This is a genomic window from Hydrogenophaga pseudoflava NBRC 102511, assembly GCF_001592285.1.
Taxonomy (GTDB): domain Bacteria; phylum Pseudomonadota; class Gammaproteobacteria; order Burkholderiales; family Burkholderiaceae_C; genus Hydrogenophaga; species Hydrogenophaga pseudoflava.
In genome coordinates this window covers 1-113897 of record NZ_BCWQ01000006.1, presented here as the reverse complement: position 1 = coordinate 113897, position 113897 = coordinate 1, and the positions used below count along the sequence as shown (strand labels likewise).

Sequence of the window (113897 nt, the reverse complement as noted above, 5' to 3'; positions counted from 1 at the left end):
ACGAGGCGCGGCAGGAGCTCCGCGGGGAGCGAACAGGCATCCGGTACGCGTTGGGGTCCAGGGTGCAGGTTCAGGTGAGCCGGGTCGACTTGGACGGGCGTCGCATTGACTTCCGGCTTGTGTCGGGCAACGACGATGCCATGCTGCGGGCCATGCGCGACAAGACTGGCGGAGAGGGGGCGCCGGATCAAGGCGGGGGACGGCGTCTGCGTGAGCGTGAGGAGCGGGCGCAGGGCAAGGCAACTCCCCGGGAATCCACGGGGCCCGGCAAGGGCGCAACCGCCAAAGGAGGCGGGCGCAACAAGGAGGCCAGAGGTTCTGCGCGCGGTGGGGCGGGCAAGACGCGGAAGGGGCGTCGCTGATGGCCGCCGCGCTTTTTTTCGTTTTGGAGACGGTGTTTTTTCTGCTCATAGGAGCGGCGCTCCTGCGGGCCTGGATGAATCACCTTCGCATCAACATGTCGGCTCAGCCCGGCCGGTTCGCCATGGCGCTCACACACTGGCTGGTGGGACCAGTGCGCAAAATCCTGCCGCGCTCCATGTCCCAGAGCCCGATCGACTGGGGCAGCCTGCTGGCTGCGGTGCTGCTGGCCATTGGCTATGGCGGTTTGCGCCTGATGCTCGGTGCGGCACTGGCGCCGTCGTCCGTTGGTGTGGTCGCGCCCTTGGTGGCCATTCCGGGTTTGGCTTTTTATCTACTGATCCGGGTGTTGCTTCAGGGGCTTATCTTCCTGTTGCTGGTGTTTGCGGTGCTCTCGTGGGTGCAGCCAGGTGCACCGGTGATGGGCACGCTGGACCGGCTTTGCTCGCCCCTGCTGCGCCCCATCCGAAGGGTGGTGCCACAGATCGGCGGTATGGATTTGTCCGTGCTTGTGCTCATCGTCCTGCTGCAGATCGGGCTGATTTTGCTGGGGTGACGCGCCGGCTCAGCGCGCTCCACGAATGCACTCCACCAAGCGGTTGGCCGTGAGGGTCTGTTCATGGTGCACCACCCATTGGTCTGCCAATCTGCCATGACCTGACACGGCCTCAAGGACCGCCTCATAGGAGGGCGCTGATCGACTAGTGGAGTTCGCCAGTGAGGCTCCGATCCATCCGGCCAGGACGTCTCCTGTGCCCGCAGTGGCCAGCGCCGGATTGCCGCTGGCGTTGATCCGGGGTGTTTCGCCAGGCGCGTGAATCACCGTTCCAGATCCCTTGAGCACAGCGATCACGTTCAACTGCTCGCTGAGCAGACGCGCTGCGCCGAGGCGGTCCTTCATTACTGAAGGCGTGCTGGTCGACAGCAGGCGCGCTGCTTCAAGCGGGTGAGGGGTGACGACGGTGACCCAGTTTCGCGCGCTGCGCTCCACCACCAGGCGGCGGAGCGCGTCATCGCCAGCAACGGCGTTCAGCGCGTCTGCATCCAGGACCAGGGATGGGCAAGTCGACAGGATGCTGGGGAGATACTTGGCAATTGCCTGGCCGCCGCCGCAGCCGCACACCACAGTGGCTTGCCGTAACAAGGTCTCATCGGCGAGCAGCGTGTCTGTTTGCCTGAACATGAGCTCAGGACATTGGGGATCCCAGGAGGGCTGTTGTGCATCGGGAGAAAGAAGCCCGACATAGACCCGACCGGCGCCTGCGTGAAGTGCGGCCCGTGCGGCGAGGATGGCTGCCCCGGTCATGCCGGCACCGGAGGGCGCGAGACCCTGACCGCCGACCACGAGCACATCTCCTTGGCTTCCCTTGTGGGCCGCATGCGCCCGGCGCGTACGTGCATCGGTTGCGCCTTGAAGTATGGCGGCATATGCCGGGCAGTTGGTGGCTGTGGCTCCCAGTGTGTCCAGCCACACGGATCCCGCCTGATCTCGACCTGCGGCAGTGAACAGTCCTGGTTTGAGTGTCAGCAGAGACAGTGTGTGCCGGGGGCCGTTCGGTGTCGGTGCAGCAGGCCCCAGGTACTCTCCGGTGTCGGCCAGGAGGCCGCTGGGCACATCTACGCACAGCACTGTGGCGCTGGTTCGGTGCAGGCGGCGCAGATACTCGGCCATTTCACCAGCGGGGGGGCGAGTTGTTCCGATGCCCAGCAGGGCATCAATGGCCACGTCAAAATCATGCGGCGGCGAGGACGCTAACGTCACTCCACTTTCCAGAGCCAGGGTCAGGGCGTGCGCGGCATCTGGAGGCAACCGGCCGGGGTCACCGGTGAGCGTGGTGACGATCTCCGGCCGGCCCTGGCGGCTTTGGGCGTGCAGAGACAAGTGGCGAGCGGCCACCAGCCCATCGCCCCCGTTGTTGCCCGGACCGCAGGCGATCCAGATGCGGCGGGCGTGGGGGGCAAGGGCCATGGTCAGGTCGGCCACACTTCGTCCTGCACGGGCCATCAGCTCATGTGCCGGTAGGGATGCCGTCATGGCGCGTTCCAGCGCGCGCGTGGCTGTGCTGTCATGCAGTGGTTCGCTGCAGAGCGTCTCGATGCGCCGCATTCGAGTCATCGTTGTTTGCTGATGAGGCGGAGCGTCCGCATGGAATGCCTCCTCGTTGCGTTGAGCGTGTGCTTGACCCATGGTGGGGCGGCAAGACCAGTCCGTCAAGCGATTGCTGGCAGACTTCTTTGCGCCTGGAAGGCGGTGATGTCGACCTCGGGTGGCCGGCCAGACAACTGATTCGCTAGCACTTTGGCGCAGCCGCAGGCCAAAAGCCAGCCGTGCATGCCATGCCCCGCATTTATCCAGACGTCTGGCACGCCGGAGGGGCCAAGCAAAGGCAGTGCGTCAGGCGTTGTTGTCACTGTGCCGCTCCACTCTTGTACAGCGCCCGAGACTCCCGTCCTAAGCGCTCCCGGAAACCAGTCGCTTAGAGACTCGTACAGCGGTTTGAATGCGGCCCCGGCCCGGGGCAGTCGCGAAGCTCGGAGGGCAGGGCCGACTGCACGAACCCATTGTCCAGTGCGGGCGATCGTGATGCCCTGCTGGAGGTCGTGAATGGTCGCCGATGGCGCATCCAGGGGTTCGCGGATGAGCCCCGAGACCGCATGGGCAACCCGGGTTTCCATCGAAAGGTCCAGTCCGTATGGTTTCAAGAGCCCGCGTGTTGCTTCGCCTGCGCACAAGACGACGCCATCGAACGGTTCAATGGAGGCATCCTGCTGGGTGCTCAGCACACGGATGCCGCGCTGGCCGGGTATGTGCTGAATGCCCAGAACCTCGGTTGCGAACCGAAAGCGGCAGCCGGCGTGCTGGGCATGGGCCTTGAGTTGCAGCACGAACTGACGGCAGTTCGCAGACCACGTCTCAGGAACGACAAGCGAGCCTGCGAGCGTGATGTCGGGGTTCAGCGCCGCCTCAAGGTTTCTGGCATGTTCTGCGTCGGTCAGAAGGGACTTGCAGCCATAGTCCGCAAGGATGCTTTGCAATCGGGCTGCAACCGGGTGCACTGACGGGTCCCTCCACACGGTCATCAGGCCTTGCTGCTCACCGAAGGACGGCATCAGATGTTCGGACAGCTGTGAGAGCCGTTCGAGCGAGTGGCAGGCCATGGCCAGAAGGGCTGGTCCCGGATTGGGGTTGAAGGGTGACCGGTGGCCCAGCAGCTTCGACCACCAAGATTGTTGTCGCTCGTTCACCCGCTCCCATTCCAGGGCAGCACAAGCGGCCGTCCATTCTGGTGCGAGCAAGCCCCCAGGGGAGAAACTGGCTTCTTCTGCCGCTGTCTGGCGTCGCTCGAATACGGTGACCGAGTGCCCATCCTGGGCCAGTTCATAGGCGGTGGTGACGCCGACCACGCCTGCACCAAGCACGGCAAGCTTCAATCGCAGCTCCCGCTGATGTGGCGGGCAAAAGGAGGGCAGAAGCGATCGGCACAGTGCATGGATGGTCGGGGGGCGAGGAGTACGGTAAGGCGGTACGGCCAAGAATCGCCGTGCGCCAGGAGCGGTGCTGCTATAATTGACAGGCTTTGCTGCTGGTGGTCCATTGCTGGAGTACTGGTGTCAGGCAAATCCCAAACCAGCCTACCCAGGTGTTGCTTCGTAATGCCAAGACCCTGCAAAGGTCGGAAACGAAGCAATCGGGGCTGGATTTTAGACCCAACCTCTGGAATACATCATGTCGATCTCCATGCGCGAAATGCTGGAAGCCGGTGTCCACTTCGGACACCAAACCCGCTTCTGGAACCCCAAGATGGCCCCGTTCATTTTCGGCCATCGCAACAAGATTCACATCGTCAACCTCGAAAAGACGTTGCCGATGTTCGAGGAAGCTGCCAAGTTCGTGAAGCAGCTTTCCGCCAACCGCGGCACCATCCTCATGGTGGGCACCAAGCGCACCTCGCGTGACATCGTGGCGCAGGAGGCGCGTCGTGCTGGCGTGCCCTTTGTCGATCAGCGCTGGCTGGGCGGCATGCTGACCAACTTCAAGACGGTCAAGACCTCGATCAAGCGTCTGAAGGACATGCAGGCTCAAAAAGAAGCTGGCCTCGACAGCATGAGCAAGAAGGAGCAGCTCATGTTTGCTCGCGAAATGGAAAAGCTGGAAAAAGACATCGGCGGCATCCAGGACATGACCGCGCTGCCCGACGCCATCTTCATCATCGACGTGGGCTTCCACAAGATCGCCGTGTCCGAGGCTCAGAAGCTGGGCATTCCGCTGGTCGGCGTGGTGGACACCAACCACTCGCCCGTGGGTATTGACTATGTGATCCCCGGCAACGACGACTCGGCCCGTGCTGTGGCTCTGTACGCCCGTGGCATCGCTGATGCCATCCTCGAAGGTCGTGCCAACGCGGTGAACGATGTTGTCAAGGCCGTCGCTGCCGAAGGCGGCGACGAGTTCGTGGAAGTCAAGGAAGACGCGGCTGCCTGAGCCTCGCAGCCTGTGCGAAAGAGGGGCTCCAGTAGCCCCTTTTTCACAAGCAAAACCGATTAATGAACAGTGTGAGTCCGCGCTGCGGACCCGGACAACGGAGAACTGAAATGGCAATTACCGCAAGCATGGTCGCTGAACTGCGTGCCAAGACCGACGCACCCATGATGGAGTGCAAGAAGGCGCTGACTGAGGCCGATGGCGATATGGCCAAGGCTGAAGAGCTGTTGCGTGTCAAGCTGGGTACCAAGGCCGGCAAGGCCGCCAGTCGCGTGACCGCCGAAGGCGTGGTCGCTGCTGCCATCAGCGGCAATACGGGCGCCCTGATCGAAGTCAACTGTGAAACCGACTTCGTGACCAAGAACGACAGCTTCCTGGCGCTGGCCAGTGCTGCGGCCAAGCTGGTGGCCGATCACAACCCGGCTGACATCGAAGCCCTGGGTGCCTTGGCCTACGAGCAGGACGGCTTTGGCCCCACGCTGGAAGAAGTGCGCAAGGGCCTGATCGGCAAGATCGGCGAGAACATGTCTTTCCGTCGTTTCAAGCGCTGGGCCAACGGTGGTCAGCTGGCCTCCTACCTGCATGGCACCCGCATTGGCGTTGTGGTCGAGTTCGACGGTGATGCAACGGCTGCCAAGGACGTCGCCATGCATGTGGCAGCCATGAAGCCTGTGTCTTTGACTTCGGCTGATGTTCCTGCAGAACTGATCGAGCGCGAGCGTTCTGTGGCAGCGGCCAAAGCCGCCGAGTCGGGCAAGCCGGCCGACATCGCCGCCAAGATGGTGGAAGGTTCGGTTCAGAAGTACCTGAAGGAAGTTTCGCTCTTCGACCAGGTCTTCGTGAAGGCGGCCGATGGCAAGCAGACCGTTGGTGCGTACCTCAAGACTGCGAACACTGCGGTCAAGAGCTTCACCCTGTATGTGGTGGGTGAAGGCATCGAGAAGAAGGTCGACGATTTCGCCGCCGAGGTTGCAGCCCAGGTTGCAGCGGCCAAAGGTGCCTGAACCCGTCGCCGTATCTAGCTGATCATGACAACGGGCCGCAAGGCCCGTTGTCATATTCGGTCGCTGAATTTTCCGGTGTCTGGCGACGCTGGGCCTCGAATCACACGCGGCTCCTCGCTACACTTGCCGGTTGCACATACAACAAGAGTCGTCACACAGGAATTCTCATGCCGTCCTACCAGCGCATTCTTCTGAAACTCTCCGGTGAAGCCCTGATGGGCGACGATGCCTTCGGCATCAACCGCGCGACCATTGTCCGCATGGTCGAGGAGATTGCCGAAGTGACCCGTCTGGGCGTCCAGGTGGCCATTGTGATCGGGGGCGGCAACATTTTCCGCGGGGTGGCTGGTGGCTCCGTCGGCATGGATCGCGCCACGGCCGATTACATGGGCATGCTTGCCACCGTGATGAACTCGCTGGCGCTGGCCGACACCATGGACAAGGCCGGGTTGGTGGCCCGCGTGATGTCGGCGATCGCCATTGAGCAGGTGGTGGAGCCGTACGTGCGTCCCAAAGCCCTGCAGTATCTCGAAGAGGGCAAGGTGGTGGTTTTTGCCGCGGGCACAGGCAACCCGTTTTTCACAACCGACACGGCCGCCGCGCTGCGTGGCGCAGAGATCGGAGCCGAGATCGTGCTCAAGGCCACCAAGGTTGATGGTGTGTACACCGCCGACCCCAACAAGGACCCCAAGGCCACCCGCTACACAGCGTTGACGTTTGACGAGGCCATGGCCAAAAACCTTCAGGTGATGGATGCGACGGCCTTTGCCCTTTGCCGAGACCAGAAGTTGCCCGTCAAGGTGTTTTCGATTTTCAAGCCCGGGGCGCTGCGCAATGTGGTGCTGGGCGGGGACGAGGGAACACTCGTCCACGTCTGACCGACGCTTGGTACAGAGAACCTGTCTTCCATAGGAGCATTCATGAGCATCGCCGAGATCCGTCAGAACGCCGAACACAAGATGAACCAGTCGCTGGAGGCGCTGAAAACCAGCCTTTCCAAGGTGCGCACTGGCCGCCCCAACCCGCAGATCCTGGATACCGTGCATGTCGAGTACTACGGCTCCATGTTGCCGTTGTCACAGGTGGCCAACCTGTCCCTGCTGGATGCCCGAACCATCGGGGTTGCTCCCTGGGAGAAGGGCATGGGCGCCAAGATCGAGAAGGCTATCCGAGAGTCGGATCTGGGCTTGAACCCGGCCAGTCAGGGAGACCTGATCCGTGTGCCGATGCCTCCGATGACAGAAGAGCGCCGCAAGGAACTGACCAAGGTCGTCAAAGGCGAAGGCGAGGCCGCGAAAGTGGCTGTCCGAAACCTGCGTCGCGATGCCAACGAGCACGTCAAGAAATTGCTGAAGGACAAGCTGGTGTCGGAGGACGACGAGCGCCGTGCCCAAGACGACATCCAGAAGCTGACCGACCGGATGATCGGGGAGATCGACCGGATTGTCGCCTCCAAGGAACAGGACATCCTGGCGGTCTGATTCGCACCCGCCTTCGTTCCCATTCCAACACCAGGTTCGCTTGCCGATGTCTTCCAATCCCCTGACCGGCGCGCCGAATGCCGTTGGCGTGCCGCGGCATGTGGCCATCGTCATGGATGGCAACGGCCGCTGGGCAAAGAAGCGCCTATTGCCCAGGGTGGCTGGGCACAAGCAAGGTGTGGATGCGCTTCGCCGGACTGTCAGGGCTTGCCTTGAGCGCCACGTCCAAGTGCTCACGGTGTTCGCGTTCTCGTCCGAGAACTGGAACCGCCCTCCAGAAGAGGTTTCAGGGCTGATGGATCTTCTGGTGTTGGCCCTTTCACGGGAAGTGCCCAAGCTCGACAAGAGTGGAGTGAGACTGCACTTCCCAGGCGACTCCTCCGGACTGTCTCCGCGCCTGCTGCAAGGCCTTCGCAAGGCCGAGCAGACGACCGCACACAACGATCGCATGGTACTCAATGTGTGTTTCAACTATGGCGGTCGTTGGGACATCGTGAACGCCGCGAAGCAGCTGTTGGCCCAGGGCAGAGACATCACGGAAGCTGGGTTGTGTCAAACAACGGCGCTGGCCCACGTGGGCGATCCCGACCTGCTGATCCGTACGGGCGGCGAGATGCGCATCAGCAACTTTCTGCTCTGGCAGTGCGCGTATTCCGAGCTGTTTTTCACACCCTGTCTGTGGCCGGATTTCGACGCCGCCGAATTGGATCGGGCTTTCCAAGACTACGCAGGGCGCGAGCGCCGTTTCGGATTGACCTCCGAACAGGTGAGTCCGTCCAGCCCGGTGGCAGCGGCCAGCGGCTCGCATGCTTAAGCAACGCATCATCACCGCGCTGGTGCTCCTGGCTGTGGTGCTGCCAGCCATGTTTCATGCCTCTGTTGTTCCGTTTGCTGCGTTGGCGGTGCTGATGGTTTCCGCTGCTGGCTGGGAGTGGGCTCGCATGAATGGCCAGTCAGGGGGGGCGGCGTTGCTGATCGGCGCAGGGTTTGGCGGACTGCTGCTGCTCTTCTGGTTGTGGGGTGGGCTGGACCGCTCGTGGGCAGCCGTCTGGTGGGTCGCTGCTGGGGGATGGCTGTTGCTGTCGGTCTTGATGCTCAGGCGCGGAGTGGCTGGTTGGCAGCAGTGGCCGATGATTTGGCGATTGTCGGGTGGTCTATTGGTTCTCGCATGTGCCTGGCTGGCGCTCGTGCAGGCCCGGCAAACAGGCTTGGTGTTTCTGCTTTCGGTCTTGACCCTTGTGTGGGCTGCGGACATTGCCGCTTATGCCGGCGGAAGGACGTTTGGTCGCCGCAAGCTCGCGCCGACCCTGAGTCCGGGCAAGAGCTGGGAAGGGGTGTTCAGCGGGCTTCTCGGGGTGTTCCTGCTGGCGCTGTTCTGGCTGTGGTTCGATCAGCGCTATCCGTCGGATGGGCCCAGTCTTTTCAGTCGTCTGTGGCAGGCAGGGCCGGGCTGGGTGGTCCCGGCACTCCTTCTACTGACTGCTGCCAGTGTGGTGGGAGACCTTCTGGAGTCACTTGTCAAGCGCAGTGCGGGCATGAAGGATTCGAGCCAGTTGCTGCCCGGGCATGGTGGGGTGCTTGACCGGGTGGACGCCTTGTTGCCCGTGTTGCCTGTCGCCATGCTGTTTGCCCATCTGCTGGAGAGATGATCGTGCCCGTGCAGAACATCACCATCCTCGGATCGACCGGATCAATCGGTACCAACACCCTGGACGTCATCGCCCGCCACCCTGAACGGTTCCGGGTGTTTGCCCTCACGGCAGCGACCCAGGTCGGGTCCATGCTCGAGCAATGCAAGGTGCACCGTCCCGAATACGCTGTGATGGCCAGCCCGGAGCATGCCCGGCTGCTGGCGGACAGGGTGAAAGCAGAAGGTCTGAAGGTTCAGGTGTTGTCGGGCCCCCGTGCCCTCTGCGAGGTCAGTGCCGACCCGCAGGTTCACGCCGTGATGGCGGCCATCGTCGGTGCGGCCGGCCTGGAGCCAAGTGTCGCTGCGGCGCGGGCTGGCAAGAAGCTTCTGCTGGCCAACAAGGAATCGTTGGTCGTGGGCGGTGAGTGGTTCATGCAGGCCGTGGCGGAGGGGGGCGGCCGGTTGCTGCCTATCGATAGTGAGCACTCGGCGGTTTTTCAGTCCTTGCCTGAAGACCCTTCGACATGGCCCAGGCGCGTGGAGAAGATCCTGCTGACCGCATCGGGCGGCCCTTTCCGACAGCGCGATCCATCCACCATGCATTCGGTCACGCCGGAAGAAGCCTGTGCCCACCCGAACTGGGTGATGGGGCGCAAGATATCGGTGGACTCCGCGACGATGATGAACAAGGCGCTGGAGGTCATCGAGGCCAGGTACCTGTTTGGTGTAAGCCCGTCTCAGATCGAGGTGGTGATCCATCCCCAGAGCGTGGTGCACTCGATGGTCCAGTTCCATGACCGTTCGGTGGTGGCCCAACTGGGGACACCCGACATGCGGGTTCCGATTGCCTACGGCCTGTCATGGCCCGAGCGCATGGAGTCTGGTGCAAATGCGCTGGATTTTTCGGCGTTGACTGCCCTGACTTTTGAGAAGCCCGACGACCTTCGGTTTCCCGGTCTGCGCCTGGCCTGGGAGGCCCTGGACGGACCTCCTGGAACCACCGCTGTGCTCAATGCCGCGAACGAGGTGGCGGTGGCGGCCTTTCTGGATCGGCGGCTGCGCTTCGATCACATTCATATGGTCAATCGTGCAACTTTGGAGGCCTTGTCGCCCTCCAAGGCCGAGGGTCTGGAAGCGCTGCTGGCGCTGGACGAGCAAGCGCGAGCGATGGCCTCGGCTTGCGTGGATCGCTGCCGCGGTTGAGCCACGCCCTGCGTGGTCCTTCAGGCCAGGGTTGTGGTGCGCTGCCGATTTGATACTTCGAGGGACCTATGACCACATTGATTGCCTTTGTCGTGGCCCTGGGCCTGCTGATCGCCGTACATGAGTACGGCCACTACCGGGTGGCCGTGGCCTGCGGGGTCAAGGTGCTTCGTTTTGCCGTCGGATTTGGAAAGCCGCTGCTGCGTTGGCAACGGGCTGGCAGTCCGACCGAGTTTGTGTTGTGTGCCCTGCCGCTGGGCGGATATGTGCGGATGCTGGACGAGCGCGAAGCACCGGTGGATCCAGCGGAACGCCATCTGGCGTTCAACGCACAGCCGCTGCGTTCGCGGGCGGCCATCGTCGCGGCCGGGCCGGCAGCGAATCTGCTGCTCGCCGTGGTGTTGTATGCAGTGGTGAACTGGAGCGGTGTGGAGGAGCCCAAGCCGGTGCTTGCTTCACCCGTTGCAGGTTCAGTGGCGGAAAAGGCGGGACTCATCGGCGGGGAGTGGGTGCAAAGCGCCTACGTGAACGGTGACGAAGCGTCGCCCGTGAGGTCGTTCGAGGACCTCCGTTGGCGCCTGACGCAGGCGGCTTTGTCTGGTCAGGACATGCAGTTGCTGGTATCCCGTGAGGAGGGCGGCGCTGCGCGCGAGCTGACGCTGCCGCTCAGCCAGATCGACGTCAAGGAGGCCGACGCCACGCTGTTCAGGCGCATTGGTATCCTGTCCCCATGGACCGATCCGGTGATGGGGGACGTCATGCCTGGCGGTGCTGCGGAGGCCGCCGGTTTGCAGGCGGGAGACCGTGTGTTGCGCGTCGACGGCAAGGCTGTGTCCGACGGCGGTGCACTGCGACAGAGGATCCGCGATAGCGTCAATGCTGAGGGGCAGACAGTACGCCAGGTGTGGGACGTATCCCGTGACGGCAGCACGCTAAGCCTTACCGTGGAACCAAAGCCCGAGAAATCGGGTGAGGCCTGGATCGGTCGCATCGGCGCGTACGTCGGCTCTGCGCCAGCGATGACGACGGTGCGCCACGGCGTGCTGGAGGGGCTTTGGCTGGGTGTTCAGCGTACCTGGGAGGTGTCCTGGTTGACGCTGAAAATGATGGGCAAGATGCTGATCGGAGAGGCTTCCCTCAAGAACATCAGCGGTCCGCTGACCATCGCAGACTACGCAGGCAAATCGGCGAGCATGGGATTCACGTCCTACATCGTGTTTCTGGCGCTGATCAGCGTCAGCCTCGGGGTCCTGAACCTGCTGCCGTTGCCGGTCCTCGATGGGGGGCACCTGATGTATTATCTTTGGGAGGGTGTGACCGGCCGCGGGGTGTCCGACGTCTGGCTGGAACGGCTGCAGCGAGGGGGAGTGGCTGTGTTGCTGGCCCTCATGTGCGTTGCCCTCTTCAACGATATCACCCGTCTCGTGGGCTGAACGATCTCTCTCACATGAAACCATTTGCCTCCAGCCTGCGCGGGCTCAAACTGTCCGCCATTGCTACTTCCTTGTTGATGGCCTTGCCCGCCTGGGCCGTGGACCCATTCACACTCAAGGACATCCGGGTCGAGGGCCTGCAGCGCGTCGAGCCGGGCACCGTGTTTGCGTCCTTGCCTTTCCGTATTGGTGACCAGTACACCGACGACAAAGGGTCTTCCGCCATTCGGGCTCTGTTTGGTCTGGGGCTTTTTTCCGATGTGCGGCTGCAGATCAACGGGGACGTTCTCGTGGTGATCGTGGAAGAACGTCCGTCGGTGGCTGATGTGAGCTTCACTGGCATCAAGGAGTTTGATGCCGAGGTGCTCAAGAAGGCGCTTAGGGAGGTTGGGCTCGCTGAAGGCAGGCCGTTTGACAAGGCGCTGGCCGACCGCGCCGAGCAGGAGCTCAAGCGTCAGTACATCAACCGCAGCATGTACGCCGCTCAAGTGGTGACCACCGTGACCCCGGGTGAGCGCAACCGGGTCAACCTCAACTTCAATGTAGTGGAAGGTGAGGTGGCGAAGATCAAGGACATCCGCATCGTCGGCAACCAAGCGTTCTCCGAGTCGACCTTGCGCGACCTGTTCGATCTGGACACGGGTGGCTGGATGAGCTGGTACACCAAGGCTGATCGCTACTCACGGGCCAAGCTCAACGCCGATCTGGAAACCCTGCGCTCATACTATCTCGCGCGTGGATACCTTGAGTTCAAGGTCGAGTCCACCCAGGTGGCCATCTCACCTGACAAGCAGGACATGTCGGTCACCATCAACATCAGCGAAGGCAATCGCTTCGTGGTGTCTTCTGTCGCGCTTGAGGGCGAGTACCTCGGCAAAGAGCAGGAGTTCAAGTCGCTTGTGAGCATTCGCGCGGGTGAAGCCTACAACGCTGAAGATGTGGCGCGCACCGTCAAGGCATTCACGGACTACTTCGGGGCATTCGGGTACGCGTTCGCGCAAGTGGAGGCGGCCCCCCTGATTGATCGTGTCAACAACCGTGTGGCGTTCGCGCTGAGGGCCCAACCGTCGCGTCGGGTGTACGTTCGCCGGATCAATGTGGAAGGCAACAATCGGACCCGTGACGAAATCATCCGCCGCGAGTTCCGCCAATTTGAGTCGGCCTGGTATGACAGCGATCGCATCCGGCTCTCGCGCGACCGCATTGACCGGCTGGGGTTCTTCACGGAGGTCGGGATCGACACCGAGCCAGTGCCGGGCACCAATGACCAGGTGGATCTCACGGTGACGGTGGCCGAAAAGCCCACGGGCAACCTGTCGATTGGTGCTGGTTATTCGCAGGCCGACAAGCTGTCGCTGATTGCCAGCATCAAGCAGGAAAACGTCTTCGGCTCCGGCAACTATCTGGGGCTGGATCTCAACACCAGTTCCTACAACCGCCAGTTTGTCCTGAGTACCACCAACCCCTACTTTACCCAGGATGGTGTTTCCCGGACCTTTGACCTGTACTACAAAACCACCCGCCCCTATGACGCGCAGGGCGGGGACTACGAAATCGCCACGCCTGGGGTCGGTGTGCGGTTTGGCGTGCCTTTCACCGAGACCGACACCGTTTTCTTCGGGGTCGGGGCGGAGCGGGTCAAGGTGAAGGAGGGGGACCAGCTTCCCGAGGCCTATCGAGACCAGGGGGGAACCTATCTGCCTGCGACCATTGGCTGGGCGCGTGACAACAGAGACAGCGCTCTCGTCCCGACGGAGGGTCGACTGCAGCGGCTCAACTCCGAATTTGGCCTCGGGGGAGACCGGCGGTATGCCAAGCTCACCTATCAGTTCCAGCAGTATCTGCCCATCACCCGCCAATACACCTTTGCATTCAACACCGAACTCGGTGTCGGCAAGGGGCTGGGAGGCAAGACGTTCCCGGTGTTGCGCAACTTTTACGGCGGTGGCCTCGGGTCGGTTCGCGGCTTCGAGCAGGGAACCCTTGGCCCAACCTCGGCAGTCATCGGATCGACGACCGGCGAAACCGTCAACATCGGCGGGGCCCGCAATATCGTCTTCAATGCAGAGTTCATCGCACCCTTCCCGGGGGCAGGCAACGACCGCACATTGCGCTGGTTTGCGTTTGTTGACGCAGGCAACGTCTATGGTGAATCGGAAAGTGTCGACTTCAGCAAGATGCGCTCTTCGGTGGGCGTAGGCCTGAGCTGGATCTCACCGGTCGGCCCCTTGCGCTTTGCGCTCGCCAACCCGGTGCGCAAGTTCTCCGGCGATAGAATCCAGAAATTCCAGTTTCAGATCGGAACATCCTTTTGATGAAGACCTTGCAGCGTCGCTTTGCCCGTCACCTGGCCGTTTTTCTCGCAGCCACCTGCGTGACCTTGACAGCGGCAGCCCAGGACTTTCGTGTGGGTTTCGTCAACACCGAGCGCATTCTGCGTGAGGCCAACATGGCGAAGGCGTCACAGACCAAGCTGGAGCAGGAATTCTCCCGACGCGAGAAGGATCTGCAGGGGCTGGCCGCACAGCTCAAGGCTGCGTCCGAGAAGCTTGAACGCGACGCCCCCACACTGCCCGAAGCACAGCGAGTGACCCGCCAGCGGCAACTGGTGGACCAGGACCGGGACTTCCAGCGCAAGCAGCGGGAGTTTCAGGAAGACGTCACCATGCGCAAGAACGAAGAAGTTCAGCAGTTGCTTGAAAAAGCCAATCGAGTGATCAAGCAGGTGGCCGAAACTGAAAAGTACGACCTGATCCTTCAGGAGGCGGTCTATATCAACCCCAAGCACGACATCACCGACAAGGTGCTCAGTGGCTTGAACAACACCAAGTAAGGCCCGTCATGTCCCGGTCGCTCGGCGACATCGTCGGCGCCCTGGGTGGAGAGCTCGTCGGGAACGCCAGTCTGCAGATTCACCGTCTGGCGCCGCTCGCAACGGCCCGGGCGGACGAGCTTTCATTCGTTGCCCAGGCGCGCTACGCGGCCCAGATCCAGACAACAGCGGCGGGTGCTTTGATCATTCCCGCCGGCCTGAGAGATGCGGCCATGTCGCGCGGTGCCTGTATTGTCTGCGACGATCCGTATCTGTACTTTGCCCGCCTGACCCAATGGTGGAAGGCTCAGCACGAGCCTGCAGAGGCGCCTCGGGTCGACCCTTCCGCGAGCATCCACCCATCCGCAGTCATCGGAGATCGCGTGTCGATCGGTCCGTTTGCCGTCGTCGGCCCTGGGGCAAGGATTGGTGACGGGGCGCGAATCGGACCCCATTCCATCGTGGGCAGAGATGCCACGGTAGGAGATGAGACACTGCTCCACGCCAGGGTCAACATCGGCGACCGTTGTGTGGTTGGTCAACGCTGCATTCTTCATCCCGGCGTGGTCATTGGTGCCGACGGCTTCGGGTTCGCACCTCATCAGGGAGAGTGGGTCAAGATAGAGCAGTTGGGTGCCGTCCGTATCGGGAACGATGTCGAAATCGGCGCCAACACCTGCATCGACCGCGGCGCGCTGGACGACACGGTCATCGGCAATGGAGTCAAGCTCGACAACCTGATACAGATCGGTCACAACGTGAGCATCGGCGATCACACGGCGATGGCGGGTTGTGTCGGCGTGGCGGGCACGGCCACGATTGGTGCGCATTGTTCGGTCGGCGGTGGCGCCATTGTGCTGGGCCATCTGACGCTTGCAGACCGGGTGAACATTTCCGCAGCGACGGTGGTGACCCGTTCGATCCATCAGCCTGGGCTGTACACCGGCATGTTCCCCATCGACGACAATGCGGCCTGGGAAAAGAACGCCGCATCGCTCAAGCAACTGGGTCGCTTGCGCGAACGCGTGCGTGCCCTCGAACAACGAGTTGAAAACAATCTTCCGAAAAGCTGAGCATCAACACAATGGACATCCACCAGATCCGAAAACAACTGCCTCACCGTTACCCGTTCCTGCTGGTGGACCGTGTGCTGGAGATCGAAAAGGGCAAGCGCATCAAGGCGCTGAAGAATGTCACCATCAATGAGCCGTTCTTCGGTGGTCACTTTCCGAACCGTCCAGTGATGCCTGGCGTGCTCATGCTGGAGGCCATGGCCCAGGCGGCAGCGCTGCTGGCCTTCGACACCGCCGGGGTCACAATGGACGACAACACCGTCTATTACTTTGCCGGCATTGACGGCGCCCGCTTCAAGCGACCGGTTGAACCAGGGGATCAGTTGGTCATGGACATTGAGTTGGACCGTGTGCGCGCGGGTATCTACAAGTTCAAGGGCGTGACCCGGGTGGGCGACGACGTGGTCTGCGAGGCCGAGTTGATGTGCACCATGCGCACGGTGTCCTGAGTGGTGGGGGGCTGCTGACGTGACGCAGATTCATCCCACTGCGCTGGTGGACCCTTCTGCGGAGCTCGACGATTCGGTTTCGGTCGGCCCGTACACCATCGTCGGGCCCCATGTGAAGATCGGTGCAGGTACGTCGATTGGCGCGCACTGCGTGATCGAAGGTCGCACCACCATCGGTGCGCACAACCGCATCTTCCAGTTCAACTCGATTGGTGCGGTGCCGCAGGACAAGAAGTACGCGGGTGAACCCACCGAGCTGATCATCGGCAACCACAACACGATCCGCGAGTTCTGCACCTTCAACCTCGGGGTGCCAGGGGCAGGTGGCCGTACCACGGTGGGAGACCACAACTGGATCATGGCCTACACCCACATTGCGCACGACTGCCACGTGGCCAACCACACCACGCTGGCGAACAACACCACCCTGGCAGGGCACGTGTTGCTGGCCGACTGGGTGACCGTGGGCGGACTGACTGGCATTCACCAGTTTGTCTCGGTGGGCGCACACGCGATGATCGGCTTTGCCAGTGCGGTCACGCAGGATGTGCCCCCGTACATGCTGGTGGACGGCAACCCGCTGGCGGTGCGTGGGCTGAACACTGTCGGGCTCAGGCGACGCGACTTTTCCGCCGCGCGGATCGCGGCGATCAAGCAGATGCACAGACTGCTCTACCGGCAGGGCCTCACACTCGATGCTGCACGCGCCGGCATTGATGCGTTGGCAACCGAGACGCCCGAGGCGGCAGAGGACGTGGCCTTGATGAGCCGCTTCCTGTCTGCGGCAACGCGCGGCATTGCGCGCTGATTTCTCATCACCGGTCATGAATGCGTCCCGCCGTGTCGCGCTGGTCGCCGGCGAAACGTCGGGCGATCTGCTCGCAGGTCTGCTTCTGAAGGGGCTCAAGGGCCGCTGGCCCGATCTGTCGGCTGTCGGCATCGGTGGCGCGGCCATGGCAAAGCAGGGCTTCGAGGCTTGGTGGTCCAGCGACAAGCTGGCCGTGCGAGGCTATGTCGAGGTGTTGCGCCACTACCGGGAGATTGCGGGCATTCGCACACAACTCCGGGAGCGCCTGCTGCAGGAGCGGCCCGACGCCTTCATCGGCGTGGATGCGCCTGATTTCAACCTCGATCTCGAGAGCAGCCTCCGCTCGGCGGGCGTGAAGACGGTGCATTTCATCTGCCCGTCGATCTGGGCCTGGCGTCCGGAGCGGGTGGAAAAGATCCGTCGTAGTGCCGACCACGTGTTGTGCATCTTCCCGTTCGAGCCCGAACTGCTCGCTCGCCACGAAATTGCTGCCACCTATGTGGGTCACCCGATTGCCAGCGTGATTCCGCTTGTCCCGGATCGTCTGGCCGCACGACGTGCGTTGGGCATCGAAGGCGAGGGGCCGGTCGTGGCCATTCTTCCTGGCAGCCGGCGCTCGGAGGTTCAGTACCTGGCCCGCCGATTCTTCGATGCGGCGGTGCTGATGCGGTCGCGCCGTCCAGGGCTGCGCTTCGTGGTGCCTGCGGTCCCCGCATTGCGTGAAGTCATCGAGGCCCACTCCCGGGACGCAGGTCTTCAGGATGTGCTGATCGTCCAGGGGCGTTCGCACGAGGTGCTGGCTGCGTGCGACGTGACGCTGATCGCGTCGGGCACGGCCACGCTGGAGGCGGCGCTGTTCAAGCGCCCCATGGTGATCGCCTACAACATGCACTGGCTGTCCTGGATCATCATGCGTCGCAAGCAGTTGCAGCCGTGGGTCGGACTGCCCAACATCCTGAGCAGCGATTTTGTGGTCCCCGAACTGTTGCAGGACGCTGCGACGCCGGCGGCGCTGGCCGAAGCCACGCTCGCCTGGCTGGATTCTCCCCAGCGTGCGGCGGCTCTGGAGGAGCGCTTCACCCAGCTGCACCATCTGCTGCAGCGTGACACGGCACGCCTGGCCACCGATGCGATCGAAAAAGTTCTTGCGGGCTGAGCAGGTCAGCCTCGCCTGGGACGTTCCCGGGCTGGTTGCGGGTGTGGACGAGGCCGGCCGCGGGCCCCTGGCTGGGCCGGTGGTGGCGGCGGCCGTGATTCTGGATGACCACAAGCCGATCAAGGGACTGGCCGACTCCAAGAAGCTGACCGCGTTGCGCCGCGAAAAACTGTTCGACGAAATCCGGGCCAAAGCCCTGTGCTGCAGCGTGGCGCTCGCGACCGTGGAGGAGATCGACCGGCTCAACATCCTGCAGGCCACCATGCTGGCCATGCAGCGCGCGGTCAAGGGCTTGCGCCTGAAACCGGCGAAGGTGCTGGTGGATGGCAACCGCTTGCCGGTGCTGGACGTGGTGGCCGAGGCCATCGTGTCCGGTGACGCGCTGGTGCAGGCCATCTCAGCCGCCTCCATCCTGGCCAAGGTCACGCGCGACCGCATGCTCGACGAACTTCACGCGCAGCACCCGCTCTACGGCTTTGATCGCCACAAGGGCTACGGTACGGCGCAGCACCTGGCGGCGCTGCGCGAATTCGGTCCGTTGCCGGAACACCGGCGCTCGTTTGCACCAGTGGCCCAGGCGATGCAGGAGCATGGCGCATGAACGAACCCATTCTGATCACCTCGCGGGACAACCCCTTGCTCAAGCGCCTGCGCCTGCTCTCCCAGGACAGCATGGCTTATCGAAAACAGGGACAGGTCTGGCTGGAGGGCGATCACCTGTGCCGGGCCATGCTGGCCCGGGGCCAGCGTCCGACCACGGCGGTGTTCACGGAGCGCGGCTGGTCGGATGCCGCCGACGCCATGCGGGTGGCCTGTGAGCACCGGGTGTTGGTTTCTGAGTCATTGATGGCGGGCGTGAGCGGACTGGAGTCACCTGCCGGCATGGGCTTCCTCTGGGATCTACCGACCCGCCCGGCACCGGACCCGGCGGCTTCGACGGTGGTGCTGGACCGCCTGCAGGACGCCGGCAACGTCGGCTCCATCCTGCGCAGCGCCGCTGCGATGGGGTTTGGCCAGGTGCTGGCGCTCAAGGGCACCGCCGGCCTGTGGTCGCCCAAAGTGCTGCGGGCAGGCATGGGGGCGCATTTCGCGCTCCGGCTGGTCGAGGGGCTGGCACTGGATGATCTGAGGCCGCTCGCTGTGCCCATGCTGGTCACCAGTTCCCACAGAGGCGAGTTCCTGCACCGCTCCGAGCTGCCCTGGCCTTGCGCCTGGGTCATGGGGCATGAGGGGCAGGGCGTGCGTCCTGAGCTGGAGGCCATGGCCAGCCGCTCGGTCCGCATCACACAGCCCGGGGGCGAGGAGTCGCTGAACGTGGCCGCTGCAGCCGCGATCTGCCTGCACGCGAGCGCGGCGGCCAGGGCCCTGCCGCTATAATTCCGGGGTTTACCCGCAATCGACGCATCTCGCTGCGTCCGCCCCGGCTTCCTGCCCAGGTTCCCCGCCCCTAGCCTGCTGTCGCGATTCTCTGCGACGATGCGGGAGCGGGCGCGAATCTCCCCGGTTGTGCCCCATGGCGGGCGTGGGTGCGTCCGAAAAACCTCTGGAGAAAACCGTGCTTCCCGTCCATCCGAAAGCCCTTCTTGCGCTCGCCGACGGCACGGTCTTTACGGGGGTTTCCATCGGGGCCACCGGTCAGACGACCGGCGAGGTGGTGTTCAACACCTCGATCACCGGCTACCAGGAAATCCTCACCGATCCGAGCTATTGCCAGCAAATCGTCACCCTCACATACCCCCACATCGGCAACACCGGCGTGAACCGTGAGGACGTGGAAGCCGACCGCATCCACGCCGCTGGCCTGATCATCAAAGACCTGCCCCTTCTGGCGTCCAACTTCCGTTCCGAAGAGACGCTGTCCCAGTACCTGCAGCGCGAAGGCACCGTGGCCATCGCCGACCTCGACACCCGGGCGCTGACGCGTCTGCTGCGCACCAAGGGCGCGCAGAACGGCTGCATCCTGGCCCTGCCGGCCGGTGAGGTGATCACCGACGCACACCGTGCGCAGGCGGTTGCCGCGGCCCAGGCCGCGCCGAACATGGCAGGTCAGGATCTGGCCAAGGTGGTGTCCGCGACAGCGTCCTACGACTGGACCCAGTCCGAGTGGACGCTGGGCAGCGGCTACGGCGAGCAGGCGGCACCGAAGTTCCATGTGGTCGCCTACGACTTCGGCGTCAAGAAGAACATCCTGCGCATGCTGGCCGAGCGAGGCTGCAAGGTCACGGTGGTGCCGGCGCAGACGCCGGCAGCCGAGGTGCTCAAGCACCAGCCCGATGGCATCTTCCTGTCCAACGGCCCTGGCGACCCGGAGCCGTGCGACTACGCCATCGCCGCCGCCAAGGAACTGATCGAGACTGGCACGCCGACCTTCGGCATCTGCCTGGGCCACCAGATCATGGCGCTGGCGTCAGGCGCCAGGACTTTCAAGATGAAGTTCGGCCACCATGGTGCCAATCACCCGGTCAAGGACCTGGACAGCGGCCGCGTCTCCATCACCAGCCAGAACCACGGTTTTGCGGTGGATGAGAAGAGCCTGCCCGGCAATCTGCGCCCGACGCACGTGAGCCTGTTCGACGGCACGCTGCAGGGTCTGGCCCGCACCGACAAGCCGGCGTTCTGCTTCCAGGGCCACCCGGAAGCCTCGCCTGGCCCGCACGACATCGGCTACCTGTTCGACCGCTTCATCGACCTGATGCAGGCCAAGGCCTGAGCCCGCACCCAAGGAACCACCCATGAAGCTCTTCAGTTTCCCGGTTTTTGCGATCGAGAAGGCCATCGCCAAGCGCATGCTGGGTCTGGAGTCGCCCCACAAGGAGTGGTTCGGCCAGCGCTGGGCGCAGAAGCCCTACCGCAAGGCTTTCATCGAAAACAAGGCGATGCCGCTGGTCACCCTGATCGCCAAGGGCAAGACCTGGGACGACGAGACCTTCAACACCGAAATGGCTGCGTGGGATGCCTTGTTCTATCCCGCCGAGGTCGAAGTGCTGCGCCCGATCATCGAAGGCGACGGCCTGCTGCAGCTGATGCAGAAGAACGTGCCTGCCGAACGCGTGCAGGCCTTGCTGAACAAACTGGAAACCCAGCGCCAGGCCTGAGCCCGACCTGCCGCCTAGATACACAAGCGAACCCATGCCGAAAAGAACAGACATCCAGACCGTCCTCATCATCGGAGCTGGCCCGATCATCATCGGCCAGGCCTGCGAGTTCGATTACTCGGGCGTGCAGGCCTGCAAGGCCCTGCGCGAAGAGGGCTACCGGGTGGTGCTGATCAACAGCAACCCGGCCACCATCATGACCGACCCGGCCACGGCCGACGTCACCTACATCGAGCCCATCACCTGGCAGACGGTCGAGAAGATCATCGCCAAGGAACGGCCCCAGACCCCGGGCGGTTTTGCCATCCTGCCGACCATGGGCGGCCAGACCGCGCTGAACTGCGCGCTGGACCTGTGGCGCAACGGCGTGCTGGCGCGCTACGGCGTGGAACTGATCGGCGCCACACCGGAGGCCATCGACAAGGCCGAAGACCGCCTGAAGTTCAAGGACGCCATGACCAAGATCGGTCTGGGCTCCGCGCGCTCGGGCATCGCCCACAGCATGGAAGAGGCCTGGGCGGTTCAGAAGATGACCGGTTTCCCGACCGTGATCCGTCCCAGCTTCACGCTGGGTGGCACCGGCGGCGGCATCGCCTACAACCCGGAAGAGTTCGAGACCATCTGCAAGCGCGGCCTGGAAGCCTCGCCGACCAACGAGCTGCTGATCGAAGAATCGCTGCTGGGCTGGAAAGAGTACGAGATGGAAGTGGTGCGCGACAAGGCGGACAACTGCATCATCGTCTGCTCCATCGAGAACCTGGACCCGATGGGTGTGCACACTGGCGACTCCATTACCGTCGCGCCCGCCCAGACGCTGACCGACAAGGAATACCAGATCCTGCGCAACGCCTCGCTGGCGGTGCTGCGCGAAATTGGCGTCGACACCGGTGGCTCCAACGTGCAGTTCTCCATCAACCCGGCCGACGGCCGCATGGTGGTGATCGAAATGAACCCGCGCGTCTCGCGTTCGTCGGCCCTGGCCTCCAAGGCCACCGGCTTCCCGATCGCCAAAGTCGCCGCCAAACTGGCCGTGGGCTACACGCTGGACGAGTTGCGCAACGAGATCACCGGTGGCGCCACGCCCGCGTCGTTCGAGCCCTCGATCGACTACGTGGTCACCAAGATTCCTCGTTTCGCCTTCGAGAAGTTCCCGACGGCCGACAGCCGCCTGACCACGCAGATGAAGTCGGTGGGCGAGGTGATGGCCATGGGCCGCACCTTCCAGGAGTCGTTCCAGAAGGCCCTGCGCGGTCTGGAAGTCGGCGTCGACGGCATGAATGAGAAAACCCAGGACCGCGAGACGCTGGAGCGCGAGCTGGGCGAACCCGGCCCAGAGCGCATCTGGTACGTGGGCGATGCCTTCGCCGCCGGCTGGTCGCTTGACGAGGTGCACCAGTTCACCAAGATCGACAAGTGGTTCCTGATCCAGATCGAGGAAATCATCAAGCTCGAGATGGCCATGGACCAGCTGGTGGCCGAGAAAGGCGAGGGCGCGCTGACCAGCCTGGACGCCGACACGCTGCGCGGCCTGAAGAAGAAGGGCTTCTCCGACCGCCGCCTCGCCAAGCTGCTGGCCACCACCGACACCGCCGTGCGCGAACGTCGCAAGGCGCTGAACGTGCGCCCGGTCTACAAGCGGGTGGACACCTGCGCGGCCGAGTTCGCCACCGACACCGCCTACCTTTACTCCACCTACGAAGGCCATGGCGACGGCGAGTGCGAAGCCGAGCCGACCGACAAGAAGAAGATCATGGTGCTGGGTGGAGGTCCGAACCGCATTGGCCAGGGCATCGAGTTCGACTACTGCTGCGTGCACGCCGCGCTGGCCATGCGCGAAGACGGGTACGAGACCATCATGGTCAACTGCAACCCGGAAACCGTGTCCACGGACTACGACACCAGCGACCGCCTGTACTTCGAGCCGCTGACGCTGGAAGACGTGCTGGAAATCGTCGACAAGGAAAAGCCGGTCGGCGTGATCGTGCAGTACGGTGGCCAGACGCCGCTGAAGCTCGCACTCGGTCTGGAAGCCAATGGCGTGCCCATCATCGGCACCACACCCGACATGATCGATGCGGCCGAAGACCGTGAGCGCTTCCAGAAGCTGCTGCACGACCTGGGCCTGCGCCAGCCGCCCAACGCCACAGCCCGCACCGAAGCCGATGCGCTGGAGAAGGCCGCAGCCCTGGGCTACCCGCTGGTGGTGCGCCCAAGCTATGTGCTGGGCGGTCGCGCGATGGAAATCGTGCACGAGCAGCGCGACCTGGAGCGCTACATGCGCGAAGCGGTGAAGGTGAGCAACGACTCGCCGGTGTTGCTGGACCGATTCCTGAACGACGCCATCGAGTGTGACGTGGACGCCGTGCGCGACAGCGCCGGCCGCGTGTTCATCGGTGGCGTGATGGAGCACATCGAACAGGCCGGCGTGCACTCCGGTGATTCCGCCTGCTCGCTGCCGCCGTACTACCTGTCCAAGGACACGATCGACGAGCTCAAGCGTCAGACCGCCGCGATGGCCGAAGGCCTGAACGTGGTGGGGCTGATGAACGTGCAGTTCGCGATCCAGGAGAAGGAAGAGAACGGCGTCAAGACCGATGTGATCTTCGTGCTCGAAGTGAACCCGCGCGCCTCGCGCACGGTGCCCTTCGTCTCCAAGGCCACCGGCATCCAGCTGGCCAAGGTGGCGGCGCGCTGCATGGCCGGCCAGACGCTGGACCAGCAGGGCATCGGCGCCGAGGTCACGCCGCCGTACTTCAGCGTCAAGGAAGCCGTGTTCCCGTTCGTGAAGTTCCCGGGCGTGGACACCATCCTTGGCCCGGAGATGAAGTCCACCGGTGAGGTCATGGGCGTCGGCAAGACCTTCGGCGAGGCCTTCGTCAAGAGCCAGCTGGGCGCTGGCACCAAGCTGCCGCGTTCTGGCAAGGTGTTCCTGACCGTGAAGAACGGCGACAAGCCGCGCGCCGTGGAAGTAGCGCGCCAGCTGGTCGCACTCGGTTTCGAGCTGGTGGCCACGCGGGGCACGGCGGCGGCCATCGGCGCGGCCGGCATTCCGGTGCAGACGGTCAACAAGGTCACCGAAGGCCGCCCGCACATCGTGGACATGATCAAGAACGGCGAGATCGCCCTGGTGATCAACACGGTCGAGGAGCGCCGCAACGCAATCGCCGATTCGCGCGCCATCCGCACGTCGGCGCTGCTGGCCCGCGTGACCACCTTCACCACCATCTCCGGTGCGGAAGCGGCGGTGGAGGGCATGCGGCACATGGACAGCCTGGGTGTGATCTCGGTGCAGGACATGCACGCGCAGCTGACAGCCTGATTCGCGTTAGTCCCCTTGTTCCCCGCGGGCATGGTCACTAGATTGTGGCCATGCCCGCTGTGCTTTCGGCCCCCGACACCCGCCTGCGCGAATGGACCACCGCGCAGGCCCGCCCGCGCGAGCGGCTGGACTACTGGGTGGGCGCGATCTGCGAGGCCTTCCTCGAAATGGACTGCAGCTCCACCGCTGCGAGCTGCTTCGACGGACAGCTCGTGCACCTGCCGCTGCAGCGGCTGGCGGTCAACCGGGTGGGGGCGTCGACACAGGATGTGTACCGCACGCCCGCCGCCATCGCAAAAAGCAAGGACCAGCCGTTCTACCTCATCACCCAGATCGAGCAACCCTGGCTGGTGAAGCAGGGTGGGCGCGTGCTGCAGCTACGCCCTGGTGACACGGTGCTGGTGGACGCGGCACAGGCCTACGAGTTGCACTTCCCGCACTCGGTCACCTGCCTGTCGGTGCAGATGCCGCGGGCCTGGGTCGGGCAGTGGCTGCAGGCCGTGGATGTGTCCCATGCGCGGGTGGCGCACCGCGAGCAGGGCTGGGGCGCCATGCTGTCGGCGCTGAGCCTGCAACTGGGGCGCCAGCCCGAACTGGCGCTTCAGATGGCGCCCGACTGGCTGGAGGCCCAGTTCGGCGCCTTGCTTGCGGCCTCGATGGAGCCGGTGGCGCATCGCAATGCGTCCGGCTCCGGCGACCTGCGCGAGCGCGCCGTGGCCCTCATGCGGGAGCGCCGTGGAGAGCCCGGCTGGCGCGCCGACGAGCTGGCGGCGCAGCTGCAGGTGTCGGTGCGCAGCCTGCACCGCGCGTTCACGGCGGCGGGCGAGACGGTGATGGGGCGCTGGCGCGAGGAGCGCATCGCCCATGTCTGTGAACTGCTCGCGCAGCCCCGGCTCGCCGGACTGCACATGGCCGAGGTGGGGCGGCGCTGCGGTTACGCCGATGCCTCCCATTTCGGCCGCGATTTCCAGCGGGTGATGGGGGTGACGCCCCAGCGCTGGGTGCGGGATCGGCGCGGCCACTGACACCGTGGGGTTGGCGCAACCCGGCGGCCCGGCTGGCGCAACCCGGCCAGCGCGAGCCGGCATGGGTTTCTAGAGTGTCGGTGGTGTGGCCGCTGGCCACCATTCCCCGCCACCCATTCGAGGAGACCTTCATGGCCGATACCTATGTTCTTGTCCACGGCGCCTGGCACACCGGCGAGCTGATGGAGCCCGTCGCCCAGCACCTGCGCGCCAAGGGGCACACCGTGTTCTGTCCGACCCTGGCGGGCAATCGCACGGGCGACGACCGCAGCACCACCGGCCTGGCCGATGCCGCGGCGTCCCTGGTGGATTACCTGCACCAGCACGACCTGAAGGACGTGCGCCTGATGGGCCACAGCTACGGCGGCATGGTGATCAGCCATGCCGCCGACCAGGCGGCGCAGCGCATCCGCCGTCTGGTCTACTGGAACGCCTTCGTGCCGCTGGACGGCGAGAGCCTCAACGACCTGGTGCCGCCGCACTACGTGGCTCTGTTCGACGGCATCGCGGCCGCGAACAACGGTTCGGTGATGCTGCCGTACCCGATCTGGCGCGAGGCCTTCATCAACGACGCCGACGCGGCACTGGCCGAAAAGACCTACGGTCTGCTCAATCCCCACCCCTACAAGACCTTCACCGACCCGGCGAAGCTGTCGACACCGCTGGCGGCGATGACCCTGGGCAAGAGCTACATCAACTGCCAGCAGGACACGGCGCTGCCCCACAGCCTGCCCTGGCACCCCCGGCTGTCCGAACGGCTGGGCCTGTTCCGGCTGGTGGAGTGCAGCGGCAGCCACGAGCTGTGTTTCACCGATCCGAAACGGCTGGCCGACGCCATCGAGCAGGCCGGCCGCGACTGAGCGCAACCGCGGTTTCCCCGGGCATGAGGGCCCGGGTTTCGATGCATAATCCGGGCCATTGGCCGCCGACCGGAAACGATCGGCGGTTTGCTTTTTGCCGACCCCGGAGTTCGAAAAATGACCTATCCCATCACCAAGCGCGGCGCTGAAATGCTGAAGGCCGAGTTGCACAAGCTCAAGACCGTGGAACGCCCGGGCGTGATCCAGGCCATTGCCGAAGCACGCGCGCAGGGTGATCTGAGCGAGAACGCCGACTACGACGCGGCCAAGGAGCGCCAGGGTTTCATCGAAGGCCGGATCGCCGAGATCGAGGGCAAGCTCTCGGCGGCGCAGGTCATCGATCCTTCGACGCTGGACGCCGGCGGCCGCGTGGTGTTCGGCTCCACAGTCGATCTGTCGGACGAGGACAGTGGCAACGAGATGACCTACCAGATCGTCGGTGAAGACGAGGCCGATCTCAAGCAGGGTCTGGTCAACATCAGCAGTCCGATCGCGCGGGCGCTGATCGGCAAGGAAGAGGGCGACACCGCCGAAGTGCAGACCCCTGGCGGCACGCGCCGCTTCGAGATCGTGGCGGTGCGCTACGTCTGAACCGGCCGGCATGCCGCTGCAGCGCCTGTCCATCCTTCTGGCCGCCCTCTGGTGGGGTGGCATCACGGGGCTGAGCTTTGTGGCGGTGCCCACCCTGTTCGCCAAACTGGGCAGTCCAGCGGTGGCGGGGCCGGTGGCGGCGCAGCTGTTTTCTTTCCAGTGCTGGATCGGGCTCGTGCTGGGAACTGCCCTGATGTTGGTGCTGGCGCGTCAGCGCGCATGGCTCACCGCCGACACCTCACCGCAAGCGCTGCCGGATCTCAGGGCCGCGCTGATCACCATGGCCCTGGTGGCGCTGGCCGTGCTGCTGGCCATGACACAAGAATTCGGTGTGGCCCGGAAGATCGTGACCGCGCGCGCGACCGGCGGTGACCTGCGCCTGTGGCACAGCCTGGGCTCGGTGCTGGTGCTGGGCCAGTGGCTGTGCTCAGGGGCGGTGTTGTGGCGCCTGGCCGCACCCAGGCGGTCGGTGTCCCCGGCATGAGTGCCCTGCGGCGCCTAGCCCAGCGGCTGACGGCGCTGCCTTCGCCGATGGTCGCCGGGCTGCTGGCCGTGGTCGCCGCACTGCTGGCCGCGCGGTTGCTTGGGCTGACCTGGCTGCTGGCGGTCAATGTGCCCTTCTCCGACCAGTGGGCCCTGCTCACCCGGCTGTACAACGGTTTTCAGTGGAGCGACGCCGCCATCGCCTTCATCTGGCAGCACGGGCCCCACCGTCAGGGGCTGAACTTCTCCCTGGTGCTGCCGGCCTACCACTTCAGCGACTGGAACGTGCGCTGGGACAGCCTCTGGACCGCGTGTGTGCAACTGATGGCCGGCCTGCTGGCACTGCGCTTGCGCAGGCGTCTGCTGCCGGCGCCTTGGTCAGTCTGGGACGCCGTGCTGCTGCTGGCGTTCTGGGGCGTGTGCACCTTCGAGACCCTGGTCGTTGCGCCCAACGCGTCGCACAGCATCTTCCCGCTGCTGCTCCTGATGCTGCTGCTCAACGTGTGGCTGGCGGCGCCCGGCCTCCTGAACCACCTGGCGTTGATCGCACTGGTGGTGTGCCTGGGCTTCACCGGGTTTGGTCTCACGGCCTTGCCCGCGCTGATGCTGGTGGCCTTGATTGACGTCTGGCGCGGCGCCGGAGCACAGCGGCAGCGGGCGATGGTCGTGCTGGCGGCTGGGGTGCTCACGCTGCTGGCGTTTCTGCACCGGTATCAGTTCGTGGTGTCGGCCGACGGTTTTCAGGTGCTGCGGCCGGACCCGACCGACTACCTGCGCTTCATGGCGGCCATGCTGAGCCATTTCCTGCTCATGCTGCAGCGCCCCTCGCCCTGGGTCCTCTATCCCGCAGGCGCCTTGCTGCTGGCGGCCTGGGTGGTCGCGTGGCTGTGGGGCGTGCGGCATCTCAGCCGCCCAGCCGCTGAGCGGGATGGCGAGCGGACCCTGTGGCAGGTGTGCGTGGTGCTGATCGGTTGCAGCCTCGTCTTCGCCTTGCTCACCGCCTACGGGCGCGCGCAGCTGGGTGTCGGCGCCGCGATGGCGTCCCGCTACACGGCCTTGCTGCTGCCAGGACTGCTGGCGGTCTACCTGTTGCTGTTCCTGCACCGCGACCGGCTGGGGCCGCTGTTGCTGGTGCTGTTGCTATTGTTCTCCGTGCGCGTGCTGCCGGAGACGCGCGAGGCGTACCTGCTCGGCCGCTACTACGCGGGCATGAAGCTGTGCTGGCTGGAGCAGTACCGCGCTGGCGGAGGCGTTGCGGCGGCGGATGTCCGACTGCAGGCGCTGGATGCACGGGCCCAGTTCCAGCCCGGCTGGTTGGGGCGGCAGGCGCAGTGGGAGCTGATGGAGCAGCAACGGCTGGGGCCGCTGGCCCCTGGTGCGCCGTCGGAGCCGCTGCTGCGGCTCTACCCGCAGCCCTGCGAGCTGCTGCGCTGAAACCGGGGGGGGGGCGCTCAGGCGGCGCGCCGCTCCGCCGACTCCAGGGTGTTGACCATCAGCATGGTGATGGTCATGGGGCCGACGCCGCCGGGCACCGGGGTGATCCAGCCCGCCACTTCCTTCACTCCTGCAAAGTCCACGTCACCGCAGAGCTTGCCTTCGTCGTTGCGGTTCATGCCCACGTCCAGCACCACGGCACCGGGCTTGACCATGTCGGCGGTCAACACGTTGCGCTTGCCCACCGCGGCGACGATCACGTCGGCCTGCAGCGTCATGGCCTTGAGGTCCTTGGTCGCGCTGTGGCAGATGGTGACAGTGGCGTTCTGCTGCAGCAGCATCATGGCCATGGGCTTGCCCACGATGTTGCTGCGGCCGATGACGACCGCGTGCTTGCCCTTGAGCTCGTAGCCGATGCTTTCCAGCATCTTCATGCAGCCGTAGGGCGTGCAGGGCCAGAAGCCGGGCAGGCCGGTCATGAGGGCGCCGGCGCTGGCGATGTGGAAGCCGTCCACGTCCTTCTCGGGCGAGATCGCCTCAATCACTCGCTGTGCGTTCATGTGGGCCGGCAGCGGCAGCTGCACCAGGATGCCGTGGATGCTGGCGTCGTTGTTCATCGCGTCCACGCGGGCCAGCAGCTCGGTCTCGGTCATGGTGGCCGGCCAGGTCTCCAGCACCGAGTGCATGCCGGTGTCCTCGCAGGCCTTGACCTTGTTGCGCACATAGACCTGGCTGGCGGGGTTGTCGCCGACCAGGATGACGGCCAGACCAGGCGTCACCCCTTTGGCCTTGAGTGCGGTCACGCGCGCTGCCACATCGGTGCGAAGCTGTTTGGAGAGGGCATTGCCGTCGATGAGTTGGGCGGTCATGGTCGTTGGGGGAAAGAGGGGAGAAATGGAAACGCCCGCCGGGAGAGGGCGGGCGTTGACGCAGGGTGTGGAGGGTCAGACTTTGGCGGGTGTCTGGCCCAGGGCGATCTTGAGCAGATCGGCCACGGTGTTGGCACCCAGCTTTTCCATGATGTTGGCGCGATGCGCTTCCACGGTCTTGATGCTGATGCCCAGGTCGTCGGCGATCTGCTTGTTCAGGCGACCGGCGACGATGCGTTCGAGCACCTGGGCTTCGCGGCCGGTGAGCTTGGAGAGCAGGGCGTCGCGACTGGCGGCCTGCTGGTGGGTGGCAAAAGCCTCCTTCGCGGTTTCGAGCATGCGCTCGACGAGCAGCACCAGCTGGTCTTCCTTGAAGGGTTTCTGGATGAAGTCCAGCGCGCCCCGCTTCATGGATTCCACAGCCATCGGCACATCGCCATGGCCGGTGATGAAGACGATGGGCAAGGGAGACTGGCGTTCGATCAGCTTTTCCTGCAGCTCCATGCCGGTCATGCCACCCATGCGGATGTCGGCGATCAGGCAGGCGACCTCTCGCGCGTCGTAGCGGCTGAGGAAGGCTTCGGCAGATTCAAAGCAGCGAACCCGGTAGTCCTTGCCTTCGAGCAGCCATTGAAGGGAGTCACGAACAGCCTCGTCGTCATCGACGACATAGACGGTGCCTTTTTTGGGAATCAAACTCATCTCGCTCTTTCGGTGTCCGTCAACGACGTCGCGGCGGATGGCCCCGGTTCCGGTTCCTGTGTCAGCCGGGACTGAACGGGTATCCAGAAACTGAAGCAGCAACCCACCACTTCATCTCCATTGTAGATGTTCTGCACCTGCATCCTGCCGTGGTGCGACTCGACGATGCTGCGGCACAGCTTGAGGCCGATGCCCATGCCTTCGCTCTTGGTGCTGTAGAAGGCTTCGTAGATGCGCTCGATCATTTCGGCCGGTACTCCGTTGCCCGAATCGCGCACGGAGAACTCCACCACCTCCTGGTCATCGAGCCGGCGCGGACCGACACGCAGTTCGATGTAGCGCTCGCCGGGTGGTCGGCCCGCCTGCGCAATCGCCTCGCCCGCGTTCTTGAGCAGGTTGATCAGCACCTGTTCGATCAGGATCGGATCGACCATCAGGCTCGGCAAACGCGCCGCGACATAGGGCGAAAGCCGGACCTGGTGGCGGCGCAGTTCGATGTCGGCCAGTTCGATCGCGTTGCTCACCATCTGCGCCACGTCCGAGGGCATGGGGTTGGGTTCGCTGCGTTTCACGAAGGCGCGGATGCGCTGGATGATCTGGCCGGCGCGCTGGGCCTGGCGCGCGGTTTTCTCCAGAGCGGCGAGCATGTCCTCTTCGCTGATGCGCTGCTCCTTGAGCCGCGAGATCATGCCGTTGCAGTAGTTGCTGATGGCCGTGAGCGGCTGGTTGAGTTCGTGTGCCACGCTCGACGCCATCTCGCCCATGGTGATCAGGCGGCTGGCGGTCTGCGCGCGTTCGGCCTGGCGCGCGGCCTGTTCTTCCGCGTTGCGGCGCGGCGTGATGTCGCTGGCGATCACCATCTGGGCCAGCCGGCCGTCGACCCAGGTCAGGTAGCGCGTGCGCACCTCCAGCCAGCGGTCGAGCTCCTCGACGAACACCTCGGCGTTCTCGGCGCCCGCGTCGGTCAGCGTGTCGGTCGGCATGCCGGCAAAGGCGTCCACCGCGTCCCCGTTGTCCGGGCTGGGGGTGGGCTGGTTGCCGGCCAGGTCGACCAGCTGGCGGTGGCCATGGCCGCGGGTGCCGAACCAGAGTCGGTACATCTTGTTGGCGAACAGCATCTCGTCGCTGCCCAGTGGCGCCACCGACACCGCGGAGTCCAGTGATTCCAGCACGGTGGTGAACCGTTCGTAGGATGCGGAGAGTTCTTCGCGGATGCGCTTGGGCTCGGTGATGTCGGTCATCGAGGTCATCCACCCGGTCTGGTGTCCTCTCGGGTCGATCAGGGGCGAGACGTACATGCGGGCGTCGAAGATGCTGCCGTCGCGGCGCTGCACACGCACCTCGAATCCGCCGGGGGTGGACCGGCCGTTGAGCTCGTCCTCCAGCCGCGCCGCCAGTTGCTCGTGGTCGTCCTCTGGCCAGTAGGGGAAGGGGGCGGTGCGGCCGACCAGCTCGCTTTCGGTCCAGCCCGTCATCGAGCAGAACGCGGGGTTGACATAGGTGATGCGACCCTGCATGTCCAGCGCCCTCATGCCGGTGAGCATGGAGTTTTCCATTGCACGGCGGAAGTTGGTCTCCGACATCAGGGCCTGCTGCGCCTGCACGCGGCGGCGCGTGTGGCGCCAGGTGCCCAGCAGCATCCACACCGTGAGCGCCGACAGCGCGCCGATGACCCAGAAGAAGCCGCTGCCCACGATGTCCTGCGAGGTGCGGTAGCCCTGGGCCTTGAGGATCAGGCCGTTGCCCACCGGCGAGACCGGCACCTCGTGCTCCAGTGGCTGCGGCGACCAGGGCAGCAGCCGCAGCACCGCGCTCGGTGACTGCAGGTTGCCCGCGAGCACACGGCCGCGATCATCGAGAAGGGCCACCGCGTAGCGCGCCATGATCTCCGGCGGCATGCCGAAGCGCATCAGTCCGTCGATGGAGTACTCACCCATGACCGTGCCCGAGAAGCGACCCTGCTCGGTGAGAGGTACCTGCAGCATCAGGGTGGATTGGCGGGCGTCCTCGCCGAGGGGCCTCGAATAGATCGGTTGGCGCAGGTCGCGCGCCAACTCGAAGGAGCCATCGCCTTCGGCTGCCGCCATCGTGCTGCCCTTGGGGCGCAAAAGTGACAGCGGAGCACTGGGCGAGGCGTGGCTGGCCTGGACGGTGCGGCGCGCATCGACCCAGCTGATCGCCTGCAGTTCGGGGAACTGGCTGATGAGTGTTTCGGCCTGGAACTCGAATTCATCGGCGCTGATCTCCTTGTTGTCGACCTCACGCGCCAGACGCATGAGCTGTTCCTGGCGTTCCAGCAGTCGCAGCCGGATGCGCTGCTGCGCGTACTCGACGTCTCGCGTCACGGCTTCCTGCTCGCGCTCAAGTTCCTCGTAGCGCAGATAGGTGATGGCCACCGCGATGGCCGACAGAAACAGCAGGACGGACAGCAGTGGCGCCAGCGTGGCGAAGCGGTCCTGGCGCGAGGGAGGAAGGCGGCGCCACCAGCGGCGCCACCAGTCCAGCGGAGTGCCTCCGGGCGGGCTCGCTGGTGGTTGTTCAGGGGCGGGAATCATTCGTTCGAGTGTACGGGTGTGCCCGCGGAATCCACAGGCCAGAGTCGGCGGAGCGCGCAGCAGACGCCACAACATGTGCGCGGTAATATTTCATATAAAGAAATCATAGAGCACATATTGAAATTGAAAATGATCTGTGGAAAAATCCGTGACACTGCGGAATCACCGCCGTAAGCTTTATTTCAAACCCACAGGAGACAGCCATGTCAGCGTCCGACGCTCAGAACAACCGTGGTGCCGGGGACATCGATGCCCAGGAAACCCGCGAATGGATGGAGGCGCTGGCCGCCGTCATTGAAAAAGAGGGCCCTGAGCGCGCCCACTTCCTGCTGGAGCAACTGCTCGAGGAAGCCCGCCAGAACAGCATCGACATGCCGTTCTCGGCCAACACCGGCTATGTGAACACCATCGAGCCAACCGAAGAGGCCCGCTGCCCCGGCAACATCGAGATCGAAGAACGCCTGCGTGCCTACATGCGCTGGAACGCCATGGCGATGGTGGTCAAGGCCAACCGCCACAACCCGGATGATGGCGGTGACCTGGGTGGTCACATCGGTTCGTTCGCTTCGCTGGCCCACATGTTCGGCGCCGGCTTCAACCACTTCTGGCACGCCGAGTCCGAGAACCACGGCGGTGACTGCCTGTACATCCAGGGCCACGTGTCGCCCGGCGTCTACGCCCGCGCCTACCTGGAAGGCCGCCTGACCGAAGAGCAGCTGCTGCATTTCCGCCAGGAAGTGGACGGCAAGGGTTTGTCGAGCTATCCGCACCCCAAGCTGATGCCCGAGTTCTGGCAGTTCCCGACCGTCTCGATGGGCCTGGGCCCGCTGATGGCGATTTACCAGGCGCGCTTCCTGAAGTACCTGCACGCCCGTGGCATCGCCAACACCGAGAACCGCAAGGTCTGGGTGTTCTGCGGCGACGGTGAAATGGACGAGGTCGAGTCGCTGGGCGCCATCAGCCTGGCCGCGCGCGAAAACCTCGACAACCTGATCTTCGTGGTGAACTGCAACCTGCAGCGCCTGGACGGTCCGGTGCGTGGCAACGGCAAGATCATCCAGGAACTCGAAGGCGAGTTCCGCGGTTCCGGCTGGAACGTGATCAAACTGCTGTGGGGCTCCAACTGGGACCCGCTGCTGGCGCGCGACAAGGACGGCGCCTTGCGCAAGATCATGATGGAGACGCTGGACGGCGACTATCAGGCCTTCAAGGCCAACGACGGGGCCTACGTGCGCAAGCACTTCTTCGGCCGCGATCCGAAGGCGCTGGAACTCGTCTCGCACATGAGCGACGACGACATCTGGAACCTGCGCCGCGGTGGCCACGACCCGCAGAAGGTCTACGCCGCCTACCACCAGGCCGTGAACCACAAGGGCCAGCCGACCGTGCTGCTGATCAAGACGGTCAAGGGCTTCGGCATGGGCAAGGCCGGCGAAGGCAAGAACACCGTCCACCAGACCAAGAAGCTGACGGACGAGGACATCAAGTACTTCCGCGACCGCTTCAACATCCCGATCCCGGACAGCGAGCTGCCCAAGATTCCCTTTTACAAGCCGGCCGACGACACGCCGGAGATGCAGTACCTGCACGAGCGCCGCAAGGCCCTGGGCGGCTACCTGCCCAAGCGCCGCACCAAGGCCGACGAGAGCTTCACCGTGCCCTCGCTGGAGACCTTCAAGGCCGTACTGGAGCCGACCGCTGAAGGCCGCGAAATCTCCACCACGCAAGCCTATGTGCGCTTCCTGACCCAGCTGCTGCGCGACCAGGCCCTGGGCCCGCGCGTGGTGCCCATCCTGGTCGACGAGGCCCGCACCTTCGGCATGGAAGGCCTGTTCCGCCAGGTCGGCATCTACAACCCCGCAGGCCAGCAGTACACCCCGGTCGACAAGGACCAGGTCATGTACTACAAGGAAGACAAGGCCGGCCAGATCCTGCAGGAAGGTATCAACGAAGCCGGCGGCATGTCCAGCTGGATCGCGGCGGCCACGTCGTACAGCACCTCGAACCGCATCATGGTGCCGTTCTATGTGTACTACTCGATGTTCGGCTTCCAGCGCATCGGCGACCTGGCCTGGGCCGCCGGCGACATGCAAGCCCGCGGCTTCCTGTTGGGCGGCACGTCCGGCCGGACCACACTGAACGGCGAGGGCCTGCAGCACGAAGACGGCCACAGCCACATCCTGGCCGGCACGATCCCGAACTGCGTCAGCTACGACCCGACCTTCGCGCACGAAGTCGGCGTGATCCTGCACCACGGCTTGAAGCGCATGGTGGAGAAGCAGGACAACGTCTTCTATTACCTGACGCTGTTGAACGAGAACTACGCCATGCCCGGCCTGACCGCCGGCACGGAAGAGCAGATCATCAAGGGCATGTACCTGTGCAAGCCGGGCGCCGAAGGCGACAAGCGCGTGCAGCTGCTGGGCTCCGGCACCATCCTGCGTGAGTCCATCGCTGCCCAGGCACTGCTGGCCACCGACTGGGGCGTGCAGGCCGACGTGTGGAGCTGCCCGAGCTTCAACGAACTGACCCGCGACGGCCAGGACTGCGAGCGCTTCAACCTGCTGCACCCGACCGAGAAGCAACGCGTGCCGTTTGTGGCGCAGCAGCTCGAAAAGCACGCCGGTCCGGTGGTCGCCTCGACCGACTACATGAAGAACTACGCCGAGCAGATCCGCCCCTTCATCCCCAAGGGCCGCGAGTACAAGGTGCTGGGCACCGACGGTTTCGGCCGCAGCGACTTCCGCAGCAAGCTGCGCGAGCACTTCGAGATCAACCGCCACTACATCGTGGTCGCCGCCCTGCGCGCGCTGGCCGACGAGGGCAAGCTGCCGCTGGCCAAGGTGGCCGAGGCGATCAAGAAGTACGGCATCAAGACCGACAAGGTCAACCCGCTCTACGCTTAAACATCCGGAGACAAGAACATGGCACTGGTAGAAGTGAAGGTCCCGGACATCGGCGACTTCGACGAAGTGGCGGTCATCGAACTGCTGGTCAAGGTGGGCGACACGGTCAAGGCCGAGCAGTCGCTGATCACGGTCGAGAGCGACAAGGCCTCGATGGAGATCCCGTCCAGCACCGCTGGCGTGGTCAAAGAAATGCGCGTGGCGCTGGGCGACAAGGTGAAAGAAGGTTCTGTGGTGCTGGTGGTGGAAGCCGCTGGTGAGGCCGCTGCGCCGGCACCTGCCGCCGCTGCACCGGCTCCGGCCCCGGCCCCTGCGGCAGCCCCGGTGGCTGCGCCGGTTGCAGCGCCTGCTGCTGCGGGACCGGTGGAAGTGCGCGTGCCCGACATCGGCGACTTCAAGGACGTCGCGGTCATTGAAGTGTTTGTCAAGCCTGGCGACAGCATCAAGGTCGAGCAGAGCCTGATCACGGTCGAGTCCGACAAGGCGTCGATGGAGATTCCGTCTTCGCACGCCGGCGTGCTCAAGGAACTCAAGGTGAAGGTCGGCGACAAGGTCAACATCGGTGACCTGCTGGCGATCCTGGAGGGTGCCGCGGGCGCCGCTGCGCCGGCACCGGCAGCCGCCGCCCCGGTGGCCGCTCCCGCCGCCGCAGCCGTGGCGGCTCCGGCTGCTGACGTGGCCCCGGCGGCCGCTCCGGCGCACAACCCCACCGCCACCCCGGCGCTGGGCCTGCCGCACGCCTCGCCGTCGGTGCGCAAGTTCGCCCGCGAACTGGGCGTGCCGCTGGACGAGGTCAAGGGCTCGGGCCTGAAGGGCCGCATCACGGCCGAAGACATCCAGTCGTTCACCAAGTCGGTCATGGCCGGCGCGGTGCAGACCAAGGCGCAAGCCGCCAAGGCCTCGGCATCGACGGGCGGCGGTGGCTCCGAGCTGGGCCTGATCCCCTGGCCCAAGGTGGACTTCGCCAAGTTCGGCCCGATCGAGCGCAAGGAGCTGGGCCGCATCAAGAAGATCAGCGGCGCCAACCTGCTGCGCAACGCCGTGATGATCCCGGCCGTCACCAACCACGACGACGCCGACATCACCGACCTCGAAGCCTTCCGCGTGTCCACCAACAAGGAGAACGAGAAGAGCGGCATCAAGGTCACGATGCTGGCCTTCCTGATCAAGGCGTGCGTCGCCGCGCTCAAGAAGTTCCCCGAGTTCAACAGCTCGCTGGACGGCGATGCGCTGGTCTACAAGCAGTACTGGCACATCGGTTTTGCGGCCGACACACCCAACGGTCTGGTCGTGCCCGTCATCAAGGACGCCGACAAGAAGGGCGTGCTGCAGATCAGCCAGGAAATGGGTGAACTGGCCAAGAAGGCGCGCGACGGCAAGCTCGGCCCCGCCGACATGTCCGGCGCCACCTTCACCATCTCCAGCCTGGGTGGCATCGGTGGCCGTTACTTCACGCCCATCATCAACGCACCCGAAGTCGCCATCCTGGGCGTCTGCAAGAGCCAGATGGAACCGGTGTGGGACGGCAAGCAGTTCGTGCCGCGCCTGATGCTGCCGCTGAGCCTGACCTGGGATCACCGCGTGATCGACGGCGCTGCGGCGGCGCGCTTCAATGCGTACCTCGGCCAGATCCTGAGCGACTTCCGTCGCGTTCTTCTGTAAGGAGCGCACGATGGCACTCATGGACATCAAGGTTCCCGACATCGGCGACTTCGACGAGGTCGCGGTCATCGAACTGCTGGTCAAGCCGGGCGACACCGTCAAGGCCGAGCAAAGCCTCATCACGGTCGAGTCTGACAAGGCCTCGATGGAGATCCCCTCGTCGCACGCTGGCGTGGTGAAAGAGCTCAAGGTCAAGCTGGGCGACAAGGTCAGCGAAGGTTCGGTCGTGCTGGTGCTGGACGCGGAGGGCGCTGCGGCGGCTCCCGCGCCGGCCGCGGCGCCTGCGTCTGCAGCCGCACCCGCGGCGGCCCCGGCCGCTGCGCCGGTCGTGGCCCCCACGGCCGCCAGCTTCGGCGCTGCATTCACCGGTTCTGCCGACATCGAATGCGACGTGCTGGTGCTGGGCGCCGGCCCTGGCGGCTACTCGGCCGCCTTCCGCGCCGCCGATCTGGGCCTGAAGGTCGTGATCGTCGAGCGCTACGCCCAGCTGGGCGGCGTCTGCCTGAACGTGGGCTGCATCCCGTCCAAGGCGCTGCTGCACGTGGCGGCGGTGATGGACGAGGTCTCCCACCTGGGCGACCTGGGCGTCGAATTCGGCAAGCCAACGGTCAGCGTGGACAAGCTGCGCGCCCACAAGGAAAAGGTGATCGGCAAGCTGACCGGTGGCCTGGCCGCCATGGCCAAGATGCGCAAGGTCACCACCGTGCGCGGCTACGGCGCCTTCGTCGGCCCCAACCACGTCGAAGTGGAAGAGACGACCGGCACCGGGCAGGACAAGACGGGCACCAAGAAGGTCGTGGCCTTCAAGAAGTGCATCATCGCCGCCGGCTCGCAGGCGGTGCGCCTGCCGTTCTTCCCGCAGGACGAGCGCATCGTGGACTCGACCGGCGCGCTGGCGCTCAAGGGCGTGCCCAAGAAGATGCTCATCGTCGGCGGCGGCATCATCGGCCTGGAGATGGGCACGGTCTACAGCACGCTGGGTGCCCGCCTGGACGTGGTGGAGATGATGGACGGGCTGATGCAGGGCGCCGACCGCGACCTGGTCAAGGTTTGGGAGAAGATGAACAAGGGCCGCTTCGACAACATCATGTTGAAGACCAAGACCGTGGGCGCCACGGCCACGCCCGAAGGCATCAAGGTGCAGTTCGAGGGCCTGGACGGCACCAAGAGCGAAGGCACCTACGACCTGGTGTTGCAGGCGGTGGGCCGCACGCCCAACGGCAAGAAGATCGCCGCCGACAAGGCCGGCGTGGCGGTGACCGACCGCGGTTTCATCAACGTCGACATCCAGATGCGCACCAACGTGCCGCACATCTTCGCCATCGGCGACATCGTGGGCCAGCCCATGCTGGCACACAAGGCGGTGCACGAGGCGCACGTGGCGGCGGAAGTCATTGCCGGTGAACTGCAGGGCAACAAGGACCTGGCCTCGGCCGCCTTCAACGCCCGCGTGATCCCCAGCGTGGCCTACACCGACCCCGAGGTGGCCTGGGTGGGCCTGACCGAGGACCAGGCCAAGGCGCAGGGCATCAAGGTCAAGAAGGGCCTGTTTCCCTGGACGGCCTCCGGCCGCGCGATTGCCAACGGCCGCGACGAGGGTTTCACCAAACTGCTGTTCGACGACTCGCCCGAGGCCCATGGCCACGGCAAGATCCTGGGCGGCGGCATCGTGGGCACCCACGCCGGCGACATGATCGGCGAGATCGCGCTGGCCATCGAGATGGGCGCCGACGCGGTAGACATCGGCAAGACCATCCACCCGCACCCCACGCTGGGCGAGAGCATCGGCATGGCGGCGGAGGTGGCGCACGGGTCCTGCACCGACCTGCCGCCGAGCAAGAAGTAAGCCGCCCAGGCGCTGTTCAAAACCAAGGCCCGGACGGTTCCCCGCCCGGGCCTTTTTGCTGTCCGACGACCGATCAGACGGCCTTGTTCCAGCCGCGCACCAGTGCCTCGAGCGTGGCCGAGGCCTCGGGCGTCAATGGCCAGGCCGAGGGCGGCCGTGTCGCCCCGCAATCGAGCCCCATGAATTGAAGGGCCGCTTTGACGACTGTGACGTTGGTACCGTTGTTATCCTGGGCCCGCAGCGTTTCGAACGGCAGCACCGCCTCGATCAGGGCCTGAGCACCCACATAGTCGCCTTGCTCCAGGGCCGCATGAATCTGCATGGACCACTCGGGCAGCACATTGATCAGTCCCGACGTGAATCCTCGTGCGCCGGCCGCATACAGTGCGGGCGCCCAGTTCTCGGCCAGGCCATTCACCCAGGCGAGCCCACGCTCCCGGGTGCGCCGGATGGCTTCGGACAGCAGCAGCGGCGTGGGCGATGCCCACTTGACCCCCACCACTTCGGGAATGGCACACAAGGTCTCGATCGTGGCCATGCCGATGTTCTCGTTGCGGAGGTAGAGAACCACTGGCAGACCCTGACCGGCTTCGGCCACACGTTGCACGTAGGCCACCACGCCGCGCGGCGACACAAACGGGTCGGGTGGCTGGTGAATCATCAGTGCGTCTGCTCCGGCGCGGTATGAGGCAGCGGCCAGGTCGCAAGCCTCCTCGACGCCGCGTCCTACCCCACCCAGCAGCGGTACACGTCCTGCGACGTGTTCGGCGCTGGCCGCCACCATGCCCTCCGCTTCGCTGGCGCGCAGTGCGTAGTACTCGCTGGTGTTGCCATTGGCCACCAGCACGTGCACGCCTGCGTCGATGGCGCGGTCCACGATGGGCTTCTGCAAAGCCGGGGTGAGGTGGTTCTGTGCGTCGAACGGCGTGACGAGAATGCCCGAGATGCCGTTCAGGGCGTTGCGCACCGCGGCGCGGTCGAAAGTCGGCATGAAAAAGTCCTGTGTCGGTTGGGATGAATGAAGCTTGCGCTCGTGCCGGGCTTTAGCAGTGTTCGGTGCGGCGAACAATCGCGGTGGGGTCGTTGCGCACGGCGGGGTTGAGCTCGGTGCCCAGACCCGGCGCGGTCGGTCTCGCCAGCGAGCCCCGCTCCAGGACCGGCAGTTCGGTCACCAGGTCGCGGTAGAACGTCGCCAGGAACGCGCGCACGACTTCCTGGAAGATGGCATTGGGCGATGCCAGAGCGAGGTGCAGTGATGCCCAGAGCACCACCGGGCCGGTGCAGTCGTGCGGGGCAATGGGTTTCTGGTATGCATCGGCAAGGCTCGCGATTTTGCGTGCCTCGGTGATGCCGCCACACCAGGAGAGGTCGGGCATCACGATGTCGACCGCGTCGGAGGCCAGCAGATCGCGGAACGCGCCTTGTGCGGCCAGGGTCTCGCTACCGCACACGGGAATGCCCGAGAGGCGGCGGTAGTCGGCCAGCGCACCAGGGCTGTCCATCTTGATCGGGTCTTCCGCCCAGAACGGGCGGTATTGCCGCAGCTCGCGCGCGATGGCTAGCGCAGAGGTGAGATTCCACATGGAGTGCAGCTCGCACATGATTTCGATGCGGTCTCCGACCGCGAGTCGGATCTTCTCGAAGACCTCCAGCCCCTGACGCATCGAAGCACCACTGACGAACTGGCCATCGGTCTGTGCGGCAGCGCCGTCAAAGGGCCAGATTTTCATGGCGCAGAAGCCTTCATCCAGCAGGCTTTGTGCCAGTTCGGCAGGACTTTCGATGAACGCGATCTGGTCGTCGTAGCGATGACGCACTTGCGATTGACCCGGCTCGATCAGGCGGCGCTGAAGACTCTTGCTGTTGTAGTCCACACCGGCGCAGGTGTTGTAAACACGCATGCGCTCGTGGCAGGCACCTCCCAGCAACTGGTAGACCGGCTGGTCGGTGACCTTGCCGAAGATGTCCCAGAGTGCGATGTCGAGCGCCGATGCGGCGCGCGTTTCCACGCCACTTCCGTTGAAGCCCAGATAGCCACGAAACAGCGTCTTGTGCAGGCGCTCGATGTCCAGCGGGTTCTGGCCCAGCACCAGCGGCGCGGCCATGGTGTGCAGATAGGTCTCGACTGCCGCCGCCCCACGGAAGGTCTCGCCCAGGCCAACGAGGCCGGCGTCGGTTTCGACCTCGACCCAGACGAGATTGGGCTGGTGAGGCAGGCGGAAGGTCTGGATCGCGGTGATCTTCATGACTACTTAAGAACAGAGAGAAGGGCAGGGTATGGCTCAATCGGCGGAGATCTTCTGGGCACGGATCAGGTCCGCCCATTTGTCGTGCTCCTGGCGCATGTGCTGCCCGAAGGACGCCGCGCTGCCGCCAGCGGCATTGATGCCCGCGTCTTGCAGCGTCTTGCGCACGGCGGGGTCTTGCAGCGCGCGGTTGAAGGCGGCATTCAGGCGCTGGATCACTGCTGGAGGCGTACCCGCCGGCGCGCCGATGGCATACCAAGGCTCGATGACAAAACCCTTGTAGCCCAGCTCTTCCATGGTGGGAACATCTGGCAGGTTGGCCGAACGAGTCCTTCCGGTCACAGCCAGCGCCTTGACGCGATTGCTCTTGACGAAGGGCAGGATGGAGGGCTCGTTGTCGAAGAACACCTGAACCTGCCCTCCAAGCAGATCGGTGATGGCAGGCCCTGAGCCTTTGTACGGCACATGCAGCATGGGCACACCGGTGGCTTTCTTGAGCATCTCGCCTCCGAGGTGGTTGGACGCACCGACCCCGGAGGACGCGTAGCTCAGTTGGCTTGCGCGGGCCTTGGTCAGCAGATCGGGGAGGGTTTGAATGCCTGTTTGGGGGCCAACCGTCAGCACGTTGATGGAATAGCCAAGCAACGCGACTGGCGCCACTTCCTTGAACAAGTCGTAACCGGGGTTGGCATACAGGCTGGCGTTCACCGCGCAGTTGCCGATGCTGCACAGGAAGATGGTGTAACCGTCGGCTGGCGATCTCACTGCAACGGCGGTACCAATGTTGCCCGTGGCGCCGGGGCGGTTCTCCACCACGATGGTTTGGCCCAGATCTTTGGCTGCGACGTTGGCGAACAGTCTCGACACCATGTCGCCCGTGCCACCCGGGGGCACCGGCACGACCATGCGGATGGGCTTGCTGGGAAAGTCCTGGGCCGCGGCGGGCGCGATGCTCAGTGCACCGGCGGCAAGGGAAAAAGCCAAGGTCATCAGGGTTCTGCGCATGGGTTGTCTCCAGAGTTGGTGGTGGAAAGATGCTGAATTCTTTAAATCATACAATCATCATATGATTGATGTCGATGCTTTCCGTGCGGTGCGCGTGGTTATGCTCGGTGACATGTCTTCATCGCGACTGCGTAATTTCCATCACCAACTGGTCGATGCCGTCGGGCGCGACATCGTGACCGGCACCTACCCCGAGGGTGAGCAGATGCCGACCGAGCCGCAGTTGGCGGAGGCCTATGGCGCAAGTCGTCTGGTGGTGCGGGAAGCCATGAAGAGCCTGGCGGCCAAGGGTCTGGTGTCGATCCGTCCGCGCACTGGCACGCACGTGTTGCCGCGTGCGCAGTGGCATTTGTTCGATCCTGCGGTGCTCAGTTGGCACGGCGAGGGCGATTTCGACAGCGGACTGCTAGCCGATCTGCTGGAGTTGCGTCTGGCCATCGAGCCACTCGCCGCGCGACTCGCGGCCACTCGCGCCAGCGAAACAGATCTGATCGAATTGCGCAGCGCCTTCGAAGCGATGGCCGGCGCGGGCCACCGCACCGACTACATCGAGGCCGATCTGCGTTTCCACGGCGCGGTGGTTCGGGCCTGCGGCAATGTGTTCATCCAGCAACTGGAAATGGCGCTGTCGGCTGTCTGGAAAACGAGCTTTCTGGCCTCCAGCAGCCCCACCGGCGCTCCCGACAGTGCGGCATTGAAGCTGCACCAGAAATTGCTCGTCGCGATCGAGCAGCACGACGCTGCGAGCGCCGAAAAGGCGGTGCATGGTTTGATCGCCCGAGCCACCGCGCGCATCGAGGGGCGCGAGACTTAACGTCTCCCGATCCAGGTCGTGCAGAGATTCTTCGCGATAATTTGCCCCGCGCGTTTGAACTTTTTCATTCGCCTGCGCGCAACAGGGTGCCTGCCCGAGCACCAGAACCAACCGTGATGTATCCAATGGTGCGATTGCATGCTGCCCAAGATGTGGCGCCGGGGAGTGCTGCTTGACCGACTCAGTGACACCCGCCGCGGAGGTCGGCCAGTCCTCAATGGCCCACATCTCCGCCCGCGCCAAGACCGGGACGATCTGGATCGTTGTTGCGTTCGGTGGCGGGCAGATCATCCGTCTCGCATCGAACATCGCACTGGCGGCGTTGTTGTTCCAGGAGGCATTTGCCCTGATGGCCCTGGTCGCAGCCGTGATGCAGGGCCTGGCGATGTTCTCCGACCTAGGGCTCAAGCCCAGCGTGGTGCAGAACCCCCGAGGTGACGAACCGGTCTTCCTGCAGACGGCCTGGACCCTGCAGACTATTCGGGGAGGGATCCTGTTCATCGGTGCGGCGGCGTTGGCCTGGCCCATGGCGCACATCTACGGCGCCAACGACCCGATGGCCCGCGAACTGCTCTGGCTGATCCCGCTGGTGGCACTCGGTGCCATCGCCGACGGCTTCCAGTCCTCGCGCATGCTCACCGCGGCTCGGAGGATGGACCTTGCCAGCGTGACCAAGATCGAGCTCCTGGTGCAGGTGCTGAACGCGGTGCTGATGGTGGGACTGGCCTGGTACCTGCGCTCGGTCTATGCGCTGGCGATCGCAGGTGTGGTCAGCAGCGGCCTGCGGGTCTGGCTCTCGTATGCGATGTTGTCGGGCATGACCGACCGGTTCCGGCTCGACCGGGACTCGGTGAAGGCGATCTTCGGCTTCGGCAAGTGGGTGTTCCTGAGCACCATGATCTCTTTCCTGGCGCTGCAGATCGACCGCGTGCTGCTGGCGGCCATCTTCCCCCTGGCCGAGGTGGGCGTCTATTCCATCGCCACCAGCCTGTCGCTGATGGTGGCGATGCTGGTGGGGACGCTGCAGTCGTCTATCGTGTTCCCCTGGTACTCGCGCATGCTGGACCACGGGGTGCCGCTGAAAGAGGCCTTCCGGCGCACCCGCGTGCCGCTGATGCTGGTGGTGAGCTTTCTGGTGGTGCTGCTGGTGACCGGGGCCAGCAGCTTCTTCGATCTGGCCTACGACGACCGCTACGTCAAAGGGGGCGACTTCCTGCCGCTGCTGGCCATGGGGGTCTGGTTCAGCAGCCTCAGCGGCATCTACGGCGCTGCGTTCATGGCCATGGGCAAGCCGCAGTGGATCGCCATCGTGAGCGCGGTCAAGGTGCTCTCGTTCCTGCTGTTCCTCGGGGTCTACCTCCAGTTCGATTACTCCATCGAGACGGCGGTGCTGGCGGTGCTGAGCGCCGAGGTGGTCACCGGGGCCACGAGCCAGTACCTGGGCTGGAAACTGGGCCTGCGCAACCTGCGGATGGAAGGCCTGCTGCTGTTGTTGATGCTCGGCGCTTCGGCCCTCGGATGGTGGTTCGTGCACCACCTGCCCTGGGTGGCGGGCCAGCATCCTTTCGTGCGCCTGCTGCTGCTGGGGCTGCTGGAGGTGGCGGTGTTCGCACCGCTGGGCCACCGGTTGGTGCTGCCCATGCTCCGGCGATCGGTGTCCTGAGCCGTCCGACGCAGCATGGGGACCGATTCACTCGCGCAGACCGCCAGCCGCTGGCTCACCCGTCTGCGGAACCATCTGGCCTGGCGCTGGGGCCGTGTGCGGCGGATGCCCGGCCTGCTCGTCAACCTCTGGTTCGGCAACCTGTGGCACGACCACTGGCTCAGGCGCCAGGTGCTCATCACCGAAGGCGCACTGGCGGCCACCCGGCGCTGCGCGGTGTATGTCATGTACCCGCGCCTCGGGCTGCAGGACTCCCACCTGACGTCGCTGGCCTACCTGGCGCGCAAGGGCTGTGCGCCGCTGGTGGTCAGCAACCTGCCGCTGACGCCCCAGGAGCGCGAACGCCTGCAACCCCTGTGCTGGCGGCTGGTGGAGCGGCCCAACTACGGTTACGACTTTGGCGCCTACCGCGAGGGCGTGCTGATGGCCCTGGACCAACTGCCGGGCCTCGATCAGCTGTTGCTGGTCAACGATTCCGCCTGGTTCCCGGTGCCGGCCTCGGCAGACTGGCTGGCGCAGGCCGAGCGGCTGGAGGTGGATCTGGTGGGCGCGGTATCCAACGACGGCTGGCTGGACTTTCTGGCAGACCCCGGCCGTGGCCGGCCCTGGGTGCCGGATGAGGGCGTGCCGCACCTGCACTACTGCTCGTTCGCGCTGATGTTTGGCGCGCGCATCCTGAGGGACCCGGGCTTCCGCAAGTACTGGCAGGACCTGACGCTCACCGCCGACAAGCTGGAAACCATTCGCCGTGGCGAGGTCGGTCTGAGCCGCTGGGTCATTGATCGCGGCTATCGCCATGCCCAGACACTGGACATCACCCGGTTCGATCAGCACCTCGAACGCATGGACGCCGACCAGTTGCGCGAACTGGCTGCGAACCTGGTGATCCCCGAGGACACGGCGCTGCGCGAAGAACAGCGGGCCCTGACCGACCCGTCGGCAGCACCGGTCGATGCAGCGACGCTGCGCCGCTTCATTCTCTGGGCCACCATCGCCACAGGGCCGGCCTATGCGCTGCCGCACTGGTCATTGCCCGAACAGGGCTTCGGCTTTCTGAAGAAGTCGCCGATGTGGTTGAGCAGGCCCACGGCGCAGATCACGATGTCTCTGATCGAGCGCTATGGCGATGCGTCCATGCTTGAAGAAGCCCGGCGGCTGGCGGGCGGGGGCAAGGCATGACGCTCCGCACACATCAGAACAGGGCGGTCGAGATCCGCTTCCGGTCGAGCGTCGCCTATGACGAGCCGTTCAAAGATCTGCTGCTGGACGTGGTGTTCGTATCGCCCAGCCAGCGTGTGGTCGAGGTGCCGGCGTTCTGGGGCGGCGGGGACACCTGGTGTGTCCGCTACGCCAGTGCCGAGACGGGTATCCACACCTTCACCACCCGCTGCAGCGACGCGGGCAATGCGGGTCTGCATGACCAGGTGGGTGCGGTCGAGGTCACGGCCTACCAGGGCGACAACCCGCTCTACCGGCACGGTGGCATCCGGGTGGCCGAGGACCGGCGGCACTTCTGCCACGCCGACGGCACGCCGTTCTTCTGGCTGGGCGACACCTGGTGGATGGGGCTGTGCGGCCGCCTCTCGTGGCCGGATGATTTCCAGGCGCTGGTACGCAACCGCAAGGAACGCGGGTTCAACCTGATCCAGCTCGTCGCAGGCCTGTATCCGGACATGCCGCTGTTCGACGAGCGGGGCCGCAGCGCCAGTGGCTTCAGCTGGGAAACCGACCTGAGCCGGATCAACCCGGCCTTTTTCGACGAGGCGGACCAGCGGGTGTTTCACCTGGTCGAGCAAGGTCTGGTGCCGTGCATTCTGGGCGCCTGGGGCTACTACCTGCCCATGATCGGCCTGGAGAACATGCAGCGGCACTGGCGGCATCTGATCGCGCGCTGGGGGGCGCTGCCCGTGGTGTGGGTGGCCGCCGGCGAGCAGACCATGCCGTGGTATCTGGAAGGCCACCTGCAGAAGGACGCCTCGCGGGCCCGGCTGCGCACCGAATGGACCGAGGTGATCCGCGAGATGCGCCGCCTCGATGCCTTCGGCCGCATGATCTCCACGCACCCGGTCACCAGCGCCCGCGAGTCGGTCACGGACGCTGGGTTGCTCGACTTCGAGATGCAGCAAACCGGTCACGGGCAGCCCACGCTCCACCACGCGCGGCGCGCGCAGGAGGGCTGGAGCGCGGGGCCGGTCATGCCGGTGATCAGCGGGGAGTCCCGGTACGAAGCGCTGGACATCAACCCCACCGTCACGGCCCGCGACGCGCGCGAGGCGTTCTGGGCGCATGCGCTCAACAGCGGCCTGGCGGGGCACACCTACGGGGCCAACGGGATCTGGCAGGTCAACACGGAGCAGCGGCCGTTTGGCCCGTCGCCCTCCGGGTCCTGCTGGGGGAACCTGCCGTGGGCGCAGGCGATGCAACTCCCCGGCGCCCGGCAGATCGGCCTGGCCCGGTCGTTCCTGCTGGCCACCTTGCCGTGGCACGAGTTCGTGCCGCTGCCGCCGGCCGAGGGGCGCCGGTCCTTCCTGCCGCGCAGCAGGCGCCTGCAGCGGCTGCTTCTCAAGCTCGGGTGGCGGCCCACCTCGCCCGCACCCATCGCCGTGGGCATGGCCGAAGCCAGGTCCACCGTTCTCGCCTACACGATCGAGAGCAAGGGCTTTTCGCTCGATGTTCGTCGGCTGAAAGGGCCGCTGAAGGGCTGCTGGGTCGATCCGACCAGCTTCGAAACGCACCCCTTGCACCTCGACTTGCGCGGGGGGCAGCTGCATGTGACGCCGCCGGCCAGGAACGCTGCCGGCGACAGCGACTGGCTGCTGCTGGTGCAGCCTGTTGGCGGCGCGTCGGCCTGACGACAGCATAGGGTCTTCGGATCACATCGCGCGAACGGTCATTTTTCGCAGTTTTTGCATCGCAGGGTTTGTATGCCGGGGCCGGGACGGGTAAGGTCGCCCAAGCTTGTTGCAGCGGCTTCATCGGCCCGGATTCCAGTGAACACATCCAACGAACGAATCAATCTGGCGCATGGTGCCCTGCGTGTGGCGCTGGTGTATGCCGCGTTTGCCGGTCTCTGGATCCTGCTGTCGGACCGCGCGATGGGCCTGCTGTGGCACGACCCCGAGGCGCTCGTGCAGGCCAGCATGCTCAAGGGCTGGTTCTTCGTCGTCGTCACCACCCTGCTGCTGTATGTGCTGGTCCGCCGGCTGGTCGGACGGCTGAACGCCTCCCATCGGCGCGAACAGGCCCAGGCGGAAGAAAAGACCCGGGCCCTGGAGCTGCTCACCGCCATCGCCCAGAGCTCCAGCGACGCCATCTTCGCCAAGGACGAGCAGGGACGCTACCTGCTGGTCAACGACGCCGCGGCCCGCTATGTGGGGCGTCCCGCCAGCGCCTTGCTCGGCCAGGACGACGGGGCTGCTTTCCCGGCCGAACAGGCGACGCTGATCCGGGGCATCGACCGGCGGGTGCTGGCGTCTGGCCGTGTGGAGACCAACGAGGAGCACCTGGACACGGCGCAGGGGCGAAGGGTATTTCTGGCCACCAAGGGGCCGCTGCGCGATGCCCAGGGACACATCCGAGGCACCTTCGGCATTTCGCGCGACATCACCGAACGCACGCAGGCCAAGCTGCGGCTGATCGAGTCCGAGGCCCGCTACCGCTCCCTGTTCGAGAACATGAACACTGGTTTTGTATTGTTCGAACTGGTTCAGGACGGACAGGGCAGACCGGTGGATCTGGTGATCCTTGCCGCCAACCGCCATCTGGCCGATGTCACGGGTCTGGACCTGGTCAAGGTCATGGGGCAACGGCTGACGCAGGTGCTGCCGGGTATCGAGGGCGACGAAGCGGACTGGATCGGCACCTACGGCCGGGTGGCATTGACAGGCGAGTCGCGGCAGTTCGAGCAAGGGTCCGAACGTCTGGGCACCTTCTTTTCGGTTTCCGCTTTCCGGGCGGGCGAGGGCCTTTGCGCGGTGACATTTCTCGACATCAGTGGTCGACGGGCCACGGAGATGGCCCTGCACGACAGCGAAGAACGGCTGCGCCTGGCCCTGGCGGCAGCCAGTCAGGGGCTGTACGACCTCAACCTGGAAACCGGTGAAACCACCGTGAGTCCCGAGTACGCGGTCATGCTCGGCCACGACCCGGCCGATTTCCGCGAGACCCTCGCATCGTGGCGCGAACGGCTCCACCCCGAAGACCAGGCCCGCATTCCGCGCCTGCTGGAGGACTACCTCGCGGGCCGCCAGGCGGCGTTTCGCGTCGAATTCCGACTGCGCACGAGGGACGGGCGCTGGAAATGGATCCTGTCCTTGGGACAGATCGAGCAGCGGTCCGCGGACGGCAGGCCGCTGCGCATGCTGGGCACCCACACCGACATCGACGCGCTCAAGTCGGCCGAGGCCACGTTGCGGGAGATGAACGCCACACTGGAGTTTCGTGTCTCCGAGCGCACCGCCGAGCTCAGCGCCGCGAACCGGGAACTGGAGACCTTCGCCTATGCGGTCTCCCACGATCTGCGCGCACCATTGCGGGCGCTCAGCGGCTACTCGCAGGCGCTGCAGGAAGATTTCGGCGACACACTGCCCGACCAGGCCAGGGTCTATCTGGACCGGATTCACCAGTCCGCTGCGCGCATGGGCCAGCTGATAGAAGGCATCCTGGCGCTCTCCAGAAGCAGCCGGGGGGATCTTCGCCTCGACCGGGTGGATGTGTCCGCACTGGCCCGTCAGCGACTGGCACAGCTGGCCGAGGAGTCCGGTCGGCAGGTGCGCACCTATGTCGAGGAAGGGCTGGAGGTCACCGGTGACGAGCGCATGCTGGCCTCGGTGATGACCAATCTGCTTGACAACGCCTGGAAGTACACCGGTGCGACACCGGACCCCGAGATCCGTGTGCATGCGGGGAGTGTCACTGGGCTGCATGGCATATGCGTCTCGGACAACGGTGCGGGCTTCGACATGGCCCACGCTGACCGGCTGTTCCAGCCATTTCAGCGGTTGCACCGGGAGGACCAGTTTCCCGGCATCGGCATCGGTCTGGCCACGGTGCAGCGCATCGTGCACCGTCATGGCGGTGAGCTCGTCGCCGTGGCGGCGCCAGGTGAGGGTGCCACGTTCTGTATCGCGCTGCCACCGGTGCCCGCTGCCCAGGCTTGATGTCCGCATGAGGATGCGGCAGGCCGCACCGCCAGCGACCAGACCACGATGGCTGAACGCTTAAACGCATCTTAAGTCTTGCGACCTAGCATCGTCAGGTTTTGTCGGATCGACCCGACCCCTTCCTGAGGAGCGCATGGACATGTCCACCGTGGATCTGAGCGATCGTTTTGTGTTTGACGATCCCAAGTACCTTCAACTGGCTGTGGATAACGCGGAGCGGTACGCCAAGGGCAATCCGTTCCCCCACATCCACCTGGACAACTTCCTGCCCCCGGATGTGGCCGAGGCGGTGCTGGCCGAGTTTCCGAAGCCCGCCGACATCGACTGGCACAACTACAACCGCCAGACCGAGATCAAGCTGGTCTGCGCCGACGAAACCCAGTTCGGCCCGGTGACCCGCCAACTGTTCTACCAGTTCCACTCGATCCCGTTCCTGCAGTTCCTCGAAAAGCTCACCGGCATCGACAACCTGATTCCCGACCCGCTGTTGCGCGGGGGGGGCCTGCACCAGATCCGTCGCGGAGGCCTGCTGAAGCTGCACGCCGACTTCAACAAGCACGACAGCACCTTCCTGGACCGCCGCATCAACGTGCTGCTGTACCTGAACAAGGACTGGAAGGAGGAGTACGGTGGGTACCTTGAGCTGTGGGACAAGGACACCAAGTTCTGCGGCGACAAGATCCTGCCGGTGTTCAACCGCCTGGCGATCTTCACCACCACCAGCGACTCCTTCCACGGCCATCCGGACCCCCTGAACTGTCCGGAGGACATGACCCGCAAGTCGCTGGCGCTGTACTACTACACCAACGGGCGTCCGAAAGGCGAGGCGGACGGCATCCACACCACCATTTTCAAGTCGCGGCCGGAGGAGAGCTTCTCTGGTGTGATGTGGCGCCTGGGCCAGGATTTCGCCCCCCCGGTGCTCTGGCGCACGGCGCGCCGAGTGCGCGAGCGCTACTTCAGGCGCACGATCCAGAAGCGCGGCTGAGCGCCAGGACTCTACAAAAAGGGCGCCCTTGCGGCGCCTTTTTGCTGACCTGTCCCCGCTGCGGGTGGCGCGTGATCAACCGCAACAGGTCAGGGACTGCCGACGTCCTGGCTGCTCAGTGGCACCCTGCGCGCGCCATTGAACCGTGTCCGCCAGTAAGCCACACGCATGTCTTCCACGCGTACGGCACCTCCGGCGCGAGGGGCGTGGATGAACTTGCCTTCGCCCAGGTAGATGCCCACATGGCTGAACGCACGTCTCATGGTGTTGAAGAAAACGAGGTCGCCGGGCTTGAGGTCGCTGCGGTCAATGACCTCCGTGGCAGCCGCCTGCTGGTCGGCCCGGCGGGGAAGGATCTTGCCGAAGGATTGTTCATAGACCGCCCGGACAAGGCCGCTGCAGTCAAAGCCGGTGTCCACGCTGTTGCCGCCGTAGCGGTATGGCACGCCCAGGAACCCCATGGCGCGCACCACCAGATCGGATGCACGTTCTCCCATGTCGCTTCTGGCCTGCTGCAGCTGTGAGCCCAGCCGAGCCATCACTCCGCGTTCCTCCAGCATTCGCACCATCTCGTCGGGCTCCTGGTCGTTGGGGGCGGCCTGGCACAAGGCACATCCCAGAAGAAGAGCGGCGACACAGAGAACACGCATCGAGGCAGCTTAAGCGAAGCACTGCTCCGAAGTCAAGCGAGGTTCTGTTGCCAATCCCTTTGATTCTGTTGAAGTTTTCGACGGTCAGGAACCGGGCGTTGTTGGCATTTAGATGGAATGACTCACTTGGTGTTCAACCAGAAAACCAAGAGGAGAACTGCTGGAATGGTTTTGTTCTAACAAATCACCAACAAACGGAAAATCTTGATTTAATTAAATGAACCGCGTTCATATAATCAAACAAACACCAAGGAAATAGACAATCGAGCCATGTCAGTCAAATTCGATGCCATCACCCCGGTCCTGACGCCGGAACAGCTTCGCCAGCAACAGCAGCGCATGGCCGACCGCCAGGCGCGGCAGCAGCGTTTTGGTGACGAGCGGCGGCAACAGCTGCTGGATGTGGCCTGGGCGCTGTGGCAGGAGGCCGGGGGGCAGGGCTTCAACATGCGGCAGCTGGCACAGCGTGCGGGCTACACCGCCGGTGCGCTTTACGCCTACTTCCCGGGGCGGGAGGCGATCCTGTCCGCGTTGCAGCAACGCGTCGTGCAGGAACTGGCCGACCTGGTGTCTGGCATCAGGGCGCCGCGCGGTGACCGCACAGTCCGGCCGCGCAGGGACGGCAGTCCGGTGTCTTCTGCGCAGGCGGCGCTGGCGCGAACCTTGTTCATCGAGCGCTCGGTGGCCTGGTGGGCGTGGCTGGCGGGTGACGCCCAGCGGTTGGAGCTGGTCCTGCACGGCGGACACGGTGTGCAGGAGGCTGCTGGCGAGGCGGGTGTATCGGCGTCGGTGCTGCAGGGGCGCCTGGCGGACGCGCTGCAGCCCTGCCTGGAAACCCTCCAGACCTGCGGACTGACGCCGGATGCCGCCCAGCAGTTGCACGACGAGGTGCTGGCCTACGGGCTGGGACTGCTGGTGTTGCAGGGGCCTCAAAGGGGTGAGGGGCGGGCGCTGATGGAATCGCGGTTTGTGCAGAGCCTCCAGCAATGGATGGACCAGGCCCTGGCCGCTACGCAGCAGGACGCCGACGGGGCGGGGCAGGGTGACCTCTTCTCCATGTGATCGCGCTGCACCTGTTTGTCACAATCGCCCCTCGGTTCGTGCAGTCCGCACGAACAGTTTCAGGATTTTTTCATGCTGCTCGAAGCTTCCGACTCCCAACTTGTTCTGGTCGACTACCAAGAGCGCCTGATGGCGGCGCTGCCGGAGCGTGAGCCTGTGCTGGCCAACGCGCGCCGGCTGGCCCAGGCGGCACGTCGCCTGCGCGTGCCGGTGTGGGGAACCGAGCAGAACCCCGCCAAGCTGGGGCCCAACGACCCGGGCCTGCGCGACCTTTGCCAGCGCACGCTCGCCAAGATGCACTTCAGTGCCGTTCCCGATGGCCTGCTGGAATGTCTGCGCCCCGCGACCAAAGGTGGCAACGCCCGCAGCCTGCCCAAACATCTGCAGAAGCCGGCTGCAGCGGCCCATCCGCGGAACACCGTGGTCCTGGCCGGATGTGAGGCGCATGTCTGCCTGCTCCAGACGGCGCTGGATCTGGTGGAGGAGGAAATGGATGTGTGGGTGGTCACCGATGCCTGCGCCTCGCGCACCGAGCGCAACCGGGATGCGGCGTTCGACCGCCTGGCGGGCACGGGATGCGAGTTGGTGACCACCGAGATGGTGTTGTTCGAGTGGCTGCGTTCGGCCGACCACCCGGATTTCCGCGAGATTCACGCGCTGATCAAGTAAGTTCGGAAGGTGGCGGGCGCAGAGGTCCCGCCATCGTCGTGTCAGACTCCAGAAAGTCTGGGATTCATAATTATGAATTCAGTTTGATCCACCACCCAGGAGACTTACATGGGCAACCCGCAGGGCTTCGAGGCCTTTCATCAGCGCTCGATCACCGACCGCGACGCTTTCTGGGCCGAGCAGGCGCAGCTGGTGGATTGGCACAAACCGTTTGACCGGGTTTGCAACTACGACAACCCGCCGTTCGCACGCTGGTTCGAGGGCGGTCTGACCAACCTCTGCCACAACGCGGTGGACCGCCACCTCAGGGACCGGCCGGACCAGAATGCGCTGATCTTCGTGTCGACCGAGACCGATACCGAGAAGACCTACAGCTTCCGTGAGCTGCACACCGAGGTGCAGCGCATGGCCGCCATCCTGAAGGCGCAGGGCGTCAAGAAGGGGGATCGGGTCCTGATCTACATGCCCATGATTCCCGAGGCCGCGTTTGCCATGCTGGCCTGCGTTCGCATCGGTGCCATTCACTCGGTGGTGTTTGGCGGTTTTGCCAGCCACTCTCTCGCCAGCCGCATCGAGGACGCTTCGCCGGTGGCCATCGTGAGCGCAGATGCCGGTTCGCGCGGCGGCAAGGTGGTCGAGTACAAGCCGCTCCTGGACGAGGCCATCCGGCTGTCGTCGCACAAGCCGGGCAAGGTCGTGATGGTCAACCGGGGTCTTGCCGCATTCACGGCAGTGGAGGGGCGCGATGTCGACTATGCGACCGAGCGCGCCAAGGTGATGGATGTCGTCGTGCCCTGCGAATGGGTCGACGCCACGCACCCGAGCTACACCCTCTACACCAGTGGCACCACCGGCAAGCCCAAGGGCGTGCAGCGCGACACCGGCGGCTACGCCGTGGCCTTGGCCGCATCCATGAAGCACATCTACATGGGCGAGCCCGGCGAGACCTATTTCTCCACCAGCGACATCGGCTGGGTGGTCGGCCACAGCTACATCATCTACGGCCCGCTGATCGGTGGCATGGCGACCATCATGTACGAAGGTCTGCCGATCCGTCCGGACGCCGGTATCTGGTGGAGCCTGGTCGAGAAGTACAAGGTGTCGGTGATGTTCAGCGCACCGACGGCGGTGCGCGTGCTCAAAAAGTACGACTCCTCGTTCATCAAGAGGTACGACCTGTCTTCGCTCAAAGCGCTGTTCCTGGCCGGCGAGCCGCTGGACGAACCGACCGCCAAGTGGATCTCTGACGAGCTGGGCAAGCCCATCGTCGACAACTATTGGCAAACTGAGACCGGGTGGCCGATCCTGGCGATCTGCAACGGGGTGGAAAAGGCGCCGAGCAAGTTCGGCTCGCCAGGCAAGGCGGTTTACGGATACAACGTCAAGTTGCTGGACGACCAGACCGGCGAAGAGCTGCACGGTAGCGACGTCAAAGGCGTGGTCGCAGTCGAAGGCCCGCTGCCGCCCGGCTGCATGCAGACCATCTGGGGCGACGACGCGCGCTTCGTCAAGACCTACTGGTCCAGCGTACCGGGGCGGCAGGTCTACAGCACCTTCGACTGGGGCATCCGCGACAAGGACGGCTACTACTTCATCCTCGGGCGCACCGACGACGTGATCAACGTCGCTGGCCACCGCCTGGGTACCCGCGAAATCGAAGAGAGCATTTCCAGCCACCCCAAGATCGCCGAAGTGGCGGTGGTGGGGGTTGCTGATCAGCTCAAGGGCCAGGTGGCCATGGCGTTCGCCGTGCTCAAGGACACCGCGCTTCTGGGCGACGAGGCGGCACTGCTCAAGCTTGAGGGTGAGGTCATGAAGCTGGTGGACGAGCAGCTCGGGGCGGTGGCGCGCCCGGCCCGTGTGCGCTTCGTGGGTGTGCTGCCCAAGACCCGCAGCGGCAAGCTGCTGCGCCGCGCGATTCAGGCGGTATGCGAGGGGCGCGATCCGGGGGATCTCACCACCATGGACGACCCGGCGGCCCTGCAGCAGATCAGGGACATGCAGTCCTGAGAGCTGCGCGGCTGATCGACGGCGCCAGGGGGCGCCGTTTTTTTTGAACCCCCTGGTGTATGAGGGCATTGGGTTTGGTGGGTCTTGTCAGTATCATGCATGCTTATATTGACAACCTCGCGGAAAGCCATGGAACAAATGATCGGGACGGATGCCCAAACCGAGAAAGTCCGGGTGTTCGAACTGGCCGCCGAATTGTTCGGTGTGCTGGCCACGCCGATGCGGTTGCGCATCCTCAGCGCGCTGTGCGACAAGGAAAAATCGGTCTCGCAGTTGTTGCAGGAAATCCAGACCACTCAGCCCAACCTGTCCCAGCACCTGAATCTGCTGTACCGCGCCGGCGTCCTGGCCAAGCGCAAGGAGGGCACGCAGGTGATCTACCGGGTTCAGAGCGAGAAGGCGGTGACCCTGTGCCGCACGGTGTGCACCCAGATCGCCATCGAGATGGACGAACCCAGCGCTGTGCCCGCGTCCGAGCGTTTGTCCCCGCGTGTGGGATCCTGAAGCCCGCGTTCACAACAGACGCGCTCTTCGTCGGCAAGCAACACAGCATGCCGTTTTCCTGAGCTGCTGCGAACATCCCCGGCATTCGATTTGCCGGCAGGTGCTCGTGGTGGCACAATCGCAGGCTGCAGTCAGGTCCTTCCAAAGTCACTGTCGCATCCGCCAACCGGTTCAGCCGTGTCGCGGAAGGTTGTTTTAACCAGCTAATGTTTCCCAGAGGGAAACGGAGGTCAGCGGATCAATGAGCGAGACGAACGTCTACGTTGCCTACAAGGGCAACTCGTATCTCTTCGGGGGCAATGCCCCTTACGTCGAAGAGATGTACGAAAAATACTTGGAGAACCCGGGCAGCGTGCCAGACAACTGGCGCGGCTACTTCGATGCCCTGCAGCACGTCCCTGCCGTTGACGGCACCGACGCTCGCGACGTTCCCCACCAGCCCGTCATCAACGCATTTGCCGAGCGCGCCAAGCAGGGCGGAACCAAGGTGGTCATGGCCGCCGGTGCCGACTCCGACCTGGGTCGCAAGCGCGTGGCTGTGCAGCAACTCATTGCCGCCTACCGCAACGTCGGCTGCCGCTGGGCCGACCTTGATCCGCTCAAGCGCACCGAGCGCGAAAACATCCCCGAGCTTGATCCTTCGTTCTACGGTTTCACAGACGCGGATTTCGAGACCGTCTTCAACACCAGTAACACCTATTTCGGCAAGGAAGTCATGTCCTTGCGCGACCTCATCAACGCGCTGCGCGAAACCTACTGCAGCAGCGTCGGTGCGGAATACATGTTCATCAGCGACCAGGCGCAGAAGCGCTGGTGGCAGGAAAAGCTGGAGTCCATCCGCTCCAAGCCGTCCTTCAACGCCGAGAAGAAGAAGCACATCCTCGACCGCCTGACGGCGGCCGAAGGGCTGGAGCGTTTCCTGCACACCAAGTACGTCGGCCAGAAGCGTTTCTCGCTCGAAGGTGGTGAGAGCTTCATCGCCGCCATGGACGAGTTGATCCAGCAGGCCGGTGCACAGGGTGTGCAGGAAATCGTGATCGGCATGGCCCACCGCGGTCGCCTGAACGTGCTGGTCAACACCCTGGGCAAGATGCCCAAGGACCTGTTCGCCGAGTTCGACCACACCGCCCCCGAGGACTTGCCCGCTGGCGACGTGAAGTACCACCAGGGCTTCAGCTCCGACGTGACCACCCCCGGCGGTCCGGTCCACCTCTCTCTGGCCTTCAACCCCTCCCATCTGGAAATCGTCAACCCGGTGGTCGAGGGCTCGGTGCGCGCGCGCATGGACCGCCGAGGCGATCCGCTGGGCAAGCAGGTGCTGCCGGTGCTGGTGCACGGCGATGCCGCTTTTGCCGGCCAGGGTGTGAACCAGGAAACCCTGGCGCTGGCCGCGACCCGTGGCTACACCACCGGCGGCACGGTGCACCTGATCATCAACAACCAGATCGGTTTCACCACCTCCGACCCGCGCGACCTGCGCTCCACGCTGTACTGCACCGACATCGTCAAGGGTGTCGAGTCGCCGGTGCTGCACGTCAATGGTGACGATCCGGAAGCCGTCGTGCTGGCTACCCAGCTGGCGCTGGAATACCGCATGACCTTCCGCAAGGATGTGGTGGTGGACATCATCTGCTTCCGCAAGCTGGGTCACAACGAACAGGACACCCCGAGCCTGACCCAGCCGCTGATGTACAAGAAGATCGCTCAGCACCCCGGCACGCGCAAGCTGTACGCCGACAAGCTGGCCGCCCAAGGTCTGGGCGAGGCCCTCGGTGACGACATGGTCAAGGCCTACCGCGCCGCCATGGACGCCGGCAAGCACACGGTCGATCCGGTGCTGACCAACTTCAAGAGCAAGTACTCGGTCGACTGGTCGCCGTTCCTGGGCAAGAAGTGGACCGACCAGGCCGACACTGCGATTCCGCTGGCCGAGTGGAAGCGCCTGGCCGAAAAGATCACGACCATTCCCGCCACGGTGACCCCGCACCAGCTGGTCAAGAAGGTGTACGACGACCGCGCGGCCATGGGTCGTGGCGAGATCAACGTGGACTGGGGCATGGGTGAGCACATGGCCTTTGCATCGCTGGTCGCTTCGGGCTATCCGGTGCGCCTGTCGGGCGAGGACTGCGGTCGCGGCACCTTCACGCACCGCCACGCCGTGATCCACGACCAGAACCGCGAGAAGTGGAACGAAGGCACCTATGTGCCGCTGCAGAACGTGGGTGAGGGCCAGGCCCCGTTCGTTGTCATCGACTCCATCCTCTCTGAAGAGGCTGTGTTGGGCTTCGAGTACGGTTACGCCGGCTCCGACCCGAACACGCTGGTGGTCTGGGAGGCCCAGTTCGGTGACTTTGCCAACGGCGCCCAAGTGGTGATCGACCAGTTCATCGCTTCTGGCGAAGTGAAGTGGGGCCGTGCCAACGGCCTGACGCTGATGCTGCCGCACGGCTACGAAGGCCAGGGACCCGAGCACAGTTCGGCCCGCGTCGAGCGCTTCATGCAACTGGCTGCCGACACCAACATGCAGATTTGCCAGCCCACCACGGCCAGCCAGATCTTCCACCTGCTGCGTCGCCAGATGGTGCGCAACCTGCGCAAGCCGCTGGTGATCTTCACGCCCAAGTCCCTGCTGCGCAACAAGGACGCGACCTCCCCGCTGTCCGAGTTCACCAAGGGTGGTTTCCAGACCGTGATCCCGGAGCAGAACGAGGCGGTGATCAAGAAGGCCGACAAGGTCAAGCGCGTGATCTGCTGCTCGGGCAAGGTCTATTACGACCTGGTCAAGAAGCGCGAGGAGAAGGGTGCAGACGACGTGGCCATCATCCGTGTCGAGCAGCTCTATCCGTTCCCGCACAAGGTCTTCGGCGCCGAACTCAAGCGTTTCCCGAACGCCACCGACATCGTGTGGTGCCAGGACGAGCCGCAGAACCAGGGCGCCTGGTTCTTCGTGCAGCACCAGGTGCACGAGAACATGCTCGAAGGCCAGAAGCTGGGTTACGCTGGCCGTGCGGCCTCGGCCTCGCCGGCAGTGGGGTATGCCCACCTGCACCAGGACCAGCAGAAGGCCCTCATCGAGGCCGCTTTCGCCAAGCTCAAGGGCTTCATCCTCACCAAATAAACGTTCCGGCGTTGTGAGCCTCGCGCCCCGGCCCCGTGCCGGGGCAGCCTCTGGGCCACGCCCCTCGAAACATTCCAGGTAGAACAAACATGGCAATCGTAGAAGTCAAGGTTCCGCAGCTCTCCGAATCCGTGGCCGAAGCCACCCTGCTGCAGTGGAAGAAAAAGGCCGGTGAAGCTGTCGCCGCCGATGAGATATTGATCGAGATCGAGACCGACAAGGTCGTGCTCGAGTGCCCGGCGCCCGCCGGTGGCGTGCTGGTCGAGATCGTGCAGGGCGACGGTGCCACCGTGGCCGCCGACCAGGTCATCGCCAGGATCGACACCGCCGCTGTGGCCGGCGCCGCTGCTCCGGCAGCCGCCCCCGCACCGGCTGCGGCTGCTCCCGCACCAGCCGCCGCGGCCCCTGTGGCCGCTGCTTCTGCCAGCAAGGCCGGTGTGGCCATGCCCGCCGCCGCCAAGCTGATGGCCGACAACGGCATGGCCCCTGGCTCCGTGGCCGGCACAGGCAAGGACGGTCGCGTCACCAAGGGCGACGTGCTGGCCGCCGCCAGCGCTCCCAAGGCCGTGGTTGCTGCTCCTGCCGCCATTCCTACCGGCGCGCCCACCAAGGTGCTGCCGCAGGTGGCGGTGGTCGCGCCCGACCTGGGTGACCGTCCGGAAGAGCGCGTGCCGATGACCCGTCTGCGGGCCCGCGTGGCCGAGCGCTTGCTGCAGTCGCAGTCGACCAACGCCATCCTGACCACCTTCAACGAAATCAACATGGCCCCGGTCATGGAGATGCGCAAGAAGTTCCAGGAGAAGTTCGAGAAGGAACACGGCGTCAAGCTCGGCTTCATGAGCTTCTTCGTCAAGGCGGCCGTGCACGCCCTCAAGAAGTTCCCGATCCTCAACGCCTCGGTGGACGGCAACGACATCGTCTACCACGGCTACTTCGACATCGGTATCGCCGTCGGTTCGCCACGCGGTCTGGTGGTGCCCATCCTGCGCAACGCCGACCAGATGAGCTTCGCCGACATCGAGAAGAAGATCGCCGAGTTCGGCCAGAAGGCCAAGGACGGCAAGTTGGGCATCGACGACATGACCGGTGGTACGTTCTCCATTTCCAACGGCGGCACCTTCGGCTCAATGATGTCCACTCCCATCATCAACCCGCCGCAGTCGGCGATCCTGGGCGTGCACGCCACCAAGGACCGCGCCATGGTCGAAAACGGCCAGGTCGTGGTGCGCCCGATGAACTACTTCGCTATGTCCTACGACCACCGCATCATCGACGGCCGCGAAGCCGTGCTGGGTCTGGTGGCCATGAAGGAAGCGCTGGAAGATCCGGCCCGCCTGCTCTTCGACATCTGATCGAACCGTGACTTTGCAGACGCCCCTTCGGGGGCGTTTGTCCAACCCCATTCAGGAACAAACATGTCTCAAGCATTTGACGTCGTCGTGATCGGCGCCGGCCCCGGCGGCTACATCGCGGCCATCCGCGCCGCCCAGCTGGGCTTCAAGGTCGCGTGCATAGACGAGTGGAAAAACGCTGCCGGCGGTCCCGCGCCCGGTGGCACCTGCACCAATGTCGGCTGCATTCCCTCCAAGGCCCTGCTGCAATCTTCCGAGCATTTCGAGCACGCCAACCACCACTTTGCCGACCACGGCATCAGCACCGGCAAGGTGACGATGGACGTGGCGAAGATGGTCGGCCGCAAGGACACTGTCGTGAAGCAGAACAACGACGGCATCCTCTACCTGTTCAAGAAGAACAAGGTCACGTTCTTCCACGGTCGCGGCTCTTTCGTGGCTGCCGCCGATGGTGCCTACCAGATCAAGGTGGCGGGTGCCGCCGAAGAGGTGATCACTGGCAAGCAGGTCGTGGTGGCTACCGGCTCCAACGCGCGTGCCTTGCCAGGCGTGCCGTTCGATGAAGAGCTCATTCTTTCCAACGACGGTGCGCTGCGCATCGGTGCCGTGCCCAAGAAGCTGGCGCTGATCGGCTCCGGTGTGATCGGCCTGGAAATGGGCTCGGTCTGGCGCCGCCTGGGGGCGGAGGTCACCATCCTCGAAGGTTTGCCGACCTTCCTGGGCGCGGTGGACGAGCAGATCGCCAAGGAAGCGAAGAAGGCCTTCGACAAGCAGGGCCTGAAGATCGAACTCGGCGTGAAGGTCGGCGAGATCAAGACCGGCAAGAAGGGCGTGAATGTGGCCTACACCAACGCCAAGGGCGAAGCGGTGTCGCTGGACGCCGACAAGCTCATCGTCTCCATCGGCCGCGTGCCCAACACCATTGGCTTGAACGCTGAAGGAGTGGGCCTGCAGCTGGACGAGCGCGGCGCCATCGTGGTCGACGGCGACTGCAAAACCAACCTGCCGGGCGTCTGGGCGGTGGGCGATGTGGTGCGCGGCCCGATGCTGGCGCACAAGGCGGAAGAAGAGGGCGTGGCGGTGGCCGAGCGCATCGCCGGCCAGCACGGTCACGTCAACTTCAACACCATCCCCTGGGTCATCTACACCAGCCCGGAAATCGCCTGGGTCGGCCGCACCGAGCAGCAGCTCAAGGCCGATGGTGTGGCGTACAAGGCCGGCACGTTCCCGTTCCTGGCCAACGGTCGTGCGCGCGCACTGGGCGACACGACCGGCATGGTCAAGTTCCTGGCCGACGCCAAGACGGATGAAATCCTGGGCGTGCACATCGTGGGCCCGATGGCTTCCGAGCTGATCTCCGAAGCCGTGGTGGCCATGGAGTTCAAGGCCAGCGCCGAAGACATCGCCCGCATCTGCCACGCGCACCCCTCGCTGTCGGAAGCGACCAAGGAAGCGGCTCTGGCCGTGGACAAGCGCACCCTGAACTTCTGACACAGGTTCGCCCTTGTCGGTCCGCGCCACCTACGAAGCCGAGCTGAAGCAGCGCGGCTACACCACCGACCCCGCCCAGCAGCGTGCCATTGACGCGCTGGAGCGGTGTGCCGCCGAATGGACGACGTACAAGCAGCGCCGTTCCAATGCGCTGAAGAAGATGTTCGTCAAGCCGGAGATTCCGCGCGGGGTCTACATGTTCGGTGGGGTGGGGCGCGGCAAGAGCTTCCTGATGGACTGCTTCTTCAACGCGGTCCCGATCAGGCGCAAGACGCGGCTGCATTTCCATGAGTTCATGCGGGAAGTGCACCGCGAGCTGCGCGACCTGCAAGGAACGGTCAATCCGTTGGACGAGCTGGGGCGGCGCATCGCCGAGCGCTACAAGCTGATCTGCTTCGACGAGTTCCACGTGGCGGACGTGACAGACGCCATGATCCTGCACCGCCTGCTGGACGCGCTGTTCAAGGCGGGAGTGGGTTTTGTCACCACGTCCAACTTCCATCCCGATGGCCTGTACCCCAACGGCCTGCACCGTGACCGCATTCTGCCGGCCATCGAGCTGCTCAAGCAAAAGCTGGAAGTGATCAATGTCGACAACGGCACCGACTACCGCCAGCGCACGCTGACGCACATCGAGCTCTACCACTTCCCACTGGGCGAGGCAGCCGATGCTGCGATGGACAAAACCTTTGGCGAACTGGCCGAGGCGCACGACGAGGACCCGGTGATGCACATCGAGTCGCGCGAGATCCGTTCCAGGCGCCGGGCGGGTGGCGTGATCTGGTTCGACTTCCAGACGCTCTGTGGTGGTCCACGTTCGCAGAACGACTACCTGGAAATCGCCTCACAGTTTCATACGCTGCTGCTGTCCAATGTGCCGCAGATGGCGGTGCGCCAAGCATCGGAAGCGCGCCGTTTCACCTGGCTGATCGATGTGCTTTATGACCGCCGTGTCAAGCTGGTGATGTCGGCTGCGGTGTCGCCTGAGCAGCTCTACACCGATGGCCCGATGGCACACGAATTCCCCAGGACAGTTTCGCGCCTGGGAGAGATGCAGTCAGCCGAATATCTGGCGCTGGCGCACCGGACCGTCGATACCGGGCTGACGTGATCAGCCCGTTCAGGCTCCAGGTGTTGCGCTGATCAGGTCAGCGGATCGAGTTTGACGATGGTCAGCGACAGGTTGTCACCAGAGCCCTTGGCCCGGGAGCGGGCTTTCTGGATCAGGAACTCGCAGGCCTCGCGGGGCGAGAGCATGGCCACCGTGCTGGCGAGCTCGTCCGGCGTGAAGTAGTGCCACACGCCGTCGCTGCAGGCCATGATCGCGTCGCCGGGCCCCAGTTGCGGGATCACATGCAGGTCCACAGGGGGATCGCTGTCGGTACCCAGACAACCCATCAGGATGTTGGAGTGCGGATGGTCCAGTGCCTCTTCCTCGGTGATCTCTCCCTGGTTGACCAGCGACTGCACGTAGGAGTGATCCATGGTGCGGAACACCATCTTGCCGTTGCGGAAGTGGTAGATCCGTGAGTCGCCAGCGTGCACCCATTGGCTGCTGCCACCGGGGGTGAGCAGGAACGCGGCAATCGTGCTGTGGGGCTCCTGCTCGGCCGACACGGCGGTGAGCTTGATCACAAGGTGCGATTCTTCAACAACTTGCCGCAGCATGGCCGCAGGATCGTCGGTGTCCGGGTCGTAGCGCTCGAACAGCTGGCGCGAGGTCAGCATCACCTGGTCCGACGCTTTTCTGCCGCCGCTTCGGCCACCCATGCCATCCGCCACCACCGCCAGCAGGCAGCCGCTTTCGCGGGGATGATGCAGCAGACAGACCTGATCCTGCTGGTAGTCACGGTCACCCCGATGGATGCCGGTTGACGCATGGATGCGATAGCCTTTGGTCATGGGAGAACGTCTTTTTGAGCGGGCGGGCTGCCCACACTGGTCCGCATGGTAACCACTAATTTCCAGCCCACTGCTGCTGGCAGCGTGGCGTCACCAGAGCTTCCACCACGGCTTGCTGCCGATGCTCTGCGTGCGACCGAGGTAGGCGCTGTTCGGGAAGCTGGATTGAAGCACCCGTCTGGCGTCGTCACGCAACTGGGTCATTCCGAGTGCGTCGTAGCTGCTCACGAGAATGGCCAGGGCTTCTTCCAGGGCCGGTGCCTTGGGGTAGTCGGTGATGGCGGTTTGCGCGCGGTTGATGGCCGCGAGGTACGCCCCACGGCTCATGTAATAGCGGGCCACATGCACTTCCGACTGTGCCAGCGAGTTGACAATGTGGGTCATGCGCGCCCGGGCATCCGGTGCATAGCGCGAGTCAGGGAAACGGGTTACCACCTCGCGCAGCGCCTCGAACGACTCCTTGGCCGCTTTCTGGTCGCGTTCGGAGAGGTCCTGCTGGACGAGCGAGCCAAGAAGACCGAGGTTTTCGTTGAACGTCACCAAGCCCTTGAGGTAGAGCGCATAGTCCAGCGCAGGGCTGGCCGGATGCAGACGCAGAAAGCGCTCGATGGTGGCCAATGCCTGGGCCTGCTCGCCAGCCTTGTACTGCGTGTAGGCCTTTTCGAGCTGGGCCTGCTGGGCCAGAGGCGTGCCGGCCGCGCGCCCTTCGAGCTTCTCGTACAGGCCGATGGCCTTTTCGTAGTTGCCCGCGTTGCGCTCGTCCATCGCCTCGCTGTGGATCTTGTTGGGGCTCCAGTCCTTGGTCGGGTCCACGGGAGTGGAGCTGCAGCCCGAGAAGCTCAGCGCGGCGGCAACGGCACACAGGGGCACGACCGATAATCTCGAACGAGGAATCACACGCTTACCTTCACAACTGGAACACCGGATTGGCTGCAGAAATTATATCGACGGGGGGGGTGAACGGACCAGGCGCGACCGAGGTTGAAGTCGACGCCGCCGATGTGCTGGCGGACACCGAGGTGCGCGACCTCCCTGTGCCTGCAGACATGCACGGTTGGCGCATCGACAAGGCGCTGGCCACCCTGGTGCCCGAGCTTTCGAGGTCGTACCTCCAGCAGCTGATGGCGGAGGGTGCGGTGTCGCTGGATGGCCGGCTGGCCGCCAAGCCCTCGGCGCGATTGGTGGCTGGCGGTCGGCTCCGGGTCGAATTGCGACCCACGCAGCAGGCCATGGCCTTTGTGGCCCAGTCCATGGTGCTGGACATCGTCTACGAGGACGAGGACCTGATGGTGATCTGCAAGCCGGTGGGGCTGGTGGTTCATCCTGCGGCCGGCAACTGGACCGGCACGCTGCTCAACGGGCTGCTGGCCCACCACCCCGGCGCCGCCAGCTTGCCGCGCGCCGGCATCGTGCATCGGCTGGACAAGGACACCTCCGGCCTGATGCTCGTGGGCAAGAGCCGTCGTGCGGTAGATGGTCTGGTGCGTGCGATCGCGGCGCGCGAGGTTCAGCGCGAGTACTTGGCCATCGGTCATGGCCGTTGGCGGCGAGACGAGCTGTGTGAGGTCGACCAGCCGGTAGGGCGCGACCCGGCCAACCGTTTGCGGATGGCCGTTCTGCGCCAAGACAGTACCGCAGGCAAGCCGGCTCGCACGACGTTCAGGGTGATGGATGCCGTCGATCAGGCGTGCCTGGTGGCTTGCAAGCTTCACACCGGCCGAACGCACCAGATCCGGGTGCACATGGCCTGGCTTGGTCATCCGCTTGTGGGCGATGCGCTGTATGGTGGTCGCGTGGCGTGGGGCATGCAGCGGCAGGCGTTGCACGCAGCGCGCTTGCGTCTGAGTCATCCGGTGTCGGGTGCCGAGCTGGGCTTTTCCAGCGCAGTACCAGCCGATTTCCGGGCCGCCTTGGACGCCGCGGGGCTCCGTTACAATGAAGGCGATCTGTAGACCCGGTTTCAACAGCCCTCAGGGCCTTTGAAGCGTCGCGTCCATCCCCGATTCCTGTAGCACTCGGTCAGTCCTGCGCGACGCCCGCTGCCGCTGTTGCGGCTTTGTCAGGACCCCCATTATTCATTTTCAGGCACCACCGATGAACACTTCGGATGCCCGGCGCGTCGTCGAGACGGCCCTGATCTGTGCGCCCCAACCCTTGTCCGTCAGGGAGCTGGGCGTGCTGTTCGATGGAGAGGTGTCGGCCGACACACTCAAAACCCTGTTGACGGACCTGCAGGCCGAATGGACTGGTCGAGGCGTGGAGTTGGTCCAGGTGGCTTCCGGTTGGCGCTTCCAGAGCCGTCCTGAGTTGCGACCTTTCCTGGACCGGCTGCACCCTGAGAAGCCACCCAAGTACACGCGGGCGGCCATGGAAACACTGGCGATCATTGCCTACCGACAACCCGTGACGCGGGGCGACATGGAGGACATTCGGGGCGTGACTATCAACTCCCTGATCCTCAAGCAGCTGGAAGACCGGGGCTGGATCGAGGTCATCGGCCACCGGGAAACCGTCGGGCGGCCCGCGCTGTTTGCCACGACGCGCCAGTTTCTGGACGACCTCGGCCTGTCGTCGCTTGATCAGCTGCCGCCGCTGGACAGCAGCGAGGTTCAGGAGTCCGCTCTGGGGCGGCTGGACTTTGACGCCTTGGGCGGCAGCACCCCGGAGCAGGCGGGAGAGCCCGTTGAATCCCAGACATCCGAACTTTTTCAGGAACAGCATGAACATGGTGCCCCCCCGACAGCCGAATGAAACCGCTCTGGACGAAGGTCAGGCTGAATCGCCTGCCGGGTCCGTGCCCGCGTCTGCGCCCGCCGCGGCCCCGGTTTCCGGCAGTATGGCCTTTGATGATGTGGTCAGCGGGGCATTTGATGCCGTGCAGGAACAGGACCTGCCTCTTCCTTCCAAGCGCGTGCTGCAGCCCGAGGCCGACTCCCCCAAGCTCCACAAAGTGCTGGCCCAGGCGGGGCTGGGTTCGCGGCTGGAGATGGAGCAGCTGATTCTGGAGGGGCGCATTTCCGTCAATGGTGAACCGGCGCACATCGGTCAGCGCATCCAGTACGGGGACACCATCAAGGTCAATGGCAAGCCGGTGCGTGTTCGCATCGCGCCACCTCCGCCGCGGGTACTCGCTTATCACAAGCCCGCTGGCGAGGTGGTGACACACGACGACCCGCAGAACCGGCCCACGGTATTCCGCCGCCTGCCCCGTCTGCAGACCGGCAAGTGGCAGTCCGTGGGACGCCTGGACCTCAACACGGAGGGGTTGCTGCTGCTCACGAACTCCGGCGAGCTGGCCAACCGGCTGATGCATCCCCGGTTCGGATTGCAGCGGGAATACGCCGTGCGCGTGCTGGGCGCGTTGTCCTCTGAAGAAAAGCAGCGCCTTCTCGATGGGGTGAGGCTCGATGACGGGATGGCCCAGTTTGCGTCCATCGAGGAGGGGGGCGGTGAAGGGGCCAATTGCTGGTACCGGGTGACCATCGCCGAGGGTCGCAACCGCGAGGTGCGTCGCATGTTCGAGGCGGTGGGTCACGCCGTCAGCCGCCTGATTCGCATCCGCTATGGCGCCATGATGCTTCCGCGGGGGCTCAAACGAGGAGTCTGGCTTGAACTGGATCATCGGGACATTGAGCGACTGACCACCGCGGCCGGTATGCCGCAAAGCGGCGAGGGCCCGGCTTCTGTTCGTGACACCGGTGGGCGTGGCAGGCACTTTGGAAAGGGGCCCCGACCCGACGGGAAAGGCGGCGGAGCGCGCGCCGGAGCGTCCTTTGCCAAGGACGGCAAGCCTGCCGGGGCTGGTGCGAGGGGCTTTGGAAAGAGTCCTGGCAAGGCACCCGCCAAGGGTGCCGGGGCGGGCGGACAGCCGGACCCCATGAAAACCTCGTATGGATACATCGGGCAGGACTCGCTGCAACGGCGCAGGGAGCGCGACGCTGCACGCGACAAGATGCCGCAGAAGGGCCGGAAGCCAGGGCGGTCCGGAGGGCGCTGAGCCCGGCGTGCCCCTGAGGGCATCGGGTGTGTTGACATGGGCGCGATGTAGAATCAAGGGCTTTGCCGCAAGGCGCACGATTTCTATTTCATAACCTGCTCCAAGGACCATCATGGCCATCGAACGCACCCTCTCCATCATCAAGCCCGACGCTGTTGCCAAGAACGTCATCGGCCAGATCTACGCCCGTTTCGAAGCAGCCGGCCTGAAGGTTGTGGCCGCCCGGATGGCCCACCTGTCGCAGCGCGAAGCCGAGCAGTTCTACGCCGTGCACAAGGAGCGTCCGTTCTTCAAGGATCTGGTGAGCTTCATGATCTCCGGCCCCGTGATGATCCAGGTCCTGGAAGGCGAAGGCGCCATTCTCAAGAACCGTGACCTGATGGGCGCCACCGATCCCAAGAAGGCCGCCGCCGGCACCATCCGCGCCGACTTCGCCGACAGCATCGACGCCAACGCCGTGCACGGCTCCGACGCCCCCGAAACCGCTGCCGTGGAAGTGGCTTTCTTCTTCCCCGGCATGAACGTCTACTCGCGCTGATTGCGGGCTGACCATGCCATCATGACGGTCAACCTGCTCGACTTCGATCTCGAGGGCCTGACCGCCTTTTGCGAACAGCTGGGCGAAAAGCGCTTCCGCGCCGTCCAGCTGTTTCGCTGGATTCATCAGAAGGGTGCTTCGCGGTTCGACGAGATGAGTGATCTCGCCAAGAGCCTGCGTGAAAAGCTCCCATCGGTCTGCTCCATCACCGGCCTGCCGGTGCTTTCGCGCCAGGATTCGGCCGACGGCACCATCAAGTGGCTGTTCGATGTGGGCGACGGCAACGCCGTCGAAACCGTGTTCATCCCAGAAGACGACCGTGGCACGCTGTGCGTGTCTTCGCAGGCGGGCTGTGCCGTGGGCTGCCGCTTCTGCTCCACCGGTCACCAGGGCTTCTCCCGCAATCTGACGACCGGAGAAATCCTGGCCCAGCTCTGGCACGCAGAGCACTTCCTGCGCCAGCACCTGAAGTCGTCCGAGCGTGTGGTCACCAACGTTGTGATGATGGGCATGGGTGAGCCCTTGCAGAATTACAGCGCCCTGGTGCCAGCGCTGAGAGTGATGCTGGACGACCATGGCTACGGGCTCTCAAGGCGGCGCGTCACGGTGTCGACCTCGGGCGTGGTGCCCATGATCGACCGCCTCGCCAAGGACTGCCCGGTAGCGCTGGCTGTGTCGCTCCACGCGCCCAACGACCAGTTGCGCGATGTCCTGGTGCCCATCAATCGCAAGTACCCGATTGCCGAGCTGCTGGATGCCTGCCTGCGCTATCTGCCGGCTGCGCCGCGCGACTTCATCACGTTCGAGTACTGCATGCTGGACGGGGTCAATGACCAGCCTGAGCACGCCGCGCAGTTGCTGGAGCTGGTGCGGCATCACGGTGGTCGGGGTGTTCCGTGCAAATTCAACCTGATACCCTTCAACCCGTTTCCCGACTCCGGCCTGAAGTGTTCGCCGCGTCCTGTGGTGCAGGCGTTCGCCAGGATCCTCAGCGAGGCTGGCATCGTGACCACCGTGCGAAAGACGCGTGGTGACGACATCGATGCAGCCTGCGGCCAACTGGCTGGAGACGTGATGGACCGAACCCAGGTCGCCAGGCGGATCGCTGCGGCCCAACCCATCCGATTTGTGCACCCAGCCAAGGAATGACAGGCATGAACGATTTCAGCGCGCGATCAGAAACTCTGCCCGGATCGGCCCCGCAGGTCGGTCGGTCTGCATGGCTGGTTCGTGCTCTGGGGATGCTGCTGCTGGGGGTCATGTTGGGGCTGGGTGGCTGTGCTGCCACGTCCGTTGGCACCAGTGCCAACGCCAGCGCGGGTACGGGCACGGAGCCCATCACCGAATCGGATGAGCCCGAAGGACGCAAGCGGGCAAGGCTCCGGCTGGAGCTCGCGGCGGGCTACTTCGAGCAGGGACAGACGTCGGTGGCCCTCGATCAGATCAAGCAGTCCCTGGCGGCCGACGCCAGCTTCGGGCCCGCCTATTCGCTGCGTGGACTGGTGTACATGCGGCTGAACGAGCCGGTGCTCGCTGAAGAGAGTTTCCGCCGTGCGCTCCAGATCAATCCGCGCGACGCCGACGCCATGCACAACTACGGCGTGTTTCTCTGTCAGCGGCAGCGGTACGCCGAGGGCGTGGCACTGTTCCGCAGCGCGCTGTCCAATCCCTTGTACGTCAACCAGGCCAAGACCCTGATGATGCTGGGCACCTGCCAGTTGCGCATGGGGCAGGCCGCCGAGGCGGAGGCCAGCTTCGCGCGGTCGTACGAACTCGATCCGGCCAACCCCTTCGTGGGATACAACCTTGCGAATCTGGAATACCTCAGGGGCGAATTCACCAAGGCGCAGTTTGTGATCCGTCGCATCAACAACTCCGAGCAGGCCAACTCCGAGACCCTCTGGCTCGGCATCAAGATCGAGCGCAGGCTCAACAACGTCCAGGTGGTCGAGCAATTGGCCCAGCAACTGCAGCGCCGGTTCCCCCGTTCCAAGGAATGGGCGTCTTACCAGCGGGGGGCTTTCAATGAGTGAGGCGACCATGTCCCAGGATATGGCCTGGATGCGGCCGGTGCTGCTGCAGCAGTCGAGAGAGGCGGCCGGCCTGCACATTGCTGCGCTGGCGGCAGCGCTCAAGGTGCCTGTCAAGAAACTGGAGGCGCTGGAGGCTGGCCGCTATGAGGAGCTGCCCGATCTGACATTTGCCAGGGCGCTTGCCTCCAGCGCCTGCCGGCATCTGAAGATCGACCCGGGGCCCGTGCTGGAGCAGATTCCTTTCGGTCGCACACCCGCGCTGGGCGATACGCCGAACACCATCAACGCACCCTTCAAACCTGCCCAGGAGAGAGCGACCACGTCCGCCGTCGAATGGCTGCGGCGGCCTGCCGTGCTGGCGTCGCTCCTGCTGGTGCTGGCCGCTGCGGGCCTGTTGTTGGCCCCTGACTGGGGGCCAACGATCGACCAGTTCCGGCAAGCGGCACCGTCTGCAGCGGTCGACGCTTCGGAGCGGGTGGAGCCCGGACCAGAGGTGTCGTTGCCCCCTCCCGCGGCAGCGACTGCCGAAACCTCTTCGGGCGGATCGCAGACTGTTGTCACACAGACCGAACCGGCGACAGGAGAAAACCCTGCTGCGGCACCGGTGCCGGTGCCCGCTGCAGCGGCCGCCTCCGCGGATGTCGCAGACGTGGCGCTCTTGCGCATCCAGGCTGTCGGTGCTTCGTGGGTCGAGGTGGTGGATGGCAAGGGCGTATCCCAGGTGCAGCGCATGCTCAAACCAGGCGATTCGCTTGACTTTTCCGCTTCACCGCCGTACTCGGTGGTGGTCGGCCGGGCCGACGCGGTCCAGGTGACGGTGCGAGGCCAGAGCTTTGATGTGATGCCGCTTGCACGCAACAGCGTGGCGCGCTTCCAGGTGAAATGACCATGCTCAGAGCAACCCTTCCTGATCGAGTAAGTCCTGCCGAGCCGCAGCCCATCGCCGTCAGCGCACCGCGTGTGCGGCACAGCCGTCCCGGCGTGGTGAGGTGGGGTGACCACGAGGTCACCGTTGGCGGCGGTGCACCGGTGCGCGTGCAGTCCATGACCAACACCGACACCGCCGATGCCATCGGGACCGCCATTCAGGTCAAGGAGCTGGCACTGGCCGGTTCCGAGCTGGTGCGGATCACGGTGAACAACGATGAGGCGGCGCAGGCCGTGCCGCACATCCGGGAACAGCTTGACCGGATGGGCATTCATGTGCCGCTGATCGGTGACTTTCATTACAACGGCCACCGCCTGCTGACCGACCACCCCGCCTGCGCCGAGGCGCTGTCCAAATACCGGATCAATCCGGGCAACGTGGGGCGCGGCGACAAGGGCGACCGGCAGTTCGCACAGATGGTCGAGATTGCCGCCCGCCACGACAAGGCGATCCGCATCGGCGTCAACTGGGGCAGCCTGGACCAGGACCTGCTGGCTCGGCTGATGGACGACAACGCCCAGCGGGCCGAACCCTGGGATGCGCGCCAGGTCATGTACGAGGCGCTGATCACTTCGGCACTGGACTCCGCTCGCCGTGCCGAAGAGATCGGTCTGAACCCGGCCAACATCATGCTGTCCTGCAAGGTGTCGGGGGTCCAGGACCTGATCGCGGTCTACCAGGAGCTGGCGCGCCGCACCGACCATGTGCTGCACCTCGGCCTGACCGAGGCTGGCATGGGGGCGAAAGGCACGGTGGCTTCCACCGCGGCGCTGTCGGTGCTGCTGCAGCAGGGCATCGGCGACACCATCCGTGTGTCGCTCACTCCGCAGCCCGGTGAGGCACGGACCCAGGAGGTCGTGGTGGCCTCCGAGATCCTTCAGGCGCTGGGCCTGCGCACGTTCGTGCCCAGTGTCACGGCCTGTCCTGGTTGCGGCCGCACCACCAGCACCACCTTCCAGGAGCTGGCCAAACAGATCGACGATTTCCTGCGGGCTTCGATGCCGATCTGGCGCGCACGTTACCCGGGCGTGGAAAGCATGAAGGTCGCCGTGATGGGCTGCATCGTCAACGGCCCGGGCGAGAGCAAGCACGCCGACATCGGCATCAGCCTGCCGGGAACCGGTGAGGCGCCTGCGGCGCCGGTGTTCATCGACGGCCAGAAGGCGATGACCTTGCGGGGCGAGGCCATCGCCATCGAGTTCCAGCAGATCGTCGAAAACTACATCCAGAAGCGGTTCGGCGGCACCGCCTGAGCCGATGGCGGCACCCGCCGCCCCACATTGCTGAGAGATCCATGGCAGAGAAACTGAGCGCCGTCAAAGGCATGAACGACATTGCACCTCCCGTGTCCGCGCACTGGGAGTGGCTGGAAGACACGCTGCGGTCGCTGATGCGCCGCTACGGCTACCGCAACGTGCGCACCCCCATCGTGGAACCGACCGCCCTGTTCATCCGGGGTCTGGGGGAAGTGACCGACATCGTCGAGAAGGAGATGTACTCCTTCGAAGACCGCCTCAACGGTGAGCAGCTGACCCTGCGCCCGGAGAACACGGCGGGGGTGGTGCGCGCCGCGGTCGAGCACTCGATGCTCTACGACGGTGGCAAGCGCCTCTACTACATGGGGCCCATGTTCCGCCACGAGCGCCCGCAGCGCGGTCGTTACCGCCAGTTCCACCAGTTTGGCGCCGAAGCGCTCGGGTTTGCCGGGCCCGATGTGGACGTGGAACTGATCGTGATGGCCTGCGACCTGTGGGCTGAGCTGGGCCTGGAGGGCATCGAGCTGGAGATCAACAGCCTCGGGCAGCCGGCCGAACGCCTGGCCCACCGGCAGGCGCTTATCAGCTACCTGGAAGAACACGCCGACCTGCTCGACGAGGATGCGCGCCGCCGCCTGCACAGCAATCCGCTGCGCATCCTGGACACCAAAAACCCGTCCATGCAGGCCATGGTGAACGGGGCTCCGCACCTCATGGCTTTTCTGGGCGCCGAGTCGCTGGAGCATTTCAACCGCCTTCGGGCGCTGCTGGATGCCCAGGGCATCGCCTACCGGATCAACCCGCGCCTGGTGCGCGGCATGGACTACTACAACCTCTCGGTGTTTGAGTTCGTGACCACCCAGCTCGGCTCGCAGGGCACGGTGTGTGCCGGCGGACGCTACGACGGGCTGTTCGAGCAGATAGGTGGCAAACCGGCGCCTGCCGTCGGTTGGGCGCTGGGCATGGAACGCATTCTCGAACTGCTGAAGGAGCAGGGGCGGCTGCCCGAGCCTGTGGCGCCGGATGCCTACGCGGTGATTCCGGACGTTTCTGCCCTGTCGGTCGCGATGCCGCTGCTCCGCCAGCTGCGCGCCCAGGGCGTGTCGGTCGCGATGCACGCCGGTGGCGCCGAGGGCATGGGCAGCATGAAGTCCCAGTTCAAGAAGGCCGATGCGAGCGGCGCGCGCTATGCACTGGTGTTCGGCGCCCAGGAGCTGGAGCAGGGCATGGTGGCGGTCAAACCCCTGCGTGGCGACCGGGCCGCCGACACCGGGCAGCAACTGCAGCCGCTGGCGGAAGTTGCCGCCTGGGGGGTGGGACTGCGCGGCTTCTGACACGCGTCTGGCACGCCACCCCACCACCTACAATCCGACGACTTCAACCAAACAACAGCCATGGCCACTCATTTAGACCTCGAAGAGCAGGAACAGATCGACCAGCTCAAGCACTTCTGGGCGCAGTACGGCAATCTGATCACCTGGGCACTGATCGTGGTGCTCGGCGGGTTCGCTGCCTGGAATGGCTGGAACTGGTGGCAGCGCAGCCAGTCGATCAAGGCGGCGGCGCTGTACGACGAAATTGAACGTGCCGCCGATGCGCGCGACGCCGAGAAGATCGAGCGTGCCCTGGCCGACATGAAGGACAAATTTGGCGGAACCAGTTTCGCGGCGCAGGGGGCGATGCTCGCGGCACAGAGCCTGTTCGACGCCGGCAAGCCCGACGGAGCGAAGGCGGCCTTGTCCTGGGTTGCCGACAGTGGCTCCGATGATTCCTACAAGGCTGTGGCCCGTTTGCGGCTGGCTGGCGTGCACCTGCAGGCCCAAGCCTACGACGAAGCGCTGAAGGTGCTGGAAGCGCCGATGCCCGAGGCCTACGCAGCGCTCGCCGCCGACCGCCGGGGCGATGTGCTGATGGTGCAGGGCAAGGCCGACGAAGCCAAGACCCAGTACCAGAAGGCGTGGGACGCCATGAACGAGCGCACCGAGTATCGGCAGCTGGTCCAGGTCAAGCTGGCGGCGCTGGGCGTGAACGTGGCGCCGTCCCCGGCAAGTGGGGTGGCGCAGTGAAGCCAGTGGCCCGGGGTTCTGTCCTCATGATGAAGCGCTTGGCGGCGGCAGCTGCTGTGGTGGTGCTTGCGGCATGCTCATCGGGGCCGGCCAAGGTCAAGCCTGCGGAGCTGCCGCCACCAGCGAACCGGGCATCGGCACAGCTGATCTGGTCCACCCAGGTCGGTGCATCGGCACTCACGCTGGCGCCGTTCGCCCATCAGGGGCGGGTCTACCTGGCGGGTGGTTCCGGCACGGTGGCGGTGGTCGATGCCACATCCGGTCGGGACGTCTGGAGAGTGAACCTCAACACGCCGTTGTCGACGGGCGCTGGCAGTGATGGGGATGTGGCCGCCGTGGTGACCCAGGGACACCAGCTCGTGGCCATGGCGGAGGGGCGGGAGCTCTGGCGGGCGCAGCTTCCCGCAGCCTCTTACACGTCACCGCTGGTCGCGGGCCAGCGGGTGTTTGTTCTGACGGCCGACCGCAGTGTGCTGGCGTTCGATGGCCGTACCGGTGCGAAGTTGTGGACGCAGACCCGACCAGGCGAGCCTCTGGTGCTGCGGCAGGGCGGGGTCCTGCTGGCTGTCGGAGACACCCTGGTCGCCGGGCTGTCAGGTCGACTGGTGGGTTTGAATCCTGACAACGGGACGCCCCGGTGGGACGTGCCGGTTGCCAACTCCCGCGGTACCAATGAGGTTGAGCGTCTCGTGGACCTCGTCGGACCTGTGAGTCGCCAGGGTGCCAGCGTCTGTGCGCGTGCGTACAACTCGGCGGTGTCCTGCGTGGACACAAACACCGGTCGCTCCGTCTGGAACAAGGCAGCACAAGGTGTGGTGGGCGTGCATGGCGACGCGCAGTGGGTCGCGGGAACCGAAACGGATGGTCGGGTGCTGGTCTGGCAACGGGCCAGTGGTGAGAAGGTCTGGGAACTGGACCGACTGAAGTTCCGGGATCTGACGGCCCCGCTGGTTCTGGGCAGGCTGCTGGCGCTGGGAGACCAGTCCGGGCAGGTGCACCTGCTGTCGACGGCGGATGGCAGTGAGCTCACCCGTCTCAGCACCGATGGGTCGGCCGTGCTTGCCCAGCCGGTGCTGTCTGGTCCTGCGCTGGTGGTCCAGACGCGCAACGGCGGCGTGTTTGCCTGGCGCTCGCAGTAAATTTTCCATTCGCCCTCAGGGCGAGCTGATCGAAAGCACCTGTTCGTGAAACCCGTGATCGCCCTGGTGGGGCGGCCCAATGTCGGCAAATCCACCCTGTTCAACCGGTTGACCGGTACCCGCGACGCCATCGTGGCCGACTTTGCGGGGCTGACACGCGACCGCCACTACGGCAACGGGCATCTGGGCAAGCGCGAGTACATCGTGATCGATACCGGAGGTTTCGAGCCCGAAGCCAGCGAGGGCATCTACCGCGAGATGGCCAAGCAGACGCGGCAAGCGGTGGCAGAGTCCGACGTGGTGCTGTTCGTGGTCGACGCGCGCGCCGGACTGAGCGCGCAGGATCATGACATCGCACAGTACCTGCGCCGCCTGGGCAAGCCCACCATTCTGGTTGCAAACAAGGCCGAAGGCATGACGCAGGGCGTGCAGCTGGCCGAGTTCTTCGAGCTCGGGCTGGGTGAGGTGCTGCCAGTGTCGAGTGCTCACGGGCAGGGTGTACGAGGAATGCTGGAAAAGGCGTTGGATGCCATCCAGGGGTTTTCGGAGGACGACGAGGAGGCTGCAGAACCGGTGGAGGGGGTGATCCGGCTGGCGGTGGCCGGGCGGCCCAATGTCGGCAAGTCGACCCTGATCAATGTCTGGCTGGGCGAAGAGCGTCTTGTGGCTTTCGATCTTCCGGGAACCACGCGCGATGCGATTTCCGTTCCGTTCGAGCGCGATGGGAAGAAGTTCGAACTGATCGATACCGCGGGGCTGCGCCGCAAGGGCAAAGTGTTTGAGGCGATCGAGAAGTTCTCCGTCGTCAAGACCTTGCAGGCCATCGAAAGCGCCCATGTGGTGCTGCTGCTTCTAGACGCCACGCAGGGGGTGACCGATCAGGATGCCCACATTGCCGGGTACATCCTCGAAAGCGGGCGTGCGGTGGTGCTCGCGATCAACAAATGGGATGCGGTGGACAGCTACCAGCGCGAACAAATCGAACGGCAAATTGAAACGCGGCTGGCGTTCCTTAAATTTGCGTCTCTGCACCTGATCTCGGCGCGAAAGCGCCAGGGGCTTGGTCCGGTCTGGAAATCCATCGTGCAGGCTCAGGCCTCCGCCATGCGCAAGATGCCAACGCCCATGCTGACCCGCCTGCTGCAGGAGGCGGTTGCCTTTCAGGCGCCTCAGAAGGTAGGCATGTACCGGCCTAAAATGCGCTACGCCCACCAGGGCGGCATGAACCCGCCGGTGATCGTGATCCACGGCAACTCGCTGGAACACGTGCCTGACGCCTACAAGCGTTTTCTGGAAGGCCGTTTCCGCAAGGCGTTCGATCTGGTCGGAACGCCCCTGCGGATCGAGTTCAAGACCTCCGACAATCCCTATAAGGAATAGGTCCGCGCGGGCGCCTTCCTGCGCTCGCCATCGGTGTGGTATGGTGCGTTCCCTTATCCACTTCATTTTTGAACACGGAGCATATCGTGAGCAATAACAAAGGCCAGCTCTTGCAAGACCCCTTTCTGAACCAGTTGCGTCGGGAGCATGTGCCCGTTTCCATCTACCTGGTGAACGGGATCAAACTGCAGGGCCAGATTGAATCGTTTGACCAATACGTCGTTCTGCTTCGCAACACTGTGACCCAGATGGTGTACAAGCACGCGATCTCCACCATCGTTCCGGGTCGCCCGGTCCAGTTCTCCGCCGTCGGTGCGGACGAATCTTCCGGCTCTTGATCCCCTCAGGTACCTCCGCACCGGCGCATCCGTCGGTTGTTCTTGTGGGGGTGGACTTCGGTCTACCCCATTTCGATCACTCGCTCGAAGAACTTGGCCTGTTGGCGAAGACGGCCGGTTTTGCTGTGGCTGATCGCGTCACCTGCAAGCGCAAGGCACCCGATCCTGCGTTGTTTGTCGGTTCGGGCAAAGCGGAAGAAATCAGGATGCTGGCGCAGGCCACTGGTGCCAGCGAGGTGCTGTTCGACCAGGCCCTGAGCCCGGCCCAGCAGCGCAACCTCGAGCGTGCGCTGGGTTTACCGGTCAATGACCGGACCCTGCTGATCCTTCAGATTTTTGCGCAGCGCGCCCGCAGCCACGAAGGCAAGCTCCAGGTGGAGTTGGCGCGCCTTCAGTACCTCTCGACACGTCTGGTCCGGCGCTGGACCCACCTGGAACGCCAGAGCGGGGGGATTGGCATGCGCGGTGGTCCGGGTGAGACGCAGATCGAACTGGACCGCCGGATGATCGCCGAGGCCATCAAGCGGACCAAGGACCGGCTGGAGAAAGTCAAGAAGCAGCGCGCGACCCAGCGCCGGCAGCGGGAGCGGCGCGATGCGTTTGCGATTTCACTGGTGGGCTACACCAACGCTGGCAAGTCTTCGCTGTTCAATGCGCTGGTGAAGGCGCGCGCTTATGCCGCCGACCAGCTGTTCGCCACGCTGGACACCACCACCCGGCAACTGTATCTCGGTGAGGCGGGGCGGTCGGTGTCGCTATCGGACACGGTGGGGTTCATTCGCGACCTGCCGCACGGACTGGTGGATGCGTTTGCTGCAACGCTGCAGGAAGCGGCCGACGCCGATCTGTTGCTGCATGTGGTCGATGCATCCAACCCATCGCACCTGGAACAGATCGCGTCGGTGCAGGGTGTCCTGCAGGAGATCGGGGCGAACCAGGTGCCACAGATACTGGTCTTCAACAAGCTTGACGCCATGGATCCAGCCAGTGCACCCCGTGTGCTGCAGGACGCCATGGAACTCGACGGCCAAAGCGTGCCTCGTATCTTCGTAAGTGCGCTGGCGGGCACCGGCCTGCCAGAGTTGAGGGCCTTGCTGGCGTCGATCGTGCTGGAGCGTGTCGCTGGCGGTGAGCCATCTGGGGAAGATGCCCCCTCCGATGATCCGGCGCCCTGATTGGGCACAATGTGGTTTTGATCCGAAACAAGAGTTGACCATCCATGAATGTGAATATGGAATCCCTCTCCGGCGGTCCTGGTGCCGGGGTCCGTCCGGGTTGGCGGGCGAGGCTGCTGGGTGTGTTCAACCTGAACGACCCCCGCTGGGGGAGAGGCGAAGAGCCCCAGCGCGGCGACTCCGACCCCAAACCGGGTGAAAAAGACGACCTTCAGCCCCGGGGGCAGCGTCCCCAAGGTCCCAACCAGGGGCCGCCGGACCTGGACGAACTGTGGCGCGACTTCAACCGCAAGCTGGGTGGTTTGCTGGGTGGAAAAGGCGGCGGGAATCGCGGTGGCAATGGTGGAGGCACACCGGGCTTCAACCCCAGCCCCAAATCGGCGGGTATCGGTGCTGGCCTGATCGGTCTGGTGGCGCTGCTGATATGGCTGGGGACGGGCTTCTTCATCGTGCAGGAAGGCCAACAGGCGGTCATCACGCGTTTCGGCAAGTACAGCAACACGGTGGGGGCAGGTATCAGCTGGCGCATGCCGTACCCGATCGAGCGCCATGAGACTGTGGCGGTGACCCAGTTGCGTTCGGTGGACGTGGGGCGTGACGCCATCGTGCCCGCCACCGGGCTGCGTGAGTCGTCCATGCTGACCGCAGACGAGAACATCGTCGACATCAAGCTGGTCGTGCAGTTCCGCCTCAGCGATGCCCGGGCTTACCTGTTCGAAAGTCGCGATCCTGAGTCTGCTGTGGTGAAGGCTGCCGAAACCGCGGTTCGCGAGGTGGTCGGCAAGATGAAGATGGATGCCGCCCTGGTGGAGGAGCGCGACCAGATCGCTCCGAGGGTGCGGGCGCTGATGCAGACCATCCTGGATCGCTACAAGGTGGGCGTTGTGGTCGAAGGCGTCAACCTGACGCATGTGCGGCCGCCCGAGCAGGTGCAGGCGGCGTTTGACGACGTGCTCAAGGCCAGTCAGGAGCGCGACCGCGCCAAAAACGAGGCCCAGGCCTATGCCAACGACGTGGTGCCGAGGGCGCGCGGCGCGGCCTCTCGCCTGGCTGCCGAGGCGGAGGGTTACCGCGCGCGCATCGTCGGCCAGGCCGATGGTGATGCCCAGCGTTTCCGTGCGGTGCTGACCGAATACCAGAAGGCGCCACAGGTGACCCGCGACCGCATGTACTTGGACGCCATGTCCGACATTTATTCGAACGTCACCAAGGTGATGGTCGACAGCAAGGCTGGCTCGAACCTGTTGTATCTGCCGCTGGACAAGTTGATGCAGCAGGTCACTCAGTCGCCTTCGGCATCTGCTGCGGTGACGCCTCCCGTGACCAGCTCGCAGGTCCCGGCGCCTGCCACCACGAACAGCAGCAATGCCCGCTCGCGCGAGCGTGAGAGCCGCTGAAGCAAGACGTCCGGAGATTTCGAGACATGAACAAGCTTGGATTTATCGTCACCTCTTTCCTGGTGGCTCTGGCGTTTCTCAGCGCCACGTTCTTCGTGGTCGACCAGCGCCAGTTTGGCGTGGTGTTTCAGCTGGGGGAAATCAAGAAGGTCGTGACCGAGCCTGGGCTGGGCTGGAAGATTCCGCTGGTCCAGAATGTGTCCTACATAGACAAGCGGCTGCTGACACTGGAGAGCAGCGATACGGAGCCGACGCTGACGGCGGAAAAGCAGCGCGTGGTGATCGACTGGTATGTGCGCTGGCGCATCAGCGAGCCTCAGCAGTACATCCGCAACGTCGGTCTGAATGAAAGCGCCGGCGCGCTGCAGCTGAACCGGGTGGTGCGCAACTCCTTCCAGCAAGAGGTCAACAAGCGCACGCTCAACGAACTGCTGTCCAGCCGTCGCGAAGAGCTGATGGAGGACGTCAAGCGCGAGGTGCTGCGCGCAGTGGCCGGTGCTGAAAAGCCCTGGGGCATGGATGTGGTCGATGTGCGCATCACGCGCGTGGACTATGCAGAGAGCATCACGGCATCGGTCTATCAGCGCATGGAAACCGAGCGCAAACGGGTGGCCAATGAACTGCGTTCCACCGGCTTTGCCGAGGGAGAGAAGATTCGCGCCGATGCCGACCGCCAGCGCGAGGTGATTCTGGCCGATGCCTATAAGCAGGCGCAGGCGGTGAAAGGCGAGGGCGATGCCAAGGCCGCTGCGCTGTATGGTGAGGCGTTTGGCAAAGACCCGGCGTTCGCTCAGTTCTATCGCAGCCTGGAAGCGTACAAGGCCAGCTTCACCGGTAAGTCGGATGTGATGGTGCTGGACCCGTCTTCGGAGTTCTTCAAGGCCATGCGCGGCGCTCCGGCAGCCCGCTGAGTGACGACAGCGCTTTACGACCTGTTCTGGCCCACGCTGGCGCTGGTCCTCATCTTCGAAGGGCTCATGCCCTTTGTGGCGCCCAGAGTCTGGCGCCGCGTGTTTTCCGAAATGCTGCGCATGCGCGATGGCCAGATCCGTTTTTTCGGTCTGATCTGCCTTCTCTGCGGCCTGACGCTCTGGTGGTGGGTCGCCTGAGCAGCAACAGCCAAACCGGGGCGCAGCTCCCGGTAAAATCACGTTTTTAACAGCCCCCTTCATTTCACATGTCTGCCTGGGTCCTCCCGGATCACATTGCCGATGTCCTGCCGTCCGAGGCACGGCACATCGAAGAACTTCGCAGGGGTTTGCTGGACACCGCCCGCGGCTATGGCTACGAGCTGGTGATGCCGCCGATGGTCGAGCATCTGGACTCGTTGCTCACGGGTACCGGTGAAGCGCTGGACCTGATGACCTTCAAACTGGTTGATCAGCTGTCCGGCCGCTCGCTGGGGCTTCGTGCCGACAGCACGCCGCAAGTCGCGCGAATCGATGCCCATCTGCTCAACCGGCGGGGTGTGGCCCGTCTGAGTTACTGCGGGCCAGTGGTTCACACCCGGGTCGACCGTCCCCTGGCCAGTCGGGAGCCCTTGCAGTTTGGCGCCGAAATCTATGGGCATGCCGGCCTGGAGGCAGATCTGGAGGTGCTGGAGCTGGCTCAGGCCTGTCTTCGTCATGCCGGCGTTCGGCGGCTGCAGCTTGATCTCGCGGATGTGCGTGTGATCGACGCCGTCCTTTCACCGGTGCCGCTGCCGGCCGACACGGTGCGCGCCATCCATGTTGCTCTCGCAGGCAAGGATGTGCCAGGGCTGTCCGAGCTGACCAAAGGCCTTCCTGACGCGGTGTGCAACGACCTGATGTCGCTACCAGGACTGTTTGGTGACGCCTCTGTCATTTCCAGGGCGCGATCCCTGCTGACCCCTTCTGCTGCTTTGACGCTGGCGCTTGACGACCTGCAATGGTTGGCCGACCACGCTGCGGGTGATGATGTTGTGGTCTCCGTCGACTTGGCGGACCTGCGGGGGTACGCCTACTACACCGGCATGCGCTTCGCCGTGTTTGCTCAAGGGCCGCAAGGTGCTGCGATGGAGCTGGCGCGCGGAGGCCGGTACGACGAGGTGGGGGCGGTCTTCGGGCGCAAACGCCCTGCGGTTGGCTTCAGCCTGGACCTCAAGGAACTGGTTGGTGCGGTGGAGCCTCGTCCTCTGGTGGCGGCCATCCGTTCGCCCTGGGGCATGGAGCCTGGCTTGCGAGAAACCGTCGCCGAGCTGCGGGCCCAGGGCCATACCGTCGTCTGTGCCCTGCCGGGTCACGACCATGAAGTCAACGAGTTCCATTGCGACCGCGAACTGGTGCCCGATCCGGCGCGCGCGGGTGCCTGGACAGTGAAATCCCTTTAACCGGAATCAAGCAATGAGCAAGAACAGCAGCGCCGCTTCTGCGGGACGCAACGTGGTGGTCGTGGGTACGCAGTGGGGCGATGAAGGCAAAGGCAAGCTCGTTGACTGGCTGACCGAGTCCGCGCAGGGGGTCGTGCGTTTTCAGGGTGGTCACAACGCTGGACACACGCTGGTGATCAACGGGGTCAAAACTGCTCTGCACCTGATTCCCAGCGGCATCATGCGTCCCGGCGTGAAGTGCTACATCGGCAATGGCGTGGTGCTCTCGGTGGGCAAGCTTTTTGAAGAGATCGTGGGTCTGGAAAAGGCCGGTGTGGAAGTGCGCTCGCGTCTGCGGGTGAGTGAGGGGTGCCCTCTGATCCTGCCGTTCCACGCCGCGATCGACGTTGCCCGCGAGGCCGCCAAGGTCAAGGCCGGCAACGAGAAGATCGGCACCACGGGCCGCGGCATCGGTCCGGCCTATGAGGACAAGATCGCCCGCCGCGCATTGCGCGTGATGGACCTCAAGTATCCCGAGCGCTTCGCGACCAAGCTGCGCGAGTTGCTGGCGCTGCACAACCACGTGCTCAAGACCTTCCTCCACTCCGCCGAACTGGCCTGGGACGAGAAGATCGCGGGTTACATGAAGGACGGCGAGATCCAGTTTGATGCGGTCTATGACGAGGCCATGCACCAGGCCGAACTGATCAAGCCCATGATCGCCGACGTGTCCCGTGAGCTCAACGAGGCCCACAAGGCGGGTGCCAACCTGCTGTTCGAAGGCGCCCAGGGCACGCTGCTGGACATCGACCACGGTACCTACCCGTTCGTGACCTCGAGCAACTGTGTGGCCGGCAATGCAGCCGCCGGGTCCGGCGTCGGGCCGCAGATGCTGCACTACATGCTGGGCATCACCAAGGCCTATTGCACACGGGTGGGTGGCGGTCCCTTCCCGACCGAGCTGGACTGGGAGGTGCCTGGCACACCCGGGTACCACATGAGCACCGTGGGTGCTGAAAAAGGTGTGACCACGGGGCGCTCGCGCCGCTGCGGCTGGTTCGACGCCGCGCTGCTCAAGCGCTCGGCCCAGGTGAATGGGCTCACCGGCCTGTGCATCACCAAGCTCGACGTGCTTGACGGTCTGTCCGAGCTCAAGCTGTGCACCGGCTACGAGCTGGACGGCGAGATCATCGACATACTGCCCGCCGGCGCCGATGAAATCTCTCGCTGCAAGCCGATTTACGAAACACTGCCAGGCTGGACCGAGAGCTCGGTCGGCAAGACGCGTTATGAGGACTTGCCGGTCAACGCGCAGCGCTACCTGGACCGCATCCAGGAGACCACTGGCGTGCCGATCCACGTGGTGTCGACCAGTCCGGACCGCGACCACACCATCCTGCTTCACCATCCGTTCAGTGCCTGAGCCTCGTTGCTCTGGTGCAGAATGAATCCACCCGCGACCACGAACGGAAGACACGCATGCTGACCGAAGACGGCAAACACCTCTACGTCTCGTACGACGAATACCACAACCTGATCGAGAAGCTGGCGCTCAAGGTCTACCAGTCCGGATGGGAGTTCGACACCATTCTGTGCCTTGCGCGCGGTGGCATGCGGCCCGGGGACATCCTGTCGCGCATCTTTGACGTGCCGCTGGCGATCATGTCCACCAGTTCCTACCGCGCCAACGCCGGGACCGAGCAGGGCAACCTCGACATCGCTCGCTACATCACCACGCCCAGAGGCGAGATTGCCGGCAAGGTGCTGCTGGTCGATGACCTGGCCGACTCCGGCCACACGCTCAGGGCCGTGATCGACACCCTCAAGAATCACTACAAGCCGATCAGCGAACTGCGCAGCGCCGTGATCTGGACCAAGGCGGTGTCGGTGTTCACGCCCGACTACTCGGTCGAGTTCCTGCCGACCAACCCCTGGATCCATCAACCCTTCGAGAGCTACGACAGCATGCGGCCGGCGCAGTTGCTCGAAAAGTGGAAGCTCTGAACTCAATGTCAGACCTGTCCACCCGACTGATCCATCATCCATACCGCCCTCCCGAGGGCTTTGACGCCGTTGCGCCCGGCGTGCACAAGGCGTCCACCGTCCTGTTCAAGGACGTGCAGGCCCTTCGCACGCAGGAGTGGGCCGACAAGAGCGGCTACACCTACGGCCTGCATGGCACGCCGACCACCTTCACGCTGGAAGAGCGCATCGCCACCATCGAGGGTGGGCAGTATTGCGTGCTGGCGCCCAGCGGCCTGTCGGCGCTGACTTTGGTCGACATGAGCTTCCTGCGCCAGGGCGATGAGGTGCTGCTGCCCGACAACGCCTATGGTCCGGGCAAGGCGTTCGCAGCTGGTGAGCTCGCGCACTGGGGCATCACCCACCGCTACTACGACCCGCTGGATCCTGCGGATCTGGCCAGCCGTCTGTCACCCGCCACGCGCCTGGTGTGGATCGAGGCACCGGGTTCGATCACGCTGGAGTTTCCGGACATTCCCGCGCTGGTGGCGGCGGTGCGTCAGGCGAACGACGGCAGAGCGCCCGAACGCCGCATCCTGACCGCGCTGGACAACACCTGGGGCGCCGGCATCGCCTTTCGCCCGTTCGACCTGGGGGTCGACATCTCGATGCAGGCGCTGACCAAGTACCCCAGCGGGGGCGCCGATGTGCTGATGGGCTCCGTGGTGACGCGCGACCACGCACTGCACCACCAGCTACTGATGTGTCACATGCGTCTGGGTCTGGGTGTCAGCGGCAACGACACCGAGCTGGTGCTGCGGGGCCTGGCCTCCATGCCCTTGCGCTACCAGGCGCAGGATGCGACCACAAGGGCGCTGGCCACCTGGATGCAGGACCAGCCGGGCGTCGTGCGTGTTCTGCATCCGGCGCTGGCGGGCTCTCCGGGGCATGAAGCATGGGCACGCGAAGCGACTGCGGCGGCCTGTCTGTTCAGCGCCGTGTTCGACGAGCGCTTCTCCCAGTCCCAGATCGACGCCTTCTGTGACCGTCTGCGGCTGTTCAGGCCAGGCTGGAGCTGGGCGGGACCGATCAGTCTCTGCGCGCCGTACAACGTGCCGGCGATCCGCACCCGGCCCTGGGCGCACAAAGGTGGGCTGGTGCGGTTTGCCATCGGCCTGGAAAGCGCCGATGATCTCAGGGCTGACCTGGCCCAAGCCCTTGCGGCCCTACACACCTGACCAATTCACCACCTCAACCTCGGAAACACCCCCTTGGCCACACCCAACTACGGATACGAAAAACGCCAACGCGAGCTCGCCAAGAAGCAGAAGAAAGAGGAAAAGCTGCGCAACAAGGCCGAGCGCAAGTCGCACGGAGACGGCAGCCCTGATGAGCAGGACGCCGGCCAAAAGCCGGATGCCGGCGACAGCTCAGACGCGAGCCCCACGTCCGCCGGCTGATCGGCTAACTTTCGTCGGGTAGGGGCTGCGAGCCCGTCGGGCTCAGCAGCGAGCGAGCGGCCACGCGCATCGATTGATCTGAGCCAGAGCCCAGGCTGCAGGGGAGCGCTTGGGCATGGAGCGCAAAGTTGCGCTCTATGGATGCCGCATACGTCGGGTCGTAGTGCTGCCTGAGCAGGTCCAGCACCACTTCCTTGGTGCGGCCGGCGCGCACTTTTTCGATCCACTCGCCCACCACCGCCTTGCCGCGCAACTCGGTCAGCGCTTCCAGCCGCCGACAGAAGTGCTCGCTGTCCTTCACGAAAAAGTCGTAGTCTTCCATCAGCAGGGCCACGCGCTCTTCATCGGGCAGTCGCAGGTCGATGCAGGGGCTGGCGCGCATGGCGTCGATCAGTGCATCGGGCACACGGAGGTTGCCCACCTTCTTGCTCTCGCTTTCGACGAACACAGGGCGCGCCGGGTCGAAGGCCTGCAGGGCCTCCCAAACGAGGCTGTCGAATCGCTTCTGGCTGGGCTGTTCGACCCCAGGGATGTGCCCGAGCACCGAACTGCGGTGGCGGGCCAGGCCTTCAAGGTCCAGCACCTGAGCGCCTTCGGCCGCCAGCGCGTGCAGCAGGCGTGTCTTGCCGCTGCCGGTGGGGCCGCAGACCACGCGGTAGTGCAGGCGCTGCGCCTGCGCGGGCAGGTCTTCCACGAGGGCGGCGCGCCAGGCCTTGTAGCCTCCCTCGATCAGCGTGACCTGGAACCCGATCGCGCCCAGGATGGTGGCCAGTGCACCACTGCGGTTGCCGCCGCGCCAGCAATAGACCAGCGGTTTCCAGCCTTTGGGCTTGTCCAGCACTTCCCGTTCAATGTGTGCGGCGATGTTGCGCGCGGCCAGCGCTGCGCCGCGCTTCTTGGCCTCGAAGGCGTCGACCTGCTTGTACATGGTGCCGATCAGGATGCGTTCGGCATTGTTCAGGCTGGGCCAGTTCAGCGCACCGGGCACGTGGTCGAGCGCATGTTCGTCTTCGGAACGGGCGTCGATGACGGCGTCAAATTCGCCAAGGCGGTGCAGCACCTCGGTGGCGGGCAGGGTACGGACAGGCATCCGCCGATTATCGTTTCGGCAGCAGGGGCGCGAGCACCGGCCAGACGTTGTTGGCGATCGTGGCCTGGGCGGCCTCGTTGGGGTGGATGCGGTCGTCCTGGAACAGCAGGGTCGGGTCGGGCAGGTCGGCCACGCCCTTGAGCAGGAAGGGCACCAGGGCGACCTTTTCCGCGCTGGCCACCTGCTGGAAGAGGTCACGGAAGTCTCGGGTGTACTGGCTGCCGTAGTTGGGCGGCACCTGCATACCGACGAGGACCACCTTGGCACCGGCCACCTTCGAGGCCCTCGTCATGGCGGTCAGGTTGTCGCGCGTCATGTTCAGCGGCAGGCCGCGCAGCGCGTCGTTGGCGCCCAGCTCGATGATCACCACCGCCGGCTTGTGCAGCCTGAGCAGCGCCGGCAGGCGGGACCGGCCACCTGAGGTGGTGTCGGCACTGATGCCGGCGTTGACCATGCGCGCCGGAATGCCCTCCTTGATCATGCGTTCCTGCAGGATCTGCACCCAGCCGCTGCCGCGCCGCAGGCCGTATTCGGCACTGAGCGAGTCGCCGACCACCAGCACGTTGGCCGCTGTGGCGGCCGTTTGTGCGAAGACCGGCGCGATTGACCCCGCGCCGGCGGCGGCGCAGAGCAGGGCGTTAAAGTGGCGTCGTTTCAACTGTCGGGCCTTTCAGGGCGGACTACATGGCTCAGGAAATGATTGTGGTGCAGCATGTGTTCAAGTCGGTCACCGACTCCACAGGCACGCTGACGATTTTGCGCGATATCGATTTCTCCCTGCGCCAAGGGGAAACCGCCGCCATCGTCGGTGCCTCGGGTTCGGGCAAGAGCACCTTGCTGTCCATCATTGCCGGGCTGGACACACCGACCCGCGGCACTGTGTTCATCGATGGCGTGGACCTGTTCGCCCGCGACGAGGACCAGCGCGCGGCGCTGCGCGCCCAGAAGCTCGGCTTCGTGTTCCAGAGCTTCCAGCTGCTGGGCAATCTGACCGCGCTGGAGAACGTGATGCTGCCGCTGGAACTGGCCGGCCGGCGCGATGCCCGCAGCGCCGCCACCGCCATGCTGCAGCGCGTGGGCCTGGGCGAGCGCCTTGGCCACTACCCGAAGGTGCTGTCGGGCGGCGAACAGCAGCGCGTGGCGCTGGCGCGGGCCTTCGTGGTGCAGCCGGCGGTGCTGCTGGCGGACGAACCCACCGGCAGCCTGGACTTTGCGACCGGCGAGAAGGTCATGGAGCTGATGTTCGAGCTCAACCGCGAGCAGGGCACCACCCTGGTGCTGGTGACGCACGACCGGGGCATCGCCCAGCGCTGCGAGCGGCGCATCACCATCGAGGCCGGTCAGGCCAGCGAGCCGGAGGCGGCGGCGGCCTGAGCAGATCGAAAGCGGCGCGTGGGGGCTTGATAATCGGGGCATGTCCTCCCCCAAAGTCCTGTTCGGCTTCCACGCCGTGGGTGTGCGCCTGAAAACCGCGCCCCAATCCATCATCGAGATCTACTTCGAGCCGACGCGGCGCGACCAGCGCATGCGGCAGTTCATCGAGCGCGCCAAGGAGGCGGGCGTGCGCCTGATCGAGGCCGATGGCCTGCGCCTGGCCAAACTCGCGGGCAGCCACGGCCACCAGGGCGTCGCGGCCCGGGTCAACGCGCTGGAGCAGGCCCATTCGCTGGACGAACTGCTGGAAAAGCTGGAGGCCGATGGCATCGCGCCGCTGCTTCTGGTGCTCGACGGCGTGACCGACCCCCACAACCTGGGCGCCTGCCTGCGGGTGGCCGACGGCGCGGGTGCCCATGCGGTGATTGCGCCCAAGGACCACGCTGTCGGCATCAATGCCACGGTGGCCAAGGTGGCCAGCGGTGCGGCTGAGACCATGCCGTATTTCATGGTGACCAACCTGGCGCGCACCCTGAACGAACTCAAGGAACGCAACATCTGGGTCATCGGCACCAGCGACGATGCGCCCAAGACGCTGTACCAGGTCGATCTCAAGGGGCCGGTGGCCCTGGTGCTCGGCGCCGAAGGCGACGGCATGCGCCAGCTCACGCGCAAGACCTGCGACGAGCTGGTGGGCATCCCCATGAAGGGCGGCGTCGAAAGCCTGAACGTGTCGGTGGCCAGTGGCGTTTGCCTGTACGAGGCCTTGCGCCAGCGCGGCTGATCTTTTTCAAGGGAGGCTCGCATGAAGCCCATGACGTCTGCATTCGCCTGTGTTCTGGGGTTGGTCTTGCTCGCCGGGTGCACGCAGGAACAGCAGAACAAGATCAGCCGCGACATCCAGAACTGGACCGGCACCAACGGCGTGCTCGAAATCTACGCCGGCGACAAACTGGCCCGGCGCTTTTTGTCCATCGACAAGATGAGCACGGCCCTGGGCACCGACGACGGCAAGCCGCGTGCCTACCGCTACGGGTATGGCGTGCTCGACGAGAACCAGAACATGGTGGCCGACCCGGGCGAAAAGAAGGTCTATTTCGAGATCAGCGACTACACCAACGCGGTGTTCTTCGAAAGCCCACGCTGAAAGGTGGCCCGCTGCGGCGGATGGCGGTATGGTTCGCGCTGCCGGACCGTTTTCTTGTGTCTGCAACCCCGAGGAGGAATTCATGAACCTGGTTGAACGCGTGCAAGCCATTCTGCTCAAGCCCAAGGCCACCTGGCCGATCATCGAGGGCGAGCCGGACGACATTGCCGGTCTCTACAAGAACTACCTGGTCTACCTGGCCGGCGTGTCGTCGTTGGCGGCTTTCATCGGCTTCAGCCTGATCGGCACGGGCATGATGGGCATCCATTTCCGGGTGCCCATCCTGGCGGGGCTGGCCAACATGGTGGTCGGTTTCGTGCTGACCCTGGTGATGATCTATGTGCTGGCCCTGGTGGCCAATGCGCTGGCCCCGAGCTTCGGCGGCCAGAAGGACATGGGCAAGGCCTTCAAGCTGGTCGCCTACGGCGCCACCGCCGGTCTGCTGGGCGGGGTGTTCAACCTGCTGCCGGCGCTGTCCATGCTGGGCCTGCTGGCCGCGCTCTACTCGATCTATCTGCTCTACACCGGTGTGCCGGTGATGATGAAGGTGCCCGAGGGCAAGGCGCTGGGTTTCACCGCCGTGCTGATCGTCTGCGGCATCGTGGCCAGCATCGTGGTGATGACCGTGGGCAGCCTGTTCAGCGGCGGCGCCGGCATGATGATGGGCGGCGCCAGCGCCCCCGCGGGGGACGTGAGCATCAAGGTGCCGGGCTCTGAGGTCACCATCAACACCGCGCAGCTGGAAGAGGCGGCCAAGAAGATGGAAGAGGCCAGCAAGCAGATGGAGGCGGCCCAGGCCAAGGGCGACTCGGAGGCCGCGGGCAAGGCGCTGGGCGAGATGATGGGGGCGGCCATGGGCAGCGGTCAGGGTGGCCAGCCGTTCGCACCCGATGCACTGCAGGCCTATGTGCCGGCCAAGCTCGCCGGCATGGAACGCACCGCCATCGAGGCCCGTTCGGATTCGGCGATGGGGATGACCTTCTCCAGTGTCACCTCAGAGTTCCGCAACGATGCGGGCCGTGTCGAGGTCAAGGTGCAGGACATCGGCGCCATGCCCGCCCTGATGATGGCGATGGGGGCCTGGGCGCAGAGCACGGTCAGCCGTGAGACCCAGGACGAGGTCGAGAAAGTCTACAAGAAAGACGGCGTGGCCTTCAAGGAGGAGTACCGCAAGGACGGTTCGAGCGCCGAGATGTCGATGATGCTGGCCAATGGCGTGCTGATCGAGGTCAGCGGTGACAACGTGAACATCGACGGCGTGCGCGCCGCCATGAACGCGCTGGACGTCAAGGGCCTGTCCGGCCTGCAGCGCCAGAAGTAAGCCGGGCCAGACCCGTCAGACCCAGCCCATGGCGCCGGCCAGCGCGCCCGCGCCGATCATCCAGAGCAGGTGCAGCCGGGTGCGCCAGACCAGCAGCGCAGCGCAGACGGTCAGCAGCCACAGGGGCCAGTCGCGCGCCGGGACGTTGTGAGACGCGCTCAGCAGCCAGCCGGTGGCGATCAGCAGGGCGATCACGATGGGCGCCATGCCAGTCTTGAAGGCCCGCACGGCTCGCAGCTCGCGGTTGCGGTGGCCCCACTGGGTGGCGGTGTAGGTGAGGATGGACGAGGGCAGCATGATGGCCACCAGCGTCACCGCCACGCCCAGCAACGCCAGCGCCCAGGCCAGCCAGCCCGCGGAGGGGCCTCCGCCCGCATTCAGACCCACGTTCCAGCCCAGCAGGGCGACGAACAGCACGTTCGGGCCCGGGGCGGCCTGCGAGAGGGCGATGGACGAGTTGAACTGCGCGTCGCTCAGCCAGTGCTGCTCGCCCACCAGGTAGCGGTGCATGTCGGGCGCGGTGGTGATGGCGCCGCCCACCGCAAGCAGCGACAGCGACGCAAAGTGCAGGAACAGGTCCAGCCAGTTGGCAAAGGTGGGCGCCATGCTCATGCTTGGGTCTCCTTGCCGGTGCGGCCCAGCACCCGGTAGGCCCAGAGGCAGGCGCCGCTGCCGATGACCAGCAGCACCCAGGCCAGCGGCAGGCGCAGCAGGGCGATGGCGACGAAGGTGAGGGCGGCCAGGCCGATGCAGACCCACAGGCCCATGGCGTTCTTGTCCAGCGCGCCGATCAGCTTGATGCCGGTGGCGGTGATCAGTCCGGCGGCCACGGCGCCCATGCCGCGCAGCGCACCTTGTGCCGCAGCGCTGTCGGCCACGCTGCCGTACAGCGCGGCGAGCAGCAGCACGAGGACCAAGGGCGCCGCGAGCATGCCCGAGAGCGCGGCCAGCGCGCCGGGCAGGCCGAAGTAGCGGCCTCCGATCATCAGCGAGAGGTTGACCACGTTGGGGCCGGGCATGATCTGCGCCACGGCCCAGTCCTCGACGAACTGTTCACGGGTCATCCAGCGCTTCTTCTCCACCAGCTCGCGCTGCACCACGGCCAGCACCCCGCCGAAGCCCTGCAGGGCCAGCCAGGTGAAGGACAGAAAGAGGTCGGTGCGCGAGCGCGGGCGGTTGGGGGCGGCGTCGGTGGATGGTGTGTGTTCGGGCATGTCCGGATTATCCCGGGCGCCCGAAGGTCACACCGACATGCCGCCGGAAACCTCGATGACAGCCCCGTTGATGTAGCTGGCCTCGTCGCTGGCCAGGAAGGCGTAGACGTTGGCAATTTCTTCCGGCTGGCCCAGGCGCTTGAGCGGCACGCGGTGCTCCATCTCCTGGATCACCTTGTCGGGGATGGTGCTCAGGATGGGCGTGCTGATGAAGCCGGGGGCGACCGCGTTGACGCGCACGCCCTTGGGGCCGAGTTCGCGGCTCCAGGTCTTGGTGAAACCGATCACGCCGAACTTGGTGGCGGCGTAGTTGGTCTGGCCGAAGTTGCCGTAGATGCCGACCACCGACGAGGCGTTGAGGATCACGCCGCTGCCCTGGGCGGTCATGGTGTCGGCCACGGCCTGCGCGCAGTGGAAGACACCGCGCAGGTTGACATCGATCACCTTGTCGAACTGCTCCAGTGTCATCTTCTGCAGGCGCGCGTCCTGCGTGATGCCGGCGTTGTTCACCAGCACGTCGATGCGGCCGAAGCGCTCCTTCACCTGGGCCACCACGGCGTCGACCATGTCGCGCTGGGTCACGTCCATCACGAAGCCCGTGGCTGTGGCTCCTTCGGCCTGGCATTGCTTCACGGCCTCGTCGACCGCGGCCTGCCTGACGTCGCAGACGACGACGGTGGCGCCTTCGCGGGCGAACTTCAGGGCCGTGGCCAGGCCGATGCCTTGTGCGGCGCCCGTGATGAGGGCGATTTTTCCTTCGAGTCGTTTCATGAATCAGTACTGGGGTTGGTGTTGATGCAGCGCGGCTTTCACCGCGTCCGCGAGTATGAAGCCGCTGCCGTGGCGGGCGGCCAGCTCGGCGCAGCGCCGCTCGAAAGCGTCGACGCCCATGCCGTAGATAAACTGCAGCGCGCCGCCTGTCCAGGCCGGGAAGCCGATGCCGAAGATCGAGCCGATGTTGCCGTCGTGCACACTGGTGAGCACGCCTTCGGCCAGACAGCGCGCGGTTTCCACCGCCTGGCGGTAGAGCAGGCGGTCTTTCACGTCCTGCAGGTTCCAGTCGACGCTCGGCTTTTCGTAGAGCGCCTTGAGCTGCGGCCAGAGGTGCTTCCGGCCGTCCTTTGGGTAGTCGTAGAAGCCACCGCCGGCCGCGCGGCCCGGGCGCTTGTGCTGCTTGACCATCTGCTCGACCAGTGTCTCGCCGGGCGTGGCAACGTATTGCTTGCCTTCCTTCTGGAAGTCGAGGCGGGTCTGTTCCAGCACATGCACCGACAGGCTGAGCGCGGTCTCGTCCAACACGGCCAGCGGGCCGACCGGCATGCCGGCCTGCATGGCGGCGTTTTCGATCACGGGCGCCGGGATGCCTTCGCCCAGCATGGCGGCGCCTTCCATCACGAAGGTGCCGAAGGTGCGGCTGGTGTAGAAGCCGCGCGAATCGTTGACGACGATGGGCAGCTTGCCCAGGGCCTGCACGTAGTCATAGGCGCGCGCGATGGTCTCGTCGTCGGTGTCCTTGCCGCGGATGATCTCGACCAGCTTCATCTTGTCCACCGGGCTGAAGAAGTGGATGCCGACGAACTTGGCCGGCTTCGCACTGGCCTGGGCCAGACCGGAGATGGGCAGGGTGGAGGTGTTGCTGGCGAAGAAACCGCCCTCGGCAAGCATGGGCTCGGCTTCCTTGGTCACCATGGCCTTGAGTTCGCGCTGTTCGAACACGGCCTCGATGATCAGGTCGCAACCCTGAAGGTCGGCGGCGCTGGCGGTGGGCGTGATGAGGTTCAGGATGCCCTGCTGTTTCTCGGCGCTCATCTGGCCTTTGTCGACCCGCTTCTGCGTGAGCTTGGTGGTGTACGACTTGCCTTTCTCGGCGGCTTCGACGCTCACGTCCTTGAGCACGGTGGCGATGCCACGCGTGGCCTGCGCGTAGGCGATGCCCGAACCCATCATGCCGGCGCCCAGCACGCCCACCTTCTTCGGCTGGTAGCGCGGCACGTCCTTCGGCCTCGACTGACCGCTCTTGATCGCGTTCATGTTGAAGAAGAAGGTGTTGATCATGTTGCGCGCCACGCCGCCGGTCATCAGTCCGGCCAGGTAGCGGCTTTCCACGCGCATGGCGGTATCGAAATCCACCATCGCGCCTTCGACCATCGCGGCCAGGGCGGCCTCGGGCGCGGGATAGAGGCCGCGTGTCTTTTGCTTGAGCACGGCAGGTGCCACCGTCAGCATGCCGGCGATCTTGGGGTTGCTCGGCGTGCCGCCGGGCATCTTGTAATCCTTGCGGTCCCAGACGTGGGTGCAGGCCTCGGGCATGCCTTGCGCGGCTTCGATGTAAGCCAGCGCGCGCGGCAGCAGCTCCTCGGGCGTGGCGACCAGTTCGTGCACCACGCCGATCTTCAGCGCCTCTTCGGGGCCGAACAGCTTGCTTTCCAGAATGTAGGGTTGGGCTGCCATCAGGCCCAGCACGCGGGTCATCTTGGTGATGCCACCGCCACCGGGGATCAGGCCCAGCGTGATCTCGGGCAGGCCGAACTGGATCTTGGGGTTGTTCACCGCGATGCGGTGGTGGCCGACCAGGGCCACTTCCCAGCCCCCGCCCAGCGCCGCGCCGTTCAGACAGGACACCACCGGCACGCCCTGCGTCTCGATGGTGCGGAAGTTCTTCTTGATGCGTTCGATCTCGCGGAACACGCGCGGGCCGTCGGCCTCCGTCGAGCGCATCACGCCCTTGAGGTCGGCGCCGGCGAAGAAGGTGGTTTTGGCCGAGGCGAGCACGATGCCCTTGAGCTGCGCCTTGTCCTGGACCACCTGGGCCGCAATGGCGTCCAGGTCGTCCTGCCATTGCAGGCACATGGTGTTCACCGGCGAGCCCTGCTCGTCAAAGGTGATGGTGGCGATGCCGTTGGCCAGGTCGTAGCGGATGGTTTTGGTGATCATGTTCGGGGTCTCCGCTGGTTCAGACGCGTTCAACAATCGTCGCGATGCCCATGCCGCCGCCGACACACAAGGTCGCCAGGCCGTAGCGCTTGCCCGTGCGGTGCAGCTCGTCGATCAGCGTGTTCAGGATCATCGCGCCGGTCGCGCCCAGTGGGTGTCCCATGGCGATGGCGCCGCCGTTGACGTTGACCTTCTGATGCGGCACGCCCATCTCCTGCATGAACTTCATGGGCACGGCGGCAAAGGCCTCGTTGACCTCGAACAGGTCGATCTGGTCGATGGACAGGCCCGCTTTGGCCAGCGCCTTGCGCGCCGCGGGCATGGGGCCGGTCAGCATGATGGTCGGGTCGGCGCCCGAGAGCGCGACCGAGACGATGCGGGCGCGCGGCGTGAAGCCGTGGGTCTTGCCCGCGGCCTCGCTGCCGATCAGGATGGCCGCGGCGCCGTCCACGATGCCCGAGGAGTTGCCCGCGTGGTGCACGTGGTGGATGCGTTCGACCTGCGGGTAGCGTTGCAGGGCCACGGCGTCGAAGCCCATGGCGCCGAGCTGCTCGAACGCCGGCTTGAGCCCGGCCAGGCCTTCCATCGTCGTGCCCGGCTTGATGAATTCGTCTTTCTCCAGGATGGTCAGCCCCATCTTGTCCTTCACCGGCACGACCGAGCGGTCGAAGTGCCCGGCGGCGCGGGCGGCGGCGGCCCGCTTCTGCGATTCCAGCGCGAAGGCATCCACGTCCTGCCGGGAGAAGCCGTTGAGCGTGGCGATCAGGTCGGCGCCGATGCCCTGCGGCACGAACAGGGTGGCGCTGTTGGTCTCGGGGTCCTGCGCCCAGGCGCCGCCGTCGGAGCCGATGGGCACGCGGCTCATGCTTTCCACGCCACCGGCCACCACCAGGTCTTCCCAGCCGCTTTTCACCTTCATCGCGGCCATATTCACCGCCTCCAGTCCCGAGGCGCAGAAGCGGTTGAGCTGAACCCCCGCGCAGCGCCAGTCCCAGCCGGCCTTGAGCGCGGCCACCTTGGGAATCACCGACCCCTGTTCACCGATGGGCGAGACCACGCCCATGACCACATCGTCCACCGCGGCGGTGTCCAGGTCGTTGCGGCGCTGCAGTTCGCTCAGCAGGCCAGCCAGCAGGTTGACCGGCTTGACCTCGTGCAGGCTGCCGTCCTTCTTGCCCTTGCCGCGCGGTGTGCGGATGGCGTCGTAGACGAAGGCTTCGCTCATGGTGTCTCCTGGGGGATGGGTCCGGATAGTCCGGACGATCGGATCAGTATAGACTTTTGCCAAGCAAATGCTTTGTATAAATCAACCCACCCAGTCCGAAAGGTGACAGCCATGATCGACCGCACGCTTTTCAACACCGACCACGAGGCCTTCCGCGACAGCTTCCGCCGCTTCGTCGAGAAGGAAATCACCCCGCTCCACGACAGCTGGGAGGATCAGGGCTACGTGGACCGCGAAGTCTGGCGGGCGGCCGGCGCTAACGGCTTCCTGTGCATGACCATGCCCGAGGAGTACGGCGGTGCGGGCGCCGACCGGCTGTACTCGGTGGCGCAGATGGAGGAGATCGCTCGGGCGGGCGTCAGCGGCATCGGCTTCGGCCTGCACAGCGAGATCGTGGCGCCGTACGTCCTGCACTACGGCACCGAGGCGCAGAAGAAGCACTACCTGCCGTTGCTCGCGACCGGCGAGATGGTGGGTGCCATCGCCATGAGCGAACCCGCCGCTGGCAGCGACCTCCAAGGCGTGAAGACCACGGCCATCAAGAGCGCCGATGGCTCGCACTACCTGCTCAACGGTAGCAAGACCTTCATCACCAACGGCTGGCACGCCGACCTGGTGATCGTGGTCGCCAAGACCGACCCGGCCGCGGGCGCCAAGGGCACCAGCCTGTTCCTGGTCGAACGCGGCATGGAAGGGTTCAGCAAGGGCAAACGCCTGAAGAAACTGGGCATGAAGGCGCAGGACACCTCGGAGCTGTTCTTCGACAACGTGAAAGTGCCGGCGCAGAACCTGCTGGGTGGCGCGGCATTCGAGGGTCGTGGCTTCATCTGCCTGATGGAGCAATTGCCCTGGGAGCGGCTGCAGATCGCGATTGGCGCGGTGGCTTCGGCGCAGGCTGCGATCGACTGGACGGTCGAGTATGTGAAAGACCGCAAGGTCTTCGGCCAGGCGGTGGCCAGCTACCAGAACACCCGCTACACCCTGGCCGAACTGCAGACCGAGGTGCAGGTGGCGCGCGTGTTCGTGGACAAATGCTGCGAACTGGTGTGCGAGGACAAGCTCGACACCGCGACCGCCAGCATGGCCAAGTACTGGTGCTCCGACCTGCAGTGCAAGGTGATGGACGAGTGCCTGCAGCTGCACGGCGGCTACGGCTACATGTGGGAGTACCCGATCACCCGGGCGTATGCCGACGCGCGCGTGCAGCGCATCTACGGCGGCACCAACGAGATCATGAAAGAGGTGATCTCGCGCTCAATGGGGCTGGGCGGGCGCTGACGCGCGCGCCAGGCTTCAGCCCAGGTCGATGCGCTGGGCGATGGCCAGGTTGGCGGGCGCTTCGTAGTCCGCCAGCAGCACCAGCCGGTCGGTGGCCAGGGATTGTTCCCGCAGCCAGTCGCTGAGGTAGCGGATCGAGGCCAGGTCCAGCGCCGCGAACGGCTGGTCGAGCAAGGTCAGCGGTGGTTGCAGGGCCATGGCGGCGGCCAGGCCCACCTTGCGGCGCCCGCCGGCCGAGAGCATGTAGAAGCCCTTGTGCAGGTGCTCGCCCAGCGACAGGCCATCGATGTGCTCGTCCAGCCGGTCGCGCGCCGGTCCCTCGGGCACCTGAGTGCGCAGCCAGTCGGCCACCACCACCGTGTCCAGGTCCGGGCGGGTCATGTCGGGCCGCAGGCCCGCCAGCGCGCCGCCGATGTCCTGCCCGGCCAGTTGCATCGCCCCGGCTTGTGGGCGGATCTCGGCGGCCAGCAGCCGCAGCAGGGTGGTCTTGCCACGCTGTTCGTCGCCGCTGAGCAGGGCCAGGCCAGGTGTCAGCGAGGCGTTCAGGTGGGCGAACAGCGGCGCCTGTCCGGGCCAGGCGAAGCCCAGGCCCCGGATCTCCAGGAACGCGTTCACTGGCACTGGTAGTCGACCACGTCCGCGCTCTGGCGGAACGGGTCGGTCAGGTCCGAGGAGTACTGGCCCATCAGCAGGCGCTGCTTGGGCAGGAAGTTCTGGCGGAAGTAGCGGCTGGCGGCGGCCAGGCGCTGGCCCTTGTCGGTCAGCTTGACGCAGCCGTTCTGGATCTCGATGGTGCCCGATTCGAGCTGTTCGGTCAGGCGCACATCGACCAGCCGGTGTTCCTTGAGGTATTCCTGCGTGAACACGTCGGCAAAACGGCTCTGCTGGATGCCGCCGCCGCGCTGCTGGATCTTCTCCAGGATGTAGAACGACAGCGAGCGGTCGATGACGGTCGGCACCGAAATGGCGAAGCAGTACCCCGAGAGCAGCCAGATCACCACCAGTTGCAGCTTCTCGAAACCGTTGAAGGTGCGGCTGGTCGAGATGATCAGCCCCGTGAGCAGGGCGGCGATCACGCCGTCGGCGATGGCGGCGTAGAACACCACGTTGACCGCAAAGAAACGGATGTGCAGGTAGTACACCGCCAGCAGCAGGACGACGAACAGGGCGGTGGCAGCGAGCGCGCGAAAGAGCTTCATGAGGGTTTGAACACGAGGAACTTGTTGCCGAGGTAGCTGAGCGAGACCTGCAGGCCGGTGGCCAGCAGAAAGCCGGCGCGGTAGTCCAGACCGAGGCGGTCGGTCCAGAGCCACAGCACCAGGCCGTGCAGCAGCGCGATGGCGCCGTAGAGGCCGCTGAATTTCAACAGCTGTGGCAGCCAGGGCTGCTGCGCGGACTGGGCGAACACGTAGAAGCGGCTGCCCAGGAAGGAACTGGTGATGCCGACGACCGCTGCGCACAGGTTGGCCAGCCCGGCGGAACCGAAGCCCAGCACCTGGAGGTTGAAGGTCAGCACCGCGTAGTGGACCGCGGTGGCCACCAGGCCATTGACCACAAACCGGAACAGTTCCTGGCGCGGGTGGGAGGCGGCCACACCGTTCATGGTCGGGTCTCGATGACCTCGGCGATGAACTCGCGGTGGGCAACAGCGGTGACCACGCTGCCGCTGCGCATGACGCCGGTGAGCATGAGGGTCATCAGCGCCAGGGCGCCGGTCTGCAGGAACAGCAGCACGAAGATGCCCAGCACCAGCGAGAACCAGCCGGGGGTGGAATAGCCCAGCAGCTTGAGCACCACCGCGCAGGTCGATCCCACCACCGACATCGCGGCGATCACCGCGCTGAAGATGCCCACGCGCACCAGCACGTCCTCGGCGAACACCATCAGGGCTTTGAAGCCGTGCAGCGCCAGGCCCACGAAGTTCATCTTGGACTGTCCGGCGTAGCGCGGGCCGCGGTCCAGCGGGCAGACGCGGGTGCGCAGCTTGGAGGCCAGCACGGCCGCCGCCACGTGGATCGGCAGCTCCTGCATCGCCACTAGGCGCTGCACGGCGGCCGGCTTGAGCGCCATGAAGTTGCCAAAGCTGATGGGACGCCCGGTCATCACCTTGAAGAAGCGTTTGTAGACCTGGTAGAAGGCCTTGAACTTGAGCGTCTCCACCCGGCTCTTGCGCTGCGCGACCACCACGTCCACGTCGGCCTGGTCCAGCGGTTGCAGCAGCTCGGGGATGGTCGAGGGCAGGTCCTCGCCATCCGAATCCATCAGCACCACCTTCTGGTGGGGTGCCAGGTGCTCGGCCGCATAGCTCAGCCCGATCGCAATGGCGCGCTGGTGACCCACGTTGCGGCGCAGCTTGAGCACCACGCCGGCCACGCCGGCGTCTTCGAGGCTGGTGATGGTCAGGGGCTGGCGAACCGACCCGTCGTCCACCGCCACCACGAACACCCGCTGGCCGAACTCCTTGGCCAGTTCCTTGAACAGTCGACCGCTGGCCTCCAGGTCTTCGTAGACCGGGGTCACGATCACGATCTCGTGCTGCTCGAAGCTCATGATTGCAAGAAGCGGCGGAAGTAGGCGATGGTCTTGTCCAGGCCTTCTTCGAGCTGGACCTGCGGTTGCCAGCCGAGCACGGCCTTGGCCTGCTCGATGTTGGGCTGGCGCTGCTTGGGATCGTCCGAGGGCAGGGGCTTGCAGATCAGCCTGGACTTGCCGCCGACCTTGGCCAGCACGGCCTCGGCCAGCTGGCGGATGGTGAACTCGTTGGGATTGCCCAGGTTGATGGGGCCGGTCACGCCGTCGGGGCTGGCCATCAGGCGCACAAAACCCTCGATCAGATCGTCCACGTAGCAGAAGCTGCGCGTCTGCGAGCCGTCGCCGTAGATGGTGATGTCCTCACCGCGCAGGGCCTGCACGATGAAGTTGCTCACCACGCGCCCGTCGTTGGGGTGCATGCGCGGGCCGTAGGTGTTGAAGATGCGGGCGACCTTGATGTCCACCTGGTGCTGACGGTGGTAGTCGAAGAACAGGGTCTCGGCGCAGCGCTTGCCCTCGTCGTAGCAGGAGCGGATGCCGATGGGGTTGACCTTGCCCCAGTAGCTCTCGGGCTGGGGGTGCACCTCGGGGTCGCCGTAGACCTCGCTGGTGGAGGCCTGGAAGATCCTGGCCTTGGTGCGTTTGGCCAAGCCAAGCATGTTGATGGCGCCGTGCACGCTGGTCTTGGTGGTCTGCACCGGGTCCCACTGGTAGTGCACCGGCGAGGCGGGGCAGGCCAGGTTGTAGATCTCGTCGACCTCCACGTACAGCGGGAAGGTCACGTCGTGGCGCATCAGTTCGAAGTGCGGGTTGCCCATCAGATGGGCCACGTTGTCCTTGGTGCCGCTGTAGAAGTTGTCGGCGCACAGGATGTCGTTGCCCTCGGCCAGCAGCCGCTCGCACAGGTGCGAGCCCAGAAAGCCGGCTCCCCCGGTGATCAGGATTCTTTTTCTGTTGGAAATGCGCATGCGGGGCTCCGGGGCGTCGGGTGGGCAGGATTCGCTTTATTCAGTGGCGATGGCCTGCTGTGCAGGCCGCGGGATTGTACCGGCACGGCCACTGGGGTCTGATTGGCCGCTGGTCTTGGGATGAATTCGCCGGTGGGCGCTGCAGCCATCAATTGGCTTGCTGCAACCGCCTCGCCAATGGCATCGGGGGTGTGGCCCAAAATCGGCCAGCAGGCTTAGGTTTCTTAAGGTTGGGCGGATGAATTCCTATGCGAGAAATTTCTTGTCTGATTGCTCGGCTAGGAGGTATTGAGAGTCTAGTAATGGATATTCGAATTACCTATTGATGTAATTGTTGGACTATTCGCGCGTATTGATTTGATTCAAACAGTCAATGGTTTTTGCAGAACGCAAACAATGCTCTTGCCCAGCCGGAAGCCGGTCAGAGGGTCGGTGAGCCGGGACATGCGCACCATGACCGAGTCCCATACGCGGACTTGGGCGGGCGACGGCGAATCGGACCGGAGCAGCAGCTTGTTGGCCAGACTGGCGAGCATGCCGACGCTGTCCAGGTACTGCATCCTGCGGATTCGCAGCTCATGGGGCACGATGGCGCGCAGCATCGCCTTGTCGTAACGGCGGAAGTGCCCGATCTTCTTGTCGAAGGGGGTGTAGAGAAAGTTGTGGGCCGGTGCCAGAACGACGATGTGTCCACCGGGTTGCAGAAGTCCGGTCACGCGCTGCAGTTCGGCCCGGTCGTCCTCAATGTGCTCCAGCACATCCAGATACAGGACGGTGTCGAAGCGCTCGTTCCGCGGAAGGTTCAGGGAAGTGCCGCAGACCGCCTCATGGCTGGGCGGGAGCAGCCCTTGGGCCATGCCCTGTTTCATCCGTTGCACCATGGCCGCGTCGGGCTCGACGCTGAGCCAGCGTGCATAACGGCGGTGTTGCAGTGCCTGTGCGTTGGCGCCGATTCCGGCTCCCAGTTCCAGCACGTGTTGGCCAAGATAGGGATCAATGACCTGGGTCCAATAGGACTTCCAGCACTTCGCGGTGGCGAACAGGTCGAGTTCGGTGCCGCTGTAGATGAATGTGGTGGATTCGGTCACTGTGTCGGCAATGCTGACGAGGGCGCGGACGGAGGGCGGCTGCGCGCGGCGTATTTCCTGCAGTAGTCGCTGTCCCGGAAGTCGTAAAGCAGCGCGATGGCGCCTTGTCCATCCCATCGCTGCAGGGTCGGGGCGATGGACGCGATGTGCTGCAGAAAGCCCGCGCGCTCCTGGAGCCGGTGCGTGACGATGACCCAGCTGCGCTGCATGGGCTGTTCGATGCACAGGCGGCGCACCGTGGCCATGGCGTCGTGGAACTGGTTGATGGTGGGGCGGAAGACCGTGACGGGCATGGCCTGCACGCCGTGGGCGCGCGAGTAGAAGTCGAACGCCTTGTGCGACATGGAGTCGATGACGACCCCGTCCCCGGGCTTCGTCTGGCTGGCAATGTGAAGGAGCGCCGCCTTCATGTCCTGGTCGTTGTGAGGCTTGCGCAGCACCTTCCAGGACGCGGAGGCGGGCACCAGCAGCACGAAGCCGGCGAGCACCGCCGCCAGCAGATGCCGTGCGGGCAGGCTCCGGCTGTCCAGCACGGCCTGCACGAGGGCGGCCAGACCGAGGTGCACGAGCGGCACCAGGAAGATGGTCGGGCGAGAACGGAATGGGTAGAGGTGCAGCGCCGACGCCGCCAGCGTGGCGAGCAGCACGACCAGCCCGATGGCGGCGATCCGCGGTGCGCGCCACGCCAGAGTCAACGAGCCCGCTGCCGACAGTGCCAGAAGAGCCAGGTTCAGTCCGTCGAACCAGGCGACCAGCATGCCGTGGTGCGCCACGCCCACATGGCGCATGGCGAGGTAGACCAGCGCCAGCGCACTGTCCAGGTACCAGCGCCACTCGGTCGGTGAGTCCGGTGGCAATGGGGCATAGGCAAAGCGCCAGAAATCCAGCAGGTGCTGGTTGCCGGCGAGCGTCTTCATCACCAGGGTGTGGTGAAGCGCAAAGGCCAGCACCCACAGCAGCCCTGCGCCGGACACCGCCAGCCAAGCCGCCCGCTGGCGCTGGCGGATCGCTTCGATCCAGAGCACCAGGCCCACACCCGCAAGCACGAACAGGCTGGGGTGGGACAGCCAGATGGCGAGGGCGCCCGCCACCGCCAGCACGGGGGCGTCCCGTTGCCAGCGCTGCAGGTCAAAGTGCGCGGCGAGCCAGAGCAGACCCACCGTGGCCAGCACATCGTTCTGGTACTGCTTGAACTCGGAGCTGTAGTACACCAGCACCGGGGACAGGGCCAGAAGACCCACGAAGGTGGCCTGGGCGGCGCGGTGGGGCAGCGTCTTGCGCGCCAGACCCCAGGCCGCCAGCAGGGTCAGCACGCCTGCGGCCAGAGGCTGCAAGCGCAGCACCCAGTCCTCCACACCCAGCCCTGTCGTCAGCAGCTTGGTCAGCGCGAGGAACCCCAGGGGAGCCGCCTGGCCGTTGGACAGTGGTTCGAACAGCAGCTGTCCGAGATCGCGGTCCATGAAGTTGACCGCCAGGTAGGCCTCGTCCAGCCACAGGGACCGGTTGAACAGATACTGGCGCCCTCGCAACAGCCATCCGATACCGATCAGCACCACCACCCACAGCACCGGGTGGCCCCAGATGCCAAGCCTGGCGCGCGTCGGGGCCGAACTCGTCGGCAGGGTGCGGTCAGTAGTTGATGTTGTATCGGGAGCCACGGTGGTTGAGTATGGCGCTTCTGGGGGAAATGACCTCCACCTTGAGACCCGGCTCGATTTCCTCGCCTTCGCGCACCACCTTCCCGTTGGCGATCAGCATCCGATGGGCCGCGTTCGAGGAGTAGGTGACACCAGAGACCTTGACCGCAGGTGCCGATGCGGGGGCCGCGGCGGCTGGCGGAGGTTGTCCGTCCATGCCGGCGGAGGCGGATGGTGCAGGGGGCGTGGGCGCACTGGACGCCGCTGCGGGTGAGGTTGCAGAAGCCGTCGCAGGGGCAGACGCGGCGCGGGGCGCAGGCGGCGGGGCGGCCACCTGTGGCGGTGCCAGAATGGGCAGCGCAGGGACAGGGGGAGTCGCCGATGCCTCCGGTGCCATGTCCGGCTTCTCCAGCGCGCTGACTGGTGCTTGCACCACAGCAACCGGCGCCGGTGCCTCTCGGTGGGGAGAGTTCCACCACCAGAAGGCGGTCGCCGCTGCCAGCAGCAGGACGATGGCTCCCGCCATCATGGGCAGTCCGAACCGCCTCGCCCGCGCCGCACCCGCTGCGGGGGCCGGCGAGCCCTGGCTGTGCAGGCCGGGCACGTGGCCCCGCTCACGTTCGGCGTCGGCCCGTTTGAGTGCATCAAGGATGTAGGACATGGCGCGGCGGCGTTCAGGGCTTGCTCAGGCGCGGTTCGTCCACACCCGCGGCCAGGTTGACCTGCATGAAGGTCATGGACCCGGCCACACCGTCGGCCTCCAGGCCTTGTGTCTGCTGGAAGGCCTTCAGGCGGGTGGCGAAGGTGCTGGCCTCGGCGGGAATCAGGCCCTTGGCCTGGAGGCTGATGAGCTCTCCCGAAAGCCAGTCGCCGGCCACACCCTGGGGGTTCTGTGTGATCCTGCCCCGCGTGCCCTCGGGCTGGCGCCAGAGGGTCGCATAGTCGCCGCGCCAGATGTCGGCGAGTGCGGTCAGCGGCATCAGCCAGCGCTGGCCATTGGCCTGCAGCGTGGCGGTTTCTGCGGTCATGGCGGTGACGAGGGCGCGCCGCGGTTCCTCACTGCCAAGGCGCAGCAACAGGATGCCCGGGCGGTTCAGCTGGCGCAGGCCGTGCAGCGTCATGCGCTGCGTGCTGAAGCACTGCAGTTGCTGCTTCAAGGCCGCGGTGCAGGGATCGTTCCCGGTGAGGGACTGGCCCCAGAGTGCGCCGAGCTCACGCCATGCGGTGACCTCGGAGCCCAGCAGGTCTGCGGCCACTGGCGGCTTGACGAGGGGGGCAGGGGCGCTTGCGTGAAGTGGGTCGGCAGGTGCCTCGACGGCCGCGGTGGACAGGGGCTGAGCTGGCGCGGGTGTCGGCGCCACCGGAGCCGAACCCGTGGCGGGACTCGCGGTGGGGCTGGATGGATGGGGAAGAGGTGTTTGCGACGGTGCGCGCTGCTGCCAGAGGACAGCGGCCACGCCGGCGGCCAGCACGGCGCCGCCCAGTGCACCCAGCGCCAGCGTCTGCCAGGAGCGGCTGGCCAGTGCCTTGACCGGCGGTGGCACGGACCGGGTGGCGGGCATGTCGAACACCTCGCTGGCCGCCTTGTCCACCATCGCGGGACCGATTTGCCGGCTGTCGGTGGCGTAGGCGCCCAGCAGTGCGCGGTCGCACAGCAGGTTGATGCGTCGGGGCACTCCCCGGGTGATCGCGTGGACGCGCGCGAGCGCTTCCGCGCTGAACGGCAGAGGTCCCTTGAGGCCCGCCACCTCCATGCGATGGCGCACGTACTGCCGGGTTTCGGTCTCGCTGAGGGCGCCGAGGTGGAACCGCGCGATCACCCGCTGCGCCAGCTGTTCCAGCTCGGGTTGGGCGAGCACGGCGCGCAGCTCGGGCTGGCCGATCAGCACAATCTGCAACAGTTTGCGCTCGTTGGTTTCAAGATTGGTGAGCAGCCGCAGCTGTTCCAGCACGTGGGGCGTGAGGTTCTGCGCCTCGTCGATGATCAGCACGTTGCGCTGACCGGCTGCGTGGCTGTGCAGCAGGTACTCGTTCAGCGGATCAAGATAGTCCTTGATCGTCGCCGGCCCGATGCCTTCGTGCCGCACCTCCAGCTGGAACTCGTGGCAAATCGTCTTGAGCAGGTCGCCGACGGTGAGCTTGGGGTTGAAGATGTAGGCGACCCGGCAGTTCTCGGGGATCTGTTCGAGGAAGCAGCGGCAGACCGTGGTCTTGCCGGCGCCGATTTCGCCGGTGAGCAGGACGAAGCCGCCGCCGCCCTGCACCCCGTACAGAAGCAGCGCCAGCGCCTCCCGGTGCCGCTCGCTCATCAGGAGGTAGCGGGGGTCGGGGGCGATGGAAAAGGGAGTCTGCTGGAGACCGAAATAGCCGGCGTACATGCCCAGAGGATAGCGGGGCCGCCGGGGCAGGCGCAAATGAACACCGCCCGCAGAAGCGGGCGGTGTGGTTCAGAGCGTGGTGATGCTCAGGCGGCGAGTGCCATGGAGGGCTTGGCCGCAGAGGAGGATGACTTGGCGCTACCGGCCACCGAGCATTCGATGTCGCCCGAGAGCTGGCCACCTTCCTCGATCACCACCTTGCCGTAGCGGATCTTGCCGGTGACCTTGCCGGTGGCGTAGATCACGAGTTTCTGGCGCACGGTGAGGTTGCCGTCGAACACGCCGTGGATCTCGGCAATGTCGATCTCGGCCGAACCCTTGAAGGCGCCTTGCTGGGCGATCTGGATCACGCGCGAGTCCATGGTGGCTTCGACCAGGCCTTCCACCACCAGCGTGTCGCAGTCGGTGATCTCCACGCCCTTGAGCTTGATGTTCGGGCCGACCGTGAGCTTGCTGCCGCCTTCAGGCACGGTGGTGCTGGCAGATGCCGCAGCCGATGCCGGCTGGCGGCTCTCCGGCTGATTGCTGGAGGAGGGCGTGTTCATGCTGCTGGCGCCGTAACGGGGGGAGTTGAGCCCTTGGTTGAGGGTGTTGGTGGGTTCGTTGTCGCGTTTTCCGAAATGCAGTGCCATGCGAGCTCCTTCTGAAAGTGAAGCGCTCATGCTAAGGACCATGCGGCTTACATTCGGAACGCTGCCGTAAGAGGGGTAACGAGATGAACCGTACGTCTGGTTGCGCCTGTTGCGTAACACGCGCTTGCTATTTGCGCGCGTCCATTTCCCGGATCAGTGCGCGTGCTTCATCGCCTTCGGGGATGGGCCGGCCGCTGTCGCGCCACTGCACCGCGGCCTTGAAGCCCTGTTCCTGGGCGTACCGGCGGAACCACAGGCCTTCGGGGTTGTGACGCGTGATGCCGTCGAACACGGTGGCGAACATCTGGGTCTGCTCCAGACCCATGCTGAGCATGGCCTGGTTGACCACCAGCTTGTGCATCGCCAGGTGCGACGAGGGCACGCCCGCGATGCGCCCGGCCAGCCGCATCACCGCGTCCTCCAGCTGTTCCGCCGGCACGGCTTCGTTGGCCAGCCCCCAGTCGGCGGCGGTGCGGCCGTCGATCACGTCGCCGGTGAACATCATCTGCTTGGCGCGCAGCGCCCCGAGCCGGTAGGTCCACATGGCCGTGGTCGGGCAGCCCCAGACGCGGGTGGGCATGTAGCCGATGCGCGCGTCCTCGGCCATCACCAGCAGGTCGCAGCACATCGCGATGTCGCTGCCGCCGGCCACCGCGGCGCCGTGCACTTTGGCGATGGTCGGCTTGGATGAGCGCCACAGGCTCATGAAGTCCTCGGTGTTGCGCTTCATGACGGCGTAGTCGGCCATCGGGTCCCAGGGGGGGGCTTCCTGCTGGCAGGGGTGTTCGATCCGCTGCTCGGCATAACCGGCGAGGTCGTAGCCGCCACAGAAGCCCTTGCCCGCCCCTTCGACCACGATGACGTGGATTTCCTGCTCGGCGTTGGCCCATTCCACCGCGGCGCGGATCTCGCCGGGCATGGCGTCGTTGATGGCGTTGTACTGCTCTGGGCGATTGAGCAGCAGGCGGGCGATGCGCGGCTGTTGCGGGTCGGGGGTGATGCGCAGGGTGCTGAATTCGGGCATGTCGGCTCCTCGATGACGATCCCGCATGCTAGGAGCGCTGCGCAACGCCAGGCCGTCGCCTGCGCTACAGTGCCTCGCATGTCCATCCCGTCGCGACGCCACTGGGTGCTGGGCTCTCGCCAGCCGCCTGCGCTGGACCTGCCGCTGGCGCAGGCCAGCGCGCTGCTGACCCACCTGGGCCAGGGCGCCAGGGACGCGGTGGCCGAAGACCTGTTGCGGCTGGTGGGCGCACACGCGCCACTGGCCCAGTGCACCATTTTTTCCTTCGAGCCCGGGCGCAGGCCCACCGTGGTGGCGGTGGGTGATCGTTCGCGCACCAAAGAACTACCCCACATCGCCGAGGCCTATGTCAACCGCTACCACCGGCTCGATGGGCTGGCCGCCGTGATGCAGGCCGAGTGGACTGCCGCGCAAAAGGCGGGCACCGAGCAGCCGCGCATCCTGCTGCACCGCCAGACCGGCGCCGACATCGCCCATGCCCCGTATCGCCAGACCTGCTACACGCTGCCGCAGGTGGCCGAGCGGCTGGCGGTGCTGGCGCTGTATGAGGGGCGGCGCTGGATGTCGGTGCACCTGTACCGTGGCACCGAACACGGTCCGTTCGACGACGCTGCGGTCGCCGTGGTCGAGGCCTTTGCGCCGCTGATCGTGCAGGCCGTGCGCCTGCACCACACCGGTCTGGCCGTCCACCAGGACCTGGGCGGGCTGCTGCTGGCGCGCGCCGTGCGGCGCTGGCCGCAGCTCACCCGGCGCGACCAGGACGTGCTGCAGGCGCTCATGGACGGCCTGGACACCAACACTCTTGCTGAACGCCTGGGCCTGACGCCTTCCAGCGCCCAGACCTACTGCCAGCGGGTCTACCGCAAGCTGGATGTGGCCGGGCAGCGTGAACTGTTCGCCGCGCTGCTGGCGTCGACCTGATCACTTGTCCCGGATGTCCTGAAAAAAGGACACCGATCGGCCCGTCGCTGCCTACACTGCGGCGCACTACAGGAGACACGCATGCACCAGCCCCACGCCGAGCCGCGGCGCTCGATCTACTACGACTACCAGGTCTTTGATGCCTGGGTGCCATCGCAGCACCCGGCGCAGCAGCACGCCCCGGTGGTCGTCGCCGGGGCTGGCCCCATTGGCTTGGTGACCGCGCTGGCGCTGGCGCAGCAGGGCGTGCGCTGCGTGGTGCTCGAAGCCGAGCGGCAGGTGTCCGAGGGCAGCCGGGCCATCGCATTCACGCGGCGCTCGATGGAAATCCTGCAGCAGGTGGGTGTGGCACACCGCGTCACCGAGAACGGCCTGCCGTGGAACTGTGGCAACTCCTTCTACCGGGGCCAGCGCGTGTTCCGGATGGAGAACCCGCACGACCCCGACGACCGCTTCGCCCCGCTGATCAACATCCAGCAGCAGTACCTCGAGCAGTACCTGGTGGAGGCCTGCGACGCCCATTCGCTGGTGGAGCTGCGCTGGGGCAACAAGCTGGTGTCGTTCGGGCAGGACGCCTCCGGTGCCACGTTGCAGGTCGACACCGCCGAAGGCCCGTACACGCTGGAAACCGACTGGCTGGTGGCCGCCGATGGTGCCCGCTCGGCGATCCGCGCCCTCATGGACCTCAAGCTCGAAGGAGCGTCCTACGAAGGCAAGTTCGTCATCGCCGACATCCGCGTGGACCTACCGCTGCCCACCGAGCGCCTGGCCTTCTTCGACCCCGACTGGAACCCGGGTAACACCATCCTCATGCACCGCGAGCCGCATGGCCTGTGGCGGCTGGACTACCAGCTGCCACCCGGCGAGACGCCCGAGGACGCGCTCCAGCCCGAATCGCTCAAGGCCCGCATCAATGCCCAGCTGGCCATGATCGGCCACGCCGGCGTGCCATGGGAAATGGACTGGTGCTCGGTCTATTCGGCGCGCGCGCTCACGCTGCCCGACTACGTGCATGGCCGCGTGCTGTTTGTCGGCGACGCTGCGCACCTGCTGCCCATCTTCGGGGTGCGTGGCGCCAACACCGGCTTCCAGGACGCCCAGGCCCTGGCTTGGCGGCTGGCGCTGGTGGCCCGGGGCGTGGCACCCGCGTCGCTGCTGCAGAGCTACAGCAGCGAGCGCGTGGGCGCGGCGCGCGAAATCATCGACGAAGCGGGCAAGAGCACCCGTTTCATGACACCGCCCACACGCGGTTTCCGGCTGCTGCGCGACGCCGTGCTCTCGCTCTCACTGACCCAGCCCTTCGTCGGGCCGCTCTACCACTGGCGCACCTCCCGACCGCACGAGTACACCCGCTCGCCGCTCAACGCGGTGAGCGACGACAACGCCGCGTTCGAGAGAGGGCCAGGCCACGGGGCACCGCCGCGCAACATCCGCCTGGACAACGATCGCTTCCTGCTGGATCACCTCGACCACCGCTTCACCCTGCTGTGGGCAACCGACAACGGGTCCAGCCTTCCTGACGATGTGCGCGCATTGGTCGACGAGGCACGAGCCCAGGGCCTGCCGCTGCAGGTGATCGCCGTCGGGGCGCGCCAGCCGGTTGCCGGTGCCGACCGGACCTTGCCCGACGCGGACGGCCACCTGAGACGGCGCCACGGCCTGAGCTCGGGTGGCGCCTACCTGCTGCGGCCCGACCAGCACGTCTGCGCCCGATGGGCCGCGCTGGACGCCAGCCGGCTGCGCGCCGCCCTCCACACCGCCATCGGATTGAACACAGGAGCCTCATCATGAGCAGCCAGCATGTCCCTCTGCAGACCCTGACGATCCCGGGCCTGGAGCAGGTCTACGACCAGCTCGCGACCGCCATCGATGTCATCGACCCCGCGAAAACCGAGTTGTTCCTCGTAAAGCTCGCGCTGATGAACGCCAACGCGCTGGCCGACCCGACCTTGTTCCAGGCGCACATCGATGCAGCGATCAAGGACCTGTGAACGGAAAAGGCTTCGTCTGAGGCGCTGCAAGGCACGTGGATTTGCCTTATAAAGCTGCGCATGAATCCACTGTTCGATCCGGGCTACCGGCCTGAAGACCTCGAAGTGCAGGTGTCCGAGCTGCTGGTGGCCACCGCGGACGAGTCCGATGAACTGATTGATCGGTCCATCTCCGATGTGCTGCGACTGCTGCGCGATCGCATGAAGATGGACGTGGTGTTCGTGTCCCAGTTTGCCGAGGGCCAGCGGGTCATCCGGTATGTGGACACCGATCCCGGGAATCCTCTGTTGTCGGTCGGCGACGCTGATCCGCTGGAAGTGTCGTGGTGCCAGCGGGTGGTCGACGGGCGCCTGCCCGAGTTCATCCCCGATGCCCGGCGGCTGCCGGCCTCGGCTGCCCTGCTCAAGGATGTCCCCTTTTCCATCGGCACCCACATCAGCACGCCCATCGTGCTGGCGAGTGGCGAGGTCTATGGAACGCTGTGCACCTTCAGCCAGGCGCCCCAGGGCTATCCCGACCTCAACGACTTGAAGGTGTTGCGCTACACCGCGAAGCTGGCGGCAGGGAAGATCGAGGGCCGGCGAGCGCGGGAACGGCAGGGCGCAGGTGTGCCGGAACTGTCGCTGGTGCCGCTGGAGCGCAAGCGCTCCCTGTAGGGCGCCGTCAGTCTGGCGGGAGGCCCCAGGCCCACGCAGGGCAGGCTGGGACCCCTACACTTACGGGTTCCCCCGAAAGTCTCCAGAACGGCCCCATGAACGCGCCCATCGACGTCTCCTTTTTCGCGCGCAACGCCAAGCCGCTGACCAGTTACCGCCCGTACTGGGCCAAGCGCTTCGGCACTGCGCCCTTCCTGCCCATGAGCCGGGCGGAAATGGAGCAGCTCGGCTGGGACTCTTGCGACATCGTGCTGGTGACGGGCGACGCCTATGTGGACCACCCCAGTTTCGGCATGGCCGTGATCGGCCGGGTGCTGGAGGCGCAGGGTTTTCGCGTCGGCATCATCGCCCAGCCCGACTGGCAGAGTGCCGAGCGCTTCAAGGTGCTGGGCAAGCCCAACCTGTTCTGGGGCGTGACCGCGGGCAACATGGATTCCATGATCAACCGGTACACCGCCGACCGGAAGATTCGCAGCGACGACGCCTACACCCCCGGCGACGTGGGCGGCAAGCGGCCGGACCGCGCCGCCATCGTCTACAGCCAGCGCTGCCGTGAGGCCTACAAGGACGTGCCCATCGTCCTGGGCGGCATCGAAGGCAGCCTCCGCCGCATCGCTCATTACGACTACTGGAGCGACAAGGTGCGCCGCTCCATCGTGGTGGACGCGAAGTGCGACCTGCTGCTTTACGGCAATGCCGAGCGTGCGCTGGTCGAGGTGGCGCACCGCATCGCCGCGCGCGAACCCGTCGAACAGATCACCGACGTGCGCGGCACTGCCTTCGTGCGCCGTCCTGGCGACCCGACCGCCGATGGCTGGATCGAGCTGGATTCAACCGAGGTCGACACGCCGGGCCACGTTGAAGACCACATCAATCCTTACCAGACCACCAGCGAACAGGCGCAAGCGCGGGGCCAGAGCTGTTCCAAGGAAGAGGGCGCCACTCCAGAGTGCGACCCGCAGGTCAGACCCATCACCATCCACCGCCCGCAGGCCACGGGTGGTGTGGCCAGGCTGCCGCGCGACCGCACCGTCATCCGCCTGCCCAGCTACGAGCAGGTCAGGAGCGACGCCGTGCTTTACGCCCACGCCAACCGCGTGCTGCACCTGGAAACCAACCCAGGCAATGCGCGCGCACTGGTGCAGGCGCACGGCGAAGGCACCACGGCGCGCGACGTGTGGATCAACCCGCCGCCCATCCCGCTGACCACGGCTGAGATGGACTACGTGTTCGACCTGCCGTACGCCCGAGGCCCGCACCCCGCCTACGCCGACGAACACGGCCGCCACGACGGCGCGACCAAGATCCCGGCCTGGGAGATGATCCGCTTCTCGGTGAACATCATGCGCGGCTGCTTTGGCGGCTGCACCTTCTGCTCCATCACCGAGCATGAAGGCCGAATCATCCAGAGCCGCTCGGAAGATTCGATCATCCGGGAAGTCGAGGAGATGCGCGACAAGGTGGTGGGTTTCACCGGCGTGGTCAGCGACCTCGGCGGTCCCACCGCCAACATGTACCGCCTGGGCTGCCGCAGCCCGGCGATCGAGGCCGCCTGTCGCAAGCCCAGCTGCGTCTACCCAGGCATCTGCCAGAACCTCACCACCAACCACGACCCGCTGATCAGGATCTACCGCCGGGCGCGCGCGCTCAAGGGCATCAAGAAGATCCTGATCGGGTCCGGTCTGCGCTACGACCTGGCGGTCAAGAGCCCGGAATACGTCAAGGAATTGGTGCAGCACCACGTGGGCGGCTACCTGAAGATCGCGCCCGAGCACACCGAAAGCGGGCCGCTGTCGAAGATGATGAAGCCCGGCATCGGTAGCTACGACCGCTTCAAGGCCATGTTCGAGAAGTACAGCGAAGAGGCTGGCAAGAAGCAGTTCCTCATTCCGTACTTCATCGCCGCGCACCCGGGCACCAGCGACGAAGACATGATGAACCTCGCGCTCTGGCTGAAGAAGAACGGTTTCCGCGCCGACCAGGTGCAGACCTTCTACCCCAGCCCCATGGCGACTGCCACGGCCATGTACCACACCAGCCTGAACCCGCTCAAGGGTGTGCACCGCGACGACCGGGCCGAGCGCGTGGACATCGTGCGCGGTGAGAAGCGCCGGCGGCTGCACAAGGCTTTCCTGCGCTACCACGACCCCAACAACTGGCCACTGCTGCGCGAAGCGCTCAAGACCATGGGCCGCGCCGATTTGATCGGCAACGGCAAGCACCACCTGATCCCGACCTTCCAGCCAGTGACCGATGGCGGATACCAGAGCGCGCGCAAGAAGAACTCGACGCCGGGAGGGGGGGCGCCTGTGAAAGGACGCATGCTGACCCAGCACACAGGCCTGCCGCCGAGGCCCGGTACCAAGAGCAAGGGCCGGTAGCGCAGGCACAGGCACATCCTTTTCCTGCGACACCAGACCCGGAAAAGAAAACACCCGCTGGATGTGAAATCCAGCGGGTGTTTTTACAGGTGCTCGCTGTGTATCAGTAGTAGAACGGGCCCACCCAGTCGGCAGGCAGCAGCTGGTACGAGTTGCCGAACTGGTTGATGTTGGGCACGCCACCATCGGCGCGGGTGTTGCCGCGTGATGACATGCGACGCCCCATCAGGAT

Annotated in this window: 104 protein-coding genes (1 of these 104 running past the window's edge); 75 read left to right on the top strand and 29 right to left on the bottom strand. The window is 65.1% G+C overall.

Translation table 11 applies throughout. From position 1 onward, the window contains the following. Both rnr and HPS01S_RS09225 read left to right on the top strand, forming a co-directional pair. Positions 1–362 carry the final stretch of a ribonuclease R gene (gene rnr / locus HPS01S_RS09230; RefSeq protein WP_066154370.1) on the top strand. The gene continues 1915 nt to the left of window position 1, outside the view, so only the last 362 of its 2277 coding nucleotides appear in the window; its start codon lies off the left edge, out of view; it ends in the stop codon at positions 360–362. Beyond that, positions 362–916, top strand: a complete 555-nt coding sequence (locus HPS01S_RS09225; RefSeq protein ID WP_255284194.1) for a YggT family protein — start codon at positions 362–364, stop codon at positions 914–916. Before rnr ends, HPS01S_RS09225 begins: the two co-directional genes overlap by 1 nt. Positions 917–925: 9 nt before the next feature. Here HPS01S_RS09225 and HPS01S_RS09220 read toward each other — a convergent pair whose 3' ends face one another. After that, a complete protein-coding gene (locus HPS01S_RS09220; RefSeq protein ID WP_066154365.1) occupies positions 926–2467 on the bottom strand; it encodes a bifunctional ADP-dependent NAD(P)H-hydrate dehydratase/NAD(P)H-hydrate epimerase in 1542 nt (513 codons plus the stop codon). A gap of 104 nt (positions 2468–2571) precedes the next feature. Beyond that, complete coding sequence (locus HPS01S_RS09215; protein WP_169803935.1) at positions 2572–3792, bottom strand: FAD-dependent oxidoreductase; 1221 nt, start codon at positions 3790–3792, stop codon at positions 2572–2574. Between the two features lie 295 nt (positions 3793–4087). On the opposite strand from HPS01S_RS09215, the gene rpsB reads away from it, so the two are divergent. The 24 genes from rpsB to HPS01S_RS09095 all read left to right on the top strand — a co-directional run bounded on the left by rpsB (position 4088) and on the right by HPS01S_RS09095 (position 28699). Then, on the top strand, positions 4088–4843 hold the full coding sequence (gene rpsB, locus HPS01S_RS09210) for a 30S ribosomal protein S2 (RefSeq protein ID WP_066154354.1): 756 nt from the start codon (positions 4088–4090) through the stop codon (positions 4841–4843). Positions 4844–4953: 110 nt separating this feature from the next. Continuing rightward, positions 4954–5847 carry a translation elongation factor Ts gene (gene tsf, locus HPS01S_RS09205; protein WP_066154352.1) on the top strand — a complete coding sequence of 298 codons (894 nt, stop codon included), beginning with the start codon at positions 4954–4956 and terminating at the stop codon, positions 5845–5847. A 167-nt stretch (positions 5848–6014) separates the two neighbouring features. After that, positions 6015–6725 (top strand): UMP kinase, encoded by a 711-nt coding sequence (gene pyrH, locus HPS01S_RS09200; protein ID WP_066154348.1) that lies wholly within the window; start codon positions 6015–6017, stop codon positions 6723–6725. 42 nt (positions 6726–6767) lie between these two features. Continuing rightward, positions 6768–7328: a ribosome recycling factor gene (frr, locus tag HPS01S_RS09195; RefSeq protein WP_066154345.1), complete on the top strand. Its 561-nt coding sequence runs from the start codon at positions 6768–6770 to the stop codon at positions 7326–7328. A gap of 46 nt (positions 7329–7374) precedes the next feature. After that, positions 7375–8142 (top strand): polyprenyl diphosphate synthase, encoded by a 768-nt coding sequence (uppS, locus tag HPS01S_RS09190; RefSeq protein WP_066154342.1) that lies wholly within the window; start codon positions 7375–7377, stop codon positions 8140–8142. Next, entirely contained in the window at positions 8135–8977 is an 843-nt protein-coding gene (locus HPS01S_RS09185) for a phosphatidate cytidylyltransferase (RefSeq protein WP_066154339.1), read from the top strand. The genes uppS and HPS01S_RS09185 overlap by 8 nt, the downstream gene beginning before the upstream one ends. After that, on the top strand, positions 8974–10161 hold the full coding sequence (gene ispC / locus HPS01S_RS09180; protein WP_066154335.1) for a 1-deoxy-D-xylulose-5-phosphate reductoisomerase: 1188 nt from the start codon (positions 8974–8976) through the stop codon (positions 10159–10161). Before HPS01S_RS09185 ends, ispC begins: the two co-directional genes overlap by 4 nt. A 68-nt stretch (positions 10162–10229) precedes the next feature. Continuing rightward, entirely contained in the window at positions 10230–11594 is a 1365-nt protein-coding gene (gene rseP / locus HPS01S_RS09175; protein WP_066154331.1) for an RIP metalloprotease RseP, read from the top strand. Positions 11595–11608: 14 nt separating this feature from the next. Continuing rightward, entirely contained in the window at positions 11609–13909 is a 2301-nt protein-coding gene (gene bamA / locus HPS01S_RS09170; RefSeq protein WP_066154328.1) for an outer membrane protein assembly factor BamA, read from the top strand. Then, positions 13909–14427 (top strand): OmpH/Skp family outer membrane protein, encoded by a 519-nt coding sequence (locus HPS01S_RS09165; RefSeq protein WP_066154325.1) that lies wholly within the window; start codon positions 13909–13911, stop codon positions 14425–14427. Before bamA ends, HPS01S_RS09165 begins: the two co-directional genes overlap by 1 nt. Positions 14428–14435: 8 nt before the next feature. Further along, positions 14436–15479, top strand: coding sequence for a UDP-3-O-(3-hydroxymyristoyl)glucosamine N-acyltransferase (lpxD, locus tag HPS01S_RS09160; RefSeq protein WP_066154323.1), 1044 nt, complete (start codon positions 14436–14438; stop codon positions 15477–15479). Between the two features lie 11 nt (positions 15480–15490). Next, entirely contained in the window at positions 15491–15928 is a 438-nt protein-coding gene (gene fabZ, locus HPS01S_RS09155) for a 3-hydroxyacyl-ACP dehydratase FabZ (RefSeq protein ID WP_066154315.1), read from the top strand. Between the two features lie 19 nt (positions 15929–15947). Then, positions 15948–16736: an acyl-ACP--UDP-N-acetylglucosamine O-acyltransferase gene (gene lpxA / locus HPS01S_RS09150; protein ID WP_066154312.1), complete on the top strand. Its 789-nt coding sequence runs from the start codon at positions 15948–15950 to the stop codon at positions 16734–16736. A gap of 16 nt (positions 16737–16752) precedes the next feature. Beyond that, entirely contained in the window at positions 16753–17892 is a 1140-nt protein-coding gene (gene lpxB / locus HPS01S_RS09145; protein WP_174545238.1) for a lipid-A-disaccharide synthase, read from the top strand. Continuing rightward, positions 17864–18493, top strand: coding sequence for a ribonuclease HII (gene rnhB / locus HPS01S_RS09140; protein ID WP_066154309.1), 630 nt, complete (start codon positions 17864–17866; stop codon positions 18491–18493). The genes lpxB and rnhB overlap by 29 nt, the downstream gene beginning before the upstream one ends. Further along, positions 18490–19269 carry a TrmH family RNA methyltransferase gene (locus tag HPS01S_RS09135; RefSeq protein ID WP_066154306.1) on the top strand — a complete coding sequence of 260 codons (780 nt, stop codon included), beginning with the start codon at positions 18490–18492 and terminating at the stop codon, positions 19267–19269. The genes rnhB and HPS01S_RS09135 overlap by 4 nt, the downstream gene beginning before the upstream one ends. Positions 19270–19447: 178 nt before the next feature. Further along, positions 19448–20602: a glutamine-hydrolyzing carbamoyl-phosphate synthase small subunit gene (gene carA, locus HPS01S_RS09130; protein WP_255284193.1), complete on the top strand. Its 1155-nt coding sequence runs from the start codon at positions 19448–19450 to the stop codon at positions 20600–20602. A 22-nt stretch (positions 20603–20624) separates the two neighbouring features. Beyond that, positions 20625–20987, top strand: coding sequence for a hypothetical protein (locus tag HPS01S_RS09125; protein ID WP_066154300.1), 363 nt, complete (start codon positions 20625–20627; stop codon positions 20985–20987). A gap of 34 nt (positions 20988–21021) precedes the next feature. Beyond that, positions 21022–24306: a carbamoyl-phosphate synthase large subunit gene (gene carB / locus HPS01S_RS09120; RefSeq protein WP_066154297.1), complete on the top strand. Its 3285-nt coding sequence runs from the start codon at positions 21022–21024 to the stop codon at positions 24304–24306. A gap of 50 nt (positions 24307–24356) precedes the next feature. Further along, the gene (locus HPS01S_RS09115) at positions 24357–25331 is read left to right on the top strand and encodes a helix-turn-helix domain-containing protein (protein ID WP_066154293.1); all 975 of its coding nucleotides are present in this window, start codon (positions 24357–24359) and stop codon (positions 25329–25331) included. A gap of 131 nt (positions 25332–25462) precedes the next feature. Beyond that, a complete protein-coding gene (locus tag HPS01S_RS09110) occupies positions 25463–26191 on the top strand; it encodes an alpha/beta fold hydrolase (RefSeq protein WP_066154712.1) in 729 nt (242 codons plus the stop codon). Between the two features lie 117 nt (positions 26192–26308). Continuing rightward, a complete protein-coding gene (greA, locus tag HPS01S_RS09105) occupies positions 26309–26782 on the top strand; it encodes a transcription elongation factor GreA (RefSeq protein ID WP_066154290.1) in 474 nt (157 codons plus the stop codon). 10 nt (positions 26783–26792) lie between these two features. Further along, positions 26793–27266 carry a DUF4149 domain-containing protein gene (locus HPS01S_RS09100; RefSeq protein WP_066154287.1) on the top strand — a complete coding sequence of 158 codons (474 nt, stop codon included), beginning with the start codon at positions 26793–26795 and terminating at the stop codon, positions 27264–27266. After that, complete coding sequence (locus HPS01S_RS09095; protein WP_157576174.1) at positions 27263–28699, top strand: hypothetical protein; 1437 nt, start codon at positions 27263–27265, stop codon at positions 28697–28699. Before HPS01S_RS09100 ends, HPS01S_RS09095 begins: the two co-directional genes overlap by 4 nt. 17 nt (positions 28700–28716) lie before the next feature. Here the strand turns inward: HPS01S_RS09095 and folD are convergent, their stop codons facing one another. The 3 genes from folD to HPS01S_RS09080 all read right to left on the bottom strand — a co-directional run bounded on the left by folD (position 28717) and on the right by HPS01S_RS09080 (position 32825). Continuing rightward, positions 28717–29568: a bifunctional methylenetetrahydrofolate dehydrogenase/methenyltetrahydrofolate cyclohydrolase FolD gene (gene folD, locus HPS01S_RS09090; protein WP_066154281.1), complete on the bottom strand. Its 852-nt coding sequence runs from the start codon at positions 29566–29568 to the stop codon at positions 28717–28719. Positions 29569–29643: 75 nt separating this feature from the next. Next, positions 29644–30270: a response regulator transcription factor gene (locus HPS01S_RS09085; protein ID WP_066154279.1), complete on the bottom strand. Its 627-nt coding sequence runs from the start codon at positions 30268–30270 to the stop codon at positions 29644–29646. Further along, complete coding sequence (locus HPS01S_RS09080; protein WP_066154276.1) at positions 30267–32825, bottom strand: PAS domain-containing sensor histidine kinase; 2559 nt, start codon at positions 32823–32825, stop codon at positions 30267–30269. Before HPS01S_RS09080 ends, HPS01S_RS09085 begins: the two co-directional genes overlap by 4 nt. 203 nt (positions 32826–33028) lie before the next feature. Here HPS01S_RS09080 and aceE point away from each other — a divergent pair, with 203 nt between their 5' ends. The 3 genes from aceE to lpdA (HPS01S_RS09065) are packed head-to-tail and all read left to right on the top strand — an operon-like array spanning position 33029 to position 39239. Beyond that, on the top strand, positions 33029–35731 hold the full coding sequence (gene aceE, locus HPS01S_RS09075; RefSeq protein WP_066154273.1) for a pyruvate dehydrogenase (acetyl-transferring), homodimeric type: 2703 nt from the start codon (positions 33029–33031) through the stop codon (positions 35729–35731). Between the two features lie 18 nt (positions 35732–35749). After that, positions 35750–37393 carry a dihydrolipoyllysine-residue acetyltransferase gene (gene aceF, locus HPS01S_RS09070; protein WP_066154270.1) on the top strand — a complete coding sequence of 548 codons (1644 nt, stop codon included), beginning with the start codon at positions 35750–35752 and terminating at the stop codon, positions 37391–37393. Between the two features lie 10 nt (positions 37394–37403). Further along, positions 37404–39239 carry a dihydrolipoyl dehydrogenase gene (gene lpdA, locus HPS01S_RS09065; protein ID WP_066154267.1) on the top strand — a complete coding sequence of 612 codons (1836 nt, stop codon included), beginning with the start codon at positions 37404–37406 and terminating at the stop codon, positions 39237–39239. Positions 39240–39312: 73 nt separating this feature from the next. Here lpdA (HPS01S_RS09065) and HPS01S_RS09060 read toward each other — a convergent pair whose 3' ends face one another. The 3 genes from HPS01S_RS09060 to HPS01S_RS09050 are packed head-to-tail and all read right to left on the bottom strand — an operon-like array spanning position 39313 to position 42490. Further along, on the bottom strand, positions 39313–40230 hold the full coding sequence (locus tag HPS01S_RS09060) for a dihydrodipicolinate synthase family protein (protein ID WP_066154264.1): 918 nt from the start codon (positions 40228–40230) through the stop codon (positions 39313–39315). Between the two features lie 52 nt (positions 40231–40282). Continuing rightward, positions 40283–41485, bottom strand: a complete 1203-nt coding sequence (locus HPS01S_RS09055) for a mandelate racemase/muconate lactonizing enzyme family protein (RefSeq protein WP_066154260.1) — start codon at positions 41483–41485, stop codon at positions 40283–40285. Between the two features lie 36 nt (positions 41486–41521). Continuing rightward, entirely contained in the window at positions 41522–42490 is a 969-nt protein-coding gene (locus HPS01S_RS09050) for a Bug family tripartite tricarboxylate transporter substrate binding protein (protein WP_255284192.1), read from the bottom strand. Between the two features lie 61 nt (positions 42491–42551). Between HPS01S_RS09050 and HPS01S_RS09045 the strand changes: the two genes are divergently transcribed. The 6 genes from HPS01S_RS09045 (at position 42552) to HPS01S_RS09020 (ending at position 51117) form a co-directional block, all read left to right on the top strand. Further along, the gene (locus HPS01S_RS09045; RefSeq protein ID WP_255284191.1) at positions 42552–43304 is read left to right on the top strand and encodes a FadR/GntR family transcriptional regulator; all 753 of its coding nucleotides are present in this window, start codon (positions 42552–42554) and stop codon (positions 43302–43304) included. Between the two features lie 217 nt (positions 43305–43521). After that, entirely contained in the window at positions 43522–44967 is a 1446-nt protein-coding gene (locus HPS01S_RS09040; protein WP_066154257.1) for an oligosaccharide flippase family protein, read from the top strand. A 15-nt stretch (positions 44968–44982) separates the two neighbouring features. Further along, positions 44983–46146 (top strand): rhamnan synthesis F family protein, encoded by a 1164-nt coding sequence (locus tag HPS01S_RS09035; RefSeq protein WP_066154254.1) that lies wholly within the window; start codon positions 44983–44985, stop codon positions 46144–46146. Beyond that, positions 46143–47819, top strand: a complete 1677-nt coding sequence (locus HPS01S_RS09030; protein WP_066154251.1) for a glycoside hydrolase family 140 protein — start codon at positions 46143–46145, stop codon at positions 47817–47819. Before HPS01S_RS09035 ends, HPS01S_RS09030 begins: the two co-directional genes overlap by 4 nt. Positions 47820–47957: 138 nt before the next feature. Further along, positions 47958–50126, top strand: a complete 2169-nt coding sequence (locus HPS01S_RS09025) for a PAS domain-containing protein (RefSeq protein ID WP_066154249.1) — start codon at positions 47958–47960, stop codon at positions 50124–50126. 142 nt (positions 50127–50268) lie between these two features. Next, complete coding sequence (locus tag HPS01S_RS09020; RefSeq protein WP_066154702.1) at positions 50269–51117, top strand: 2OG-Fe(II) oxygenase; 849 nt, start codon at positions 50269–50271, stop codon at positions 51115–51117. Between the two features lie 89 nt (positions 51118–51206). On the opposite strand, the gene HPS01S_RS09015 is transcribed toward HPS01S_RS09020, so the two are convergent. Then, positions 51207–51767 (bottom strand): C40 family peptidase, encoded by a 561-nt coding sequence (locus HPS01S_RS09015; RefSeq protein ID WP_066154246.1) that lies wholly within the window; start codon positions 51765–51767, stop codon positions 51207–51209. A 270-nt stretch (positions 51768–52037) separates the two neighbouring features. On the opposite strand from HPS01S_RS09015, the gene HPS01S_RS09010 reads away from it, so the two are divergent. From HPS01S_RS09010 to zapE, 8 genes are all read left to right on the top strand, one after another. Then, on the top strand, positions 52038–52829 hold the full coding sequence (locus tag HPS01S_RS09010) for a TetR/AcrR family transcriptional regulator (protein ID WP_066154243.1): 792 nt from the start codon (positions 52038–52040) through the stop codon (positions 52827–52829). 72 nt (positions 52830–52901) lie between these two features. Next, complete coding sequence (locus tag HPS01S_RS09005; protein WP_066154240.1) at positions 52902–53498, top strand: isochorismatase family protein; 597 nt, start codon at positions 52902–52904, stop codon at positions 53496–53498. Between the two features lie 108 nt (positions 53499–53606). Continuing rightward, positions 53607–55508: a propionate--CoA ligase gene (locus tag HPS01S_RS09000; RefSeq protein ID WP_066154237.1), complete on the top strand. Its 1902-nt coding sequence runs from the start codon at positions 53607–53609 to the stop codon at positions 55506–55508. A gap of 129 nt (positions 55509–55637) precedes the next feature. Continuing rightward, positions 55638–56012 (top strand): ArsR/SmtB family transcription factor, encoded by a 375-nt coding sequence (locus HPS01S_RS08995; protein WP_066154234.1) that lies wholly within the window; start codon positions 55638–55640, stop codon positions 56010–56012. A 241-nt stretch (positions 56013–56253) separates the two neighbouring features. Then, entirely contained in the window at positions 56254–59130 is a 2877-nt protein-coding gene (locus HPS01S_RS08990; RefSeq protein WP_066154231.1) for a 2-oxoglutarate dehydrogenase E1 component, read from the top strand. Positions 59131–59219: 89 nt separating this feature from the next. Further along, positions 59220–60482 carry a 2-oxoglutarate dehydrogenase complex dihydrolipoyllysine-residue succinyltransferase gene (odhB, locus tag HPS01S_RS08985; RefSeq protein WP_066154228.1) on the top strand — a complete coding sequence of 421 codons (1263 nt, stop codon included), beginning with the start codon at positions 59220–59222 and terminating at the stop codon, positions 60480–60482. Positions 60483–60545: 63 nt separating this feature from the next. Then, complete coding sequence (gene lpdA, locus HPS01S_RS08980) at positions 60546–61973, top strand: dihydrolipoyl dehydrogenase (RefSeq protein WP_066154225.1); 1428 nt, start codon at positions 60546–60548, stop codon at positions 61971–61973. A 13-nt stretch (positions 61974–61986) separates the two neighbouring features. Continuing rightward, entirely contained in the window at positions 61987–63084 is a 1098-nt protein-coding gene (gene zapE, locus HPS01S_RS08975) for a cell division protein ZapE (protein WP_066154222.1), read from the top strand. A 32-nt stretch (positions 63085–63116) separates the two neighbouring features. Here zapE and HPS01S_RS08970 read toward each other — a convergent pair whose 3' ends face one another. Beyond that, entirely contained in the window at positions 63117–63875 is a 759-nt protein-coding gene (locus HPS01S_RS08970) for a PP2C family protein-serine/threonine phosphatase (protein ID WP_066154221.1), read from the bottom strand. Between the two features lie 90 nt (positions 63876–63965). Then, complete coding sequence (locus HPS01S_RS08965) at positions 63966–64769, bottom strand: outer membrane protein assembly factor BamD (protein WP_066154699.1); 804 nt, start codon at positions 64767–64769, stop codon at positions 63966–63968. 62 nt (positions 64770–64831) lie between these two features. On the opposite strand from HPS01S_RS08965, the gene HPS01S_RS08960 reads away from it, so the two are divergent. From HPS01S_RS08960 to HPS01S_RS08855, 22 genes are all read left to right on the top strand, one after another. After that, positions 64832–65827, top strand: a complete 996-nt coding sequence (locus HPS01S_RS08960; RefSeq protein ID WP_066154218.1) for an RluA family pseudouridine synthase — start codon at positions 64832–64834, stop codon at positions 65825–65827. 142 nt (positions 65828–65969) lie between these two features. Further along, the gene (scpB, locus tag HPS01S_RS08955) at positions 65970–66626 is read left to right on the top strand and encodes an SMC-Scp complex subunit ScpB (protein WP_084397212.1); all 657 of its coding nucleotides are present in this window, start codon (positions 65970–65972) and stop codon (positions 66624–66626) included. Then, the gene (locus HPS01S_RS08950) at positions 66595–67872 is read left to right on the top strand and encodes a pseudouridine synthase (protein ID WP_084397211.1); all 1278 of its coding nucleotides are present in this window, start codon (positions 66595–66597) and stop codon (positions 67870–67872) included. Before scpB ends, HPS01S_RS08950 begins: the two co-directional genes overlap by 32 nt. A gap of 112 nt (positions 67873–67984) precedes the next feature. Continuing rightward, positions 67985–68410: a nucleoside-diphosphate kinase gene (gene ndk / locus HPS01S_RS08945; RefSeq protein WP_066154216.1), complete on the top strand. Its 426-nt coding sequence runs from the start codon at positions 67985–67987 to the stop codon at positions 68408–68410. Between the two features lie 21 nt (positions 68411–68431). Next, positions 68432–69559, top strand: coding sequence for a dual-specificity RNA methyltransferase RlmN (rlmN, locus tag HPS01S_RS08940; protein WP_174545237.1), 1128 nt, complete (start codon positions 68432–68434; stop codon positions 69557–69559). A 5-nt stretch (positions 69560–69564) separates the two neighbouring features. Further along, positions 69565–70443 (top strand): type IV pilus biogenesis/stability protein PilW, encoded by an 879-nt coding sequence (gene pilW / locus HPS01S_RS08935; RefSeq protein WP_255284190.1) that lies wholly within the window; start codon positions 69565–69567, stop codon positions 70441–70443. After that, entirely contained in the window at positions 70436–71329 is an 894-nt protein-coding gene (locus tag HPS01S_RS08930) for a RodZ domain-containing protein (RefSeq protein ID WP_084397209.1), read from the top strand. Before pilW ends, HPS01S_RS08930 begins: the two co-directional genes overlap by 8 nt. 2 nt (positions 71330–71331) lie before the next feature. Continuing rightward, entirely contained in the window at positions 71332–72624 is a 1293-nt protein-coding gene (ispG, locus tag HPS01S_RS08925; protein WP_066154207.1) for a flavodoxin-dependent (E)-4-hydroxy-3-methylbut-2-enyl-diphosphate synthase, read from the top strand. A 41-nt stretch (positions 72625–72665) separates the two neighbouring features. Then, complete coding sequence (gene hisS / locus HPS01S_RS08920) at positions 72666–73961, top strand: histidine--tRNA ligase (protein WP_066154205.1); 1296 nt, start codon at positions 72666–72668, stop codon at positions 73959–73961. Between the two features lie 60 nt (positions 73962–74021). Then, complete coding sequence (locus HPS01S_RS08915) at positions 74022–74693, top strand: YfgM family protein (RefSeq protein WP_066154202.1); 672 nt, start codon at positions 74022–74024, stop codon at positions 74691–74693. A gap of 26 nt (positions 74694–74719) precedes the next feature. Beyond that, a complete protein-coding gene (gene bamB / locus HPS01S_RS08910; RefSeq protein WP_243721726.1) occupies positions 74720–75832 on the top strand; it encodes an outer membrane protein assembly factor BamB in 1113 nt (370 codons plus the stop codon). A gap of 45 nt (positions 75833–75877) precedes the next feature. Further along, positions 75878–77212: a ribosome biogenesis GTPase Der gene (gene der, locus HPS01S_RS08905; RefSeq protein ID WP_066154198.1), complete on the top strand. Its 1335-nt coding sequence runs from the start codon at positions 75878–75880 to the stop codon at positions 77210–77212. A gap of 86 nt (positions 77213–77298) precedes the next feature. Next, the gene (gene hfq, locus HPS01S_RS08900; protein WP_066154195.1) at positions 77299–77550 is read left to right on the top strand and encodes an RNA chaperone Hfq; all 252 of its coding nucleotides are present in this window, start codon (positions 77299–77301) and stop codon (positions 77548–77550) included. After that, on the top strand, positions 77547–78725 hold the full coding sequence (hflX, locus tag HPS01S_RS08895) for a GTPase HflX (RefSeq protein WP_371836593.1): 1179 nt from the start codon (positions 77547–77549) through the stop codon (positions 78723–78725). The genes hfq and hflX overlap by 4 nt, the downstream gene beginning before the upstream one ends. A gap of 56 nt (positions 78726–78781) precedes the next feature. Further along, a complete protein-coding gene (hflK, locus tag HPS01S_RS08890) occupies positions 78782–80122 on the top strand; it encodes an FtsH protease activity modulator HflK (RefSeq protein WP_066154192.1) in 1341 nt (446 codons plus the stop codon). A gap of 26 nt (positions 80123–80148) precedes the next feature. Beyond that, positions 80149–81033 carry a protease modulator HflC gene (gene hflC, locus HPS01S_RS08885; RefSeq protein WP_066154188.1) on the top strand — a complete coding sequence of 295 codons (885 nt, stop codon included), beginning with the start codon at positions 80149–80151 and terminating at the stop codon, positions 81031–81033. Continuing rightward, on the top strand, positions 81034–81231 hold the full coding sequence (locus HPS01S_RS08880; RefSeq protein ID WP_066154185.1) for a DUF2065 domain-containing protein: 198 nt from the start codon (positions 81034–81036) through the stop codon (positions 81229–81231). Between the two features lie 68 nt (positions 81232–81299). Continuing rightward, positions 81300–82472, top strand: coding sequence for an ATP phosphoribosyltransferase regulatory subunit (locus HPS01S_RS08875; protein ID WP_066154182.1), 1173 nt, complete (start codon positions 81300–81302; stop codon positions 82470–82472). A 13-nt stretch (positions 82473–82485) separates the two neighbouring features. Further along, positions 82486–83874, top strand: coding sequence for an adenylosuccinate synthase (locus HPS01S_RS08870; RefSeq protein WP_066154179.1), 1389 nt, complete (start codon positions 82486–82488; stop codon positions 83872–83874). Between the two features lie 56 nt (positions 83875–83930). Then, positions 83931–84455 carry a phosphoribosyltransferase gene (locus HPS01S_RS08865; protein ID WP_066154176.1) on the top strand — a complete coding sequence of 175 codons (525 nt, stop codon included), beginning with the start codon at positions 83931–83933 and terminating at the stop codon, positions 84453–84455. Between the two features lie 5 nt (positions 84456–84460). Next, the gene (locus HPS01S_RS08860) at positions 84461–85651 is read left to right on the top strand and encodes a PLP-dependent transferase (RefSeq protein ID WP_066154172.1); all 1191 of its coding nucleotides are present in this window, start codon (positions 84461–84463) and stop codon (positions 85649–85651) included. Between the two features lie 33 nt (positions 85652–85684). Continuing rightward, a complete protein-coding gene (locus tag HPS01S_RS08855; protein ID WP_066154170.1) occupies positions 85685–85873 on the top strand; it encodes a hypothetical protein in 189 nt (62 codons plus the stop codon). 4 nt (positions 85874–85877) lie between these two features. Here HPS01S_RS08855 and mnmH read toward each other — a convergent pair whose 3' ends face one another. Both mnmH and HPS01S_RS08845 read right to left on the bottom strand, forming a co-directional pair. Beyond that, positions 85878–86963 carry a tRNA 2-selenouridine(34) synthase MnmH gene (mnmH, locus tag HPS01S_RS08850; RefSeq protein WP_066154167.1) on the bottom strand — a complete coding sequence of 362 codons (1086 nt, stop codon included), beginning with the start codon at positions 86961–86963 and terminating at the stop codon, positions 85878–85880. Positions 86964–86970: 7 nt separating this feature from the next. Further along, positions 86971–87621: an arylesterase gene (locus HPS01S_RS08845; RefSeq protein WP_066154164.1), complete on the bottom strand. Its 651-nt coding sequence runs from the start codon at positions 87619–87621 to the stop codon at positions 86971–86973. A 26-nt stretch (positions 87622–87647) separates the two neighbouring features. On the opposite strand from HPS01S_RS08845, the gene HPS01S_RS08840 reads away from it, so the two are divergent. The 4 genes from HPS01S_RS08840 (at position 87648) to HPS01S_RS08825 (ending at position 90805) form a co-directional block, all read left to right on the top strand. Next, a complete protein-coding gene (locus HPS01S_RS08840; protein ID WP_066154161.1) occupies positions 87648–88337 on the top strand; it encodes an ABC transporter ATP-binding protein in 690 nt (229 codons plus the stop codon). Positions 88338–88377: 40 nt separating this feature from the next. Next, entirely contained in the window at positions 88378–89121 is a 744-nt protein-coding gene (gene rlmB, locus HPS01S_RS08835; RefSeq protein WP_066154159.1) for a 23S rRNA (guanosine(2251)-2'-O)-methyltransferase RlmB, read from the top strand. Between the two features lie 30 nt (positions 89122–89151). After that, positions 89152–89484 carry a hypothetical protein gene (locus HPS01S_RS08830; protein WP_165961683.1) on the top strand — a complete coding sequence of 111 codons (333 nt, stop codon included), beginning with the start codon at positions 89152–89154 and terminating at the stop codon, positions 89482–89484. 82 nt (positions 89485–89566) lie between these two features. Then, complete coding sequence (locus tag HPS01S_RS08825; RefSeq protein WP_066154152.1) at positions 89567–90805, top strand: Yip1 family protein; 1239 nt, start codon at positions 89567–89569, stop codon at positions 90803–90805. A 15-nt stretch (positions 90806–90820) separates the two neighbouring features. Here HPS01S_RS08825 and HPS01S_RS08820 read toward each other — a convergent pair whose 3' ends face one another. Genes HPS01S_RS08820 through HPS01S_RS08800 form a run of 5 tightly spaced genes read right to left on the bottom strand, consistent with a single transcriptional unit; the run spans position 90821 to position 96178 of the window. Further along, positions 90821–91417: a chromate transporter gene (locus HPS01S_RS08820; protein ID WP_066154149.1), complete on the bottom strand. Its 597-nt coding sequence runs from the start codon at positions 91415–91417 to the stop codon at positions 90821–90823. Further along, on the bottom strand, positions 91414–92019 hold the full coding sequence (locus HPS01S_RS08815) for a chromate transporter (RefSeq protein WP_066154141.1): 606 nt from the start codon (positions 92017–92019) through the stop codon (positions 91414–91416). Before HPS01S_RS08815 ends, HPS01S_RS08820 begins: the two co-directional genes overlap by 4 nt. A 27-nt stretch (positions 92020–92046) precedes the next feature. Then, complete coding sequence (gene fabG / locus HPS01S_RS08810) at positions 92047–92790, bottom strand: 3-oxoacyl-ACP reductase FabG (RefSeq protein ID WP_066154139.1); 744 nt, start codon at positions 92788–92790, stop codon at positions 92047–92049. A 3-nt stretch (positions 92791–92793) separates the two neighbouring features. Next, on the bottom strand, positions 92794–94953 hold the full coding sequence (locus tag HPS01S_RS08805) for a 3-hydroxyacyl-CoA dehydrogenase NAD-binding domain-containing protein (protein WP_066154137.1): 2160 nt from the start codon (positions 94951–94953) through the stop codon (positions 92794–92796). A 19-nt stretch (positions 94954–94972) separates the two neighbouring features. Beyond that, complete coding sequence (locus HPS01S_RS08800) at positions 94973–96178, bottom strand: acetyl-CoA C-acetyltransferase (protein ID WP_066154133.1); 1206 nt, start codon at positions 96176–96178, stop codon at positions 94973–94975. A 111-nt stretch (positions 96179–96289) separates the two neighbouring features. Here HPS01S_RS08800 and HPS01S_RS08795 point away from each other — a divergent pair, with 111 nt between their 5' ends. After that, positions 96290–97456 carry an acyl-CoA dehydrogenase family protein gene (locus HPS01S_RS08795; RefSeq protein WP_066154130.1) on the top strand — a complete coding sequence of 389 codons (1167 nt, stop codon included), beginning with the start codon at positions 96290–96292 and terminating at the stop codon, positions 97454–97456. Between the two features lie 15 nt (positions 97457–97471). Here HPS01S_RS08795 and HPS01S_RS08790 read toward each other — a convergent pair whose 3' ends face one another. From HPS01S_RS08790 to HPS01S_RS08745, 11 genes are all read right to left on the bottom strand, one after another. Beyond that, positions 97472–98071, bottom strand: a complete 600-nt coding sequence (locus tag HPS01S_RS08790) for an ABC transporter ATP-binding protein (protein ID WP_066154126.1) — start codon at positions 98069–98071, stop codon at positions 97472–97474. Then, positions 98068–98655, bottom strand: coding sequence for a hypothetical protein (locus tag HPS01S_RS08785; RefSeq protein ID WP_066154123.1), 588 nt, complete (start codon positions 98653–98655; stop codon positions 98068–98070). The genes HPS01S_RS08790 and HPS01S_RS08785 overlap by 4 nt, the downstream gene beginning before the upstream one ends. Next, complete coding sequence (locus tag HPS01S_RS08780) at positions 98652–99059, bottom strand: GtrA family protein (RefSeq protein WP_066154120.1); 408 nt, start codon at positions 99057–99059, stop codon at positions 98652–98654. The genes HPS01S_RS08785 and HPS01S_RS08780 overlap by 4 nt, the downstream gene beginning before the upstream one ends. Continuing rightward, positions 99056–100006 (bottom strand): glycosyltransferase, encoded by a 951-nt coding sequence (locus HPS01S_RS08775; RefSeq protein WP_066154117.1) that lies wholly within the window; start codon positions 100004–100006, stop codon positions 99056–99058. Before HPS01S_RS08775 ends, HPS01S_RS08780 begins: the two co-directional genes overlap by 4 nt. Beyond that, entirely contained in the window at positions 100003–100956 is a 954-nt protein-coding gene (locus HPS01S_RS08770; RefSeq protein ID WP_066154114.1) for a UDP-glucuronic acid decarboxylase family protein, read from the bottom strand. Before HPS01S_RS08770 ends, HPS01S_RS08775 begins: the two co-directional genes overlap by 4 nt. A gap of 362 nt (positions 100957–101318) precedes the next feature. Then, positions 101319–102044: a class I SAM-dependent methyltransferase gene (locus tag HPS01S_RS08765; protein ID WP_066154111.1), complete on the bottom strand. Its 726-nt coding sequence runs from the start codon at positions 102042–102044 to the stop codon at positions 101319–101321. Further along, positions 102041–103702, bottom strand: coding sequence for a glycosyltransferase family protein (locus tag HPS01S_RS22030; protein WP_157576168.1), 1662 nt, complete (start codon positions 103700–103702; stop codon positions 102041–102043). The genes HPS01S_RS08765 and HPS01S_RS22030 overlap by 4 nt, the downstream gene beginning before the upstream one ends. Further along, complete coding sequence (locus HPS01S_RS21520; RefSeq protein ID WP_084397199.1) at positions 103674–104342, bottom strand: general secretion pathway protein GspB; 669 nt, start codon at positions 104340–104342, stop codon at positions 103674–103676. The genes HPS01S_RS22030 and HPS01S_RS21520 overlap by 29 nt, the downstream gene beginning before the upstream one ends. A 13-nt stretch (positions 104343–104355) precedes the next feature. After that, positions 104356–106059, bottom strand: coding sequence for an ExeA family protein (locus tag HPS01S_RS08755; protein ID WP_066154105.1), 1704 nt, complete (start codon positions 106057–106059; stop codon positions 104356–104358). Positions 106060–106145: 86 nt separating this feature from the next. Further along, on the bottom strand, positions 106146–106691 hold the full coding sequence (locus HPS01S_RS08750) for a bactofilin family protein (protein WP_066154102.1): 546 nt from the start codon (positions 106689–106691) through the stop codon (positions 106146–106148). 127 nt (positions 106692–106818) lie between these two features. After that, positions 106819–107715 carry a crotonase/enoyl-CoA hydratase family protein gene (locus HPS01S_RS08745; protein WP_066154099.1) on the bottom strand — a complete coding sequence of 299 codons (897 nt, stop codon included), beginning with the start codon at positions 107713–107715 and terminating at the stop codon, positions 106819–106821. Between the two features lie 78 nt (positions 107716–107793). Here HPS01S_RS08745 and HPS01S_RS08740 point away from each other — a divergent pair, with 78 nt between their 5' ends. The 5 genes from HPS01S_RS08740 (at position 107794) to HPS01S_RS08720 (ending at position 113665) form a co-directional block, all read left to right on the top strand. After that, positions 107794–108636 carry a helix-turn-helix transcriptional regulator gene (locus HPS01S_RS08740; protein ID WP_066154096.1) on the top strand — a complete coding sequence of 281 codons (843 nt, stop codon included), beginning with the start codon at positions 107794–107796 and terminating at the stop codon, positions 108634–108636. Between the two features lie 81 nt (positions 108637–108717). Further along, complete coding sequence (locus HPS01S_RS08735; RefSeq protein WP_066154093.1) at positions 108718–110427, top strand: FAD-dependent monooxygenase; 1710 nt, start codon at positions 108718–108720, stop codon at positions 110425–110427. After that, positions 110424–110627, top strand: coding sequence for a hypothetical protein (locus tag HPS01S_RS08730; RefSeq protein WP_066154090.1), 204 nt, complete (start codon positions 110424–110426; stop codon positions 110625–110627). The genes HPS01S_RS08735 and HPS01S_RS08730 overlap by 4 nt, the downstream gene beginning before the upstream one ends. 60 nt (positions 110628–110687) lie before the next feature. Continuing rightward, positions 110688–111284 (top strand): GAF domain-containing protein, encoded by a 597-nt coding sequence (locus tag HPS01S_RS08725; protein ID WP_157576165.1) that lies wholly within the window; start codon positions 110688–110690, stop codon positions 111282–111284. Positions 111285–111379: 95 nt separating this feature from the next. Continuing rightward, a complete protein-coding gene (locus HPS01S_RS08720; protein ID WP_066154087.1) occupies positions 111380–113665 on the top strand; it encodes a YgiQ family radical SAM protein in 2286 nt (761 codons plus the stop codon). The last annotated feature ends 232 nt before the right edge of the window (positions 113666–113897 follow it).

What these genes read in the sequence shown, in the direction of transcription:
- HPS01S_RS09225 (WP_255284194.1), top strand. Translation starts at nt 362, where the DNA reads ATGGCCGCCGCGCTTTTTTTCGTTTTGGAGACGGTGTTTTTTCTGCTC.
- HPS01S_RS09220 (WP_066154365.1), bottom strand. Translation starts at nt 2,467, where the DNA reads ATGCGGCGCATCGAGACGCTCTGCAGCGAACCACTGCATGACAGCACA.
- rpsB (WP_066154354.1), top strand. Translation starts at nt 4,088, where the DNA reads ATGTCGATCTCCATGCGCGAAATGCTGGAAGCCGGTGTCCACTTCGGA.
- tsf (WP_066154352.1), top strand. Translation starts at nt 4,954, where the DNA reads ATGGCAATTACCGCAAGCATGGTCGCTGAACTGCGTGCCAAGACCGAC.
- pyrH (WP_066154348.1), top strand. Translation starts at nt 6,015, where the DNA reads ATGCCGTCCTACCAGCGCATTCTTCTGAAACTCTCCGGTGAAGCCCTG.
- frr (WP_066154345.1), top strand. Translation starts at nt 6,768, where the DNA reads ATGAGCATCGCCGAGATCCGTCAGAACGCCGAACACAAGATGAACCAG.
- uppS (WP_066154342.1), top strand. Translation starts at nt 7,375, where the DNA reads ATGTCTTCCAATCCCCTGACCGGCGCGCCGAATGCCGTTGGCGTGCCG.
- HPS01S_RS09185 (WP_066154339.1), top strand. Translation starts at nt 8,135, where the DNA reads ATGCTTAAGCAACGCATCATCACCGCGCTGGTGCTCCTGGCTGTGGTG.
- ispC (WP_066154335.1), top strand. Translation starts at nt 8,974, where the DNA reads ATGATCGTGCCCGTGCAGAACATCACCATCCTCGGATCGACCGGATCA.
- rseP (WP_066154331.1), top strand. Translation starts at nt 10,230, where the DNA reads ATGACCACATTGATTGCCTTTGTCGTGGCCCTGGGCCTGCTGATCGCC.
- bamA (WP_066154328.1), top strand. Translation starts at nt 11,609, where the DNA reads ATGAAACCATTTGCCTCCAGCCTGCGCGGGCTCAAACTGTCCGCCATT.
- HPS01S_RS09165 (WP_066154325.1), top strand. Translation starts at nt 13,909, where the DNA reads ATGAAGACCTTGCAGCGTCGCTTTGCCCGTCACCTGGCCGTTTTTCTC.
- lpxD (WP_066154323.1), top strand. Translation starts at nt 14,436, where the DNA reads ATGTCCCGGTCGCTCGGCGACATCGTCGGCGCCCTGGGTGGAGAGCTC.
- fabZ (WP_066154315.1), top strand. Translation starts at nt 15,491, where the DNA reads ATGGACATCCACCAGATCCGAAAACAACTGCCTCACCGTTACCCGTTC.
- lpxB (WP_174545238.1), top strand. Translation starts at nt 16,753, where the DNA reads ATGAATGCGTCCCGCCGTGTCGCGCTGGTCGCCGGCGAAACGTCGGGC.
- rnhB (WP_066154309.1), top strand. Translation starts at nt 17,864, where the DNA reads ATGCGATCGAAAAAGTTCTTGCGGGCTGAGCAGGTCAGCCTCGCCTGG.
- HPS01S_RS09135 (WP_066154306.1), top strand. Translation starts at nt 18,490, where the DNA reads ATGAACGAACCCATTCTGATCACCTCGCGGGACAACCCCTTGCTCAAG.
- HPS01S_RS09125 (WP_066154300.1), top strand. Translation starts at nt 20,625, where the DNA reads ATGAAGCTCTTCAGTTTCCCGGTTTTTGCGATCGAGAAGGCCATCGCC.
- carB (WP_066154297.1), top strand. Translation starts at nt 21,022, where the DNA reads ATGCCGAAAAGAACAGACATCCAGACCGTCCTCATCATCGGAGCTGGC.
- HPS01S_RS09115 (WP_066154293.1), top strand. Translation starts at nt 24,357, where the DNA reads ATGCCCGCTGTGCTTTCGGCCCCCGACACCCGCCTGCGCGAATGGACC.
- HPS01S_RS09110 (WP_066154712.1), top strand. Translation starts at nt 25,463, where the DNA reads ATGGCCGATACCTATGTTCTTGTCCACGGCGCCTGGCACACCGGCGAG.
- greA (WP_066154290.1), top strand. Translation starts at nt 26,309, where the DNA reads ATGACCTATCCCATCACCAAGCGCGGCGCTGAAATGCTGAAGGCCGAG.
- HPS01S_RS09100 (WP_066154287.1), top strand. Translation starts at nt 26,793, where the DNA reads ATGCCGCTGCAGCGCCTGTCCATCCTTCTGGCCGCCCTCTGGTGGGGT.
- HPS01S_RS09095 (WP_157576174.1), top strand. Translation starts at nt 27,263, where the DNA reads ATGAGTGCCCTGCGGCGCCTAGCCCAGCGGCTGACGGCGCTGCCTTCG.
- folD (WP_066154281.1), bottom strand. Translation starts at nt 29,568, where the DNA reads ATGACCGCCCAACTCATCGACGGCAATGCCCTCTCCAAACAGCTTCGC.
- HPS01S_RS09085 (WP_066154279.1), bottom strand. Translation starts at nt 30,270, where the DNA reads ATGAGTTTGATTCCCAAAAAAGGCACCGTCTATGTCGTCGATGACGAC.
- HPS01S_RS09080 (WP_066154276.1), bottom strand. Translation starts at nt 32,825, where the DNA reads ATGATTCCCGCCCCTGAACAACCACCAGCGAGCCCGCCCGGAGGCACT.
- aceE (WP_066154273.1), top strand. Translation starts at nt 33,029, where the DNA reads ATGTCAGCGTCCGACGCTCAGAACAACCGTGGTGCCGGGGACATCGAT.
- aceF (WP_066154270.1), top strand. Translation starts at nt 35,750, where the DNA reads ATGGCACTGGTAGAAGTGAAGGTCCCGGACATCGGCGACTTCGACGAA.
- lpdA (WP_066154267.1), top strand. Translation starts at nt 37,404, where the DNA reads ATGGCACTCATGGACATCAAGGTTCCCGACATCGGCGACTTCGACGAG.
- HPS01S_RS09060 (WP_066154264.1), bottom strand. Translation starts at nt 40,230, where the DNA reads ATGCCGACTTTCGACCGCGCCGCGGTGCGCAACGCCCTGAACGGCATC.
- HPS01S_RS09055 (WP_066154260.1), bottom strand. Translation starts at nt 41,485, where the DNA reads ATGAAGATCACCGCGATCCAGACCTTCCGCCTGCCTCACCAGCCCAAT.
- HPS01S_RS09050 (WP_255284192.1), bottom strand. Translation starts at nt 42,490, where the DNA reads ATGCGCAGAACCCTGATGACCTTGGCTTTTTCCCTTGCCGCCGGTGCA.
- HPS01S_RS09045 (WP_255284191.1), top strand. Translation starts at nt 42,552, where the DNA reads ATGATTGATGTCGATGCTTTCCGTGCGGTGCGCGTGGTTATGCTCGGT.
- HPS01S_RS09040 (WP_066154257.1), top strand. Translation starts at nt 43,522, where the DNA reads ATGGCCCACATCTCCGCCCGCGCCAAGACCGGGACGATCTGGATCGTT.
- HPS01S_RS09035 (WP_066154254.1), top strand. Translation starts at nt 44,983, where the DNA reads ATGGGGACCGATTCACTCGCGCAGACCGCCAGCCGCTGGCTCACCCGT.
- HPS01S_RS09030 (WP_066154251.1), top strand. Translation starts at nt 46,143, where the DNA reads ATGACGCTCCGCACACATCAGAACAGGGCGGTCGAGATCCGCTTCCGG.
- HPS01S_RS09020 (WP_066154702.1), top strand. Translation starts at nt 50,269, where the DNA reads ATGTCCACCGTGGATCTGAGCGATCGTTTTGTGTTTGACGATCCCAAG.
- HPS01S_RS09015 (WP_066154246.1), bottom strand. Translation starts at nt 51,767, where the DNA reads ATGCGTGTTCTCTGTGTCGCCGCTCTTCTTCTGGGATGTGCCTTGTGC.
- HPS01S_RS09010 (WP_066154243.1), top strand. Translation starts at nt 52,038, where the DNA reads ATGTCAGTCAAATTCGATGCCATCACCCCGGTCCTGACGCCGGAACAG.
- HPS01S_RS09005 (WP_066154240.1), top strand. Translation starts at nt 52,902, where the DNA reads ATGCTGCTCGAAGCTTCCGACTCCCAACTTGTTCTGGTCGACTACCAA.
- HPS01S_RS09000 (WP_066154237.1), top strand. Translation starts at nt 53,607, where the DNA reads ATGGGCAACCCGCAGGGCTTCGAGGCCTTTCATCAGCGCTCGATCACC.
- HPS01S_RS08995 (WP_066154234.1), top strand. Translation starts at nt 55,638, where the DNA reads ATGGAACAAATGATCGGGACGGATGCCCAAACCGAGAAAGTCCGGGTG.
- HPS01S_RS08990 (WP_066154231.1), top strand. Translation starts at nt 56,254, where the DNA reads ATGAGCGAGACGAACGTCTACGTTGCCTACAAGGGCAACTCGTATCTC.
- odhB (WP_066154228.1), top strand. Translation starts at nt 59,220, where the DNA reads ATGGCAATCGTAGAAGTCAAGGTTCCGCAGCTCTCCGAATCCGTGGCC.
- lpdA (WP_066154225.1), top strand. Translation starts at nt 60,546, where the DNA reads ATGTCTCAAGCATTTGACGTCGTCGTGATCGGCGCCGGCCCCGGCGGC.
- HPS01S_RS08970 (WP_066154221.1), bottom strand. Translation starts at nt 63,875, where the DNA reads ATGACCAAAGGCTATCGCATCCATGCGTCAACCGGCATCCATCGGGGT.
- scpB (WP_084397212.1), top strand. Translation starts at nt 65,970, where the DNA reads ATGAACACTTCGGATGCCCGGCGCGTCGTCGAGACGGCCCTGATCTGT.
- HPS01S_RS08950 (WP_084397211.1), top strand. Translation starts at nt 66,595, where the DNA reads ATGAACATGGTGCCCCCCCGACAGCCGAATGAAACCGCTCTGGACGAA.
- ndk (WP_066154216.1), top strand. Translation starts at nt 67,985, where the DNA reads ATGGCCATCGAACGCACCCTCTCCATCATCAAGCCCGACGCTGTTGCC.
- rlmN (WP_174545237.1), top strand. Translation starts at nt 68,432, where the DNA reads ATGACGGTCAACCTGCTCGACTTCGATCTCGAGGGCCTGACCGCCTTT.
- pilW (WP_255284190.1), top strand. Translation starts at nt 69,565, where the DNA reads ATGAACGATTTCAGCGCGCGATCAGAAACTCTGCCCGGATCGGCCCCG.
- HPS01S_RS08930 (WP_084397209.1), top strand. Translation starts at nt 70,436, where the DNA reads ATGAGTGAGGCGACCATGTCCCAGGATATGGCCTGGATGCGGCCGGTG.
- ispG (WP_066154207.1), top strand. Translation starts at nt 71,332, where the DNA reads ATGCTCAGAGCAACCCTTCCTGATCGAGTAAGTCCTGCCGAGCCGCAG.
- hisS (WP_066154205.1), top strand. Translation starts at nt 72,666, where the DNA reads ATGGCAGAGAAACTGAGCGCCGTCAAAGGCATGAACGACATTGCACCT.
- HPS01S_RS08915 (WP_066154202.1), top strand. Translation starts at nt 74,022, where the DNA reads ATGGCCACTCATTTAGACCTCGAAGAGCAGGAACAGATCGACCAGCTC.
- bamB (WP_243721726.1), top strand. Translation starts at nt 74,720, where the DNA reads ATGATGAAGCGCTTGGCGGCGGCAGCTGCTGTGGTGGTGCTTGCGGCA.
- hflK (WP_066154192.1), top strand. Translation starts at nt 78,782, where the DNA reads ATGGAATCCCTCTCCGGCGGTCCTGGTGCCGGGGTCCGTCCGGGTTGG.
- hflC (WP_066154188.1), top strand. Translation starts at nt 80,149, where the DNA reads ATGAACAAGCTTGGATTTATCGTCACCTCTTTCCTGGTGGCTCTGGCG.
- HPS01S_RS08875 (WP_066154182.1), top strand. Translation starts at nt 81,300, where the DNA reads ATGTCTGCCTGGGTCCTCCCGGATCACATTGCCGATGTCCTGCCGTCC.
- HPS01S_RS08870 (WP_066154179.1), top strand. Translation starts at nt 82,486, where the DNA reads ATGAGCAAGAACAGCAGCGCCGCTTCTGCGGGACGCAACGTGGTGGTC.
- HPS01S_RS08865 (WP_066154176.1), top strand. Translation starts at nt 83,931, where the DNA reads ATGCTGACCGAAGACGGCAAACACCTCTACGTCTCGTACGACGAATAC.
- HPS01S_RS08860 (WP_066154172.1), top strand. Translation starts at nt 84,461, where the DNA reads ATGTCAGACCTGTCCACCCGACTGATCCATCATCCATACCGCCCTCCC.
- mnmH (WP_066154167.1), bottom strand. Translation starts at nt 86,963, where the DNA reads ATGCCTGTCCGTACCCTGCCCGCCACCGAGGTGCTGCACCGCCTTGGC.
- HPS01S_RS08840 (WP_066154161.1), top strand. Translation starts at nt 87,648, where the DNA reads ATGGCTCAGGAAATGATTGTGGTGCAGCATGTGTTCAAGTCGGTCACC.
- rlmB (WP_066154159.1), top strand. Translation starts at nt 88,378, where the DNA reads ATGTCCTCCCCCAAAGTCCTGTTCGGCTTCCACGCCGTGGGTGTGCGC.
- HPS01S_RS08830 (WP_165961683.1), top strand. Translation starts at nt 89,152, where the DNA reads ATGACGTCTGCATTCGCCTGTGTTCTGGGGTTGGTCTTGCTCGCCGGG.
- HPS01S_RS08825 (WP_066154152.1), top strand. Translation starts at nt 89,567, where the DNA reads ATGAACCTGGTTGAACGCGTGCAAGCCATTCTGCTCAAGCCCAAGGCC.
- HPS01S_RS08820 (WP_066154149.1), bottom strand. Translation starts at nt 91,417, where the DNA reads ATGAGCATGGCGCCCACCTTTGCCAACTGGCTGGACCTGTTCCTGCAC.
- HPS01S_RS08815 (WP_066154141.1), bottom strand. Translation starts at nt 92,019, where the DNA reads ATGCCCGAACACACACCATCCACCGACGCCGCCCCCAACCGCCCGCGC.
- fabG (WP_066154139.1), bottom strand. Translation starts at nt 92,790, where the DNA reads ATGAAACGACTCGAAGGAAAAATCGCCCTCATCACGGGCGCCGCACAA.
- HPS01S_RS08805 (WP_066154137.1), bottom strand. Translation starts at nt 94,953, where the DNA reads ATGATCACCAAAACCATCCGCTACGACCTGGCCAACGGCATCGCCACC.
- HPS01S_RS08800 (WP_066154133.1), bottom strand. Translation starts at nt 96,178, where the DNA reads ATGAGCGAAGCCTTCGTCTACGACGCCATCCGCACACCGCGCGGCAAG.
- HPS01S_RS08795 (WP_066154130.1), top strand. Translation starts at nt 96,290, where the DNA reads ATGATCGACCGCACGCTTTTCAACACCGACCACGAGGCCTTCCGCGAC.
- HPS01S_RS08785 (WP_066154123.1), bottom strand. Translation starts at nt 98,655, where the DNA reads ATGAAGCTCTTTCGCGCGCTCGCTGCCACCGCCCTGTTCGTCGTCCTG.
- HPS01S_RS08780 (WP_066154120.1), bottom strand. Translation starts at nt 99,059, where the DNA reads ATGAACGGTGTGGCCGCCTCCCACCCGCGCCAGGAACTGTTCCGGTTT.
- HPS01S_RS08775 (WP_066154117.1), bottom strand. Translation starts at nt 100,006, where the DNA reads ATGAGCTTCGAGCAGCACGAGATCGTGATCGTGACCCCGGTCTACGAA.
- HPS01S_RS08770 (WP_066154114.1), bottom strand. Translation starts at nt 100,956, where the DNA reads ATGCGCATTTCCAACAGAAAAAGAATCCTGATCACCGGGGGAGCCGGC.
- HPS01S_RS21520 (WP_084397199.1), bottom strand. Translation starts at nt 104,342, where the DNA reads ATGTCCTACATCCTTGATGCACTCAAACGGGCCGACGCCGAACGTGAG.
- HPS01S_RS08755 (WP_066154105.1), bottom strand. Translation starts at nt 106,059, where the DNA reads ATGTACGCCGGCTATTTCGGTCTCCAGCAGACTCCCTTTTCCATCGCC.
- HPS01S_RS08750 (WP_066154102.1), bottom strand. Translation starts at nt 106,691, where the DNA reads ATGGCACTGCATTTCGGAAAACGCGACAACGAACCCACCAACACCCTC.
- HPS01S_RS08745 (WP_066154099.1), bottom strand. Translation starts at nt 107,715, where the DNA reads ATGCCCGAATTCAGCACCCTGCGCATCACCCCCGACCCGCAACAGCCG.
- HPS01S_RS08740 (WP_066154096.1), top strand. Translation starts at nt 107,794, where the DNA reads ATGTCCATCCCGTCGCGACGCCACTGGGTGCTGGGCTCTCGCCAGCCG.
- HPS01S_RS08735 (WP_066154093.1), top strand. Translation starts at nt 108,718, where the DNA reads ATGCACCAGCCCCACGCCGAGCCGCGGCGCTCGATCTACTACGACTAC.
- HPS01S_RS08730 (WP_066154090.1), top strand. Translation starts at nt 110,424, where the DNA reads ATGAGCAGCCAGCATGTCCCTCTGCAGACCCTGACGATCCCGGGCCTG.
- HPS01S_RS08725 (WP_157576165.1), top strand. Translation starts at nt 110,688, where the DNA reads ATGAATCCACTGTTCGATCCGGGCTACCGGCCTGAAGACCTCGAAGTG.
- HPS01S_RS08720 (WP_066154087.1), top strand. Translation starts at nt 111,380, where the DNA reads ATGAACGCGCCCATCGACGTCTCCTTTTTCGCGCGCAACGCCAAGCCG.